Source organism: Streptomyces sp. NPDC013457, from assembly GCF_043089925.1.
Taxonomy (GTDB): Bacteria; Actinomycetota; Actinomycetes; order Streptomycetales; family Streptomycetaceae; genus Streptomyces.
In genome coordinates this window covers 226,680-342,022 of sequence record NZ_JBICBL010000001.1, presented here as the reverse complement: position 1 = coordinate 342,022, position 115,343 = coordinate 226,680, and the positions used below count along the sequence as shown (strand labels likewise).

Here is a 115,343-nt window from a genome sequence, read left to right as displayed (position 1 = left end):
GGGACACCGCCCGTATCGCCGCCCTCAACGAGATCCTCGGTTTCTACGGGCTCGACTACTGGTACGCCTGGCAGGTCACCATCCTCGGCCTCGGCCCGGTCTGGCAGAGCGACAACGCCGCCGCCCGCGCCCGCGCCGCGGAACTCCTCTCCCAGGGCGAGGTGTTCGCCTTCGGCCTCTCGGAGAAGACCCACGGCGCCGACATCTACTCCACCGACATGCTCCTGGAACCCGACGCCGCGGGCGGCTTCCGGGCCACCGGCTCCAAGTACTACATCGGCAACGGCAACGCGGCCGGGCTCGTCTCCGTCTTCGGCCGCCGCACGGACGTCGAAGGCCCCGACGGCTACGTCTTCTTCGCCGCCGACAGCCGCCACCCCGCGTACCACCTGGTGAAGAACGTCGTCGACTCGTCGAAGTTCGTCAGCGAGTTCCGCCTGGAGGATTACCCCGTCGCCGCCGAGGACGTCCTGCACACCGGCCGCGCCGCCTTCGACGCCGCGCTCAACACCGTCAACGTCGGCAAGTTCAACCTGTGCACCGCCTCGATCGGCATCTGCGAGCACGCGATGTACGAGGCCGTCACCCACGCCCAGAACCGCATCCTCTACGGCCGTCCCGTCACCGCGTTCCCGCACGTGCGCCGTGAGCTGACCGACGCGTACGTCCGTCTCGTCGGCATGAAGCTCTTCAGCGACCGCGCGGTGGACTACTTCCGCTCCGCCGGCCCCGACGACCGCCGCTACCTCCTCTTCAACCCGATGACGAAGATGAAGGTGACCACGGAGGGCGAGAAGGTCATCGACCTGATGTGGGACGTCATCGCCGCCAAGGGCTTCGAGAAGGACAACTACTTCGCCCAGGCGGCCGTCGAGATCCGGGGCCTTCCGAAGCTGGAGGGCACCGTCCACGTCAACCTGGCGCTGATCCTCAAGTTCATGCGGAACCACCTGCTGGACCCGGCGGCGTACGAGCCGGTACCGACGCGCCTGGACGACGCCGACGACACGTTCCTCTTCCGCCAGGGCCCGGCCCGCGGTCTGGGCTCCGTCCGCTTCCACGACTGGCGTCCGGCGTACGACACGTACGCGCACCTGCCCAACGTCGGCCGCTTCCGTGAACAGGCCGACGCCCTCTGCGAGTTCGTCACCACCGCCGCACCCGACGAGGCGCAGAGCCGCGACCTCGACCTGCTCCTCGCGGTCGGCCAGCTGTTCGCGCTCGTCGTCCACGGCCAGCTGGTCCTGGAGCAGGCGCGCCTCACGAACCTCGACGAGGACGTGCTGGACGAGCTCTTCGCCGTCCTCGTGCGGGACTTCTCCGCGCACGCGGTCGAGCTGCACGGCAAGGACTCGGCCACCGAGCGGCAGCAGGCCTGGTCGATGGGGGCCGTCCGCCGCCCGGTCGTCGACGCGTCGCGCTCGGAGCGCGTCTGGCAGCGTGTCGAGGCGCTCTCGGGCGCGTACGAGATGGCCGAGTAGCCCACCACCCGCGCGCCTGGCACGGCGCCCCGGGCCCTGCGCCGCTCCCCGCCCCGCCCCGCCTCCCCCGTCACGTCACGTCAGCGTCCGCCGGACGTGACGGGGGATGGGGAGGGGGAGGGGGAGGCACGTGGGGCCGACGTAAGCCGACCGGTGCACTGATTCCGGCGGGGATTCAGGAGACACGGCCCGGCACCCGGCTCAGGTTCCGGGGAGGACACGGCGCGTTTCATAGGCCCACATCGCGATCTCGACCCGGTTGCGGGCGCCGAGTTTGGCCATCAGGCTGGCCAGATGCGTCTTCACCGTGCTGAGGCTGATGTGCAGTGCATCGGCGATCTCAGTGTTGGTCAGCCCGCGAGCGACGGCGAGGAGCACCTGCTCCTCGCGGGCGGTGACGGGGGAGACCGGCTGGGCCGCGGGCCGGCCGGCGGGCAGGTCCGCGAATGCCTGGAGCAGACGGACGGTGACGCTGGGCGCGATGAGCGCCTCACCGTCGGACGCCGACCGAACGGCCTGCGCCAGAAGGTCCGGTCCCGTGTCCTTGAGGAGGAATCCGCGGGCGCCGGCACGCAGTGAGCCGTAGACGTACTCGTCGAGGTCGAACGTGGTGATGACGACCACGGCCAGCGGGTCGGCGACGCCCGGGCCGGCGACCAGCCGGGTGGCCTCGAGCCCGTCGAGTACGGGCATGCGGATGTCGAACAGGCAGACGTCAGGGCGTAGTTCGCGGGCCAGGCGTACCGCTTCCCGCCCGTCGGCGGCCTCGCCGACCACCTCGATGCCGGGCTGGGCGTTCAGCATGATCCGCAACCCCGTGCGGATGATCGTCTGGTCGTCAGCGACGAGGACGCGAATGGACACCGCTCTCGCTCCTGGCTCTCGGCAGCTCGGCTTCGACATGCCAGCCCCGTTCGGTACCCGGGCCGGCTCGTAGTGTGCCGCCGAGCAGGGTCGCGCGTTCGCGCAGTCCGGTAAGTCCGTATCCGTCGCGACCCCGGCCGGTGCGCCGGCCGTTGTCGCGCACGCTCACCCGTACCGTGTGCCGTTCCGCCGCGACCCGAACGGCGAGCTCGGTCGCGTCGACCGCGTGGCGCAGCGCGTTGGTCACCGACTCCTGCACGATCCGGAAGACGGCCGCGTCCACGGCCGGGGGCAGCGCGTCCAGTTCGCCGTCGAGCCCCAGGTCGACCCTGAGGCGACCACCCGGGGTGCGCACCAGGCGCTCCAGATCCGCGACTCCGGCAGGGGGCGCCAGCTCGGCGCCGACCCCGCGGTCGCGCAGCGTGGCGACCATGGCGCGCATTTCCTCCAGCGTGCGGGCCCCTTCCTCCTCGACCCCCTCCAGCGCCTCGACGGCGGCGGAGGGGTCGGTGCCCGCGAGCACCCGGCCCGCCTGGGCGATGATCACCATGGCCGACACGTGGTGGGCCACCGTGTCGTGCAGTTCCCGGGCGAGCTGCTCGCGCTCGCGGGAGCGCACCTGCTCCAACTGCCGCTCGCGAGCGGTCACCCGGAACCGCACGGCAGCCCCGACCACGCCGGGCAGCAGCAGGAAGGCGAAGCCCACGACCTTTTCGACGACCGGGGTCTCGTCCGTGACGACACACAGGGCGCCGGCCGCGAGGATCACCGCGCCGCCCAGCACGATCTCGCGTCCCGATCCCCAGCGGGGCAGCGCGTACACCAGGACGAGCACGACCGCGCCGGTGTACAGGCCGACGGGCTCGCGCGGTGCGGCGACGAGCGAGGCCACCGGAAGCAGGATCACCGAGCCGAACGCCAGCGTCACCATCGCCAGCGGGCGGGTCCGGCGCCACAGGAGCAGCAGGCACAGCCATACGGCGAACACGACCGCCACCGGCCGCCACACGACGTTCTCGCGCAGGGTGGCCTCCAGCACCACAGAGGCAAGGCCCGCGGCGAGCAGCGCCCAGTCCCGCCGCACCCGGGCGGGCGCGTCGGGCGGCCGGGGTTCGGTCCACAGGGTGCGCAGGTCGTCTCGGAGCACGGTTCTCAGCCTAGGGACCGCGGCGTGCCGCGCATCGGCCGAAAGAACGGGTTCTCACTCCGCCCCGGGGCCGACGGATCCGCGGCCCGCGGGCCGATGCCGCGGAGCGCCGTGGCGACGAGCCTCGGCATCAGCGGCCGTACAAGGACGGCCCACGAGGTGGTTGGAGGACCCGATGCTCTCGAAAGTCCTGTTGCGCCTGGGCGCAAGCGCCGCCCGCCATCCTTGGCGGGTGATCGCGGCATGGCTGATCGCCGCCACGCTCGCCGTCCTCGCCGCCGTCGCCTTCGGCGGGCGTACCGCGGACTCGATGACCGCTCCGGGACTGGACTCCCAGCGGGCCGCGGAACTGATCGAGCGGGCAGGCACCGGCCAGGAGGGGATGACCGCCCAAGTGGTCGTCACCCCCCTCGACGACGGTGCGACGTTCTTCGACGACGACGGCGCGCGCACCGCTCTCACGCGGCTGCGGGCCGAGGTGAACCGGCTGCCGCACGTGCTCGGCACGAGCGACCCGGCGGGGGCGCTCGACACGGGAGGGGACACCGCCGTGCGCGGCGGCCTCGTCTCGGCAGACGGGCGGATCGCGGTCGTCCGGGTGCAGTACCCCGACCAGAGCCGGCTGTCGGCCGAAGACCTCGACGCCCTCGTCGATCTCGGCGACCGGCTGCGCGCCGAGCTGCCCCTGCGGATCGAGATGGGCGGGAACCTCTTCTACGCCTTCTCCGACCCCGACGGCGGCGCGAGCGAGCTGATCGGGATCCTCGCCGCCGCCGCGATCCTGTTCCTGGCGTTCGGTTCGCTCGTCGCCGCCGCGCTCCCGATCGGCATGGCGGTCTTCGGGCTGACCATCGGAGTCGCCACGATGACGGTACTGGCGGGGGTGACGGACGTCCCGACCTTCGCACCGGTCCTGGGCAGCATGGTCGGGCTCGGAGTGGGCATCGACTACGCGCTGTTCGTGCTCGCCAGGCATCGGGAGTACCTCGCGCGCGGGCTCGATCCCCACGAGGCGGCGGGGCGCGCGGTGGCCACGGCGGGGAGGCCCGTGGTCTTCGCCGGCGTCGTCGTCGTCGTATCGATCCTCGGTCTGGCGGTCGCGAACGTGCCGTTCATGACGGTGGGCGGGCTCGCCGTCTCGATCGTCGTTCTGACCATGGTGCTCGCGTCGGTGACGCTGCTGCCGGCCTTCCTCGGCGCGGCGGGCCCGCGCCTGGCCCGGGCCGGCCGGATCGGCCGGGCCCTGCGGGCCAGGAAGCCGGGCCGACTCGCACGGCGGCGGGACCCGGCGGCAGGCGCCGCTCCCGCCGCCGGTTGGCGGCGCTGGATCGGGCACGTCAGCCGGCACCCGGTTCTGTACGCGATCGGCGCGGCGGGGCTGCTGCTGACCGCGACGCTGCCCGTGCTCGGCCTGCGCGTCGGCCTGCCCGACGACGGCTCACTGCCCCCCAGCCGTACCGAGCGCCGGGCCTACGACCTCGTCGCCGAGGGGTTCGGTCCGGGCACCAACGGTCCCCTCGTCATCGCCGCGGACCCCACCGGTGATCCGGGAGCGCTGGACCGACTCGTCGGGGCGGTCGCGGCGGATCCGGGCATCGCATCCGTCGCGCCGACGCACGTCGATCGGGCCACCGGCATCGCGACCCTCGTGGTGTTCCCGACCACCGGCCCTCAGGACAAGGCGACGGCCGACACCATCGCCCGGCTGCGCACCGACGTGCTGCCCACGGCGATCGGGCACGGCCCGGCCAGGGCCCACGTCGGCGGCGCCGCCGCGAGCCTGTCCGATGTGGGCCAACGCACCAGCCAGCGCCTGCCGCTGTTCGTCGCCGCCGTGCTGGCGATGTCGTTCCTGCTGCTGATGCTGGTCTTCCGCTCGGTACTCGTACCGCTCAAGGCGGTACTGCTGAATCTGCTGAGCATCGGCGCGGCCTACGGCATCATGGTCGCGGTCTTCCAGTGGGGCTGGGGAGGCGCACTCATCGGGCTGGAAGCGACGGTTCCGATCGTGTCGTTCATCCCGATGTTCCTCTTCGCCATCCTGTTCGGACTGTCGATGGACTACGAGGTGTTCCTCCTCTCCCGCGTACGCGAGGAGTACCTGCGCACCGGCGACAACGGCACGGCGATCGTCGAGGGCGTCTCGCGCACCGCCCGGATCATCACCTCGGCCGCCCTCATCATGGTGGCGGTCTTCCTGTCCTTCGCCGTCGCCGACGACCCCTCCACCAAAATGTTCGGGCTCGGCCTGGCCACCGCGATCTTCATCGACGCCACGGTCGTACGCATGGTGCTGGTACCGGCGACCATGACACTCCTCGGCCGGACCAACTGGTGGCTGCCGAAGTGGCTGGACCGGACGCTTCCCCGCGGCCCGGGCGGCACCGACGACACCGACGCGGAATCCACGGGTGAAGCCCCGCGTCCACGGCTGGTCGACCGTTGACCCGACTCCTGCCCGCGCTTGGCGTCCGGCGGGGTATGGGCCCTACTCGCCGACCGGCAGGTACGGCTCGCTGAACTCCCCATCCGCGTGCATCAGTTGGACTCGCGTCACGTAAGACCGCCTGTCGGACCGGATCGTGTCACGAAGGCGTGTCCCGCTGATCACGACTCGATACGCGCCCTAGTCGCCGACGTCCCGGCCGCGGAGGTCGTCCAGCGTCTCCCGCCGTACCAGGAGACGGGCGGCGCCGCCGTCGACCGCGACGACCGGGGGCCGGCCGACCAGGTTGTAGCCGGAGGCCATGGACAGCTGGTACGCGCCCGCCACCGGGACGGCGAGCAGGTCACCGGGGCGGACGTCACCGGGCAGTCCGACGTCCGCGGCGAGGATGTCGCCCGCCTCGCAGTGCCGTCCCACCACCGTGGCCGTACGGTTGCCCACGGTGGAGCGGCGGCCGACCAGCCGGGGGGCGTAGCGCACGCCGTACAGCGCCGGGCGCGGGTTGTCGCTCATGCCGCCGTCCACGGCGACGAACACCCGGTCGCCTGTGGTCTTCACGGCGAGCACCCGGTAGAGCGCCACCCCCGCGGGGCCCGCGACGGCCCGCCCGGGTTCGAGGGTGAGCCGGGGCACCGGGAGCCCGGCCGCCGCGCAACTCGCCGCGAGTTCGGTGCGCAGTCCCCGGGCCAGGGCCGTGAGGTCGAGGGCGGCTTCGCCCGGACGGTACGCGATGCCGTGGCCGCCTCCCATGTCGAGTTCGGGCAGGACGAGACCGTGGGTGTCGCGGATGCGGGCCATCAGGCCGACCATGCGGCGCAGGGCCGCGACGTACGGTTTGACGGTCGTGATCTGGGAGCCGATGTGGCAGTGCAGCCCGACCAGCGGGAGTTGAGGCTGCGTCAGCAGACGGGTGATGGCGTGCTGCGCGCTGCCGTCGGTGAGGGAGAGGCCGAACTTCTGGCCGTCCGTGCCGGTGCGGATCTTCACGTGGCCGCCGGCCGAGACGCCGGGAACGACGCGCACCAGCACTTTCTGCCGGCCGTGCGGGCCCACCGCGGCGGCCAGCCGCGCGATCTCCGACGGGCTGTCGATGACGATCCGGCCGACCCCGAGCCGCAGGGCCGTCGCGATGTCGCGCGGCGACTTCGCGTTGCCGTGCAGGACGATCCGGTCCGGCGGAAAGCCTGCGGTGACGGCGAGTTCGAGCTCGCCCGCCGAGCAGACGTCGAGGCCGAGGCCCTCCTCGCGGACCCAGCGGACCATGGTGCGGGAGAGGAACGCCTTGGCGGCGTAGAGCACGTCGGCGTCGGGGAACGCGGCGCGGTAGGCCCGGCAGCGGGACCGTACCTCGCCCTCGTCCAGGACGTACGCCGGGGTGTCGAACCGCGCGGCGACATCGGCGAGCGACACTCCGCCGACGGCGAGGTCACCGTGGGGGAGCGGGGCCGTGGACGCCGGCCACACCGACAGATCGTCCGCGTCCGCGGCGGTCTCGGCGGCCATCACGACGGTCATGTGTCTCGTCCCTTCTCAGACGGCCCGCAGGGCCCGGACCGGGACAAGCCCCGGCGTGCGCGCGGCGCCCCGGGGAACCGCCGGAGCCGACAACGCCGGGTCCACGGTGACCAGGCTCGCGCCGAGCGGCTCGCACAGCGCCCGCAGAACGGACGCCGAGAGCCGGATGTACGGCTGGTGCTCGCCCAGCACGGCGGTCAGCCGCTGTGTGCTGGTGAACCCGACGGCGGTACGCGCGCCCAGCGGGGTGCGGAACAGCCGGATCACGCTCTGCGTGCCGCTTCCCGGCCGGACGGGCACGTACAGCGGTCCGGCCGGGACCTGTTCCTCGGGCTCGGGATCGTCGTCGTACCGGAACAGACACATGGTGCCTCCCTGGGGAGCCGTGAACGGTGGGTGGGCCCCCGATCGCCGTGAGGCGGACGCGGGGCCCGCCCCGAAGCTATCCCCGGCGCCGCACCGCCGGGGCGGTTCCCTGACGCCGTCTTGACGGCGATCGGCCGGTTCCGTACACGCCGCTGACGGCCTGCGGGCGGACATGCCGGACTCCTCAGTCCAGCCCGGAGATGCGGAAGACCGTACGAGCGGTCTCTCGGTCGAGGCGCAGGGCCAGCAGGTCCAGTTCGGCGCCGCCGTGGACCAGAGTGCCGCGGGCCGCGGAGACGCGGGCGTCCGCCTCCAGGCGGTGCCAGAGCGGTGGATTGGCGAAGAAGACGCGTGGATCGACCTCGGCCCGGGTGCCGGTGGTGTCGCAGAGGATCACCCGTTGGGCGACACCGTCGCACCAGCGCACGGAGGTCAGCCGGTCCGTGCGCACCGTCCGCCGCGTGATCGGACCGCGGACGGTCAGCCGGCCCGGGACCGCCTCGACCCGCGGCGGCAGCAGGATGGCGAACAACAGGAACGAGAGCCCGCACCACAGCAGGGCGTGGACGGCGTTCAGGCTGCTGTTCCCCGCCTCGACGGCGAGCGACACGCCGAGCAACACCGCCGCGAACCCCACGGCGGCGCGCGCCTCCGAGGGCCAGCCCACGTCGTGGACGGCGTCGGCCGGGTGGTCCTCCGACGGTATGAAGGGGAGTTCCATGCAGGGGACGGTAGGCCGCGGACGGAGTCCCGTCCCGGCGTTTTACGGACTCTCTGCGCGCCGGACGGCCGCACCGGAGCGCTGTCCGTTTTCGCCCGACCATGACGGGCAGGTGTCGAGACATGGACCAGTCGAAGACGCCCGTACTCGATGCCCTGGCCGCCTACCACGAGAGCGGTCAGACACCGTTCACGCCGCCCGGGCACAAGCAGGGACGGGGCGCCGATCCGCGGGTGCGCGCGGTGCTCGGCGACGCCGTCTTCCGGTCGGACGTGCTCGCCAGCAGCGGCCTTGACGACCGGACCTTCTCGCACGGCGTCGTGGAGGAGGCGCAGAAGCTCATGGCCGACGCGGTCGGGGCCGACCACGCGTTCTTCTCCACCTGTGGAAGCTCCCTGTCCGTGAAGTCGGCGATGCTCTCCGTCGCTGGGCCGCACGAGAAACTCCTCGTGGGCCGGGACGCCCACAAGTCGGTCGTCTCGGGACTCATCCTCTCGGGCATCCGACCCGTCTGGGTTGACCCGCAGTGGGACCCCGAACGCCATCTCGCCCATCCGCCCTCGGCCGAAGCCTTCGCCGCGGCCTTCGCCGAGCACCCCGACGCACGCGGCGCGCTGGTGACCACGCCGACCCCCTACGGCACCTGCTCCGACCTCGGCGCCATCGCGGAGGTCTGCCACCGCAACGGCAAGCCCCTGATCGTCGACGAGGCATGGGGCGCGCACCTGCCGTTCCACCCCGACCTGCCGACCTGGGCCATGGACGCGGGCGCGGACGTGTGCGTCACCTCCGTCCACAAGATGGGCTCCGGCCTGGAGCAGAGTTCGGTGTTCCACCTCCAGGGCGACCTGGTCAGGCCCGAGGTGCTCAAGAGCCGGGAGGACCTGCTCGGGACGACCAGCCCCTCCGTTCTCGTGTACGCGGCCCTGGACGGCTGGCGACGCCAGATGGTCGAACACGGAAAGGCCCTCTACGACGACGCCCTGGCCCTGGCCGCGGACGTCCGGGAACGGATCGCGGGCATCGACGGCCTCCGGCTGCAAGGGCGGGAGGAGTTCTGCGGGCCCGGCAGGGCGGCGGACATGGACCCCCTCCAGGTCTTCGTCGACATCAGCGCCTGGGAGGTCACCGGCTACCGGGCCGCCGACTGGCTGCGCCGCCACCATCGGATCAACCTCCACGTCGCCGACCAGCGGCGTATCAGCGCCCAGCTCACCCATGCCGACGACACGGAGACGACGGGCGCCCTGCTGGCGGGCCTGACCGATCTGGCCGCCCATGCCCCGCAGCTCCGTACGGGGCAGCCCGTCGACGTGCCGTCACCGTCCGGGCTCCGGCTGGAGCAGGCGGCACTGCCCCGCGACGCCTTCTTCGGGCCGACCGAGCAGGTGCCCTGGGAGCAGGCGGAAGGCCGGATCGTCGCCGAGATGCTCACCCCCTACCCGCCCGGCATCCCCGCCGCGCTGCCGGGGGAGCGGCTCACCAAGGCCGTGCTGCGCTATCTGCGGTCCGGGGTCGATGCCGGCATGGTCGTGCCCGACGCGGTCGACACCGCGGTCACCAGCGTCCGGGTCGTGCGCGAGGACACATGAGGCCGAGGTGCCTGTGGTCCTGGGGCTGTGACGGCTGTGGCTCTGCGTCGGTAACGGCGTACACCGTGCCGAAGCCGCCAGCCGCGGCTGTCAGAGCTCGTCGGGATCCCGTCGTTCCAGCGGCTTCAGCGCGGGCCCCTGCAGGATCTCGCCGTCGATGCCGAAGCGGGAGCCGTGGCAGGGGCACTCCCAGGTCCGTTCCGCGTTGTTGAAGGCGACAAGGCAGCGCATGTGCGTGCAGACGGCGGACACGGCGTGCAGTTCGCCCCGGTCGTCGCGATGCACGGCACACGGCCCCCCTCCGGCCCGTACGACGGTGCCCTCACCCGCCCGCAGCTCGTCGACAGGCCCGTTGGTGCCGTCGCCCAGCGTCTCCAGGCGGTCCTTCACGAAATGCTTCCCCGTGTCCCACTGAGTCTTGAGGAGCGCGGGCGCGGAGCGGAGGGCGGGACCGATCCGGGCGGGGTCGTAGAGCGCGGCCCACGGCTCCCGGCCGCCCGTGACGAGAGAGGCGATGAGACGTCCGGCCAGGACGCCCCCCGTCATCCCCCACCCGGCGAACCCTGTCGCCACGTAGACGTTCTTCCCGGCCGTGGGCAGGCCCCCGATCAGGGGCAGAGTGTCGGTCGAGCTGTTGTCCTGCGCCGCCCACCGATGCGTGATCCCGACGCCCGGGAAGCGCTCGGCGGTCCAGGCGGTCAGCCGGGCGTAACCGGCTTCGGTGTCCTCCCCGCCACCCGGGGTGAACGCCTCCCCGGTGACGATGAGAAGACGGGCGCCGTCCGCGAGCGGCGCTGTGCGGACCGACCTCTTGCCGCCCTCCTCGGTGATGTACATGCCGCCCGGGTCCTGACCGGTGGGCAGTGGCCCGGCGATGACCAGGTCGCGGTGCTGCGTGAGCCGGGTGGCCAGGAGGGCGTGGTCGAAGAGCGGATGGTGCGTGGCCACGACCACGTGACGGGCCGAGACGCCGACCCCGGAGGCCGTGGTGACCCGGCACGGCTCGCCCCCGCGCACGCCGGTGACGCGCGTGTTCTCGTACAGCCGGACCCCTCGCGCGAGGAGACCGTCCACCAGGCCTCGCAGGTAGGCCACCGGGTGGAACTGCGCCTGGTCCTCCACCCGGACGGCGCCGGCGACCGGGTAGGGAAGACCGGTCTCGGTGACGAAGGAGGCGTCGAGCCCCGCTGCCCGGGCGGCTTCGGCCTCGGCCCGCAGCGCGTCGGTTCCGTCGGGTCCCTCGCAGTAGGTGAAGGCAGGGCGGCGTTCGAGCGAGCAGTCGACACCGAGTTCCTCGGCCACCTCGACGACGCGGCGCATCGCGGCGCTCTGGGAGGTCGCGTACAGGCGGGCGGCCTCCTCGCCGTGCTTGGTGCGCAGCGTGTCGTAGACGGCGGTGTGCAGCGCGGTGACCTTGCCCGTGGTGTGGCCCGTCACGCCACCCGCGAGGCGATCGGCTTCCAGAACGACGACGTTCAGGCCCGCGCCGGCGAGTTCCCAGGCCGCGCTGAGCCCCGCGATGCCGCCGCCGACGACCGCCGCGTCCGCCTTCACGGCGGCCGTCAAGGGGTGGAACGAGGGGAGGTGAGCCGTCTGCGTCCAGTAGGAGCCGGGGGCGATGCTGTTCATACCCGCGCGGCTGCCCTGAAACGCGGCCACGATGCGCGGGACGGCGGCCGCGATGCGCGGGCCGTGTGCGCGGCCGATCGCGGGCGGCGCCCGCGCGAAACGCGGGTGGGAAATCCTGGCTCTTCCCGGTTCGGCCGCACCGTGTCGGGCAGGCGCCGCGAAGCGAAGGGAGCGTCGGGCATCTGCCGCGAATCCCCGCTGGTGCGGGTGAGACCTGCTCCGGCCCCGTTTGGCAGGTGAACCCTCCCGGCCATTTCTGATACGTCCGCCGAACCACCTTGGGAGAGACCATGACCACCCAGTCTGCCGGTACGCGACCGACCCCGGACGACGGCGACGTGCCGGGTAAGCCCGGTCCGGTCTCGCCCGACGTGGCCGAGCCCACGCGGCCGACGGGGCCGCTCCCTCCGAAGGCGGACCAGAGCGGACCGGAGACCGTGAGCCCGACCGGTCAGGCCACCGGGGCCGAGCAGACCCGCATGGCGCAGAGCGGCGCCCATCTGACGACCGCGCAGGGCGCGCGGCTGTACGAGACCGACCACTCGCTGAAGGCCGGAGCGCGTGGTCCGGTGCTGCTCCAGGACCACCATCTGCGCGAGAAGATCACGCACTTCGACCACGAGCGGATCCCGGAGCGGGTCGTGCACGCCCGCGGCGCCGCCGCGCACGGCGTCTTCCTGGGATACGGCAGCGCCGGCGGGGTGAGCAAGGCGGCCTTCCTGGCCAAGGACGTGGAGACCCCCGTATTCGTACGCTTCTCCACCGTCCTCGGCTCGCGGGGCTCGGCGGACACGGTGCGGGACACCCGGGGTTTCGCGACGAAGTTCTACACCGAGGAGGGGACGTTCGACCTCGTCGGCAACAACATCCCCGTCTTCTTCATCCAGGACGCGATCAAGTTCCCCGACGTCATCCACGCGGGCAAGCCGCACCCCGACCGCGAGATCCCGCAGGCGCAGAGCGCCCATGACACGTTCTGGGACTTCGTGTCGCTGCACACCGAGGCCACCCACCACACCCTCTGGAACATGTCCGACCGGGGCATCCCCCGGTCCTACCGGATGATGGAGGGTTTCGGGGTCCACACCTTCCGGCTGGTCGACTCCGGCGGGGACACCGTGCTGGTGAAGTTCCACTGGAAGCCGAAGCTGGGCGTGCACTCCCTCGTCTGGGAGGAGGCCCAGCTGATCAACGGCATGGACCCGGACTTCCACCGGCGGGACCTCTTCGACGCCATCGAGTCGGGGGCCTTCCCCCAGTGGGAGCTCGGCATCCAGGTCTTCCCCGACACCCCCGACCAGACGTTCGAGGGGATCGACCTCCTCGACCCCACGAAGATCGTGCCGGAGGAGCTGGCCCCCGTGCAGCCCGTCGGCCTGATGACGCTGAACGCCAACACCAGGAACTACTTCGCCGAGACCGAGCAGGTCGCCTTCCACCCCGGCCACCTGGTACCGGGCATCGACGTGACGGACGACCCGCTGCTCGCGGGCCGTCTCTTCTCCTACCTCGACACCCAGATCAGCCGGCTGGGCGGCCCGAACTTCGGCCAGATCCCGGTCAACCGGCCGCACGCGCCCGTCAACGACATGCTCCGTGACGGCATGCACCAGACCGCCGTGCACACCGGCGTCGCTCCGTACCGGCCCAACAGCCTGGACGGCGGCTGCCCCTTCCTGGCCGGCGCCGACACGGGAGCGTTCGTCGAGACGCCCGTCGCGGTGCCCGAGGCGAGGAAGGTCCGGGAGGCGCCCGCCTCGTTCTCGGACCACTTCACGCAGCCCCGGCTCTTCTGGCTCAGCATGACCCCGCCGGAGCGTGAACACATCATCGCCGCCTACACCTTCGAGCTGAACAAGTGCTTCGAGCAGGCGGTCAAGGAACGCGCGCTCCAGGTGCTCGCCAACATCGACCCGCAGCTGTGCGAGCAGGTCGCCGCGGGCCTCGGACTGCCCGCGCCGGAGGCCACGGTCCCCCTCGCGGAGCCGGACGCCAGTCCGGCCCTCTCCCAGCTGGGCGGGACATGGCCCACGGAGGGCCGCGTCGTGGGGATCGTCGCCGACGGGTCGGCCGACCTCGACGGGGTGCGCTCCGCCCGGCAGGCCGTCCTGGAGCGAGGCATGGTGCCGCTGGTCATCGCCCCGGCCGGTGGCACGCTCGACGCGGACGGCGACCCGATCACGGTCCGCCGGACCTTCGCCACGGCCCGTTCCGTCGAGTTCGACGCCCTCCTGTTCGCCGGGGCGCCCGCGCCCGCCGCCGACGCCCACGGCGCCCGCGACGCGAAGGCAGGGACCCCCGGACGGCGCGACGTCGACCCGCGCGTCCTGCTGCTGCTCACCGAGGCGTACCGGCACGGCAAGGCCGTCGGAGGCTGGAACGGCGCCCGGGCCGTGCTCGAAGCCGCCGGCATCGAACCCGGCGGGCCCGGCGTCGTCATGGGGGAGAGCGGTACGGCCGCCGTGACCGCGGCCGCCGAGGCGCTGGCGGAGCACAGGGCCTGGGACAGGTTCCCGCCCGCGGTCTGAGACGCGAGCACCGCGCGCGGCTCGGCCGCGGAAGGCGGCAGGGACCGGAGACCGGCATGCTCGAAGCACGGGAGGGCAGACGTAGGGGCGTACCGGCCGGGTGACTCTCTAGGTGGCGGCATGCGCAGCGTAGGCGTGGAAGAAGAGCTCATGCTGGTCGACGGGCGCAGCGGAGCCCCGCTCGCCGTCTCGGGGGCGGTCCTTGCGGCCGCCGACCGCCAGGCGTGGCGACGGACGGACGGGGACGGCGAGAAGCCCCACGAGTTCGAGGGGGAGCTTCAGAAGGAGCAGGTGGAGTTCGCCACCAAGCCGGTCACGGAGATGGGCGAACTCCAGGACGAGATCACCCGCATCCGCGGCGAGGCCGCCCGCCACGCGGCGCACTCCGGCGCGCTGGTGGCGGCCCTCGCGACATCGCCCCTGCCCGTGCGGCCCTCGCTGAACGCGGGCAAGCGGTACCAATGGCTGGGGGAGCAGTTCGGGATCACCGCCCAGGAGCAGCTGACGTGCGGCACGCACGTCCACGTCTCCGTGGAGTCCGACGAGGAGGGCGTCGCCGTCCTGGACCGCATCCGCCCCTGGCTGGCCGTCCTCCTCGCGATGAGCGCGAACTCGCCGTTCTGGCACGGCGAGGACAGCGGGTACGGCAGCTACCGCAGCCGGGTGTGGAACCGGTGGCCCTCCGCGGGCCCGACGGAGGCCTTCGGATCGGCCGACCAATACCACGAGCAGGTACGCGCCATGATCGGGACCGGCGTGCTGCGGGACGAGGGCATGGTCTACTTCGACGCCCGGCTGTCGGCCACGTATCCGACGGTGGAGATCCGGGTCGCGGACGTGTGCCTGGACGCGGAGACCCCCGTCCTCCTGGCGGCGCTCATCCGCGCCCTGGTGGAGACCGCGGCCCGCGCGTGGCAGGGCGGTGAGCCGCCGGCCCGGGTCGGCACGAGCCTGCTGCGGCTCGCGTCCTGGCGCGCCGGCCGCTCGGGCCTCGACGGACCGCTGCTCCATCCGGCCACGATGCGGGAGACGTCCCCCGCCCACGCCGTCGACGCGCTCCACCGGTACGTGCGGGAAGCGCTGGCCGACCACGGCGACGACGAGCGGGTCCGCCAGGGAATCGCCCACCTGCACGAACGCGGCAACGGAGCCCGCGTCCAGCGGCGACTCCTCGCGAGCGAAGGCAGCCTCGCCCGGATGGTGACGCGGTGCGCGCGGCTGACCACCGGCGGCTGACCACAGGCTGACCACCGAGGTCCGACCACCGAGGGCTGACCCGGAAGCTGTCGCCCCGGACCTTCGTACAAGACGCGTCAAGAGCGTGCTGAGCGGCGTATGGGAGCCGTTGACGAAGGCCGCGCCCTGGCTGAGAAGCGGTCTCCTCGTCTGCCTCATCCCGACCACGATCGGCGCGCTGCTCTCCGCCGTCGCCATCGCCTGCATGGACCGGCTCGTCCAGCGCAATGTGCTCGCGATGTCGGGCCGCGCGGTCGAGGCCGCCGGCGACGTGAGCACCCTGCTCCTGGACAAGACGGGCACGATCACGCTCGGCAACCGCCGGGCCGCCGAGTTCGTCCCCGTACGCCGGACGACGGAGGCCGAGGTCGCCGACACCGCGCAGCTCTCCTCGCTCGTCGACGAGACGCCCGAGGGCCGCTCGATCGTCGTCCTCGCCCTCGCGCAGGCGGACGTCGGCGTGGCGATGAACACGGGCACGTCGGGCGCGAAGGAGACCGGTCGGTCGTCTTCAACGCGCTGATCATCGTCGCGCCGGCCCCATACCCCGTCGGCCCGTGCTCCTCGGAGCACGGGCCGACGGGGTGCGTGAGAAACCGTCAGGAGCGGTCGAGAACGGCCGCGAGCACCTCCCGCAACTCCGCTTCCGGATCGGCCGACGCCCCCTCGGAGCGCCACGCGACGAACCCGTCCGGGCGGACCAGCACCGCCCCGTCCGTCGCCACACCGTGGACCTCCGCCCAGTCCAGGCTCTCGGGCGACAGCTCCGGATCAGGACCGTCACCGATCCGGTACGAGTCCAGGGGCACCGACAGCTCCTCCGCCACCCGGACCGCCGCGGCGTGCCACGCCCCGCTGCCGTCCCCGGAACTCAGGAGCACCAGGGACCGCTCGTACAGATCCAGGGTGGAGACCCGGGCACCCGCGCGATTCAGCCACATGTGGGGCGCCCGGCTGCCGGGCTCCCCCGTCAGTCGCACGCCGTCCGGCACGACCGGCACCGTCACGTCGGCACCGAGCACCGCACCCTGCGGATAGCGGTAGCCGAGCGCCACGTTGAGGATCCCGCCCTTCCGCCCGCCGGGACCGCCCGCGCCCGGCTCGGGGGCGTACCCCGGGTGGCTGTGCTCCACCGAACGCGACGCGGCACGGGAACTCGTCGCCTCCGCGACCGGCCGGCGCTCCGCGTCGTACGACGCCAGCAGACCGGGACCGGCCCAGCCGGCCAGCACGGCGGCCAGCTTCCACGCGAGGTTGTGCCCGTCCTGGATACCGGTGTTGGAGCCGAACGCCCCGGTGGGCGGCATCTCGTGGGCGGCGTCGCCGACGAGGAACACCCGCCCGTCCGCGTAGCTCCGGGCGACCCTCTGCGCGGCGTGCCAGGGCGCGCGGCCCTTGATCTCCACATCGAGCTCCGGCACCCCCACGGCACGCCGGATGTGCTCCGCGCACCGCTCGTCCGTGAACTCCTCCAGCGTCTGCCCGCGTTCGGGGTGCCAGGGCGCGTGGAACACCCAGCGCTCCCGGTTGTCGACGGGCAGAAGCGCCCCCTCGGCCTCCGGATTCGTCAGGTAGCAGACGACGAAGCGCCGGTCACCGACGACATCGGCGAGGCCCTGCGACTCGAACATGACGCTCACATTGTGGAACAGGTCGCCCGGGCCGGTCTGTTCGATGCCGAGCTGTTCGCGTACCGGGCTGCGCGGACCGTCCGCCGCGACGAGGTAGTCCGCCCTGATCGTGACGTGCTCGCCCGACTCGCGGCTCTTCACCCGTGCGGTCACCCCCTCCGAGTCCTGCTCGAACGACATCAGCTCCGAGGAGAACCGCAGGTCCCCGCCCAGCTGCCGCGCGCGCTCCAGGAGCACCGGTTCGAGATCGTTCTGGCTGCACAGGCACCAGCCGGCCGGGCTGAAGCGGGCGAGACCGCCACCCGGGTCGATCTCCTTGAACAGCCATTCGCCGACGTCGCCGACCAGGCTGGGAGTCTGCAGGATGCCGTTGTTCCGCCCCAGGACGGACGCGGCCGCCTGGATCTGCCGCTCCACACCGGCTCCCCGGAACAGCTCCATCGTCCGCACGTTGTTGCCACGCCCCCGCGGGTGGATGGAGGTCGCCGCATGGCGCTCGACGAGGGTGTGCGGCACACCGAGTCGCCCCAGGAAGAGCGATGTGGACAAGCCCACCAGAGAGCCGCCGACGATGAGGACGGGCGTGCGGTGAACGACCTCGCCGGCGTCTTCGGATCGGTTCATTGAATGCCTCCAGCGTCACGTGCGACGCGAGTCAGGGGTGGGATGCGGATTCATTCCCTCCGGGGAGCGCCGCGCGCGCTCGGAGCACCCGATTGACGCGGGGTTCACTCGTCCGCCCCGTGGGGCTCGCGTCGATCGGGGCGCCCGCCGACGATCGGCACATGACGACCCCGGCGCCCTCATCGGGCACGGCGGTCCCTCCCGACCCTCCTGTGAAGAGAGAAGAGGTGCGCCGGATGACCAACTCGGGACGCATATCTCAGTCCGCTTTCGACGGTTCCAGGCTGCGGGTGATCCTGCTCCTCGACCTGTACGAAGGCGCCCAGGAGCAGTTCCTGGACGCGTACGAGCTGATGCGCAAGCAGGTCGCCTCCGTCCCCGGACACATCAGCGACCAGCTCTGCCAGTCCATCGAGAACCCCTCGCAGTGGCTCATCACGAGCGAGTGGGAGAGCGCTCCGCCCTTCCTCGCCTGGGTGAACAGCGAGGAGCACGTCGAGACCGTCCGGCCGATGCACAGCTGCGTCCGTGACACCCGTTCGATGCGCTACAGCATCGTCCGCGAGACCGGTCCCCGACAGCCGCACGCGCAGGAACCGGTGGCGCGGCGCGAGCAGGTCGCGGCCCGGGTCGGCGACGGCGTCGCACGCCACGCCCTCACCTTCACCGTCAAGCCGGGCTCCGAGTCCAAGGTCGCGGAACTCCTGGCCGGCTACCAGTCGCCGAAGGCCCAGGTCGACGAGAACACCCGGCTGCGCCGCACCTCGCTCTTCATGCACGGCAACCGCGTCGTACGCGCCGTGGAAGTGGAGGGCGACCTCCTCGCGGCCCTGCGTCACGTCGCCCGCCAGCCCGAGGTACGGGCGGTCGAGGAGGCCATCAACCCGTACCTGGAGCAGGACAGGGACCTGACCGACCCCGAATCGGCCCGTGTCTTCTTCACCCGGGCGGCCCTCCCGGCCGTCCACCACGTGGTCTCCGGGCGGCCGGCCCCGGACGGGCTGCGGCGCCACGCGCTGTACTACCCGGCGAAGGAAGGCCGCGGCATGGACCTGGCCCGTCTGCTGGCACAGCAGGACGAGGCCGCGGCGGACGACCCCGAGAACCCGGTGTGGGGCAGCACGGTCTTCCAGCGCGACGACATCGTGGTGCGTCTCATCGACATCACCGGCGATCTCGATCTCGACCCCCTCGCCTCCCTGGGACTCAAGGGCACCCGCAAGGCGGCGGTACTCGAGCGTCTCCTCGACGGCGCGGCGATCGGCGTCGAGGGCTCCCTGGACTCGGAGCGCAACATCAACCGGCTCCTGTCGCACGCCGACATGCTGCCCGTCACCGACCGCAGCTCGGCGGACTCCTGACGTACGGCCGTGGCCCCGGCCGCGGCCGTCCCCCGCACGTCACTGCCACACTCGGAGGTATCAGAACCATGCTCAAGCAGCGTCCACGCATCGTGACCCTGAGCGAGACGGAACCCAACCGCAGGCGCGGAGGTGATCTGCGTGCCATGCTCACGCCGGCCACCGTGGGCTCCACCAGCGGCTTCATGGGGCTGGCCATCGTGCAGCCCGGCGAGCGCATCGGGGAGCACTACCACCCGTACTCCGAGGAGTTCGTGTACGTCGTCTCGGGCGCTCTGGAGGTGGACCTGGACGGCGAGACGTACGGGCTCCAGCCCGACCAGGGGCTCCTGATCCCCATCGACATGCGGCACCGCTTCCGCAACGTCGGCGACGTGGAGGCCCGCATGGTCTTCCACCTCGGCCCGCTCGCCCCGCGTCCCAGCCTCGGTCACGTCGACACGGAGGTCACCGAGGAGGGCGAGCTCGCCGCGGCCGGTCCGCACCTGACCGTGCACGACCCGGCCCAGGTGTCCGAGCGAAGCGGGGCCATCGAGTGACCCGGCGAGTGGCCGTCACCGGTATAGGTGTGGTCGCTCCGGGCGGCACCGGAGCGAAGGCGTTCTGGGACCTCCTCTCCAACGGCCGTACCGCGACCCGCGGCATCACGCTGTTCGATCCGGCCGGCCTGCGCTCCCGCATCGCCGCCGAGTGCGACTTCGACCCGATGGCGCACGGCCTGGACCCTGAACTGAGCCTGCACGCCGACCGGTACATCCAGTTCGCCGTCGTCGCCGCCGGAGAAGCCGTACGCGACTCCGGGCTCGACACCGGCGCGGAAGACCCCTGGCGCGTCGCCGTCTCCCTGGGCAGCGCCGTCGGCGGCACCACCCGGCTCGAACACGACTACGTCCTGGTCAGCGAGGGCGGCCGGCGGTGGGACGTGGACCACCGCGCGGCCGATCCCAAGCTGCACCTGGCGTTCTCGCCGAGCACCCTGGCCTCCGTCGTCGCCGAGCAGTTCGGCGCCCGCGGCCCGGTGCAGACCGTCTCCACGGGCTGCACCTCCGGCCTCGACGCCGTCGGCTACGCCTTCCACACCATCGAGGAGGGCCGGGCGGACGTCTGCATCGCCGGGGCGTCCGACTCGCCGATATCGCCGATCACCATGGCCTGCTTCGACGCCATCAAGGCGACGTCACCCGACAACGACGACCCCGAGCACGCCTCCCGGCCCTTCGACGACCACCGCAACGGGTTCGTCATGGGCGAAGGCGCGGCGGTCCTCGTCCTCGAGGAGTACGAGCACGCCAGGGCGCGCGGTGCGCACGTGTACTGCGAGATCAGCGGCTACGCCACGTACGGCAACGCGTACCACATGACCGGCCTGACCAGCGAGGGGCTCGAGATGGCCCGGGCGATCGACAACACGCTCGACCAGGCCCGCCTCGACCCCACCCTGATCGACTACGTCAACGCGCACGGCTCGGGCACCCGGCAGAACGACCGGCACGAGACGGCCGCCGTGAAGCGGTCCCTGGGCGCGCACGCCTACGACACGCCCATGAGCTCCATCAAGTCGATGGTGGGGCACTCGCTCGGCGCGATCGGCGCGATCGAGGTCGTCGCCTGCGTCCTCGCGCTCCAGCACCAGGTGGTGCCTCCGACGGCGAACTACGAGACCCCCGACCCCGAGTGCGACCTGGACTACGTGCCACGCACCGCCCGCCCGCGGAAGCTGAGGAACGTCCTCTCCGTCGGCAGCGGATTCGGCGGCTTCCAGTCCGCGGTCCTGCTCACCGGGGCGGGTGGGAGGTCACGATGAGCACTGAGCGCCCTCAGCGGGCGGTCGTCACCGGCATCGGTGTGATCGCCCCCAACGGACAGCACGCGGACGCGTACTGGAAATCCGTCCGGGAAGGCCTCGGCGTCCTGGACCTGATCACCCGGGAGGGATGCGACCAGCTCCCGCTGAAGGTCGCGGGCGAGGTACGGGGCTTCGACGCCTCGACCCTGATCGAGGAGCGGTTCCTCGTCCAGACGGACCGCTTCAGCCACTACGCGATGGCCGCGGCCTCCCTGGCCCTCGACGACGCCGGTCTCGCCCGGGACGACCCGGAGGAGCCCTTCTCCATCGGCGTGGTCACCGCCGCGGGCTCCGGAGGCGGCGAGTTCGGCCAGCGGGAGCTGCAGAAGCTCTGGGGACAGGGGTCCAAGTTCGTCGGCCCCTACCAGTCCATCGCCTGGTTCTACGCGGCGAGCACCGGCCAGATCTCCATCCGGAGCGGCTTCAAGGGCCCCTGTGGGGTGGTCGCGAGCGACGAGGCCGGCGGCCTGGACGCCGTCGCCCACGCCGCCCGGGCCGTACGGCGCGGCACGGGCGCGGTGATCGTCGGCGCCGCCGAGGCGCCCCTCGCCCCGTACTCGATGGTGTGCCAGCTCGGCTACCCCGAGCTCAGCACCGTCGAGGAGCCGGACCGGGCCTACCGCCCCTTCACCGCCGGAGCCTGCGGCTTCGTCCCGGCGGAGGGTGGCGCCATGCTCGTCGTGGAGGACGAGGCGCGCGCCCGCGACCGGGGAGCGGCCGTCCGGGCCGTCGTGGCCGGGCACGCCGCCACGTTCACCGGCGCCTCCCGCTGGGAGGAGTCCCGGGAGGGACTCGCCCGCGCGATCCGGGGCGCCCTCGACGAGGCCGGCTGCGCCCCCGAGGAGGTCGACGTCGTGTTCGCCGACGCCCTCGGCGTACCGGAGGCGGACCGTGCGGAAGCGCTGGCGATCGCCGACGCCCTGGGGCCGCACGGCCGCCGCGTGCCGGTCACGGCGCCCAAGACCGGCATCGGCCGCGCGTACTGCGGGGCGCCCGTCCTCGACATCGCGGCCGCGGTCCTCGCCATGGAACACGGCGTGGTGCCCCCCACTCCCAACGTGTTCGACATCTGCCACGACCTCGATCTGGTGATGTCCCGCGCTCGGCCCGCCGAGCTGCGCACGGCCCTCGTCCTCAGCAGGGGACTCATGGGATCCAACGCGGCGCTGGTCGTGCGCCGCGGCGGCGACTCCGCCCGGTAGGACCGGGCGGGAAGGAGAACACACATGATCACCACCGCACTGACCTTCGACGAGCTCGCCACGCTGATGAAGCAGGCCGCCGGCGTGACGGTCGACCCCAAGGAACTGGCGAAGGCGCCGGACGCGCCCTTCAACACCATCGGCCTCGACTCGCTCGGCCTCCTCGGCATCGTCGGCGAGGTGGAGAACCGCTACAGCGTGGCGCTGCCCACCGACGCGGAGCGCTGCAAGACGCCCGCCGAGTTCGTCGACATGGTCAACACCACCCTCAAGACGGGAGTCTGACGTGTCCGGTCACACCGACAACAGCATCACCATCGACGCTCCGCTCGACCTCGTGTGGGACATCACCAACGACATCGAGAACTGGCCGAACCTCTTCAGCGAGTACGCCTCCGTCGAGGTGCTCTCGCGGGAGGGCGACTCCACGACCTTCCGCCTGACCATGCACCCGGACGACAACGGGAAGGTCTGGAGCTGGGTCTCGGAGCGCACCGTCGACCGTCCGAAGCGGACCGTCCGCGCCCGCCGCGTCGAGACCGGTCCGTTCGCCCACATGGACATCCGGTGGGAGTACGAGGAGACGCCGGCCGGCGTCCACATGCGCTGGGTGCAGGACTTCGCGATGAAGCCCGAGGCCCCGGTCGACGACGACTGGATGACGGACAACATCAACCGCAACTCGCGCACCCAGATGACGCTGATCCGGGACCGCATCGAACAGGTCGCCCGCGACCGCCGGAGCGCCTCGGTCCTGCCCGGCTGACATCCGTACCCAGGGCGCCCGCACCCGGGCGCCCGTACACCGCACACCCAGGAAGGACGCTCGATGCACCACGCCCTGATCGTCGCCCGCATGGCCCCAGGCTCGGCACCGGCGATCGCCGACGTGTTCGCCGCCTCCGACCGTGGCGAACTCCCGCACCTGGTCGGCGTCTCCCGGCGCCGTCTCTTCCAGTTCGGCGACGTGTACCTGCACCTCATCGAGTCCGAGCAGGACCCGGCGCCCGCCATCGCGAAACTCGCGGGGCACCCCGAGTTCCGGGACGCCAGCGAGAAGCTGTCGGCGTACGTCAGCGCCTACGACCCGGCGACATGGCGCAGCCCCAAGGACGCCATGGCGCAGTGCTTCTACAGCTGGGAGCGCGACGCGGGTTCCTGAACCCCGAGCGCTCGCACGACAGCGAAACCCGAGGCCGCCCGCCCCGCGAACGAAGCGGAGCGGGCGGCCTCGGGTTTCCGGTCGTCCCGTCAGGCGTTTCCGGTCGTCCCGTCAGGCGTTTCCGGTCGTCCCGTCAGGCGGGGACGGTGCACTCGAAGGCGTGGAGATACGCGTTGACCGGGCGGATCTCGCCGATGACGAGCCCCGCGTCCGTCAGCCGGTCGACCATGCTCTGCCGGGTGTGCTTCGCACCCCCGACGTTGAGCAGGAGCAGCAGGTCCATGGCCGTGGTGAACCTCATCGACGGAGTGTCGTCCACGAGGTTCTCGATCACGATGACGCGAGCCCCGGGCCGCGCCGCCTTCCGGACGTTGGCCAGCGCCCTGCGGGTGCTGTCGTCGTCCCATTCGAGGATGTTCTTGATGATGTACACGTCCGCCTGGACGGGGATGTCCTCACGGCAGTCCCCGGCGACGACACGGACCCGCGGGCCCAGAGCCTTCGCGTCCCGCAGCCGGGGATCGGCGTTCTCCACCACGCCCGGCAGATCGAGCAGGGTGCCGTGCAGGGCGGGGTGCCTCTCCAGCAGACTCGCCAGGACGTGCCCCTGACCGCCGCCGATGTCCGCGACCGAGCCCACCCCCTCCAGGTCCAGCAGGTCGGCCACGTCCTGCGCGGACTGCCGGCTCGACGTCGTCATGGCCCGGTTGAACACGTACGCGGATTCGGGGGCCTCTTCGTTGAGGTAGGTGAAGAACTCCCGCTCGTACACGTCCTCGAAGACGTTGCGACCGGAGCGCACCGCCTCGTCGAGCTTCGGCCAGACGTCCCACGTCCACGGCTCGGTGCACCACAGCGCGATGTACCGCAGGCTGTGCGGATCGTCCTCGCGCAGCAGCCGGGACATCTCCGTATGCGCGAAGGTGCCGTCGGGGTGCTCCGTGAAGACGCCCTGGCAGGACAGTGCGCGCAGCAGCCGGCGCAGGGTCCCCGGCTGGGTCTTCACCGCCGCCGCCAGGTCCTCCACGGTCATGGGCGTGTCGTCCAGGGCGTCCGCCACACCGAGACGGGCGGCCGCGCGTACGGCGGCGGCGCAGGCCGCCCCGAATACGAGCTCCCTCAGCCGCATGGGCGGCGGGGGAGCAGGATCAACAGTCGTCATCTGTCGCCTTCTCTGTGCTGTGGTGCCGTGGGTGGGGGAGCGGAGCCGGCCGTTCAGCACATGCCCGCGGGCTCCGAGACTCCACAGGTGTTGCGGCTGAAGGTGTTGCCCTTGCCGGTGTCCCGGTTGGCCAGGTCGGCCGCGCCGTTGCGGAGCACGACGTTGTCGCGGATCTCGTTGCGCTCGTTGAGGGCGCCGACGAAGCTCTTGAACAGCACGATGCCGCCGGAGAGCGGCGAGGTGCCCACGTTGTCCTCGATGCGGTTCTCCGCCACCAGCGTCTCCTCGGCGCCGGTGAGGACGATGCCCGAGCCCTGCAGGAAGGGCAGCCGGGGGGTCTTGGGACAGTGCTTGTTGTTCTCGTGGACGTAGTTTCGGCGCAGGGTCATGGCCCCGGCGCGCGGAGTGGACTCGTCGCCCACCACGAACACCGCGGCACAGTTCCCGGTCGCCTCGTTCCGTTCGACGGTCAGGTTCCGCAGGCGCCGCACCGTGACGCCGATCCGGTTGCCGGACATACGGTTGTGGGAGATCACCGTCCCCTGCGCGTCGACGGCACCGGCCTCCGTGTCGGTGGTGTTGGACACGAAGAGGCCTGCGTCGCCGTTGTCCCGGGCGACGTTGTGACTCAGCACGCTCCGTACGGAACGCTCCTGGGCGATGCCCCAGTTGCCGTTCTTCTCCGCCGTCACCCTCTGGACCTTCAGGCGGTCGGTCCGGGACGCCCACAGGCCGTTCTTGGCGAAGCCCCGGACGGTCAGGGAGCGCACGGTGACGCCCTCGACGGGGCTGCCGTCCGCGCCGGTCACGCAGATGCCGTGGCCGGCCCTGGCACACGTGTCGGTGGCGGCGGTGTCGGGCACGAGGACGGAGGGGAAGACGATCGAGCCCCGCAGGGTCACGTTCGGCGTGGTGATGCGGACGCTCTCGCGGTAGGTGCCGGGAGAGAGGACGACCGTGTCCCCCGGCTTCGCGGCGTCCACGGCTTTCTGGATCGATTCGCCGGGCTTGACCCGGTGCACGGTTCGCTTCTCGGCAGTCGGGGCGGCGGCACCCACCCCCGAGGCCACGAGCGCCACGGTGCATGCCAGGTAGGCGATCTGTCGTTTGGTCATATGCCGAAGCTATGAGGGGGCGTTCCGGGCCGCCACCGCTGATCCCCCGGCCGGGCAGCGCTTCCCCCGAACGTCGTCGGCGCCGCCCGCTCCGCCGCCGACGGCTGGGGCGTGTCCTTCGCCCGTTCGCCTCCCGCGAGCGGTCGATCTTGCAGCGCCGGGTCCGCCACTGTGACCTGCGGTGACGGGGCGACCGGATCGTGATCAAGCCGCCGACCGGGCGACACCCGCGCGGGCCGCTCGCGTTGCGGTCACCGTGGGCCGGCGCTTGCCTCGTGCACGGAGCACAGCACAGGTGCCGCGCAGACACGCCGGCCGAGAAGGCTCCGTCGAAGGAGAAACCATGCGTCTCGCACGTACCGGCCCCGTGGTCGCCCTGATCATCGGCGCCCTCGCCCTGTCCGCCCCCACGGCCTCAGCCGCCGAGGGGGAGTCCACCGCAGAAGCGTCGGCGAACGTCCGCATCACCCCGGGGAAGGTGTCCCCGGGCACCACCGTCACCGTCAGCACCTCGGCCTGCGGCAAGGAGACCTACGGCAAGGGCGAGTCGGAGCTCGCCGGGCAGTTCCACCTCTTCCCGGGGGACCGCAAGGGCGTCCTCGTGGGCGAGTTCCAGGTGCCGGACGGCGCCGCCTCGGGCACGGACACCGTGACCCTCAAGTGCCCGCCGCGGGTGAAGCTGACCGCCACGTACCAGATCGCCGGCCGTCCGAACGGTCCCGTCGACGCCGGCTTCGGAGGAAGCGCCGACAAGGAGACGGAGTCCGGCCTCGGCTGGCTGCTGCTCGGCGGCGCGGTCGTGGGCGGAGCGATCGTCCTGCGCCGTCGCGCGTCGGCCGCCAGGACGTCGGCCTGACCGTATGCCGGGACACGCCCGTGCCACCCCGGCCGAGCGTACGTCCGCACCGCGCCTCCGTCCCCCGGCCTCGCGAGGATGCTTGGGGACGGAGGCGTTCGGGCGCCGAACGAAGGCACCACGACCATGAGAAGAGACTCCGGGAGCACGCCACCCGCCCCGCCGCCGCGCGCCACCCCGTCGTTCGGGTGGCTGGTCTGGGCCGCGCTCGCCGGAGCTCTGCTGCTCGCCGACGCGACGCGCGACGACGAACCCCCGCGCCCGGCGGCCGGCACCGGGCAGCCCGCCGCACGGATCGCCGGCGGAGCCGGGACCGCCGGGGAAGGCGCCTCCGGCCGTCCGGCTCCCGAACCGCTCTCGGCTTCACCGCCCGTACGGATCCGGATCCCGGCCATCGACGTCGACGCCTTGCTGATGCACCTGGAGCTGGACGCGAAAGGGGTGCTGCAGCCACCACCCGCGACGGCCCCCGCCTTCGCCGGCTGGTACGCCGACGGGACCCCGCCCGGTGCGCTCGGGACCGCCGTCGTGGCGGGACACGTGGACACTCCCGCGGGGCCCGCCGTCTTCCATCAGCTCGGCGCAGTGAAGCCGGGTGCCCGGATCGAGGTCGACCGCAGGGACGGCCGTACGGCCGTCTTCACGGTCGACGCGGTGGAGGAGCACGAGAAGGGCCGGTTCCCGGACGACAAGGTGTACGGCGACTCGGGCCGCCCGGAACTCCGGTTGATCACCTGCGGCGGCGCCTGGTCCCAGGGCACCGGATACCAGGCCAACACCGTCGTCTACGCCACGCTGACCGCGACGAGGCGGATGGGCGAGACCTAGGAAGGTTGACACGCAAAAGTGTGAGTGGTTGAGTACTCACATGAAGAGCGAACGTCCCCGCCAGTTGTCCACCGCCGAAGAGCGTCGCGAGACGGTGCTGCGCACCGCCATCGGCGCCTTCGCCGCCCGGGGCTACTGGGGCACCACCACCACCGAGGTGGCCAAGGCGGCCGGCATCTCGCAGGCGTACGTCTACCGCCTCTTCCCCAACAAGGAGCTGCTGTTCACCGCGGTGGTCGAGCACTGCTTCGTGCGGGTGAGGTCGAGTCTGGAGCGGGCCGCGGCCGAGGCGCGGGGCAGCTCGGCGGAGGTGGTCCTCGCGGCGATGGGGGACGCGTACGCCCAGCTCATCAGCAACAACGACCTGATGCTGATCCAGCTGCACGCACAGGCGGCGGCGGTGTCCGAGCCGGCAGTCCGTGAGACGGTCCGTCAGGGGTACGCCCGGCTGGTCGAGTACGTCCGGGGCGCCTCCGGCGGCACCGAACGGCAGGTCCAGGAGTTCTTCGCGACCGGCATGCTCTGCCATCTGATCGTCTCCATGGGGGCCGACGAGGTCGACGCTCCCTGGACCCGGACGCTCGCGGCCGGCATCACGCACTACTGAGGCCCGTCGCGGCAGCGCGACAGGCGGACCGGCGGGGCCACTGGGCCCCGTCCTTCTTCAGGGCATTTTTGTGAGTGGTCAACCACACAGGGGGAGTCGTGAAGTCCGACGTCATCAGCCGCCGCAGTCCGCGAGCCGCTCTCGCGGCCCTGGCCGGGGCACAGTTCACGGTCATGCTGGCCACCTCGATCGTGAACGTGGCCCTGCCCGGGATCCGCGCCGGCGTGGGACTCTCCGACAGCGGCACCCCCTGGGTCGTCAACGCCTACGGACTCGCCTTCGGCGCCCTGCTGCTGGCGGGCGGCCGGGCGGCGGACCTGCTCGGACGGCGCCGGGTCCTGCTCACCGGGCTCGCGGTGTTCGCGCTCTCCTCGGTCGCGGCGGGCCTGGCCGCCTCGCCGACGTTGCTGATCGCGGCGCGAGCCGTTCAGGGGATGGGCGCGGCGGCCATCGCCCCCGCCTCGCTGGCTCTGGTGATGGTGCTGTTCCCGCCGGGAGCCGGCCGAGGACGGGCGCTGGGAGTCTGGGGAGCGGTCTCCGGCGCGGGAGGCGCGGCAGGAGTCCTCCTCGGCGGTGTCCTGACCCAGGCGTGGGGCTGGCCGTGGATCTTCCACGCGGTGGCCGTCGGCGCCCTGGTCGTCCTGGCCGCCGCCGCCGCGAGCGTGCCGCCCACCCCCGTCACGGAGACCGGTCGGTTCGACCTGCCGGGCACCCTCGCCGTCACCCTGGCGCTCACCGCCCTCGTGTGGGGCTTGACGTCGGCCCGCGGCTCGGGCTGGACGGATCCCACGGTCCTCGGCGCGTTCGGCGTGGCCGTCCTCCTGCTCGCCGTCTTCGTCCTGGTCGAACGCCGCCACCCGAACCCGCTGCTCCCGCCCCGCCTGTTCCGCACGGGGCGGGTCGCCGCCGGCAATGTGCTGATGGCGCTGCTGGGTTCGGTGTGGATCGCGCTCTTCTTCTTCCTGCCCCTCCACCAGCAGCAGGTTCTCGGACTGAGCCCGCTCGTCACCGGAGCCGGCCAACTCCCGCTGGCCTTCGCCATCATGCTCGGCTCCGCCCTCGCACCCCGGATCTCCCGCCACGCAGGACCCACCGCGACGGTCACCGGCGCGCTGCTGGCGGAGGCCGCCGGACTGCTGTGGCTGGCCAGGATCAGCGTCCACGGCGGCTATCTCGCCGACGTCCTCGGCCCCGGCATCCTGATCGGCCTGGGCCTGAGCGTCGCCTTCGTCCAGCTGACCGCCCTGGCCGTCGAAGACGTCCCGCAGCAGGACGCCGGCCTGGCCGGCGGTCTGGTCAACACCACCCGCCAGGTCGGGGGAGCGGTCGGACTCGCCGTACTGGCCACCCTGGCCGGCGCCACGACCGGCCGGGCCGAGGCCGCCCACCAGCCGTACCTGGAGGCACTCACCGCCGGTTACCGCACCGCCTTCGCCGTCTCCGCCGCCGTACTCGCGGCGGCCGCCGCCCTCGCTCCGCTCCTCGCCCGCCGCAGGCCCGCCACCCCCCTCGGCGAGGCGGGGCCACGCCGGACACCCGCGACGGACCACTGACGCACCCACGCGCACCCACACGACCCTGCCCATCGACCGAGCACCAACCGAGAGGAACGAACGCCATGTTCACCATCGACGAGACCGCCCCCGTCATCGCCCGCCTGTCCATCGTCATCGACGCCCCGCTGGAGCGCGTCTGGTCCCTGCACACCGACATCGACGCCTGGGCCGACTGGAACGCGGACATCGACCGGGCCGAACTCGACGGCCCGCTGCTGCCCGGCAACTCCTTCACCTGGCTGACCCACGGGATGGACATCACGTCCACCATCCGCGAGGTCGTGCCCGGCGAGCGCGTGGTCTGGGGCGGCCCCGCCCTCGGTATCGAGGGCATCCACGTCTGGACCTTCGAGCGGACCGGAGACGAGGTCACCACCGTGCGCACCGAGGAGTCCTGGAGCGGCGCCCCCGTCGACGCCGCCACCGAGGAGCTCGGCCAGGCCCTGAACGCCTCGCTGACCAGTTGGCTCGCCGCTCTCAAGGCACGCGCCGAGCAGAGCGCCTGAGTAGCCCGAGTCCGTCTGAGGTCCCTCCTCCGACCCCGCTCAAGCCACCCGCATCCTCCCTGTCCTCCCTGCCACGGAACCGAGGCTCCCGTCATGGCCGCGAACACGACCACGAACCACACCGCGCACACGAACACCGAGAAGCCCTACCTGACCGGCCACTACACCCCGGCCGTGGACGAGATCACCGCCACCGACCTGACCGTCGAGGGCACCCTGCCGCCGGAGCTGACCGGCCGGCTGATCCGAAACAGCCACAACCCCAAGCCGGTTGTCACCCCCACCCACTGGTTCAAGGGCAGCGGCATGGTCCACGGCATCCGGCTGCGCGAGGGCCGCGCCGAGTGGTACCGAAACCGGTGGGTCCACACCCCGGCCCTCGACGGCGCGCCCTACATGACCGAGCAGGGCCCCGACCTGACGGCCAGCACCGCCGGTACGCACGTCATCGAACACGGCGGACGGCTGCTGGCCTTGTGCGAGGCGAACCTCCCCTTCGAACTCACCAGGGACCTGGAGACCGTCGGTGCCTACGACTTCGGCGGCACGCTGCGAGGCGCGATGACGGCGCACCCCAAGACCGACCCGGTCACCGGCGAGCTGCACTTCTTCGGCTCCTCGCCCTTCCCTCCCTTCCTCATGTACTACGTCGCCGACGCGAAGGGCGAGGTCACCCACACCGCCGAGATCCCCGCTGCGAGCCCGGCCCTCAAGCACGACTTCGCCCTCACCCGCCACCACGTCGTCTTCGTCGAGGGCTCCGTCACCTTCGACCCCACCGAGCACTCCGGGATCCCGTACGCCTGGAAGGACGACCAGCCCGCCCGTATCGGCGTCATGCCCCGCGGGGCCGACGGCGCCGGCAAGATCCGCTGGTTCCCCATCGAGCCCGGGAGCATGCTCCACGCCGCCAACGCCTACGAGGACGCGCAGGGCCGGATCGTCCTGGAGGGGCCCACCGTCGACCGGGAGGGCTTCCAGCTCTCCTGGAACTGGTGGGTCGGTGCCCCGGAGCGCGGCACCGAGCCCAACGCCCTTTCTTACACGCGTCGTTGGATGATCGACCTGGTGGCAGGCAGCGTCGACGAGCGCATCGTCGACGACCTGGCCGTCGAGTTCCCCACCCTGAACGAGGACCACCTCGGCTCGGAGCACCGCTATCAGTACGCGGTCTCCTTCCCCGACCAGCGGGGCCTCGGCGGCTACGGCATCGTCAAGTACGACCGCGCCACCGGCGCCCGCCTGATCCACGAGGCCGGCGACGCGCGCCTGCCCAGCGAGGCGGTCTTCGTGCCGGCGGAGGGCGGCACCCGCGAGGACGACGGCTACCTGCTGACGGTCGTCTCCGACCTCAAGCAGGACGCGTCCCAGCTCCTGGTCCTGGACGCCTCCGGTCTCGACCGGATCGCCACGGTCCACCTCCCGCGCCGGGTGACGGCCGGCATCCACGGCTCCTGGATCCCGGACGCCGCCCAATAGACGACCGGAACGACCGGAACGGAGCCGGGTCCCGGGGAGCACGCTCCCCGGGACCCGGCTCACTCACGACCGCCACCGTGTCGTCACCGGGGCACCGCGCTGCCGCGGCTGCTCAGTCCGTGGTCGTCAGGGCGGCGCGTGCCCTGGCAAGGATCTCGTCCGAGAGCGGGGAACCCGTCGTGGCGCGGGACAGGACGAGGGCGCCGACCATCGTGCACAGGCGGGCGATGCCGTCCTGGTCGTCGGTGGCGAGCCAGTCGGCGAACTCGGCCACGCCCTCGCGGTAGACGCGGTGGGCGTCGCGGTCTCCGGGGTCCCGTGCCATGTCGGTGGCGAGGCCCGCTGCCGGGCAGCCCCGCGCGGCGTTGTCGCGGTGCGCGGGGGAGAGGTAGGTGTCGATCAGGGTCTGCCGGGCGGTGTCCAGCTGCCCCGCGTGCTGCTCCGGTCCGGCGAGGCGGCGCTGTGCGAACTCCTCGAAGGCCTGGGCCGTGGCTTCGTCGATCAGCGCCTCCTTGGAGGCGAACTGCTTGTAGAAGCCGCCGTGGGTCATGCCGACCGCCTTCATGAGGTCCGCCACGCTGACCTGCGTGCCCTGCTCCCGGAACATACGGGAGGCGGTCGCCACGACCCGCCTTCGGTTCTCCTCGGCCTGCGCCTGCGACACGCGCCCCATCGGCCACCTCCGTATTGGATGTCGATTGACATCTATTCTACACCCGTCTTAGATTGCCACCATCATCTAATGAGCGGCCGGCCGCTGCCGGACCCGCAACACCGGGAGTGCAGACATGGAACTGAAGGACGCCGTCGCCGTGGTCACGGGTGCCAACCGGGGGCTGGGCCGTCATCTGGCCGAGCAGCTCCTCCAGCGGGGGGCGAAGGTCTACGCGGCCGCCCGCCGCCCCGAGACCGTCGACCTGCCGGGTGCCGTCCCGCTGCGGCTGGACGTGACGGACGCGGAGTCGATCCGCTCCGCCGCCCGCATCGCGTCCGACGCGACGCTGCTCGTGAACAACGCGGGGATCTCCACCTCCACACCACTGCTCGCGGGCGATCTGGATGCCGTACGCCTGGAGATGGAGACGAACTTCTTCGGTCCGCTCGCCGTGACGCGTGCCTTCGCCCCGGTCGTCGAGCGCAACGGCGGCGGCGCCGTGCTCAACGTCCTCTCCGTACTGTCCTGGCTCCACCCGGCCGGCCTCGGGGCCTATGCGGCGGCGAAGGCGGCGGCCTGGGCGCTGACCGGCGCGGCCCGGGAGGAACTGGCACCGCACGGCATCACCGTCTCCGCGCTCCACGTCGCCTACATGGACACCGACATGGCCGCCGCGGTCCCCTCCGAGCAGAAGACCGACCCCGCCGACGTCGCCGCCCAGGCGCTGCTCGGCATCGAGGCGGGCCTGACCGAGATCCTCGCCGACGAGACCACCCGGTACGTGAAGCGGAGTCTGGCCGCCGCACCCGGCACGGCATGAGGCCGCACGCGGCTGCGACCGTGCCGAGGCCTCCCAGCCCCGGCAGCCGAAGTGCGCCGGCGTCCCTGTGCGGCGGGCTTCCATCGCGGCCTGGCGGACGTGGTGGACACCGGCAGGCCTCTGGACGGGCGGGTGGTCGACTACACGGAGGAGCGGCTCGGCCGGATCCACCGGACTCCGCTGCTCTACTCCGCGGCCCGCTGCGGCGAACAGGTGCTCGCGACCTGGCGTCCCGTGCAGAGCCAGGCGGAACTGCTGACGATCGACGCGCAGTACCTGGCGTCGCTGGGGTGGGGCAACCGGGACCTGCTCTCGGGGAAGGTGACCTGGTCGGAGCCCAGCTCGTCGACACACTGGTGGCCGACCCCGAGATCGCGGGCCAGGAGGACGACGCGTGCCTGCTGGCGGTCCGGGTCGACTGAGCGCCCGTACCCGGAATCGGGTCGTCCACCGCCCACGGCGACCAAACACCACCGGCGGGATCCACGCCGCGTCCCGCGCGCCGCATCGAGGACGGCGCTGCATGATCGGAGATGACGCCTGGGTCGTGTCGGCCCGGCGCGGAGCCGGAACGAAGGAGTGCCGCACGGTGCGCATCCTCATGGTGGGGGCGGGAGGTGTGGGCACGGCGATCACCAGGATCGCGGCCCGCCGCTCGTTCTTCGAACACATCGTCGTCGCCGACTACGACCCGGCCAGGGCGGATTCGGCCGTCGCCGCCCTCGGTGCGGACGAGCGGCGGTTCACGGCGGCCCGGCTCGACGCCTCGGACACGGGCGCGGTACGGGCGGCCCTGACCGAGCACCGCTGCGACGTCCTGCTCAACGCCACCGATCCCCGTTTCGTGCTGCCCCTCTTCGAGGCCGCGCTCGCCGAACGCGCCCACTACCTCGACATGGCCATGTCCCTGTCCCGGCCCCACCCGTCGCGCCCGTACGAGGAATGCGGCGTGAAGCTGGGCGACGAGCAGTTCGCCCGTTCGGCCGAGTGGGAGGCGGCCGACCGGCTCGCGCTCGTGGGCATGGGGGTGGAGCCGGGACTCGCGGACGTGTTCGCCCGGTACGCGGCCGACGAACTCTTCGACGAGATCGAGGAGATCGGCGTCCGCGACGGCGCGAACCTCACGGTGGAGGGCTACGACTTCGCACCGTCCTTCAGCATCTGGACGACGATCGAGGAGTGCCTCAACCCGCCCGTCGTCTACGAGGAGGGCCGCGGCTGGTTCACCACGGCGCCCTTCAGCGAGCCGGAGGTCTTCGACTTCCCCGAGGGCATCGGACCGGTGGAGTGCGTGAACGTCGAACACGAGGAGGTGCTGCTGGTCCCCAGATGGCTCAAGGCCCGCCGCGTCACCTTCAAGTACGGTCTCGGCGACGAGTTCATCGGTGTCCTGCGCACCCTCAATAAACTGGGGCTGGACCGCACGGAGCCGGTGACCGTGAACGGAGCGGACGGCAAGGTCGCCGTCTCGCCGCGTGACGTCGTCGCCGCCTGTCTGCCCGACCCGGCGACCCTCGGCGACCGGATGCGCGGCAAGACCTGCGCGGGCACCTGGGTCAAGGGGACCAAGGACGGCAGCCCCCGGGAGGTCTACCTCTACCACGTGGTCGACAACGAGTGGTCGATGGGCGAGTACGGCTCCCAGGCCGTCGTGTGGCAGACCGCCGTCAACCCCGTCGTCGCCCTGGAACTCGTCGCCTCCGGCGCCTGGCACGGCCGGGGCGTCCTCGGCCCCGAGGCGCTGCCGCCGCAGCCCTTCCTCGATCGACTTACGGAGTACGGGTCGCCATGGCACATGCGCGAGCAGTGACGGGGCGCCCGGCCCCGTCGGCCGCTCCTGCGCATGCAGGGGCGGACCACCCTCCCTACGATGTAGGCGTAGGTCTCGCTGTTCTGTCTGGCTCGACGGGAGCGAGGGAACATGGCCGCTGAGGATGGAGCGCCCGCGGGGCGCCCCGTGGGCCTGAAGGCCAACGCGATCGGCTTCGTCGACGCGCTCGTCATCGGGCTCAACTCCACATCACCCGCGTACTCGCTCGCGGCCGTCATCGGCCCGATCGTCGCCCTGGTCGGTATCTACGCCCCGGGCGTGATGTTCGCGTCCTTCGTGCCGATGCTGCTGATCGCATCGGCGTTCTACTACCTGAACAAGGTCGACCAGGACTGCGGTACGACCTTCTCCTGGGTCACGCGCGCGATGGGTCCTTGGGCCGGCTGGCTGGGCGGCTGGGCCATCGCGATGACCGGCGTCCTGGTCGTCGGCTCTCTCGCCGACGTCGCCGTGAGCTTCGCCCTGCTCGCGTTCGGACTCGACAGCTGGGTGGACAACACCTTCGTACGCCAACTGCTCACCGTGCTCGTCATCCTGGTGATGACGGCCGTATGTGTCATCGGCACCGAACTGTCGGCCAAGGTGCAGAACGTCCTCATCCTGGCCCAGGTCGCCTGCCTGCTGATCTTCGTGGGGGTGGCACTCTACAGCGTCTACGCGGGCACGAGCAAGTACCCGGCGATCGATCCTCAACTCAGCTGGCTGAATCCGTTCGGTGCCGGCGGCGCCGCGCTGAGCGGAGGCCTGCTCCTGGGCGTCTTCATCTACTGGGGCTGGGAATCGGCGGTCAACCTCACCGAGGAGGTCGAGGACTCCGCGACCGCCCCGGGCAAGGCCGGACTCTGGTCGACCGTGATCCTGCTCGTGACGTATGTGTCCGTCGGCTTCGCGGTCGTGGCCTACGCCGGGCCGACCTTCCTGGCCGAGAACGCCGGCGAGGAGGAGTTCATCTTCGCCCAGCTCGCCGGGGACGTGCTGGGCGGCTGGGACTGGATCCTGCTCCTCGCCGTCTCCACCTCCGCCATCGCCTCCACGCAGACGACGATCATCCCGGCCTCGCGTACGGCGCTCTCCATGGCACGCCGCCAGGCGCTGCCCGCCCACTTCCGGCACATCAACCCGCGCTTCCGTACCCCCGACGTCAGCACGTGGTGGGTCGCCGGGATCGCCATCGCCTGGTATCTCGTGGTGAGCCGGATCAGCGAGAACGCGCTCTTCGACTCGCTCACCGCGCTCTCCCTGCTCATCGCCTTCTACTACGCGCTGACGGGGCTGGCCTGTGCGGTCTACTACCGCCGCCATCTCTTCGAGAGCGTCCACAACTTCCTGCTCATCGGCCTGGGCCCGCTGATCGGCGCCGGGCTGCTGGCCTGGCTCCTGGTGAAGTCCGTGATGGACATGTCGGACCCGGAGAACTCCTACAGCGGCACGTCGTGGTTCGGCCTCGGACCACCGCTCGTCATCGGGATCGGCATCGCCGTCGCCGGTGTGATCATCATGCTGGTATGGCGTCTGCGGGCGCCCGCTTACTGGCGGGAGCGCCCCGGCGTGGCGGACCCCGAGCTGGTCCACGGCCACGGATCCGGGAACGCGGCCCCCGGCAAGGAGGCCTGAGATGTCGGTCGTCCTGGGCTACGACGAATCCCCCGGCGCCGCCCGTGCCCTGCGCATCGCGGTCGAGGTGGCCGCCGCCTTCGACGAGCGTCTCGTCCTGGTCTACGGCGCAGCGGCCCCCGGCCCCACGGGCGAGGAGACCGCGTCCCACCGCGAGGCGGTCCGCCAGGCCGGCCGGATCGGTCTGGAACACGCGGTCACGGAGGCCGACCGCGCGGGTGTCCCGACCACCGTCGAGGTGATCGACGACAAACCCGCCCCGGCCCTGATCGACGCGGCGAACCGCCATGGCGCACGCGTGATCGTGGTGGGCAGCTGGGGCGAAAGCCCCATCCGCGGCGCCCTCCTGGGCTCGACGCCCCACAAACTGCTGCACATGTCGACCGTCCCGGTGCTCTGCGTCCCGCCGGAGGAGTGAGCACGGGACGTCGAAGGCGGCGGGCACGCGAGGCGAAGGCGGCCCGGACTCCGTACGGATGCGACCGATGAGTTCCGGCGTGATCCACGGTCATAGATCATGGCTGGCGACGAACGAGCCCGCCGAGAAGCCGACGAGACACCGAGGAAGCCATCATGCGTACTCTGATCAGCACCGCCTTCATCTCGCTCGACGGCGTCGTCGAGGCCCCGGGCGGCGAGCCCGGCTACCGGAACACCGGTTGGACCTTCAAGGACATCGACTTCGTCCCCGAGGCGTACGAGATCAAGGGCCGTGAGCAGAAGGAGGCCGCGGCGATGATGCTGGGCCGGACCAGCTACGAGGCCTTCAGCGCGGTGTGGCCCGACATGGCGGAGTTCGCCGACTACAAGGTGATGCCGAAGTACGTCGTCTCCACCACGCTCACTGAGGACGACCTCGTCACGAACTGGGGCGACACCACGATCCTGCGCACGCTCGACGACGTCGCCGCGCTCAAGGAGACCGAGGGCGGTCCGATCATCATCCACGGCAGCGCATCCCTCAACCAGGCTCTTTCCGACGCCGGCCTGATCGACCGCTACCACCTGCTCGTCTTCCCGCTCCTGCTCGGCGCGGGCAAGCGCCTCTTCAGCGCCACGGACAAGGACGCCCAGAAGCTGAAGCTCGTCGAGCACGAGGTGTACGCCAACGGCCTGCAGAAGAACGTGTTCGACGTCGTCCGCTGACCGGACGCGCCCGCCGGCGGCCGCGCTCAGGCCCCTTGCTTCTTCAGGGAGGTCAGGTGGGCGAACACGACGACGTTGGCCGAGTAGCCGTGCTTCTTGTCGAAACGCCCGCCGCAGGTGATGAGCCGGAGCTCCGGACGGCCGACGTGCCCGTACACCTTGCTGTTGGGGAACTTGTCCTTGGTGTACGTCTTCACCTCGTCGACCGTGAAGACCGCGACGCGTCGGTCCGCCCGGGTGACCTTCACCGCGTCGCCGCGCCGCAGCATCTTGAGATTGAGGAAGATCGCCGGGCCGGTGGCGGTGTCACGGTGCCCCACCAGTACGGCCGTTCCCGCATCGCCGGGCGACGGACCGTGCCGGTGCCAGCCCACCGTCATGGGCGCGCTCAGCGACGGAGCGCCGAGCTGCCCCTTCTTGTCGAGGCCGAGCGGGGTGACCGCGGCCTCGATGAAGATGGCGGGGACGGCGACCTTGACCGGCCGCGAGCGCACCTGGGGTGCGTGCGCGGCCGGTCGGGCCGGCGTGGCGCCGCCGCCCGCCGCATCATCTGCGGGGACGGCGGCGACCACCGGACCGGTCTCCTCGGACGGGCCCGAACAGGCCGACACGATGCCGGTCAGCAGCGCGAACGTCACGGACAGCGTGATCGTGAGTCGGCAGGCGCGGCTCGGTCCACGCCTCCGGGGCCGTCGGTGGGGCCGTGGGCGGGGCGAACTATGCCTCGTTGCGGGCACGGCGCCGGGCGGATCGGCGGATCAGGACCAGCGCCGCGAGACCGGCCACGCCGGCAGTCACCGCAGCCGTCGTCCCGACGCCGGACTCGCCCTCGGCGGCGCTGAGGTTCTCCAGGTCCGGAACACCGCCGGCACCCGCGGGCACCGCGCCCGACGGCTCGCGGTAGGTGGTCCCGGGGTCGATCTCCTGCGCCGGGCCGTTGCTGGGACGGCTGCTGGGACGGTCGGCCGACGGCCGGTTCGGGCCCTGGTCCCCGGCGCGCGTGGCGCAGTCGACCTTGAAGGTCCTGTTCTTCGTGCCCGCCGGGACCGTCCACTCCAGCCGGTACGTGCCCTCCGGGAGCAGGTACCGCTCGCTGACCGCCGCGCCGTTGACGAGCGGCAGCGTGCTGACCAGGGTGTCGCCGGGCGGCACCGTCGGCGGCTGCGCGGCGATCGTCCATGGGACCGCGGGGAAGGACTCGAAGTTGCTGGCGACGAGAGTGAACGCACAGACCTCGACTCCGTCCTGGCCTCGCGAGTGCCACCCGGCCGAGCGGACGTTGAGATCGCCGCTGTCTCCGGGAGCGGCGTGCGCGGCGGGCGCGCCTACCAGGGTGGCTCCGGCGGCGGCGACGAGTGCGGCCGCCGTGGTACCCGTGCGGATGCCCCGCAGGCGCAGGGGAGTGGACAGGATCATGCTGAACTCCTTGAAGCCGGGGTGATTGTCATACTTATCGACCGCCGTCCATCAGAAGCCAAAGATCTTGCGAAACGCGGTAGGCGGTCCGTGCGGACGCGCGCAACCACCTGCCTGGCCGATAGCCCCGCCCATGGCCCCGACCGGCCGGCTCTTGGTGCCGGGCGGGCCCACCATCGGGAAACGTGCAGCTAGGAGGCCTGTCGGCCGTCGGCATCGATCGCGCCGAGCCGCCGTCCCCGGCCCGCCAAGCGCGCGATGCCCCGGCGTGTCGCACGCCCCACCGGTCCCGCGGTCCCGCCCGGCGCGGTCAGCGCGTGGCGTCTTCCTCGCCGTTGCGGGGCCAGACCGCCATGGCGAGGAGGACGGCCGCCCACACTCCCAGCGGGGCGGCCGGCCAGTAGTACGTCAACTCCCCCTTGTGCAGGCAGCGCACGCCCCACACGGCCGACATGATCAGCAGCCCGCCGAGCCAGTACCGCCACTCCGCGAGCCAGTCCGCCATGTCCTTGCGGTCCTTCTCGGCCCGGGTCGGGGTCGGAGCCGGCAGGTCGGCGGTGAGGGGGCCGAGGTCGTCGGCGGTGCGTGCCCGCAGGGCCGCCTGGGCCCTGCTCGCGTGTTCCGGCGCGTCGAGCCGGCCTTCGGCCAGCGCCGCGGCCAGGATGCCGAGGGCCCGATCGCGGTCGGCGTCCGAGATGAGCACCGCGGGTGCGGCGGGTTTGCCGCGGTCGTCTTCCATCGTCTTCCCCGTTCGTCGTCGCCATAGTTAGAATACGACTGTATCTCAAAGAGGGAAGGTGGCCATGCCGAAGACCGTCGACCGGTCGGAACAGCGCCGGCAGATCGGGGCCGCGCTGCTGCGCCTCGCAGCCGAGCGCGGCCTTGACCAGGTCAGCGTGCGCACCGTGGCCGCGGCCAGCGGCCGGTCCGCCGGGGCGGTGCAGAAGTACTTCAACTCCAAGGAGGAGATGCTGGTCTTCGCCGCCGAGCTCGCCGGTGAGCGTGTCGAGGAGCGCATGGCGCTCGTGGACACCGGCCTTCCGCCGCGCCAGGCGTTGCGCGAGCTGATCCTCACCACGCTCCCTCTGGACGAGGAACGCCGCGCCGAGGCTGCCGCGCAGCTCGCCTTCGCCGTGCAGGCGGCCCATCACCCCCGCCTGGCCGCGATCCGGCGCCAGGTCGACCACGACGTCAGGCAGGTCCTGGCGGCATGGCTCGACGGCGTCGGCTGCCCCGGCGCCGGAGCCACCGCCGACGCCGTGATCGCGCTCAGCGACGGACTCGCGCTGCGGATGCTCTACGCACCCGCCGAACAGGCCTCACTCCTCGGCGCCCTCGACCACGCGCTCGACGCGCTGACACCGGACGAGCCGTAGACCGGGCGATCCCGATCGGACAGTCGGTGATCCCGCGCCGGGCGGTGAGCCGCCCGACCGGCGGGCGGTCGGGCGGCTCACCGGATTCGGGTCGGGCGGGCCTCAGCGGCGCGCGTTGAGTTCCGCCACGATCGAGGCGGGGGTGTGACCGCTGTTGTCCGACAGCCGGTGGAAGTCGACGGAGACGAAGTTCGGGTCGCGCCCACCGGCCGCGGGCCGGCACTGCTCGGCGATCCGGTTCCTCAGTTTGGCCCCGTTGTCGAGGGCCGCCGTGAGGACCGTGGGCACGTTGCGGTGGTGGCTCATCGTGAACAGCCTGCGGAATCCCGGCTCCTGACGGTCCAGCGGAACGTCGGGCCAGCGGGTGACGCACGCGAGGTCGTTGCCCATGTCCCCGAGGCTCCAGTAGTTGCTGACCGTCCACGACCGGTCGTACATGACGCCCAGGTGCTCACGGTCCGGGCGGTCGGAGAAGATCAGCAGCCGCTTTCCGGCCGTGACCAGGTCGGCCACCTTGGGCCAGCCCTGTTGGCGCACGTTCCACGCGTCGGGCCGGAACAGAAGCTCGGGCAGCCCCCGGACCCTGCTGAGGGAGTTCCGCAACTGGTCGGCGCCGACATAGTCCTCCAGGAAGACGGTCACGACCTCCTGGGGGTGAGCCGCGAGGAAGTCCACCACGGTCTGCATCGTGCCGTGGAAGGACTGCCGGGGCAGGGCGTAGGTCGCTCCGGCGAAGGTCTTGCATTCGCCGTGGCACAGATACACGTCGCTGGGGTAGCAGTCGCTGCCGAAGCTGATGACGCAGAGCCAGGTGCTGCGCTCGTACCAGTGCGTGTCCAGGCTCAGCCCGCGGACGCCGTTGTCGAGCTGGGCGCGCACGGACTCGGACTGGTTCACCGAACTCCAGCGGGAGTCCTCGTAGTTGGTGAACGCGTTGTGGGTGGTCAGGAAGGAGACCTCGTCCAGCCGGCGGTCGCCCCAGCGTGCGTCGGCCGAGGCGGCCCCGGCGGAGGGGGCGGCCGCCGGGACCGAGGAGGCCGAAGCGGCCGAGGGGGCCGGAGGGGCGGTGGGGACCGAGGCGGTCGCGAGGGTCGGGGTGCCCAGGAGGGTCAACAGGAGGACGAGTACGAAGGAGTATCGCCCGGTTCTTCGCAGGGGCGCGGCGTGGACGGCCGAACGGCCTGGTGTCGGTGCGGTGTTCGGGAGGCGCCAAGAGGCTCCCGTCCGCAGCATGCTCATGCCAATCATGCGCCGGAGGGTAGCGTGAAGGCCGTGGATTCGCTCCCCAGCGGACCGGCACGGCCGATATCCGACGTGCGACGAGCCGCGACCCGGGGGCGGGTACGTACGCCGGGCCGCCCCGTCCGGGTCAGAGCGCGCCGAGTGCGCGCGCCCGGCCCAACCACCCGTCCAGGACGGCGAAATCGGCCTCGGTGAGCCCCCGTCGTGGATCCACCCGATGCAGCAGCGCATCACCCTGATGGTGCGCGGCGACCCACGCACGATCGCGGTCGCCGATCTCGTCGTCGACCCAGACGAACGGGCGCCCCGCCGCCCAGTGGACCAGAGCACGGGTCTTCCAGTGCAGACCGTTCCGCTCGGCGCACTCGTCCTCCACCGACGGCTCCGGCCACTCCACCACAGGTAGCGGGGGCAGACCCAGACGTGGCGCGACGGCGTCGTTCGCGTCGTCCATCCAGGTCGTGGCCCACACCAGCGTGCACGGCAGCGCCGCCAGCCGGCGCCCGTGCGAGGGATCGATCCTGGCCAGCAGCGGGTTGGCCCCGGCCTCCCGCAGCGCGGGGCCGTCCTCGTACGCCGGACACACCCGCGGCGGCCCGCCGAAGGGAATGAGCGGTCCGTCGACGTCGAGGAAGAGCAGGGGTCGTCCGGGGCCGGTCACGACACCACCGTATCCCTCCCGCCGCGGACGCCTCGTGCGGTGGGGGGAGCCGCGAGGACAGGATGAGCCGTCACGGGCCCGGCGGCGTGACGGTGCTCTCGGCGTCCTTGCGTTCCCCGAGCTCGCCGGTGATCCGCTCCAGGTCCGTCACCAGCGCGTCCAGCCACGAGACGGCCGCGTAGTACTGCCACGGCGCGCCGGGCGGTTCGGCCGAGAAGTCGTCGAACGTCCGGGCGCGCAGCGGCACCGTGGTGTCCGGGGTGTCGCCGGTCGGATCCAGCCGGGCGGAGACCAGGAGCATGCCCGCCGCCACCCGGTCGCCGATCCGGGTGACCGCCTCGGTCGGGCCCCGTTCCAGGGGCGGTACCTCGACCGGTTCGGGCGGTACGAGCATCCGGTCGGCGCCCCACAGTGTGTGATGGCCGGCCATGAGCGTGGCCTGCCAGTCGTACCGGCCGGCCGGCACCCCCAGCCCCTTCGGCTCGCTCTGGTACTGCGCGTACGCCGACTCCGCCATGATCAGCGCGTGCTGCAGCGACCTGTGCCCCGGAGCGGTCAGCAGGGGTACGCGTGTTCCGCCCGCCGCGACCTGGGCCGTCGTGTCCACCGCCGTCTCCGCGGCGTGGCGCAGCAGCGTCGCCGCCGCGCGCCGCAGCTCGTCATGGGCGCCCCGGGGCCAGGCGAGCAGCCCGAACACGGCGCCGATCGCGCTGCCGGCCATCACGTCCAGGAGCCGGAACTCCGCGAGCTGCCAGGTCGCGGGCGCCAGCTGCGCGAAGACCAGGGCGACGACGACGGTGAACATCGCCTGCGACCACCCCACGCCCCTCACCGGCCCCACGGTGAAGGTGACCAGCATCAGCGGGGGCAGCACGGCCGCGTACACCTCGATGTCCGTCCCGACGAGCGCCAGCAGCGTCGCGGCGACGAGCGCCCCGGCCAAGGTCCCGATGAGCGCCACCCGCACGGCGGACCGCGTCCCCCGAGCCGTCGTGCGGGTGAGGCTGAGCGTGGCGAGAAGCAGCCAGAAACCGTGCGGGAGGGTGTCGATGCCGGCGATCGCCCGGGCCGCCGCCAGCGCGAGGCTGATGCGTACCGCGTTCTGGAAGAACACGGACCGTTGCCCCAGGTGTCCCGACAGCCGCCGCCACCACAGCTGCGGCGCCCGCATCCCCGCGTACCAGAACCGCCCCGGCGCCGCCGTCACCGCGCCCGCCCGGCCCCGTACGGCTATGTCCGCGGCGGTGGACATCGCCAGCGCGGCGTCCGCCACCTCAAGGGCCACCGCATGGCGGCGCAACACGGCGGGCGCGGCGGCTCCGTCCGGCGGGCCCGCAGCCAGGGCCTGCCGCACCCGCCACAGCTCGGCGTGTGCGGCCGTCTCGGCCTTACGGCCGCGCAGACGCTCGGCCGTCTCCCGCGAGCTGTCCCGGACCGCCCGCAGCACATCGAGCCCGGCGCCCGGCGACGTGGGGCCGCCGGGCAGCGGCGGCATCAGCGCCAGCCGGGCCAGCAGGGTGCGCGCCGCGAGCCCCGTATGGGCCAGGGCCCGGTCCCGTACGCTCGGCCCCGCCGGCCGATCGGCCTCCGGAACCTGTGAGGACCGCAGATCCCTGCTCAGCGGCCGCGCCGCGCGCACGGTCGTGTCGGACAGTGCGTACGGGGGCGAGGACAGCGCGTCGGCGAAGCGCTCCGCGCAGTCGGCGGCCCGGGCGGCGCGCTCCCGGTACGGAACGGTCTTCGGGTGATCGGGCAGCAGGAACGCCTCGGCGAGGATCAGCAGAGCGAGACCCACCGTCGCCCCCACCAGCCGCTCGCCGAGCGAACCGGGGTCGTAGGGCGGGAAGGACGGCAGGATGTACATCAGCTGCAGCCCCGGCGCGGCGCCCGCCGGCCGGGGGCCGCCCACCGCGGTGAAGGCCAGCACGAAACCGATGACCAGCATCCCGACGACGGCGCTCCACGTCCGCACAGAGAGGTACGTGCCGATCGTGATCAGCACCCAGCAGGCGGGCACCACCGGGATCAGGACCCTGGCCCGCTGCCGGCCGGTGCCGGGGATGTGCGACAGACCGGCCATCGAGATGGCGGCGAAGAGCGCGTACGTGGCGGCGACGGAGGAGTCGAAGCCGTACAGGAACAGGTAGAAGCCGGCGCTCGCGGCGAGCGTGACCCTCACCGACCGCCGCGCCGTCGCCGCGTAGGCGGCCGGCAGCCGCAGCTTGGGAACGCCACCCATGCCACCAGCATCACCCGCCCCGGCGCGCCCGGCACGCGGCGCGCGGCGCACCGGGCGGGTTCCGCAGCCGCTCCCGCCCCCCGACCACTGCCGCCCCGGGTCCGTCAGCGGTCGCCTAACATGCCAGGTCATGGCGATGTTCGTGCACGTGACGTCCGCGGCGAACGCGCCGCGCATCAGGCGGTCCGGAATCCGGGCGGTGAGCCACGGACAGGGTGACGAGCGCGGTGTCTACTGCTTCCCGGTGCTGCCCTCGTACGCCCTCACCCATCAGTGGCTACGTGAGCTGGCCCGCTTCGGCAGCCGGGGCGGGCTCGTGGCCGTCCACGTACGGCTGGACGACGACGAGGACGTGCTGGTCGGGCACTACGCCGACCGGGCGCGCAACGCCCAGTCCACCCTCCCCGCCGCCCAGGCGGTGCGGCGGATCGCGGCACTGGACGATCCGCGCGGGTGGGAGGTGTTCGTACCCCGGGCGATCCGGCCGCGCGAGGTGCACCGCATGCGCACCGCGCCGCAGGTGGCGGGCTGGCGGTACCGGCCGGACGCCCACGGCACGCGGCCCTGCACCTGCTTCGGCTGCCGGGTGCGCGGAGGATACGGTGCGCGGCGGCTGCGCGAACGGTTGCCGCACCCGCTGGACGGCCCGCCGCCACCGGTCCGGGTGCTGCTCGCCAGGGTCGCGGCGGCGGGGGAGCCGGGGGACCCGGTCGTGCTGCGGGAGGTGCTCCACTGGTTCGGCATGCGCCGCCGGGGCCCGCTCGACCGACTGACCCCCCTCGCCGCCCACCCCGACCACGGGGTGCGGGAGGACCTGGTGTGGGCGGTCGCCGGCTGGTCGACCCCGGGCGTCGGCGAGCTGCTGAACGCCATGGCGGACGACCCCCGGGAGGAGGTCCGGGAGGCGGTGCAGGCGGTGCGGGAGCCGGGGTGAGCGCGAGGAGGCCTGACAGGCGTGACCCAAGGGCCTCGCGGTGCCTGACGTGCGCCGGGCGGCCCAAGGCCTCCCGACGCCTGACCGTCACCGTCGCCGCCCACGGGCATCCCGGGAACGGGGGAGCGTTCCCGGGAAGCCCTGGCCGGTGGCGCCCTCGACGCGTGACCGGTTCGACGTGTGACTGGCTCAACGTGAGACCCGTTCGACGTGTGACTGGGTCGCCGCGAAGCCGGTCGATGTGAGGCCGGTCGACGCGTGACCGGTCGACGGGCCGTCAGGCCGTGTGCAGCGTCAGCCCGTACCGGCCGAGGATCTCGTTGACCGGCTGGAACCACGTCTCGCCGCCGGACGAGCAGTTGCCCCACCCGCCGGACGTGACGCCCTGCGCCTGGTCCCCGCTGATGAACGCACCGCCGGAGTCGCCGCCCTCGGCGCAGACGCTGGTCTTGGTCATCTGGTGGACGGCGCCCTGGCTGTAGTTGACGGTCTCGTTCATCGCCAGGACGGTGCCGCAGTGCCACCGCGTCGTGGAACCGGAGCGGCAGATCGACGAGCCCACCGGAGCCACCGCGGAGCCGCGCACGAGCCGGTCGGGGACGGTGCCCCAGCCGAGCACGACGGGCACGGTCCACCAGCCGCTGTGGATGCTCACATAGGCGTAGTCGTTGCCGGGGAACGACGAACCCTGGAAGGTTCCCATCGCGGAGCCGTCCCAGCCGCGCACCGCGGCGCCCGCCTGCCCGCAGTGCCCGGCCGTCACGAATCCGCCGTACACGGAGAAGCCGATGGAGCAGCGGACGTTCCCGGTGTAGTACGGGTCGCCTCCGACCGTGCCGGCGGCGTACGTGCGCGGTGCCTGCGCCGTCTCGGCGACGGTGACGGGGGCGCTCGAACGGGCCTGCTCGACGAAGGCGCGTACGGCGGGTGCGGAACGCTCGGACCGCACGACCGTGACGACGACGCTGTTGGCCCGGGGGTCGACGTGCCAGCCGGCGACGCCCGTGGGGGCGGCGAGCGCGTCCAGTCGGGACTTGGCCCGGTCCAGCGCGGCGGCGCTGTGCCGGACCTGCCGGGTCTCGGCGCCGAGCGCGCGCACCTCGGCCTCCTCCGACCGGTCGGTGAGCGCGACGACGAGCCGTCCGGCCGCCGGATCGAACCACGATCCGCCGTAGTCGGCGCCCGCGGCCCGGCGGGCGTCCTGCTCGACACCCGCCGCGGTCTTCTCGGCCCGCAGCCGCTCCTCCGCCTGCTCGGCCGTGAGGCCGAGGTCCTGCCGCAGGGCCTCCAGGAGCCCGGCGGAGGCGGAAGGGGGTACGGGCGGGGGGACGGCCCGGGCCGGCGGTGCGTGGGTGGCGCCTAACCCGACGGTGATCAGCAGAGCCGCGAGAGCGGCGGGCAGGGGGAAGGTGGTGCGTTTCACGAAGCCTCCAGATGTGGGGGAGTCGAACGCATGAGAGCGCTCTCAGAACGCTTCCGGAGGTCACGCTAACGGGGATGGGTTGTCAGGTCCATACCAGGAGACGTCGATCTGCTGACGAGCCGTCGGCGACGGCGGTCATCGGGACGCGGTGCGACGCTCAGCGATGCGACGCTCAGCGATTCGACGAGTCGAAACCCTGCGGGGCGGAGGCACGGCAGCCCGAGTGGACGCCGTTCAAGGGGAGTTCGGGGCAGGATGCGGCCGAGCCGAAGGGCGGAGCACCGGACGGCCGCCGGGGCGCTGGTACGCGGGGGCGCCCCCAACACCCCCTAAAGGACCGGGCACATGGCTCGGGACACGAGCGCGCCACGCCGCTCTCATGGCCTGACAGCCCGCCCGTCTCTCGCGCCCGGCGTGCGGTCGGTCACCAGGTCGTGGGCACTCCGTCGTTCACGTCGGGCGGCGTGGACGGACCGCCGCCCAGGACGGCGATGAGGATGAGCCCCACGAGGGCGATGACGACCAGCACGACCGCCACCATGAGACGCGCGCGATGTCGCGGCGCCCGGACCTCGCCGGGCGGTGTGGACGGTGTGGGCTGCCCGGGGAACTGCTTGTTCAGCGCGTCCACCAAGGCCACGAGTGCCGGATCGTCCCGACTGAGGTCATGCTCGATCTCGGCAAGTATGCGCTGGTCATCCGCGGGGTGACTCATGGCGACCGCCTCAATACCGCTCCGGGTCCCAGGGGGCGAGTGCTTCGCCTCCGTTCCCCCGCCCCCTCAAGTATTCACGCTCGGCCGCATGCTGTCCTGATCGCGCGCGGAGGGCACGACCGTCGGCCGGGAAACGGCGCGGGCGTCAGCGAGGGGCGGCGGAGTCGCCGCCCTGGGACGCCCCATGGGGACCGTGACCCGTAGCGCCGCCGGAGCCCGCCGAGCCGCTCGTGGTGGTCGGGCCGCTCGTGCCCGTGCCGCTCGGGGTCTTCGTGGGCGTCGTGCCGTGCGCCACCGACAGCGGCTCGGCGATGTCCTCCAGGGAGCGGCGTTCCGCCTTCACGGCGAGGAAGGCGGCGACGAGCCCGGCCGCGCACATCAGCCCTGCGCCGATCTGGAAGGCCAGCACGGTCTCGGAGGGGACTCCGGACTCGGTGAGGCTCGCGAAGATGAGGGGGCCGCTGATGCCGCCGGCGGCCGTACCGATGGCGTAGAAGAAGGCGATGGCCATCGCCCGGGTCTCCATCGGGAAGATCTCCGACACGGTCAGGTACGCGCTCGACGCGCCGGCCGACGCGAAGAACAGCACCACGCACCAGCAGGCGGTGAGGGTGGTGGCCGTGAGCACGTCGCGGTCGAAGAGCCAGGCGGTACCGAACAGCAGCAGGCCGGACAGGATGTACGTGGACGAGATCATGATGCGGCGCCCGGCCGTGTCGAACAGCTTGCCGAGCAACAGGGGGCCGAGGAAGTTTCCGGCGGCGATGACGGCGAAGTAGTAGCCGGTGCTGCCCGTGGGCACGTCGTAGAACGTGATCAGGATCGTGCCGAAGCCGAAGGTGATGGCGTTGTACAGGAACGCCTGGCCGACGAAGAGCGACAGACCGAGGACGGCACGGCGCGGATAGCGGGCGAAGACCGTCTTCGCGATCAGACCGAACCCGATGCTGCGGCGCTGCTGGATGGTGATCTCGCTCTGCGGCGCGGGGAGCGGCCGGCCGTGTTCCCGCTCGATGTCCCGCTCGACGGCGGACACGAGTTTCTCCGCGTCGTCGCCACGGCCGTGGATGAACTGCCACCGTGGGCTCTCCGGCACGTTCCGCCGGACCAGCAGGATCACCAGCCCGAGGACCACTCCGAGGGCGAAGCTGAGCCGCCAGCCCATGTCGATGGCGAAGATGTCGGTGTCCAGCATGACGATGGAGAGCAGGGCGCCGCCGATGGCTCCGAGCCAGTAGCTGCCGTTGATGATCAGGTCGACCCGGCCGCGGTACGTGGACGGGATCAGCTCGTCGATCGCGGAGTTGATGGCCGCGTACTCGCCGCCGATGCCGAAGCCGGTGAAGAAGCGGCAGAGGAAGAACCACCATGACTCGAACGACAGTGCGGTGAGCGCGGTCGCCGCGAGATACACGACGAGCGTCACCATGAAGAGCTTCTTGCGGCCGTAACGGTCGGTCAGCCAGCCGAAGAACAGGGCGCCGGAACACGCGCCCGCCACGTAGAGGGCGGCGGCGGTTCCGGTGACCTGGGCGGCGGTGATGTCCAGACCGCTGCCCTCCTCGGCGAGGCGGCCGGCGATGTTGCCGACGATGGTGACCTCGAGTCCGTCCAGGATCCAGACGGTGCCGAGGCCGATCACGATCATCCAGTGCCAGCGAGACCACGGCAGGCGGTCGAGCCGGGCCGGAACGGCGGTGGTCACGGTGCCTGTGGAGCCCGGCACGGAGGCCGGCTTCGATTCCCCGCTCATGTCTCCCTCTCCCGGTCGAGATGCCCCTTTCGAGTGCCCCGGCCGGGAGGGAACACACCTCCAGGAGCCGGGGCGGCATGTCCACGGTGCCCGCGTTCCCTCGCCGCGGCACCTCGGGAGCCGGGGTCAGAGGGCGGTGAAGAGGTGCTCGGGTACGTCGTCGAGAACGAAACCGTTGTCGAGGCGGACGCGCACCGTCACCCGGTCCTTCTGCCTCAGGTGCGCCTGCCAGGCCGGTTCCAACGAGGCGATCCGCTCGTCCAGTTGCCCGCGGCTGCCGGGAGGCATCTGGTGGCCGAAGTCGTCGCGGAGCGAGGTGAGCCGGAGGTACTCGCGGACCTCGTGACTGTGCTCGTTCTCGTACGAGTCGACCCGCTCGACGGTGCCTTCGACCCCGGCCGCGAGGCCCAGCGAGCCGGTGACGGCGACCGCGCTCGCCGGCGAATCCGCGCCCGCTTCGGTCTCCCGGACCGAGACCGGCGACCCGGTCAGCCTCAGCTCGGCCGCCAGCCGTACCCGGCGTCCCTCATTCAGCGTCATGGATCCTTCATCGCTCCTGGTCGGTCGGGCCGCGCCGCCCTGCGCCCGAGGCGGCCCGGGTCCTGCCATTAGGCCACACCCCCGCAGCGAGCGAACCCACCGGCCCGGCGCTCGCGCCTGATCCAGCGCTGTGCCTTCGGGACAGCGGCGACGATTCAATCCGCCGGGCGCGCCCGGATCCCGTTCGCCAGGCTCTGCGGCGATGACCGCCCTCTGGTGGGCGTCGACGGACTGACGGGCGAGGACCCGCCGAGGTGATCGTTCGCTCGTGAGGGGCGGGTGCGTGCGGGGCCGGAGGCGCCTGGTGGCGGGCCGGTAGGGTCAGGGGTATGACCGAGTTGTACGGCGCTTCCGTCGTTCTCCGTCCCGCCGTCGCCGAGGACGTTCCCGCACTCGCGGCCATCCGGGCGACGCCGGAGGTACGGGAGCGCTGGCGCGGCGACGACGACCTGGCGACGGAGGTCGCCTCCGATCTGGAGGACCCCGACGTACGCTGCCTGACCATCCGTCACCAGGGTCGGATCGTCGGGATGATCCAGTGGTACTCCGAGGACGAGCCGGACTACCGGCACGCCGGGATCGACCTCTTTCTCGACCCGTCTGTGCACGGCAAGGGCCTGGGCACCGACGCCGTGCGCACCCTCGCCGCGTACCTCGTCGACGCCCAGGGCTACCACCGGCTCGTGATCGATCCGGCGGCCGACAACGCGGCGGCGATCCGCTGCTACGCGAAGGTCGGCTTCCGCGAGGTCGGAGTGATGCGCCAGTACGAGCGCGGCGCGGACGGAACCTGGCACGACGGCCTGCTGATGGACCTCCTCGCGGCCGAACTGGTGCGCTGACGCCACACGGCGCGCCCATCCGGGCCCAGGCGCGATCCGACAGGTCTCCGTGGGGGTAGCGGCACTTCGCCGCCCTCGGTCGGTGGCGCCACGTCTGGCGTCATGTCCGGTGCGGGCGGGCGAGAGTGCGGTCCGCCGCTTCGTGTCCGTCATGAATTCTGCAGGGCTGGCGCCAGGACTCTATGCCCATTGACCTGCGACGTTCGGTGCGCACTGACGGCTCCCCTTCCGCTTGGCGCCAGGATCCACTCGCAATGGCGCCAATCATGCGCCATGATGGCATCATGGATGCGTACCCCGGCCTCGCAGGTCGCGGTCGCGCGCTTGGTGGGGTGGGTCGAAAGAGGGGGCGGATCATGGAGACAGCGCAGGGTCAGGGCCAGGCTCAGGGCCAGGCTCAGGGCCGGGGCCAGGGGCAGCGGCAGACGGCACCCGGCGCCTTCACGGCCTTCGCCCGCTTCGTGCTCTGCGGGGGCGGCGTAGGGCTCGCCTCCAGCTTCGCCGTGGTGGCCCTCGCCTCCTGGATTCCCTGGGTCCTGGCAAATGCCCTGATCACCGCGGTCTCCACGCTCCTCGCCACCGAGCTGCACGCCCGCTTCACCTTCGGCGCGGGCAGGCGAGCGACATGGCGCCAGCACGCCCAGTCGGCCGGATCCGCAGCGGCGGCGTACGCGGTCACCTGCATGGCGATGCTCGTCCTGAGGTACCTGGTGGCGGACCCCGGCGCGGTGGTCGAACAGGCCGTCTACCTGTCCGCCTCCGCGCTCGCCGGCGTCGCACGGTTCGCCGTACTGCGCCTGGTCGTCTTCGCCCGCACCCGCTCGCGGTCCGCGCCCACCGTCCACCCCGTGTCCGCGCCCGCCACCGTGCCCCGCACCACGCCCCCCACCGACCCCGCGGCACTCTGCCGCGCCGCCTGAGGCGTTCTAGAAGCCGTCCAGGCCACCGTCCTCCGTGGCCACCTCGTGGCCGAGCAGGTGCAGCGGACCCGCTTCGACACCCGCCTTGGCCATTCCCCGCCAGTACGCCAGCGCCAGCCGGGTGTCCACCAGGCCGTGGACCAGGGGGATTTCGGGGTCGGCCGCGTGGAGCAGTGACTCCAGTCGGCACGAGGCGATCGTGTCCGGAAGCCACGTCCGCGCCGCGTACCCCTCCGCTGCCGCCGGGGGGAGCCCCGGAGCCGTACGGCGTTCGACCGAGCCGACGGACAGCAGGCCGCCGCCCACGATCAGGACGTCGCGCCGCTCCCGCATCCGGGCGAGGGCCGTCGTGGTGTCGAAGCAGTGCGGGAAGGAGTCGTCGACGACGATCGCACCGGGCCGGAGCCTCGACACGTCGAGCACCGAGCCGCCCCCGCTCACGGCGGTGACCAGGAGGTCGGCCTCGTACACCGCCGCGGGGAGGGCCGGATTCGCCTCGTGGACGGCGACGTCGCGCGCCAGACCGCGGGCCATCAGGTCCTCCGCCAGCCTCCGCAGGCGTGGCGCGCTGCCCTCGACGTCGCACAGGAGCAGCCGGGCGGGCGGCTCGGGCGCGAGGGTCAGGAGCAGTTCCAGGGACGAGCCGCCGATGGAGCCCAGGCCGGCCACGGCGACGACGAGATCGGCGAGTTCACGGCCGGTCCGCGCGAGCGCGGCGTGCACGGTCTTCACCACGGACACCGCGGTCGCCGCGTGCCCCGTCGTGACGGCCGCCGTCCGGGCCGTCCGGGTGTCCGTCTCGCGCAGGACCTCGAAGCCGTACGCGGTGAGCGACGGGATCATGCCGGCCAGAGAGACGCAGCGCGCGCCCAGGGACGACGCGTACTCGACGGCTCGGGCCGTGCGCGCCGCGAGGTCGGACGTCGACGCCAACTCGTCGGCGAACAGCGGAAGGCAGACGAACCCGGAACGGCCGAGCGGCGTGTCGATCTCCTCCACGAGTCGCGGGCGTCCGTCCGGGAACAGCATCCGACGCAGGAGTGCACGCGAGTCCGCCTCGGTCGCCGGACCTCCTGGGGGGCTGGTCGAGCCCTGCGGTCCGTGCGACGCGAGTGCCAAGAGCTGAGCGGGCGGCGGGAGGTAACCGACAAGCGCGGAGTCCAGGACGCTCACCACAGGCTTCGGCCCGTGCGGGGCCGCCGTCACGCGCGGGTGTGCCCCGGCGCGCGCCGCCCCGGCCAACTCGCTCCGTAGCGCGTCGGTGAACGCGACGAAGGCCGACTCGCCTGGGAAGGCGGCCGTGGACGCGCGCAGCGTCACCCTCAGCTCCCCTTCGCCGACCGGCCGCACCGCCAGGAACGTGTCCGTTCCCACAGGAGGCGGCGCGAGGACCGCGTCGCCGTCGTCCCACCTCATGCTCAGCGTGTCCCCGCGCATCGGGCCGAGCGCCGAGAAGTCCAGGAACGTGAAGAAGAACTGGCCCGCGGGCGGCAGCCCCCCGCCCTGCGGCGGCGCATGGTCTCCGTGCGTACGGGCCGCCTCGGCCTCGGCCACGACCGCGCGCAGGTCCTCGTCGAACGTACGGCCCGTCCGCTCGGCAGACGGATCACCCGGCCGTATCGGCACGGCGGCGGCGTACGGGCCGAAGACCCGGTGGGCGTCCGGCTGAGCGTCGTCGCGCCCGGAGACCGCGAGGCCGAGGATCAGATCCTCCTGCCCCGTCACGGCGGCCAGCGTCCGGTAGTACGCGGTGAGGAGCGGGGCGAAGAGCGTCGTACTCGCCGTGGTGGCGATCCGGCGCAGGCCCGCGACCTGCTCCGCGTCCAGTGTGAAACCCGTCGAGTGGTACGGGTGGACAGCACGGCCCTGGCCGGGCGCACCGGAGCCGCGCACCCCGAGAGCCGGTCGGCGGTACGGCGCGTCGACCCGGGCCCTGGAGGTGGCTCCGGACGATGCCATGCGCTCCCGCAGGGCCACGTGGTCGCGGAAAGTGCCCTGCAGCGGAGGGAGTTCGGCGGACTCGCCCCGCACGAGCCGGTCGTAGACGGCGAGCAGCTCCCGCCCGAGCAGCGCCACGCTGTAGCCGTCGCCGATCAGGTGGTGGGCGTGGACGACGAGCGCGTGCTCGTCGGACCCGAGGGTGAGCAGCCGCAGTCGCAGCAGCGGCCACGCCCAGGACTCGAGGCGGCGTTCACGCTCCTCGGCGAGCCGTGAGTCGAGGAGGCCGGGATCGGCGAGTGTCTCGAACTCGACGGGGAGTCGCAGAGTGGGCGGAAGTTCCTGCTGGACCGGTGGGCGCGCGCCGGCGGGGAAGACGGTCCGCAGCATCGGGTGGCGTGCGACTGCGGCGTCGACGGCCTGCTGGAACAGCTCGGGCCGCAGGGGGCCGTCGACCCGCAGACAGGCGAGCCACGCCGTGTGCGAGCCGGGCGCCATGGCCTCCGCGAGGAGGAACCCGCGCTGGGAGGGGGCGAGGGGGAAGGGTGAAGGACCGTCGGCGGCGTCTGTGGCGGCCCCGGCCGGTCGGGTGGCGTCGTGATCCACGGCCGCGCGGTCGATGGCCGCGGCGAGCGCTGCCAGTGTGCGATGGGTGTACACGGCCGTAGGCCTGGGCAGGACCGGGATCTCCTCCCGCAGCCGCGCAAACACCTGAAGCACCAGCAGGGAGTCGCCGCCCAGCGCGAAGAAGTCGTCCTCGCGCCGGAGTTCGTCACCGTCGAGGAACTCGGACCAGACACGGGCCAGCACGACCTCGGTCGGCGTCGCGGGAGGCGTCCGCCCGGCCGTGGTGGCGACGGGCGCCGTCGTGTCGGCGGGCGTCGTGGCGTGGACGGGCGCCGTGGTGCCGGCGGGCGGCGGCGCGGGCGTCTCCGAAGAAGCCGGTGCCGTCAGCCGGCCGCGGTCGATCTTCCCGGTCCCCGTCAGGGGGAGGTCGTCGACCAGGTGGATGCGGGCCGGAAGCATGTACGGCGGCAGCGTCAGCGCCAGATGCGCACGGAGCGCCGTGGAGTCCGGTGCCGCGACGCCCGGCCTGCACTCGACGAACGCGCTCAACCGCTCGTCCCTGTGGACCACCGCGGCGCGCGCCACCGCGGGATGCGTCAGCAGCACCGACTCGATCTCGCCCAGCTCCACCCGGTGCCCGCGGATCTTCACCTGGTCGTCGAGGCGCCCGAGGAATTCCAGGACGCCGTTCTCGTCCTGCCGGACCCGGTCGCCGCTGCGGTACCAGCGGCGTCCGTCGCGCTCGGTGAACGCGGCGGCGGTCAGCTCCGGTTGGTGCAGGTAGCCGGGTGTGAGCCCCACGCCCCCGATGAGCAGCTCACCGGGCTCACCCGGCGCGCAGCGCCTGCCGTCGGCCGCCACCACGTCGACCTCCGTGCCGGTGAGGGGCGTGCCGATGGGCAGCGCCCGCACGTCGTCGGCGGGGCGCGCGTCGATGATGTGGAACGTGGCGTTGATCGTGGCCTCGGTCGGCCCGTACAGGTTGGCCACCCGCGTCCCCGGCCCGAACAGGTCGTACCAGCGGCGCACATGGGCGGGCGGAAGCGCCTCACCGCCCACGTGGATCCAGCGCAGCGCCGAGAGGTCCGGGACCGGCGCGCCGCCCCGGACGCGTGCCTCGGCGGCTTCGAGGAGCCGCGACCAGAGGCTCGGAACCGAACTCCACACCGAGATCCGCGCCTGCTCGACCCGGTCGAGCAGCGTGTCGGGGTCCCGTAGGAGTTGGCGGGGGAGGGGGACCACCGTGGCCCCGACCAGCAGCGGCGCGAGGAGCTGGCGTACGGACGCGTCGAAGCAGAGCGACGCCGTCTGGGCGAGCCGGTCACCCTCGCCGTACCCGAAGGCGGAGAGCGCCCAGTCGAGGTAATGGGTCATCGAACGACGCGTGATCGGGACCGCCTTGGGGCGGCCCGTCGAGCCGGAGGTGAAGATCACGTACGCCACGGAGTCCGGACCGGGGTCAGGAACACCCGTGCGTTCGGGACCGTCGGACCCGTCACGTCCCTGCTCGGGCTCGGGCTCGGACTCGGGGGAGGGGGCAGGGGAGGGGGAGGGGGCGTCGGCCGCGACGAGGGTGACACCGGCGTCCGAGGCGAGCTCCGACGCCGTCGTACGCGTCGCCGCATGACAGACCAGCGTGCGGGTACGGGACCGCTGCAGCTGGTCCGCCAGTCGCGCTCGGGGATGGGCGGCGTCGAGCGGAACCCAGCCCGCGCCGGCCCGCAGGATGCCGACCACACCCGCCACGGCGTCCGCGCCCTGCTCGGTCAGCAGGCCCACCAGGTCACCGGGTGCGACGCCGTCGGCCCGCAGGCGGTCGGCGAGCGCACCGGACGCCCGGTCCAGTTCGGCGTACGTGAGGACGGGCCCCTCGCCCGTGTCGACGGCCACCAGGTCCGGCGTCGCGCCGAACTGCGCGAGCAGGCGGGCGACGATGTCCGACGCTTCGAGAGCAGGGACGGACAGGGGCGGGGCCAGAGGAATCCGCGCGGCGCGGGCGGGTACGGCGACGGCGATGCCGGCGTCGGCGGTCGCCGCCACGAGTTCGGCCAGGTGCTCGTCGGCCAGCCGGGCGACCGTGGCCCGGTCGAAGAGCCGGGCGGGGAAGTTCCACGAGAAGGAGAGCGCCCCGTCGGACTCCCAGCACAGCAGGCTGAGCCGGGTGGCGGCGGAGGCCGTTCCGGCTGCGGTCGGGCGGACCTCGACCGGGCAGTCGGGGTCCAGGGAGACCGGGAACCGCGCGAAGCTGAACGACGCGTGCCCCGCCGTCCGCGGTCCCGCCCCGTCCGCGGGCAGCAGCCGGGCGAGGTCCAGGCTCGTGAGCCGGCCGTGCCGCTCCGCCTCGGGCCACGCGTCGCGCAGCCGTGCCGCGAGTGTGTGCACCGAGTCGTGCGGTCCGACGTGGACGGGGATCGGCAGGGTGTCGGCGAGCGGTCCGACCAGCCGGTCGATCCCGTTCAGCCTGGTGTCGCGGCGTGCTCGCGCGACGTTGACGGACACGTCCTGCCGTCCGCCGCCCCAGCGGGACAGACAGCGTGCGTAGGCCGCAAGAAGAAGGTGGAACAGGGACACGTCGTGCGCGGCTGCCGACGTGCGCAGTGCAGCCGTCAGATCGTGGCCGGGGGCCACCTGGTGGGCGAGGAGCGGGGGTTCGGGGAGGGCGAGCGGATCTCCGTCGTACGGGAGCGCGAGCGGTTCACCTCGGCGGGCGAGTACCTCGCGCCAGTACGCCCGGTCCTCGGCGAGGGCGGACTCGGACCGTTCCGCCTGTTCGCGCGCGGCATACGCGGCGAAGTCGGTCGTGGGTGCGGGGAGTTCCGGGGAGCGCCCTCGTGCCAGGGCGGTGTAGAGCGTCCAGAGTTCCTCGCCGAGCACGTTCAGGCTGAACCCGTCGGCGGCGGCGTGATGCACGACGAGTACGAGACGGGCGCTGTCCCGGTCGGCGTGGGCGTTCGCGGTCCGGGCGAGCACCGCGCGTACGGGAGCCTCGACGGCGAGGTCGAACGGGCGGTTGCACAGGGCCTCTTCGAGCTGCCGCAGCTCCTCCTCGACGGAGTGGATGCCGGGCAGGTCACGGACCTCGTACCAGTTCGGTGCCCGCTCGCCGCCGTCGGACTCCACGGCTTCCTGCGTGGGCGTGGACGTGGGCGCCGGCTGCTGTCCGGGGTGGATCCGTATGCGGAGCATCCGGTGGCGGTCCGCGAGCCGACCGAGCGCCACGCCGAGAAGGTCCGGGTCGAGGGGGCCGCGGACCTCCTGCGTCACGTACCCGTAGGCGGCGACGTCCGGGTACAGCCGGCTCTGGGTGTGGAAGGCGAGCTGGACCGGCGTCAGAGGGAAGGAGCGGCTGTCGACCGCCGCCACCACCTCCTCCGCCTGCGATGCCGGGGACCCCGGCACAGCGGAAGGCTCCTCCGAGCCGAGCCGGCGGGCGAGTTCACCCAGCGTGCGATGCTCGAAGAAGAGGGTGATGGGCAGGGGGCGGTCGAGCTCCTTCTCCAGCCGCTTGACGAGGTCGACGGCCATGAGGGAGTCCAGACCCAGGCCGAGCAGTGGTACGTCGTCGCCGAGGTCGTCCGGGGACACGAGCAGCGCCTCGGACAGCAACTGCCGCAGGACGTCCGACAGACCGGTGCGGTCCGACCCGGTGCGTGCGGCGTGGGCGGTCGTGGCTGCGAGCGCCCGCGGGTTCCGGGGCGGCGCGGGTACCGGTACGAAACGGTGGGCGTCGGCCGGGGTACGGAGGGAGGGGGCCGCATCGAGGTCGGCCACGAGCAACTGGGCCGCGTCCGTGCCACAAGCCCGCCGAAAGGCCTCCAGCGCCGCGCCCGTCTCCAGCGGCGCGGGCCCGCGCCCGACACCACCCGCACGGGTAGCCGGCCCCGCGGCGGCTGCCAGGCCTTCCCCAGCGAGCGCCGCGAAGTTGACCGCCTGCCACGGCCGGCCGGCCGCGCGCTCGGCGGAGGCGAAGGCGTCGAGGTAGGCGTTGGCGGCGGCGTAGTCGCCGATCGCCCCCGCCAGGCCCGGAAGCACGGAGGCGACCGAGGAGAAGGCGACGCACAGGGCCGGGCGGAGGCCGTACGCGCGGAGGCCGTGGGCGAGCAGTGCCGTGCCGCGCGTCTTGGCGGCCAGGACCTCGGCCACCTCGTCGGGCGTCTTCGCCCGCAGGCTGCCGGGCCGGACCACCCCCGCCGCGTGCACCAGCACGTCCAGGCGCGGCAGACCGGCCAGCAGGGTGTCGACGTCGGCCTCGCGGGAGACGTCTGTGGCGCAGTACTCCACGGTGGCGCCGAGCGACCGGAGTTCTGCGAGCAGCCCGGTCGGCGGCACCGCCGAGCGGCCGGTCAGGACCAGGGTCGGGCGCCCGCGTGCCGCGAGATCGCGGGCGAGCGCGCGCCCGACCCCACCCGCGCCCCCGGTGATCAGGTACACGCCGTCCGTCGGCAGCGCCGCCGGCTGCGCCGACTGCGGTGCGCCCGGGCCGCCGCGATCCCGCGACCGCGATGCGGCGCCGGTGGCGACCGGCTCGGTGGTCCGGCCGAGGCGCCGCCCCGCACGCCACGCGACGGCCGCCTGGCCGACACCTTCGCCCGACGGCCCTGGACGGGCGGCGAGTTCGAGGTCGAGCGCGTCGAGACGGTCGTCGACCGTGTCCAGGGAGGACAGGTCGACGCTCCGGGCCGCGACGCCCGGCAACTCCTCGGCCAGTGCCAAGGTCAGCCCGGTCAGAACCGCCTGAGCGGGGCGAGGGCGTTCCGGCCCGGCCTCGGTGACATGGACGTCCTCCGTGACGACGAGCACCCGCGGGCGGTGGTGCGCGAGGTGGGGCAGCACCTCCTGGAGCCCGGCCACCATGGTGCGGTGCGCCGCGTCGAGCGCGGTGGCGGAGTCCGGATCCACGGCCGGACCCGCGATCAGTACGGCCGCCGCAGGAGCCGGCGCGCCGCCGGCGGGCGCGTCCCCGGCCCGCAGAACCGTGACCCCCCGCCCGGTGAGCCGGCCCGCGAACGCGCGGGCGAGCGGCGAGTCCGGGCCGGCCAGCAGGACCACGCGCGGTACGGACCCGACGGTCAGCGGGGCGTCCTCCCAGACGAACCGGTGGAGCAGCGGTCGGGGCGGGGGAGCGGCGGTCGGCCAGTAGCGGCGCCGCTGGAAGGGGTACGTCGGCACGGCGGTCCTGGCCCGGCCGGCGTCCATGGCCGTACGGTCCAGAGGCACGCCCCGCTGCCAGAGCCGGCCCACCGTCGCGAGCAGCCCCCGCGCGCCGTCGTCGTTCCCGGCGGCGAGCGCGAGCGCCCCCGCTCCGCGCGGGTGCGCCGCCGCGACGGCACGGACGGAACCGCGCAGGGAGGCGGCGCCGAGTTCGACGAAGGTGTCGTACCCGTCGTCGAGAAGGCGCTCCACGGCCGCGCCGAACCGGACCGGCTGCCGGGCATGGTCACGCAGATGAGCCGGATCGAGGACCGGCTGCCACCCTGCGGTGACCGTACTCATCAGCGGTGTCACCGACGGCCGGAGCGTGAGGGCTCCGGCGGCTTCGGCGAGCGGGGCGAGCGCCGGATCCATCAGGCCGGAGTGGAAGGCCCGGGACACCGCGAGCCTGCGTGCCGCGACTCCGCGGGCGGACAGCGCGGCGACCGCGCGCTCCACGGCGGCCCCGGTGCCCGCCAGGACGACCTGGTCGGGACCGTTGACCGCCGCCACGCTCAGCGCGCCGCGCGAGCCGGCCACCAGGGCGGCGACCGCCGCCTCGTCACCGCGTACCGCCGCCATGGCGCCGGGGGCGCACAACTCCGCCATCAGACGCCCGCGTTCTGCGGCGAACCGTACGGCGTCGGCGAGCGAGAGGGTCCCGGCGACGCATGCGGCGGCGATCTCGCCGACGCTGTGCCCCGCGACGGCGTCCGGAGTGATCCCCCACGCCCGCACCTGGCGGGCGAGGGCGACGCCGTAGGCGACGAGGAGCGGCTGGGCGATGTCCGTGCCGGAGATCGCCTCGGCGGACACATCGGAGTCGAGGCACCAGGCGGCGAGCGTGCGCCCACCGATCAGGCCCACGTGGTCGGACGCCTCGTCGAGCGCCTCCCGGAAGGCGGGCGCGTCCGCGTACAGGGCGCGGGCCTGGCCGTGCGGCCGTACGCCCTGGCCGGGAAGGAGGAGGACGAGGCGCGCCCGGGAACGCACGCCGCCGGCCGGACCGTCACGCAGGTCGTCACCCAGGCTGTCACCGAGGGATTCGAGGCGGGCGGCGAGATCTCCGTCGGCGACGACGGCGAGCCGGTCGGGCCCTTCGTCACGAGCGGCGGCGACGGCGGCGCAGACATCGCCCTCGTCGAGACCGGGGTGGTTCCGCAGATGGGTCGCGAGTGCGGAAGCTGCGGTGCGCAGCGCTTCGGGGCCGTGCGCCGAGAGGGTGAGCAGCCGAGGAGCCCGCGACGGCGACCGCTTCTCCTCGGGCCTGACGGGCGCCTCCTCCAGTACGGCATGGGCGTTGGTGCCGCCGAAGCCGAACGCGTTGACCCCCGCCACGAGCGGGCCCGGCTCGTCCCAGTCCCGTACCTCCTCCACCAGGGCGAAACCGGCACCCGCCAGGTCGAGCGCGGGCGCGGGGGGACCCTGGAGCGGCGACGGCGCCAGACGCCGATGACCGAGAGCGAGGACCACCTTCACCAGGCTCGGCATACCGGCGGCGTTGAGCAGATGTCCGACATTGGTCTTGACGGAGCCGAGCTGCCGGGGACGCCCGTCGGCGCGCGGCGGAAACGCGTGCGCGAGCGAGCGCACCTCCACCGGATCGCCGATCGGCGTTCCCGTACCGTGCGCCTCCACGTACGACACGCTCTCGGGGTCGACACCCGCGTCGCGGTACGCCTGTGTGATGACCTCACGCTGCGTCAGGGGATTGGGGGCCATCAGACTCAGGGAGCGGCCGTCGTTGTTCACGGCGGTGCCGCGCAGCACCGCGAGGACCGGGTCACCGGCGCGCTCCGCCTCGTCGAGCCGGGTCAGGACGAGCGCCGCGCCGCCCTCTCCGGGGACGAAGCCGTCGGCTGCCGCGCCGAACGCGTGACAGCGGCCGGTCGGGGACAGCGCCTGCGCCTTTTCGAGGAGGGAGTATCCGGTCGGCGTCATGTTGAGGTGGACGCCCCCGACGACAGCGACATCGCACTCCCCGGCCTGCAGGCTGCGGCGCGCCAGGTGCAGGGCGACCAGCGCGGAGGAGCACGCCGTGTCGACGGCGAGCGCGGGTCCGGTCAGGTCGAGACACTGCGCGACGCGGGCGGCGAGCATGTTGGGGAGGTTCCCGGTCAGCGCGCCGGCGGGCAACTCCGCCTCACCGTAGGCCTGTTCGAGCACCTTCCGGTAGGCGGTGTCCCCGGCCGCGACGAACACGCCCACCCGGCGGCCGTGCCGTCGTGAACCCGCGTGACCGGCTCGCTCCAGCGCCTCGTGCGCGAGTTCCAGAAGGATCCGCGCCTGCGGATCGGTCGCCAGGGCCTCGTCGTCACCGATGCCGAAGAACCTCGCGTCGAAGCCGGCCGGCTCGTCGAGGAACGCACCCCGGCGGCCGTCGCCGTCCGACGGATCCGGCCACCGCCCGTCCGGTACGGCGGTGACGGCGTCGTAGCCCTCGACGAGCCGCTCCCAGAACGCCTCCGGAGTGTCGGCACCGGGGAACCGGCAGGCCAGGCCTGTGACAGCCACGACCGGCCCGGCGGCGGGGGCCGTCGGGGCCGGGGGGAGGGCGGGGGAGCGGGGGGAGCCGTCCGCCCCGGTGCCGGGTGCCGGGTGCCCGTGCGGACACCGGCTGTCGGCGGGCTCGGAAGCGAGGATCAGCCCGGTGAGCGCGTCCACCGTGGCGTGGTCGCGCAGGTCGGACGGACGCAGAGCCACGCCGAACTCGTCCTCCAGAGCGGCGAGTACCTCCATCGCCCTGAGCGACGAGCCGCCGAGCGCACGGAAGTCGTCGTGCGGCGCGATCTCCCGCACGGGCAGCCCGAGTACCTGACCCCAGACGCGGAGCACGCCGGACTCGACGTCCCGTCGGGACCGCGGCGCGGGCGCCGGCGCGGGCGCCGGCACGACGCCGTCCCGCGCGGCGCCGTTCTCCACGTGGTCGTCACCACCGTGACCGCGGTCGTCACCACCGCCGTCACCGCGAACCACCGCCGACAGGGACCCCGTCACCCCGGTGGCCCGCCGGCCCGCGATCTCCGGGTACTCCCCGGCCTCGAAGCGCTCGCGCAGGACACCGCGCCGGACCTTCCCGCTGGTCGTTCGCGGAATCCCCCGTACGGGCATCGCCAACACCCGTACGTCGTCGTGTCCCAGCGCCTCGCGCACACGCGCGCCGACCTCCCGCAGCAGCGCCCGGGACACGGCGGCGAGAGGCGGCGCGGGGGAGAGGAAGACGATCACCCGCTCACCGCCGTCCGCGGGGTCGGTGGAGCCCACGACCGCGACCGGGCACCGTCCGAGGCCCGGTGTGCCGGCGGCCACCTCTTCGAGATCGGCCGCGTGGAACGTACGCCCGTCGACGAAGACGACGTCCTTGGACCGCCCCGTCACGCAGAGCCGCCCCTCGCGCAGGAACCCCAGGTCGCCGGTGCGCAGCCAGCCGTCGGCGAAGGCGCCCGCCGTCGCCTCCGGGGCGCGGTGGTAACCACGGGCCACCTGCGGACCCCGGACCTCGACATGGCCGACGTGACGGTCCTCGACCGCCTCACCGTCGTCGCCGGCGATCCGCACGGCGCATCCGGGCACGGGGAAGCCGACGTCCATCAGCTCGACCGCGTCCGGCCCGGGCGAGGAGTCGACCGCCCGCCCGCGGCTGAGCGCGGCCCGGTCCAGGACGAGCGGTCGCGCCACCTCGCCGGTCGGCGGGAACGTCACGGCCAGTGTCGCCTCGGCGAGGCCGTACACGGGCTGGGGCGCGTCCGCCGCGAGGCCTGTGGGCCGCATCCGCCGGACGAACGCGCGCCACACGGCAGGGGAGATCGGTTCCGCGCCGACGAGGATCATCCGTACCCGCGTCAGATCGAGACGGGCGAGCGTGTCCTCCGGTACGCGGCGTTCGACGAGCGCCAGCGCGAAGTTCGCGGCCGACAGCAGGGTCGCTCCGTGCCGCGCCGCCGCCTCCAGCCACCGCGCGGGCCGCTTGGCGAACGTCAGCGGTTCGAGCCGGACCTGCTTGATCCGGGCCGACAGCGGGACCAGGTGCGTGCCGATGAGGCCCATGTCGTGGAAGTACGGCATCCAGGTGGCCAGCACGTCCAGGGAGGTGATGCGGGCGGCGGCACGGATCTGAGCCAGGTTGGCCAGCACGGCCGTGTGGGTCAGTTCGACCCCCTTGGGCGCGCCCGTACTTCCGGAGGAGAACTGCAGGAACGCCACGTCGTCCGGCGCGCGCTCCGGCAGCCGTCGCGGGGCGGCGTGGGCGCGCAGCCGGTCAAGCGTCAGAGGGCGTACGGAGTCGGGCAGGGCGTCGAGCAGCGGCGCCGTGGACGCGCCGACGGCCACCGGCGGCCGGCCCAGGAACTCCCAGACGGGCAGCACCCGCCGTACGTCCGGGGCGAGCGGCACGGGTACGAGTCCGGCGGCGACGGCTCCCCAGAAGAGCGGCAGGAACTCCTCGCTCCGGTCCGCCGGCAGCACCACGGGGCTGCCCGGCGCGAGGTCCGCGTCGAGGAACCCGCCCGCGACGCGCAGCGCGTCGGCGAGCAGCGCGCGATGGGTGACGGTCCGCTCGCCGCCGTCACCGTCCACATGGACGATCCCCTGGTCGGCTGCCGCGCCGGCCGCACCGGCCAACACATCCAGCAGCACCTTCTCGCCGTCGCCCCGCATCAACGCCCCCGTGGATCTGCCCGACGACGGGCCGCTCCGCACCGAGCGCGGGAACGACCATCCGCCCCCGGTCGGTCTGGTCTGCGGCAATGATGACGGAGGCGGGAGCCGCACGACCGGGCGGGGGTCGCCGGCCGGGGCCGGAAGACCCTGACTCTCCCGGCTCGCCTCGGCGCCGGGGGAGTACTGTCGCGAGCATGGTCGACCGCGATTCCCTCACCGCCACCCGCGACGCCTATGACGCCGCCGCCTCCACCTACGCGCGGCTGTTCCGCGACTCGCTGGCCGACGCTCCCCTCGACCGCGCGATGCTGGGTGCCTTCGCCGAGGCCGTACGGGCGGGTGGAGACCGTGAGGTCGCGGACCTGGGGTGCGGGCCCGGCCACGTCACCGCCTACCTGTCCGAGCTGGGCCTGACCGCCTTCGGCGTCGACGCCTCTCCCGCGATGATCGCGTCGGCTCGACAGGCCTGCCCGGACCTGCGGTTCGACGTGGGTTCGATGGCCGCGCTGGACATCGCCGACGGTGTGCTCGGCGGCGTGCTCTCGCGCTGGTCGATCATCCACACCCCGCCGCGGGAACTCCCCGTCATCCTCCGTGAGTTCCACCGTGTGCTGGCACCCGGGGGACATCTCCTGATCGGCTTCTGGGCGGGCGACGATCCGTCTCGTCCGACGGAGGTCCCCGACCACGCGGTCGCACCGGCCTACCGGTGGTGTCCGGATCACCTCGCCGCTCTGCTGCGCGAGGCCGGGCTGGCGGAGGCGGCCCGGATGGTCCGCGAACCCCTGCCCACCGACCGGCGGCAGTTCCAGGAGGTCCACCTCCTCGCTCGCAAGCCCCGAGCAGCGAGCCAGGCTGGCGCATAATCAGGTTCGTCCGCCAGGAGGTGGCGTCGTGCGGTTCGCGTCTGCCCCTTCGCGTCGCAGCATGGGCACCAGCTTCCGGAACCGCCTCTCTAGGCAGTCCGAACGCGCCGGGCGGGCCGGGCGGGCCCGGGCCTATAGGGGAAGGGCAGTGCCGGCAGTCCAGGCAGACGGGCCGCCACCTGAACCGAAAGCGTTGGACAGGACACCGCCGCTCGGGTGAGCATCTCCGCGATGAACAACGAATCGCTCTCCCTTCCCAAGCGCGTCCGCTTCGTCGAGCTCAGCGCCCTGGCGCTGCGCGCGCTCGCGGACGGCGACCTCGCGGCCGGCAGCGCCGAGGCCGGTGTCCTTCTCGACGACTACTTCGTCGGCGAACGCGCCCGCTGGATATTCGGCTACCGCGCCGAACAGATCGCCAAGGACCCCTCGGCCGCGCCCTGGATCGCCCGCGCAGCGGTCTCCGAGCCGGACGGCACCGTCGTCGGCGACGCCGGGTTCCACGGGCCGCCGGACGAGGCCGGTGTGGTCGAGGTCGGCTACACGGTGGCGCCCCAGTACCGCCGCCAGGGCTATGCCCGCGCCATGGTGACGGCGCTGCTCGTCAGGGCTGCCGGGGAGCCCGGCGTCAGGACCGTGCGGGCCACCATCCGGTCCGACAACAGCGCATCCCTGGCCACCATCGCGGGCTTCGGCTTCACACGCGTCGGCGAGCGGGGGAACGAGCACGACGGTCTCGATCTCGTCTTCGAGCTTCCGGTCGAGGCGATCCGGCCGGAGTAGCCGGCGAAGGTCGTGCGGCGTGGCACCGGAAGCGCCGTACGGATGCGGTGAGTTGTGCGGCAGGGAGACCTGGGCGGGGGCCGCCTGTCCGTGTCCGGGCACGAGCGGACCGAAATCCTCTCGACACCCTCCCTGCCCTGCGGCACACTTCCCGCGATGACTCGACGAACCGATACGCCTCCCGCCTGGGACGAGCGCACTCAGCTGGCTACCTTCCTCGACTACGCCCGTGACACGGCGCGCGCCAAATGTGAGGGCGTGTCGGCGGAGGACGCCCGCAAGGCCCCCCTCCCCGGTTCGCCGCTGATGACGATCTGCGGGCTGATCAACCATCTGCGGTGGGTCGAGCACTACTGGTTCGACGTGGTGTTCCTCGGCGGGGAACTCGCCGGGCCGCTCACGGAGGCGACCGACGACGACCCCGATCCCGAGATGCGCGTCGCGGTGGACATCCCGCTGGACCGGCTCCTCACCGAGTACGAGGAGCAGAGCGCCAGGTTCCGCGGCGTGGTCGCCGAGCACGACCTCGACACGAAGGCCGAGCGCCCCATCCGCGGTGGCGACCATGTCGACCTCCGCTGGGTGATCCTCCACCTCGTCGAGGAGACCTCCCGCCACAACGGCCATCTCGACATCGTGCGCGAACTCCTCGACGGTCGGACCGGCGCCTGACACCCGCCCGGCCCCGAAACGTCGGCGCGCTGAAACCATGGCGCGCCGACACGCCGGACCCGACACCCCGCCCCCGAAACGTCGACCGCCGACACGCCGGTATCGCGGCGGCAGTGCTCCCCTCGAGGGCGACCCGATCGGCCTCGGCGCGCGGCTCGGTGCATGATGTGCACCAGCAGCGGTCGAGTTCCTGTCTGGAGGCCGAAAGAGTGAACGGTGGCAACGGGAGGCGGCGCCTCACCATCCGCGCCTCAGCCGGACAGGGCACCACGGTGCACCGTTCGGCCGGCGCGCGCGGGCGGCTCGGCAGCCGGACCGGGGGCGAGGTCCCTCTCGACCGTCTCACCACGCGCGGCCGGCTCGCCTGGCTGAACTCCGCAGGGTCCAGGATCGGCACCACCCTGGACCTGGAGCGCACCGCCCAGGAGCTGGCCGAGTTCACCGTGCCCGGCTTCGCCGACGGGGCCGCCGTCGACATCCTGGAGAGTGTCCTGCGGGGCGAGGAGGGCTCGCGCTGGACGGGTACGGGCGTCCCCCTCATGCGGGCCACCGCGCTGTCCGCCGTGGAGTCGCTTTCCTCCCTGGAACCGACCCCGGTGGGCGAGACCTTCGTCCGGACCGAGGAAGGCCACGAGACGCTTCTTCACCGGTACTGCCTGCGTCAGGGCAGGCCGGTGCTGGTGAGCCGGATGCGGGACGCCGACTTCGCCAAGGTCGCGCCGACGGCGAGCGCCGCGGCATCGATGCGCGCCGCGGGGGTGCACAGCTACCTCGCGGTGCCGCTGATCGCCCGCGGGCTGCTGCTCGGCAGCGCGGACTTCGTACGAGGCCCCGGAACGCGGCCTTTCTCCACCACGGACCTCGCGCTCGCGGAACAGCTGGCCTCCCAGGCCGCCGTCTACATCGACAACGCCCGGCTGTACGGGCGCGAGCGCGAGCACGTCGTCACGTTGCAGCGCACGCTGCTGCCGCGTGCGACGCCGGTGACACCGGGGCTGCGCGTCCACGCCGAGTACGCCCCCTCGACGGCCCACCACGGGGTCGGCGGCGACTGGTACGACGTCATGGCCCTGCCCGGGGGACGTACGGCCCTCATGGTCGGCGACGTCATGGGCCACGGGCTGCCCGCCGCCGCCACCATGGGACGCCTGCGGGCGGTCGCCCGGACGCTGATGACCCTCGACATGGCCCCGGAGCGCGTCCTGGCCCGGCTCGACCTCGCCACGCGTGACCTGGAGGACGAGCAGGTCGCCACGTTCCTCTGTGCCGTCTTCGACCCGGCGGACGCCACGTACACCCTCGCCAGCGCCGGGCATCTGCCGCCGCTGCTCCTCGACGGACAGGGCTCCGCCGCGTTCGTGGACGTGCCGATCGGCGCACCGCTCGGCGCGGGAGTGATCCCGTACGACCCGGCCGTCCTCGAGGTCCCGGCGGGCGGCCAACTGGTCATGTACACGGACGGCTTCGTCAAGTCCCGGCACGCGGACCTGGACCATCAGCTGGAGCGTCTGCGGGCGGCGGCACGTGCCCTGACGCCCGAGGCTCTCGAAGCGGGCGGACTCATCGGATGTGCTCCCGCCGGCACCGCCCGGTTCGACGAGGCCGTGCACCTCGTCGCGACGACCGCCGCCCGCACCCCGGGCGACCTGCGTGAGTGGCAGCTGCCGCGGGAGGGACGCGCGGCCTCCGTCGCCCGTGGCCTGGTCACGGACCAGCTCGCCGCCTGGGAGCTGACGGAGCTCGCCGACGCCTGCGAACTCGTCGTCTCCGAACTCGTGGGCAACGCACTGCGCTACGGCAACGGCCCCGGCCGGCTCCGGCTCCTGCGCGGCGAACGCCTCGTCGTGGAGGTCTCGGACACGGGCCCGGACCTGCCCCAGATCCAGCACGCGGACCTCAGCGACGAGGGCGGCCGCGGGCTCCAGCTGATCAACATGCTCTGCCGCAGATGGGGCTCCTGCCGCACCGTGACCGGCAAGGTCGTCTGGGCGGAGCAGAACCTGCCCTCCTAGCACGGCACGGGCCCCTCCCCCGGACTCGGGGGAGGGGCCCTTCGCCGTCCGCGGTCTACAGCTCCTTCACCCGGATGTTGCGGTACGAGATGACGTCCGTCGTCCCGTGGACCTGGAGCCCGATGTAGCCGGAGGCGTAGCGCCTGCCGTCCGTGCCCGGGTCGTCGCCGCGCGGGGGCTGGAAGACCTGGCCGCCGGTGTTGTCGAACTCGTTGATCAGCTTGCCGTTGCGGAAGACCGAGTAGTGCTGGCCCTCCACCCGGATCTCGTAGTCGTTCCAGGTGCCCTTGGGCGTCACCCCGGCGCCGGCGAGGCCGACGCGGTCGAAGCCGTAGACCGAGCCCGTCTTGTACATGTCGCCGTCGGGCCGGTCGAGGACCTGGATCTCATGGCCGTACTTGATGGCGACCCACTCGGGACGGGTCTCCTCGGGGTTGTCGTGGACGTACGGGAAGCGCACGAAGACACCGCCGTTGGCGTTCCCGGCGCCGGGGGCGTCGTCGCGCCACTGCAGCTTGAGCGAGAAGTCGCCGTACTGCCTCTGCGGGAACCACAGCATGCCCATGCCCGGCACGGTGGTGCTGCTGGTCATGGCCCCGTCCGCGCCGAGGGCGAACCGGCCGCCGCCGACGTGCTGCCACTTCGAGAAGCTCGCCGCGGTGCCGTCGAACAGGTCGCGGTAGCCCTCGGTCTGTCCCGGCTTGCCGATGCCGGACTGCTTGGCGGCACGGTAGATCTTCCTGTGCTCGCGCGTGTCGATGACACCGTCGGCGAGGAGCCGGTCGATCACCGTGTCGACGTGCTTGAGGAACAGCGCGTGCGACGCCCAGTCCTTCTCGTCCTCGATGAGCTCGTTGACGGTGCAGCGGCTGTTTGTCATCCGGTTCGGGACGCCGGTGTCGACGGTCCCGACGATGACGGTCGACCGCTCGTCGAACTCGGGGCAGTTCGGCGCGGGCACCCCGCCGCCCTCGGCGACGGTGAAGGCCGTGCTCCCGGCCGCGGAGGTGTTGCCCGCCCTGTCCGTCGCCCGGTACAGGACCGTGTGGCGGCCGACGCGGTCGACGATCACCGGCGTGGTGTACGCGAGGTACGGGCCGCCGTCGAGCGAGTACTCGATCCGGTCGACGCCCGAGTCCGTGTCCGTCGCCGACAGGGTGACCGTGGCGCTGGTGATGTACGCCCCGTCGGAGTTCCGTACGCCGGCGACGGAGGCGGAGGCCACGGGGGCGGTGGTGTCGGGGTCGGGCTGTGTGACGACCGTGAAGTCGACGGACTTCTCGCCCGCCGCGTTGCCGGCCTTGTCGGTCGCCTTGTAGCGGACGGTGTGGGCGCCCGCCTCGTGCACCATCACGGGGGCGGTGTACGGCTTCCAGGCGCCGTCGCCGACCGCGTACTCGATGGTGTTGACGCCCGAGCCGGTGTCGGACGCGGTGACCGTCACCGTGGCCATGTCGAGGTAGCGGCCCTGGTCGTCCTGTTCCCCGGTCACGGTCGCCGAGGTCTCCGGAGCCGTCGTGTCGTCGGTGGGCGGGGCGACGACCGTGAACGCGGCGGTCTTCTCGGCGGCCGTGTTGCCGGCCTTGTCGCTCGCCCGGTAGCGGACCGTGTGCGCGCCGACCTGGTCGACGACGACGGGGACGGTGTACGGCTGCCAGGGGCCGTCGGCACCGACCGCGTACTCGACCTTGTCGACGCCCGAACCGGCGTCCGTCGCACCGAGCGTAACCGTCGCCTGGCCGATGTAGGCGCCGTCGGCGTTGCGGTCACCCTCGACCTTCGCGGTGGTCTCCGGCGCTGTGGTGTCCTCGCCGCCTCCCTCGGTGACCGTGAGGATGCCCTGCATCTGACCGTGACCGGGAATCGTGCACTTGAAGAGGTACCGGCCCGGGGTCAGCGTCACCTCGACGGTGTGCCGGCCGCCGTTCGCGGCGCCCGGGTTGGCCAGGATGTTGAGCGGCACGTCGTTGTTGTACTCGGGGTCCGAGACGTCGAACGTCAGGGTGTGCGGCATGCCGGTGGTGTTGCCGGTGGCCGCGCTGTTCTCGAAGACGATGGTCGTCGCACCGGCCACCGCCGTGGTCGGGAACTCCAGATAGCGGTCGATCGGGTCGCCCGCCTTCCAGGTCAGGACCTGGGCCGCGGCGGACCGCCGTCCGTCGTCGGACCTGCCGTAGGCCGATGCCGAGGTCAGCCCGACGACCATCGCCACGGCGGCCAGCAGGGCCGCCCAGAGCCGTCCGCCTCTGCGTCTCATGGTCGTCGTCACCGCGTCGCCCTCCTTGCCAGCCGGTCCGCGGCCGGCGTGGGCCCGCCGCCCTTGTAGGTCACGCGCCAGAGCGCGGAGTCGGGGTGGGAGGTGAAGAAGCCGCGCCCGTAGTCGAGGACGTACAGCGAACCGTCGGGGGCGAACTTCCAGTCCATCAGGTTGCGGATACCTCCCGGCCCGACCGGGATGATCTTCTTCAGGGACTCGGCGTGGACGGGGAGACCGCCCTTGCCGACGCTCCTCGGGTCGGTCAGCACGGCGTGCCGCGGCTGCTCCCCGTCGTAGAAGTCACCGACGAACCACTTGCCGTCCCAGTACGACGGCCACTTGACGGCCGACTCGCTCGCCGCGTCGTAGCGGTACAGCGGGCCGTTCATGGTCGCCTGCCCGCCGCCCTTGAGCCAGGGGAGGAGCAGCTTCTGCTCCTCCTGCTTGTAGCTCGGGACCCCGTTCGCGTCGCGCGGGTAGTCGACGCCGCCGCCCTGGGGCGAGTACCAGATCGTGTTCGACGTCACGGGCGGCAGGTTCACGAGGCCGTCGTTGTTCGGCGACTCGTTCTTCGGCGCGTCGCAGTCGTACCAGCCGAGCGGCTTGCCCGGATCCGTCAGGCCACGGTCCCGGTAGGGCTGCTTGTTGCCCATGCAGTACGGCCAGCCGTGGTTCCCCGCCCTGGTGATCGCGGCGAACGTGTCGTACTTGGCCGGGCCCCAGGTCGTCGACGGCGCGCCCGCGTCGGGGCCCACCCAGCCCGCGTAGAGGATGTCGGTCTTCCTGTCGACGGAGATGCGGGCGGGGTTGCGTACACCCATCACATAGATCTCGCCGCGGGTCTTGCCGCCGCCCTCGTCGGTCTCCTCGCCGGTGAAGAGGTTCCCTTCGGGGAGGGTGTAGGTGCCGTCGTCCTCGGGGTGGATCCGCAGGATCTTGCCGTTGAGGTTGTTGGTGTTGCCCGCGGTGCGGCGCGCGTCCGCGAAGGAGACGCCCCGGAAGTTCGGGGCCGGGTTGTTGCCCGAATAACCACCGCTGGATCCGCTGGAGTTCGTGTCGCCCGTGGCGATGTAGAGGTTGCCCTTGGAGTCCCAGGCCATTCCGCCGCCCGCATGACAGCAGCTGTGGATCTGGACCGGCCAGCTCAGCAGCACCTTCTCGCTCGCCAGGTCGAGCCGGTTCGTCGCCAGGTCGAGGGTGAAGCGGGAGACCCGCCGCTCGCCCATGTGCGCGGCCCGGTCGATCCGGGAGTGCGGGGTGTAGTGCAGATAGACCCAGCCGTTGGTCATGAAGTCGGGGTCGAGCTCGATGCCGAGCAACCCCTCCTCGTTCTTGACCAGCTCGTCGCCGCCGCCCTTGTTGCCGAAGACGGTGAGCGCGCCGGCCTTGGTGACCTGCTTCGTCCTCGGGTCGTAGACGTGGATCTCGCCGTTGCCCTTGCCGATGTCCGGGTTGTTCCAGTCGGTGACCACCGGAACGCTCGAGTCGGCGCCGCCGCGGCCGATGTAGAGGATGCGCCCGTCGGGCGCGGCGACCAGGCCGTGCGGTTCACCGATCTGGTCGTTCTGGCCGGGCTGGTTGGGCCGGGTGACCCGCTCGGCGGTGTAGTTGGCGTCGATGGTCGCCTTGCAGTCCGCCTGGGAGATACGGGACGTCCAGGCGATCGCGCCACGGAGATGGTCCCGGAAGTCCGTCTCGGCGTAGCTGTCGACGGTGCCGCCCATGGCGGTGTAGAAGGACCGGCCGCCGTCGTAGTCACGGCACCAGGACACCGGGTGGTCCCAGCCGTTCGGCCTGGCCGCCGGCTGGTACGAGGCCTCCCGGACCCGTGCCACGGTGTGCACGGTGCCGGACGGGTTGCGGTCCCAGTTGAACCACCTGTCCGGCCGCTTCCACTCCAGCGGAAGGGACTTCGTGGCCGGATGCTGTCGGTCGCCGACCTCCACCACCGCACGCTGGGTACCGCTCGGGGCGCCGGTGGGCCGGGCGCCGACCAGGCCGGTGAACCAGGTGGAATAGGGCTCGGTGCGTGCCGCCTCGTGGACTCCGACGAAACCGCCGCCCGCCTCCATGTAGGCCTCCAGGCCCGCCTCCTGCTCCGGGTCGAGCACGTCGCCGCCCCCGGTCAGGAACACCACCGCGTTGAAGCGGCCGAGCCGCCTGGCGTCCGTGAAGACCCCCGGGTCGTCGGTGGCCTCCGTTCGGAAGCGCCCGGCGGCCGGACCGGTCAGCCCGATGCTCTCGACGGCCGCGATGCCCGCGTCGACCGTCGGCGACTCCGCGGTCGCCGAGCCGTGGAAGACGAGGACGCGGACGTTGGCGCCGCCTGGCGGAGACGGTAGGGACAACGTTGTCGAGGCGGAGGTCGACGGTGGATCCGGATACGGTCTGGCCGAGGCGGGGTCGCCGCCGAGCAGGGAGGCGGTCAGGGCTGCCGCCCCAAGTGCCGCCACTGCAAGCCCTGTTCTTGATCTCGACCGGTGATGTGGTGTGCGCTTCATGGGTCACCCATCCCTCTGAGGTCACAACGACAGCCGTTGAAGCTAGACCCCTTTGGCTGGTTCGCCAAGGGCTATGACCTCAACTGGACGAACTTTGTCCTGGACGTGGATAAACGAGAGTCGTCCCGCTACCGTGTGGGCCGTCCCCAGGGGCCCTTCACCCCGTCAATCTCCACCGATGACCGGAGAGTTCGACATGGACAGACGCAGCTTCAACCGTCGCCTGCTCGCGGGCGGGGCCGTCGCCGCGACCGGCGTGACATCGTTGTCTATCGCCTCCGCCTCAAGCGCCGCACCTGGCACGGCCGCCACGGCCGCCACACTGAGGACTGCCCCGGCCGGCGGGCAGGTACGCCATCTCCGGCTGTTCGCCGAGAAGTTGGCCGACGGGCGGATGGGGTACGGCCTGGAGAAGGGCAAGGCAACCGTGCCCGGCCCGCTCATCGAACTCAACGAGGGCGACACCCTTCACATCGAGTTCGAGAACCTGATGGACGTCCCCGTGAGCCTCCACGCGCACGGCGTGGACTACGACATCGACAACGACGGTACGAGGATGAGCGGCAGCCATGTCGAACCGGGCGCCACCCGCACGTACACCTGGCGCACCCATGCCCCGGGCCGGCGCTCCGACGGCACATGGCGCCCCGGCAGTGCGGGGTACTGGCACTACCACGACCACGTCGTGGGCACGGACCACGGGACCGGAGGCATCCGCAAGGGTCTGTACGGAGGTCTGGTGGTGCGCCGCAAGGGCGACATCCTGCCGGACAAGCAGTTCACGATCGTCTTCAACGACATGACGATCAACAACCGTCCGGCGGCCGACCCGCCCAACTTCCTGGCCACGGTGGGTGAACGGGTGGAGATCGTCATGATCACCCACGGCGAGTACTACCACACGTTCCATATGCACGGTCACCGCTGGGCGGACAACCGTACGGGTCTGCCGGCCGGCCCCGACGACGTGAGCCGGGTCGTCGACAACAAGATCACGGGCCCCGCGGACTCCTTCGGTTTCCAGATCATCGCGGGCGAGCACGTCGGGGCGGGGGCGTGGATGTACCACTGCCACGTCCAGAGCCACTCCGACATGGGGATGGCCGGCCTCTTCCTGGTGGCCAAACCGGACGGCACGGTCCCGGGCCACGACGGCCACGGAGCACATCACACGGCCGCCGCGGAGGAGAAACCGCGGACCGGCCCTTCCACCGACGGTACCCACGACCACTGACGGGGCGCCCCCGGGCCCCGGCAGCGGTCCGCCCTCGCGTCCGGGCGGCCCGCGGTGTGCGGTGATCGGCGCGGCTGCGGCGGTGTCAGCGGCGCCGCGTAGCGTGTGGTTGTCGATCAGCACCACGGGGAGACGGGCGCACATGGGCACGCGTGTCGAAAAGAACGGCTACACAGCAGAGCTGACGGATGATCTGGAGGTCGTCTACCGCAACCCGCGGGGGCGGAAGCTGAAGGAGTATCCCGGCGCCCTCTCCGGGGCTCCGGGGCTCCCCGCGCTGCACGAGGCGCGGAAGCATCTGAGGAATCAGCGCGAGGAGTGCCGTCTGCGGGCACAGGAGTGGGCGCAGGGCGGGGTGCGCGTTCCGCGTGCGCTGGCCGACGCCGATCCCCTGTGGCGGGAGGCGCTGGATGCCGAGCAGGTCGAGCTCACGGACGAACTGGGCGAAGGCGGGCTGTGGGCTCGCACGTACACCGGCTTCGACGGCCGCACGCTGACCCAGCTGCTCCCCGAGCAGCTCATCCCGTACCGCGACCGCCTGATGCGTGAGCAGCACTGGGAGCCGGACGGTTTCTTCTCCACCGGCGTACTGGACCCGTCCGACGGCGCGCTGCCCTTTCCCGAGCGGATCATCGCAGCTCACCCCGGCCGCGAGGAGCTGGCGACCGAGAAGGTCATCGCCCTGGAGGGACGTACGGGCGAGTGGCGGTACATCTTCAAGGCCGAGATCGACAGCGTCCTTCACGGAGTGGAGGAGTCGGCTCCCGACCTGCTGATCACGCTCCTCGACGAGATGGCCGACCTGGCCCTGCGGCGGAGCGAACCGGCGATGGCCACGGCGTGGTTCGGGCGGGCCCGCACCGCCGAGCGTGTGCAGGCGCGCAAGGTCGACGGCGAGTGGCTGCTGGGCCGCTACCTGGCGTTCGCCGACGGCGACGCCCTCTCCGCCACGGTGCTGCGTGCATGGGCCCGCGATCTGGCGGTCAAGGGGGTGGCGACCCGGACGGACGTCGACCGCTTCCGCACGGTGGCGATCCGGCGGCTCCGGGCGTCGTCCGAGGTGTACCCGCAGCTCGGCGCCGACGTGCGCAAGATCGCCAAGGCCGCCGGCCTGGAGCCCGAGAGGGAACTGGCCACGCTGCTCGGGGAGATCTTCGCCGCCGGCGCTCTCTCCCTGACCGACGACAAGTTCTGGACCGACTGCCTCAAGGGCTCGGCCATGGACCTCCTGGGCGAGCACACCTCCACGGCGGTCGAGCAGGTGCTGAAGCTGAGCCCGAGGTCCTTCGGCCACAGTGCCCCCCTGTGGCGCGAGTTGCTGGAGCGCACCGGCGCGCTGGCACAGCTCACCGGTGAGGCCGAGGGCCTGCCCGACGGCGAGGCCGCCGCCTGGCTGGCCCGGTGTGTCCGGTCGAACAGCAACCAGAAGGGCCCCTGGGCCGTCATGTACGAGATCGCGGAGAAGCTCGCGCCTCGTCTGGCGGCCGACGGTGTCCCCGTGCGGTTCCGCTATCGGAAGATCGGTGAGCGGGGCGACGGCGTGACGCCTCTCGACCTGATCGACCTCCTGCTGGAGCACGGCGCGCCGGTCGCCGACCCGCCGGAGCTCCTCGGCCCGACGCCGCTGTACGCCCTCGCGTTCGGCCGCCGACCGAAGCTGGAGCACCTCCAGGCGGACGCGCGCTTCGAACGCGCGCTGCGCGCACGGGTGCGTGCCGATCTGGAGATGACCACCCAGGACCTGGCGTCCAACGCCTGGTACCAGCCGCACGAGACCAAGGGCTGGCAGGAGATCCCCGCGCTCTTCGACAATCCGCTCGGACATCAGGAGATCCGTGCCTGGTGCGACCGTGAGCGGGCGAAGCTTCGAGCGGGCGTCGACTTCGAGGAGCTGGTCCTCCTCCTCGGCCGGTTCGTCCATGTGGGCGTGGCGGTGGAGCTGCTCCTCAAGGACCCGGACGCCGCGGCGGAGTTCGCGGCGGTGGACGTCATGCCGCTGCTGATGGCAGAGCTGCCGGACACCGTCACGCGCGCCGAGGTGGAGGCGGCGATGGGCGGACTCCAGCCCTACGGCGTCGAACGCGAGGGTGTCCGAGGCCCCAATCGCGGACCGATCATGGAAGCGCTGCCGCAGCTGGGGGAGCCGATCACCAGCCTGGCCGCCCGTTCCGTGGTCATGGCCGTCAACTGCCGTGCCGGTCTTGAGCGGCTCGTCCGCCGTCTCACCCCCGGTGAGGGCGACGCCAGGCCGGCCCCCGGCGCCGGGCGTGACGACAACTTCACCCGGCTGGGCCGCCAGATGATGCGGCTCGCGACGCAGGGGACGGACGTCTGGGGCGGCGATCTCGAGCAGGCCACCACGACGTTCGACCTCTCCTTCCGCCACGACCACTTCATGGCGGCACATGCCTTCGCCGCTCCGCTCGCCCTGTGCGCCGTCTCCTCGAGGCCACGCGGCTCGGCCGCCCAGGCACTGCTGGCGTACGCCGCCCACCCCGTCGCCTCCGGCGAACCGGGGAAGTGGCGACTCGTCCGCTGCGAGGCGCCCGAGAGCCGTGCCCTGGTCCGCGCACCGGCCCACGGGAAGGTCTACCGGACGGCGACGTCCGTCTCCTTCGTACTGGCCAGCCGAGGGAAGGACCCCCAGCGGACGCTGTGGGAGTACGCTCCCGACGGTTCCTTCGCCGAGGACGGCCCGCTGGCGTCCGCGGGAGTCAAGCTCACGCATGCGGAGGTGCTGGAGCCGGTGCGCCCGGCCGCCTGGTTCGCGCGGTTCGCCGAGTTGTACCGGGAGCACGGCCCGGCACCGGCCCGCCCGGACCTGGCCCACGCCTTCGCGGAACAGCTGGGGCTCACACCGGTCGAGGCGACCGTGCTGCTGACGGCGCACGTCCGCTGCACGCCACACCAGCTGGAGACGCAGGGTAACTACCGTTCACGTCAGGGCTCCTACGACCTGGAGCCCTGGAAGGTCCGGCGGGCGGAGGCTGACCAGGCGGCGGACGGGCTGCTGTCCGATCTCGGCCCCCGGTTCGTCGCCACCCTCTACGACAGGCTCCTCCCCGACGACCCCGAGAAGCTCTGGACCACGGGGCCCGACGTGGACCGCGCCGCCGCCTGGTGGCGGGAGGAGCTGGGCACTCCTCTGCCCGTGCCCACCGCGCTGCTGCCCCTCGCCACCAAGGAGACGCTGCTGCCCAAGGGCGAGGCGGCCCTGTCCCGGGAGCTGCTCAAGGGGAACCCGGCCTGGTGGCCCAATCTGCGGCTGCCCGCCCTGCTCGGTCGCCTCGCCCTGGGGGACGGGTGTCTCGGCCGGCACCGGGCAGGCCTGGCGGGTGAGCCACAGCTGCTGGCCCTGCCCAGGCTCGCCGCCTGGATCGCGTACCGCACCCCGGCCGGTGATCCGTTGCGCCCCGCGGTCGGCGCGGCGATCGCCAGGCTGTGCGAGGAGAGGGCCTCGGTCTCCGGACCGCTCCGGCTCTTCTCCCTGCAGAGCAACTACCTGATGGGCGCGCCCCCTTCCACCGGCGCGCTCACCGCACATCCGGCGGTGACCGAAGTGGCGGACGCGGCACACGACATGAGTCACGTGTACGTCGACCCCGCGGCGCTCAAGGGGCCGCACGATCCGGTGCTGGAGACGCTGGACGCGTACCTCGACTCCGTGCTGCCCTCCCAGTGGCTGCCCAGCCCTTCCGGGCTGCCCGCCCTCGCGGACCTGCGGCTCGTGCTGAGCGACGACTTCGCCGCGCTCGGCGAACACCTCGCCACCGACGGCGAGCGGCGCCCGGGCTGGGAGCAGGACCCCACGCGCTCCGTGCCGCAACTGGTCGAGGAGTGCGCCCGGGCCTTCGGACTGAGCGAGGACGCCGCCGCGCTCTACCTCATGCTGCTCGCCCTGCCGGATCCGACGGACCGCAACGTCAAGGCGTGGACGGGGTGGAAGCCCGCTCGTTTCAAGGCCGCCGAGGCCGAACTCGGTTCCTCGGGACGTGTGTTGCGCGCGACCCGGCCACGCGCGGGCCGCTCACTCTTCCTGCCGGGAGCATGGCAGGAGCGCAAGCCGCCGCGCCTCCCGATCGAGGTGGCCAAGCTGGGCCTGCTGCCGCTGGCCAGGGAGCACCGTTCGACGACCCACCTGGCCGCGGTGCCCTCCGCCCCGCTGCCCATGCTGTTCACGCGGGCATGGGAGGGCCGTACGAACTGATCTGCCGCCATGCCGTGTCCGGTGGGGGTGGGGACGCTGTCCCGCCCCCACCGGGGCGCCCATGCGCCTCTCGGGAATCACCCGTCGGCTGCGGGGTGGGTCTTGGCGAGGGTGCAGACACCGTCCACGCACTGGCGTTCCAGCCGGCCGCGGGAGATGGTCTGCGCCAGGCCGACCATCCAGCACGTGGGGCAGCCACGGAAGGCGATCAGCGCCAACGGGGCCGCCAGCAGGGAGACCGGTCCGACGACGGGGACCAGAGCGATCGAGCCGATGCCCAGTCCGAAGCCGATGACGCCGCGCGCCAGGTGGCGCGGGACGGATGTGCTGGCGAAGTCCGGTGGCGCGGGCTGGGTGGGCTTCTCGGTGTGCACGGCGTTCAGGGTGTTCACGGTCAAGACTCTCCTCCGACTGGTCGGCCGACGGCCTGATCGGTTGTTTCGAGTGAGTGGCGCAGGGCGGCACGCGCTCGGTGCAGCCGTGACTTCATCGCCGCGCTGCTCAGACCGAGCGCATGGGCGACGGCTTTGCCGGGCAGGCCCTGCACGTCCCGCATGATCAGGACCTGCCGCTGGTCACGGGGCAGGGCCCCGACCGCGGCCGCCAGCCGCTCCACCTCCAGTCTGTGCAGGGCCGCCTCCTCGGCCGAAGGCTCCGGCGGCGCGTCGGGTTCGGCCGACGCCTCGTCGCTCCGCGCGACGAGCAGCCGTACCTGCCGGAGGCATTCGTTGCGCACGATCCGGAACATCCACGAGGCGAGCGCGCCGCTGGCCCGCAAGGTGCCGATCTTCCGGTAGAGGATGATCAGCGCCTCCTGGGCCGCGTCCTCGGCATCCTGCGGCGAGGCGCACAGCGCTCTGGCGAACTTGCGCACATGCGGCTGCGATTCCATGACGACGGTGGTGAGCGAGGTGAGGTCGCCGTCCTGAGCGGCTCTGATCAGCCGCTCGTCCGGCCAGGAGAAGCGTGGGTTCATGGTGCTCGTTTCCGGAAGGGCCCGTGGGCGGGGCTGGTCAGCTGCGGCTCTTGTAACGGCGCATCAGGTGCCAGCTGCACGCTCCCACCAGCAGCACTCCGATCACGACGAGGCCGGTAACCATCATGGGTGTTTCCCTCACTGTTCTGCCGGCGCGTTCGGCCGGTACGCAGATAGGAGGCGGGGAGACCCGGAGAGGATTCACCTCCGGCCGAAGTTTTTCCCGCACCCCTGCGCCGGGCCCCCGTCCGCCCTGGCGCGCACGCCCGTAGACTTCAGCATTGATCTCATGCGACTCGCCTGCCGGCCGACCCGGTCCTCGCCCGCCGACAACAGGAGCTGACCCATGACCACACCGCGCGACATACTCTTCACCGCCCTGGACGCGGCACCTGGTCGCACGGTGGACCGGGGCGAGCTGTCCCTCGGGCTGGCGGGGGCCGAGCTGATCGATCTGATCGCCGCCCGGGCCGTCGAGTTGGACGGCGATCACATCGTGCCGGCCGACGAGCGCGTGCCCGACGACGCGCTGTTGCAAGCCGCCGCGTCGGCGCTGGTACGGGAGGAGCCGTACGAGACGGTGGAGGACTGGCTGTGGCGGCGGGGCCGTGACCTGGCCGCGGTCTACCTGACAGCGCTGGAGGCGGAAGGCCTGCTCACGCGGCAGCGAAGCCGCTGGACGCCGTTCCGGGCCGAGGGCGAGCCGGAGCTCCTCGATTCCCCCGCCCGCAGTGGTGCGACCGACCGTTTGACCGCGCGCGAGCCCGTGCTCACCGCTCTCGCGACGGCCGTCGGAGTCCGCGACGAGGCAGCGGTGGACTCCGGGGACCTGCCGGACGGAGTGGAGGCGGTGGTCGCCGCCGTCGGCGAGGCGGAGTTGGAGCTGGCGGCCGAACGGCAGCGCCGGGACGTCGAGCAGGCGGCCTTCGACAACATCTGGCGAGCGGTCTGACGGGCCGCGTACCGGCGCCGCCCCCGGGCGGTCCGGCTACGCCGAGCCCTGTCGCCCGCCCGGCTGCGGGGGCGGCAGAGAGGTGATCGCCCAGCGGACGGCGGCGGTGATCGTACGGCCCCCGGGCCGCGCGAGCGGCAGCATGACGCGCGTGGTTCGGGGCGGATCGAGCCAGTCTCTCGCCCACGGGGGCAGCAGGTCGACCGCCGCGGCCGCCAGGAAGCCGTAGGGAAGCCGGGCCGGGGCCGGCAGCGGAGGCCGGGAGAGCAGATAGCGCGCGGCCTCACGGGATTCCGGGGTGGCGCGCAGCTCGGGGCGGTACTCGGCGAGCCGGGCCGTGAGTTCGGCGCGCGTCTCGGGCGGGCGCTCCGCGCCCAGGGAGCGCGCGACCCGGGCCATGTCGGCCACGTATCCGTCCTCACCGGACGGGTCCAGCGGTTGCCGGCCGTACCGCTGGTAGGCCCGCAGGAAGCACTCCGTCTCCGCGACGTGCACCCAGGCCAGCAGGTGCGGATCCGCGGCGCTGTACGGCGCCCCGGCCTCCGTCCTGCCGTGGATCCGCCCGTGCACCTCCCGGACGCGGACCACCGCTCGTTCCGCGTCCGCAACCGTGCCGAACGTCGTCACGGCCAGGAACGTGCTGGTCCGCTGGAGCCGGCCCCACGGGTCCCCCTGGAAGCCGGAGTGGGCGGCAACCGCCGCCATGGCGATCGGGTGCAGGGACTGCAGCAGGAGCGCGGCGAGGCCGCCGATGTACATCGACGCGTCCGCGTGCACCAGCCGTACCGGCCGTTCGGGACCGAACCAGCGTGGGCCGGGCGTGCCGTGGATGCGTGCACGCTTCTGGTGCGCCTCGGGGCCCGCGACCCGGTAGAGCAGGGACTCGCCGGCTCGCTCGCGCAATCTGCCGAGGTACGGCGTTGGCCGGAGCACAGGTCCAGTATGTCTCGCCGCACCGACAGAACCCCCGGCATGGACGGCAGGCGCGCGGGCACGCGTAGAGGCATGAGTGGAATGGTCACGACCATGCACAGGCTGTCCACGGCTCCGTCCGGGGCACGGTCCGCGGCACCGGCCTCGACGCTGCCGACGACTGCTCCGGGGCGCGAATCGAGCGAGGTGGTCCTCATGGGCACGCCTCCCAACGATCCCGTACCACCGAGCCCCACACCGGCGCCCGGCCCGGGCCCCGGTCCCCAGCCGGGCCCGGTCCCCGGGCCCGTCTCCCCGCCGGGCGGGCCGGACCCCGTCCCGCCGGCACCGCCGCGGCCGGAACCCGATCCGCGGCCGCAGCCCGGACCGCGACCGGAGCCCCAGCCGCACCCCGGGCCCCTTCCCGGCCCGCTGTCGCCCCCTGAACCCGTCACCTGACGGCCCCGCGCATCATCACGCCCGGAGCGGGCAAACGCAGCAGCGCGAGGAAGGACAAGGCGCCGGAAAGGACGGAAGCGCGCGCCAGGACAGGAGGCAGACATGGCTGCACACACGGGACAGGACCGGCGGAGCGCGGCTCTGTTCGACCTCGACGGCACGCTCGTGGACACCACGTACCTGCACACGCTCGCCTGGTGGCAGGCCCTGAGGCAGCACGGACACGACGTTCCGATGGCGCGGATCCACCGGGCGATCGGAATGGGCGCCGACCGGATCCTCGACGCCCTCCTCGGCTCCGGCCGGTCGCGCTCGGAGGACGAGTCGCTCGCCGACGCCCACGGGACGCTCTACGCGGTCTGGTACGACGTCCTGCGGCCCTTCGACGGCGCGGCGGACCTGCTGCGGGCAACGGCCGCCCGGGGCTGGACCGTGGTCCTCGCCAGCTCCGCGTCCGAGGACGAGGTGGCGGCGATCCGCCGGGCGCTGGACGCCGACGAGGTGATCGCGGCGGCCACCGCCGGCAGCGACGTGGACACCACGAAACCCGCCCCCGACCTGGTGGAACAGGCGCTGGAAGAGGCGGGTGCCGCGGCGGAGGACGCCGTCTTCGTCGGCGACACGGTGTGGGACGTGGAGGCCGCCGGCCGGGCCGGAGTGCCCTGCGTCGCCCTGCTCACCGGCGGGACCTCCCGCGAGGAGCTGGAGAAGGCGGGAGCGGTCGCCGTGTACGAGGACGCGGGGGAACTGCTCCGACGGGTCGACACGAGCCCGCTGGGGCGCCCGAGCAGATCGGATTCCTAGGTTCCGATTCTGGGTCCGGGGTAGGCGCTGAAAGAGAGACTTCGAGGGAGGACCGGAATGAGTGCCAAGGAGAAGGCAAAGGCCAAGGCCGAGCAGGTCACCGGCAAGGCCGTGAGGAAGGCCGCGAACGCGAGCGGCGACAGGACCACCGCCGCGAAGGGCGCGGCCCTGGAATCGCGCGGCAAGGCGCGGGAGGCCAAGGAGAAGGGCAAGGACGCCTTCAAGCGCTGACCGTCCCGCACTGAACGGCATTCGAAAAAGAGAAAGGTGAGTGTCATGGCCGGAGGCAAGAAGGCCAAGAACATGGCGAAGACGACCAAGGGCAAGGTCAAGGAGACCACGGGGAAAGCCGTCGGAAACGAGAGCCTGGAGATGAAGGGTCGGGCCGAGCAGGCCAAGGGTGACGCGAAGCAGACGGTCCAGAAGGCCAAGGACACCCTGAAGCACTGACCGGTCCGAGGCGGCACGGGAATCCCCGGAACGCCGCACGTGGCGGAGGAGCGGCTCCCCCGAGGAGCCGCTCCTCCGCCACGTGCGCGCGCCGGTCGCGATCAGTGCGACCGGCGCGCAGCGCGTGCGCCTGCGCCATCAGCGCCTGCGCCGACGGCGCGGGGGCGTCTCCTCCTCCTCGTCGTCCTCGGGCTCTTCCTCTTCCTCGTCCTCTTCCTCGTCCTCGTACTCCTCGTCCTCCGGCTCTTCCTCGCCCTCGCCCTCGACTTCGTCCTCTTCGTCGGGCTCGTCCTCGTCCTCCCCTTCGTACGCGTCCTCGGGCTCCTCGCCTTCCGCGTAGTCGTCGTCCTCCTCGCCGCCTCCGCCTTCCTCCTCTTCGTTCTCTTCGTTCTCCGCTTCCTCCTCCTCCATCGCCTCTTCGTGACTGCGGACCACTTCACTGTCACGGATCTCGCCGCGCCACCCTTCCGGCTCGTCGTCGGTGAGAGTGACGTAGCGGCGGAAGTGCTTCATGTCCAGGCGAAGGCGCCGGCCCTGGGCCCGCCACAGGTTGCCCGTCTTCTCGAAGAAGCCCGAGGGGTAGTACTCGACGGTGAGGAGGATCCGTGTCAGGGACGGGCCCAGTTCGTGGAAGCTGACGCAGCCTCGCGTCGAGCCCTTGGCCCCTTCGGAGGTCCAGATGATGTGGTCGTCGGGGACCTGCTCCTGGACGGTCGCCTTCCAACTGCGGGTCGACGGGCCGACCTTGACCTTCCAGTCGCTGGTGGTCTCGTCGCCCTGCGAGACGTCGCGCACACCCTTGGTGAATCCGCTGAAGTCCTCGTACTGGGTCCAGTGGTCGTAGACCCTGCGGAGCGGCGCGCCCACGTCGACCGTCTCGACCATGCTGGTGAGCTTCTGGCTGCCGCTCTTGCGTTTGCCCTTGCCCGAACCGAAGAGGTTCGACGCCGTGTCGGTGACCTTGTCCTTCAGATCGCCGAGCTTCTGGCCCACGATCGCCTTGACCGGGGAGTCGCCCTGGAGCAGTCTTCCGCCGATGTCCGTGAGCTTGCCGCCGTTCTCCGCGACGTCGTAGAGCTGGTCGGTGACGTCCCCGAGCTTGTCCGTGGCCTTCTCGGCCAGTTGGCCGGTCTGGGCCGAGACGAAGTCGCCCAATTCGCCGAGCAGGCGGTCCAGGCCGGATCCGGACTCCTTCGCTTTGCTGCGGTCTTCCGGTGCCATGACCTACCTCCGCGTCGACGGCTTGCGCGCTGCCGTCTTCTTCGCTGCCGACTTGCGTGCCGGGCTCTTGCGCGCCGTGGTCTTCTTCGCGGGCGCCTTCTTGGCCGCGGACTTCTTGGCGGGTGCCTTCTTCGCCGTCGTCTTGCGCGCCGCCGTCTTCTTCGCCGAACCGGATGTCGTCTTCTTCGCGGGGGCGGACTTCTTGGCGGATGCGGTCTTTTTGGCGGGAGCGGTCTTCTTGGCGGCCGTCTTCTTCGCCGCGGTCTTCTTGGCGGGTGCCTTCTTCGCGGGAGTGGCCTTCTTCGCGGGCGCCTTCTTCGCCGGGGCGGCCGACTTCTTCTTCGGGGCGGCCGATTTCGCCGCGCCGCGACCCTGGGACGTCGTACGGGAGGGCCGGCGTGCACGTGGCTTCTCCGGCTCTTCCTCGGCCTCAGGCTCCTCGGGTTCCTCTTCTTCTTCCTCCTCCCAGTCCTCCTCGTCCTCCCCCTCGTACTCCCCGGGCTCTTCCTCCCCGGGCTCTTCCTCCTCGTCCTCCGCCTCCTCGTCCTCGTACTCCTCCTCAGGCTCCTCCTCGGGCTCCTCCTCGGGCTCCTCCTCGTCCTCGTAGCGCCCTTCGTCCTCGTCCTCGTCTTCGCTCTCGCCCTCCTCTTCGTCCCCACTGCCGATCGCCAGCGTGCGCGAGTGGAGCGAGTCGGCGAGGTCCGTGAGCTTGCGGTTGGCCGCCGCGGAGAGCGCCTGGCGGCCGGCGTCGAGGGCCTCTCCCCGGAGCTGGTCGCCTATCTCGGCGACCTGTGGAATGTCCTTGAGGGCGGTGAGCCCCTGCGTCACAAGCTGCTTCGGGTCGAGGCCGAAGCGCCGCCCCGCCAGGTATGTCGCGATGCTGAAGGCAACGCGAGCCTTCTTCGTCCGTCCCAGTACGTAACCCCCGGCCACCGCGGCCGCCAGGGCGATCTTGGTCGTGTCCTCCATGACCTATGTCCCTTCACCGGGTGCCTGCGGCCTCACCGTCGCCTCGAAAGGAACATCCGGCCTTGGCCGCGCTTTCGCACCGTCGCCCATGAAGGCCGCCGCTCGGGCGGTAGGAGCCTGCACTCCCGGGCATGACACTTACCCCTATATGATGAAATTCTAGCCTTTTATGGCGGTACGTTCTCTGGAAGTGACTTATGGCCGCAGCAGATCCGTCTCGCCCTCGGCGGGCGGCGTCGCGCGCCGGCGAAGGACGCGAGAAGCGTCCACCCGCTCGGCGACGATCCGCGTCGAGCGGAGCGAAGACCGTCGACGCCGCCACGGCGATGAGTTCGGCCGCCGGCCAACTCGCCAAACTCCTCGGGAGACCGCCCGAATCCGTCTCCTCGCTCAAACCGACCGAGTCGGGATGGGAAGCCCAGGTGGAGGTGCTGGAGCTTGAACGGATCCCCGACACGACCAGCGTGCTCGCCAGCTACAGAGTCGAGTTGGACGAGGAAGGCGCGTTGATCTCCTTCGAACGAACCCGTCGCTACAACCGCGGAATGATCGATCGGCCGACCTGAGAATCGGTCCGCCGTGAAAGGAGGCGCCATGACCATGGTGCCGCAGAGCGGCAGCGCCGTCAGCACCGGCGGCAGGGGCTCCAGCAGCAGTCTTTACGACGTACTTGAGCTCATCCTGGACCGCGGTCTGGTGATCGACGTCTTCATCCGCGTCTCGCTGGTGGGAATCGAGATCATCAAGATCGACGCCAGGATCGTCGTGGCCAGCGTGGACACGTACCTGCGCTTCGCCGAAGCGTGCAACCGACTCGACCTCGAAGCGGGCCGCAAGGCGCCGGCCCAGCTCCCCGAGGTCGTCGGAAACATGGTGGAGGGCGGAGCCCACGGCAAGTCCAAGGGAGCGCTCAGCGGGGCGGTCGACGCGGTCAAGGAGTCCCTGACAGGCGGGTCCGGAAGCGACGAGGACCCCGACGAGGAGACGGAGGAGGAACCCGAGGAACTGGAGGACGAGGCCGACGAGGAAGAGCCGGAGAAGGAGCCCGCTCCCCGACGGCGGCGGCCGGCCCGACGGCCGACGCGTCGGGAGAAGGAGTGACCGATGGCCCTCTACGTCTACGCCATCACCGCGCAGAGCCACCCCCTCGACCTGAAGGGACTGACCGGCGTCGGATACGACCCGTCTCCCGTACGCGCCGTCGCCGCCGGGTCGCTGTGCGCGGTGGTCAGCGACATCTCCGAGGAGATCCGGCCCAAGCGGCGTGACCTGCTGACGCACCAGGAGGTGCAGGAGCGGCTCATGCGGGACGGGCCCGTCCTGCCGCTGCAGTTCGGGTACACCGCCGCCGACGACTCGTCGGTGGAGGAGGTGCTCCGCAGGGACGCGGACGGCTATCTCGACACCCTCGAACGGCTCGACGGATGCGCCGAGTACCACCTGAGAGCGTCGCAGGACGAGGAGGTCCTCCTCCGTCAGATCCTCTGGGAGTCGCCCGAAGCCCGAGAGCTCAACGAGCGGATCCGGGCCGGGGATCAGGACCCCCAGCTGCCGCTGGCCCTCGGCCGGCTGGTCTCGGCACAGGTTCAGGGCAGGCAGGAGGCCCTGGCGTCCGGGCTGGTCGAGGCGCTTCTTCCCTTCGCGCGTGAGCACACGCTCCGGCCCGCGTCCGGACCCGACTTCCTCAACGTATCCCTGCTGATCCCGGACGACCGCAAGGACGAATTCCTGACGGCTCAGTCGAACATCGCCCGCGAGATCGACGGCGGCGTCGAGTGCCGGCTCAGCGGCCCTCTGCCACCGTACAGCTTCGTACAGTGACGGCCTCCGGGAACGTGTGGGACGCGATGCCGCAACAGGAAGGAGTGAGCGACACATGGGACTGCTGACACAGCTGCTGACCCTTCCGCTGGCCCCGGTGCGAGGTGTCGTCTGGGTCGCCGAGCGGGTGACGGAGAAGGCCGAGGAGGAGTACTACGACCCCGCTCCCATCTGGCGTGAGCTCGCGGAGCTGGAGAGCCGGCTCGTGAGCGGGGAGATCGATCAGGACACCTTCGACCAGCGCGAGGACGAACTGATCGACCGGCTGGAGGAGATCACCGCCTATCGGCAGCGGATGCCATGACCCGGAATCGAGGACGGTCACGTGTCTGAACCCCTACCCGACAGGTTCGGGTCCGTTCCCTCCCGCGCGGCACCGGCGCCGTACGGGCCGAGTTCGTCCGCCAATCTCGCGGACATCCTCGAACGCGTCCTCGACAAGGGCATCGTCATCGCCGGGGACATCCGCATCAACCTGCTCGACATCGAACTGCTCACGATCAAGCTGCGGATCGTGGTCGCGTCCGTGGACAAGGCGAAGGAGATGGGGATCGACTGGTGGGAGCACGACCCTTCCCTCTCGTCGAAGCACACGGGCGGCCCCCTGGCGGAGGAGAACCGGCGGCTCCGCGCGGAGTTGGAGGCGCTGCGGCGCGACTCGCTCGCCGCCGGCCGTGAGCCGTCCGACACCGATGCGGACGCGGACGCCAGGACGGAAGCCGACGAAGTGTTCGGAGCGGAGAGTCCCGCGCCCCGCCGCCGGGCACCCCGAGGACGTGAGGCATGAACGGCCGGGACGGACTCACCTACGTCTACGCCGTGGCCGCCGACACCCCGGCGCTGCGCGCTTCCCTCGACGGCGTCCAAGGGATCTCAGGAGTACCCGTGTTCCTCCTCGGCGGGCAGCGGCCGGGCGTGGACGCGGGCACCGTCCAGGGCGGCGGCCCTGATGCCGTCGCGTTCGTCGCCAGCCGTGTCCCGGCGGACGAGTTCGACGAACCGACCCTGAAAGAACGGTTCGAGGACCTGGAGTGGCTCGAGGGCGTCGCCCGGGCCCATCACGAGGTCGTCCAGGCCGTCGGCCGCCACGGCACCGTCCTCCCGCTGAGGATGGCCACGGTCTACCAGAACGACGAACGCGCCCGGCAGGCCCTCGCCGCCCAGCGCCAAGCGTTCGCCGAGCGACTCTCGCTGCTGCGCGGCAGCAGTGAGTTCGGAGTCAAGCTGTACGTCTGCCCCGCGGTGCCTCCGGAGGACGGTGGGAACCCCGCCGATTCCCCTGACGCATCGTCACTCAGCCCCGGGAAGGCCTATCTGCGCAGCCGCAGAGCCCAGCACCGCGCACGTGAGAACCGCTATGAGCCCGCCGAGCGCGCCGCCGCGCGGGTGGAGGAGCTGGCCTCCCGGTTCAGCACCCACCGCGTACGCCACCCGGCTCAACGAGGCGCACTGGCAGGCCCGGAGGAGAACGTCCTCAACGACGCCTATCTCGTCCCCGCCGACCAGGCCGACGAGTTCAGGAGCACGCTCGCCGGGGCGGTGGAGGACATAGACGGCGTACGCATGGAGGTGACCGGGCCATGGGCCCCGTACTCCTTCGCCATGCCGCCGCCACCCACGTACGAGTCCGCCACCTCCGAACATCCCTCCTCCGAACATCCCTCCTCCGAGACTGTCACCTCCGAACCGATCGCCTCCGAACCGCCGGCCGCGCAGCGGTCCGCCGAGAGGAACGGGCGCACACCATGACCGTCGCACGGTCCACCGAGTCCCTGCCCGGCCGCCAGGTCGCCCTGGTCGACCTGCTCGACAGGCTGCTCAGCGGGGGAGTGGTCCTCTCCGGAGACATCGTGCTGTCGATCGCCGACATCGACCTCGTCCGCATCTCGCTCAGGGCCCTCATCGTCTCCGTGGACGCGGAGTCGGACCCGTTCACGACGGTGGACCGGGGGCAGGCGTGACGAGCGACGGTCCGGCACGGAAGAAGCGCGAAGCCTCCCCGGACGCAGACGCGCGCCCCGACGCCTCCGCACCCCTGCGCGAGGTCGGCCCCGCCCTGAGCAACGCGTTCCGCCTCCTCCAGGCACCGCCCGCCCGGGCCGGCGAACCGCCGCGTCCCGCACGCCGGATCCGCGCCGACCGCGAGTCCGTGGAGGAGGACCTCCTCAAACTGGTCCTCACACTGGTGGAGTTGCTCCGCCAGCTCATCGAGAGGCAGGCGCTGCGCCGCGTCGACGCGGGAGATCTCACCGACGCACAGGAGGAGGAGCTGGGCGCCACGCTGATGGCCCTGCACGACGCCCTGGCGGACCTCTGCGCCGAACACGGCTACACGCTGGCCGACCTCAACCTGGACCTCGGCCCACTCGGCCCCCTGCTGCCGCCCCAGGACTGACAGGATCCGTCCCCGCCGGCCCCCGGCTCACCCGTCGGTGCGCGCCGGCTCTCCCCGCCTGTGCGGGCGGTCGGTGAGGAAGGGCGGCGGGCTCGGGCCGGCGGCGCCGTCAGGGAGGCCGGCGACTGACGGACGGGCCCGTCCACATCACCGCCGTTCGGAGCGGACGCGCACCCGGCCTCCGGGCTCACCCCAGTCCGGCCGGGAGCCGTTCGATCACCGACGCGAGGTCCGTGCCCGCCGGCAGCGTACCGAAGGCGAGGCCACGGTCGCCGGCCAGCCTCGAGGCGCAGAAGGCGTCCGCCACCGGTGCGGGGGCGTGTCGTACGAGCAGGGAGCCCTGGAGGACGAGGGCGAGGCGCTCCACCAGCCGCCGGGCGCGCAGCTCGGCGTCCTCCGGCCGGGCCAGCTCGCCGAGCACCTCCCGCCACGCCGCGTCGAGCCGGGCGTCGGCGCCCGCCGCCGCCTCCACCTCGGCGCGGAAGGCCTCCAGCGACTCCGGTTCGCGGAGCAGGGCGCGCAGTACGTCGAGGGCGTTGACGTTCCCCGAGCCCTCCCAGATGCCGTTGAGCGGAGCCTCGCGGTAGAGCCGGGGCATGCCCGAGGCCTCGTCGTAGCCGTTGCCGCCCAGGCACTCCAGGGCCTCGGCGACGGCCGCCGGCTGGCGCTTGCAGACCCAGTACTTGCCGACCGCGGTGGCCAGACGGAGGAACGCGCGCTCGCCCGCGTCACCGCGATGGGCACGGTCGGCCGCGCCCGCGACCCGCAGGGCCAGGGTGGTCGCGGCCTCCGACTCCAGGGCCAGATCCGCGAGGACGTTGCGCATCAGCGGCTGTTCGATGAGCCTGGCGCCGAACACCGAGCGGTGGCGGGCGTGGTGGGCGGCCTGGGCGAGGGCCGCGCGCGTGCCGGACGCCGAGCCGAGGATGCAGTCGAGCCGGGTCATGGTCACCATGTCGATGATGGTCCGCACTCCCTTGCCCTCCTCGCCGACCAGCCAGGCCACGGTGTCGTCGAACTCGGGCTCACTGCTGGCGTTGGAGCGGTTGCCGAGCTTGTCCTTGAGCCGCTGGATACGGAAGGTGTTGCGACCGCCGTCGGGCAGCACACGCGGGACGAGGAAGCAGGACAGCCCGCCCGGCGCCTGGGCGAGGACGAGGAACAGGTCGTTCATCGGGGCGCTGGTGAACCACTTGTGGCCCCGCAGCCGCCAGCTCCCGTCGGCCGTCGGCACCGCCGTCGTGGTGTTGGCCCGTACGTCGGTGCCGCCCTGCTTCTCGGTCATGCCCATTCCGGCCAGGAGGCCGCGCTTGGCGCCGGGAGCCCGCAGGACCGGGTCGTAGGCGCGGCTGGTCAGCAACGGCTCGTACTGCGCCGCGAGTTCGGGGGAGTGACGCAGGGCCGGCACCACGGCGTACGTCATCGACACCGGACAGCCGTGTCCCGCCTCTGCGGAGCTCCACACCATGAAGCCCGCGGCGCGCGCCACATGGACGCCGGGCCGTTCGTCGGCCCAGGGCGCGCCGGCCAGGCCCTCACCGATCGCGACGTCCATCAGGGAGTGGTACGACGGGTGAAAGTCGACCTCGTCGACGCGGTGGCCGTAGCGGTCGTGGGTGCGCAGTACCGGCTCGTACCGGTTGGCCTCCTCGGCCCATCGCTGGACCTCCTCGCTGCCGGCGCGACGGCCGATCCGGTGCAGATCGTCGACGTACCACGCGGCGCCCTCCCGCCGCACGCCCTCCAGCAGGACCGGGTCCTCCGCGACGTCGTGGCCGACCAGCGGAGGCGCCTGGTTCGTCACCTCGTGGGTGCGGGCGGTGGGGTTGCTGACCGGGCGCGCGTCGGCGGTGGTCGTCATGATGATCGAGTCCTTCGCAGTCGTCGGGAGGAGTGGCGGGGCGTCGGGACGGGCGGTGCGGTCGTCATCCGTGTGGGGCGGTCACGAGCCCGGTCAGCCGGCCTGGGCCCGCCCGGTGCCCAGGCAGCGCAGCGACATGGCGGTCAGCTCGGCGATGAGCCCTTCCGTGGAGTCCCCGTCGGAGGCGCCGAGCGGGTCGACCAGTACCTCGCCGATGGCGCCGGTCAGGGCGGCGGCGGTGACCTCCGCGTTCTGCGGCGGCAGTGCCCCCGAGGCCACCCCCTCGCTCACGACCTCGGCGAAGAGCGTCCGGTACCGGCGGCGGAACTCCAGGCGTTCGGCACCGACCGCGGGCTCGGCGGGCGCCGCGAGCAGGGCGTAGGCCAGGCCACGGCGTTCGAGCGACCGGCGGGCGAACACCTCGACGCCCCGGGCGATTCGCTCGACGGGGTCACCCGGGCTGCGCAGCACCTCGCCCAGCACCTCGACCTCACGCCCGGAGGCGCGCCGGAAGACCTCGACGGCAAGCGCCGCCTTGGACGGGAAGTGCTGGTAGACCGAGCCGGCCGCGATGCCGGCTGCGGCAGCGACGGCGTTCACCGACGCCTGCGCCCATCCCACGTCGGCCACGACGTCGGTGGCCTGCTGCACCAGATGCTCGCGAGCGCTGCTGAGGCGGGCCAGCTCGGCGGGGGTCTTCCGGTATGCCATGGAAGTAGTGAATCACCGTTCAGACCTTCACGCCAGACGTCCGTGCGTTGCCGGACCCTCGCCCCGCGTGGCCGGATTGGGTGATCATCCTCGTCGCCCGTAGGGTCAGGGCATGGTCGACGAGCGGGCGGGGCAGGGCGGCGGGCGAGGCCCGGGGCGGCCCCGGGAGGAGCGGGTCACCCGTGCGGTGCTGGACGCTGTCGTCGCGCTGGTGGCCGAGCAGGGCATGGGTGCGGTCACGATGGACGCGGTGGCCGCCCGGGCGGGGGTCAGCAAGCCGTCCATGTACCGGCGGTGGCCGACCAAACAGGACCTGGTCATCGCTGCCGCCGAGTCGAGGGTCGGCCCCTTGTCCGTTCCGGACATGGGGAGCTTCCGCGACGAGCTGCGGGCCGTGCTCACGGCGCGTCTGGAGGCGTACCGCGTTCCCGGGGTCGACCGGCTGCTGGCCGGCGTGATCGCTGCCGCGGCCGAAGTGGACGCCGAGCGCGGCCCCTACGGGGAGTACACGGCGCGCGTCACGGGGGAGATGCGGAACATCATCGAGCGGGGGATCGTGCGAGGCGACGTCCGGCACGGTATCGACGTGGACGCGGCGGTGACGCTGGTCGCCTCCTCGCTGGTGTTCCGGATGATCGCCGAGCAGCGGATGCCCGACGAGCGGCTGGTGGACTCGGTGGTGGACCTGATCGGCCGCGCCGTCGGCGCCACGCCCTGACCGGACTTCCCTGACCGGACTTCCCGGCCCGGGACTTCCCTGACCGGCCTTCCCGGCACCGGCCTGCCCGGCACCGGACTTTCGGGCGCTGGCCTTACTGGCACCGGGCTCCCGGGCGTTCACCCTGTGGTTCCTCCTGGGTCGACAGTTTCGTTACCGGCAGTTTTGAATTCGATGGCCGCAACCCCTTGCCGACGGCGTCGACGCATATCAATACTGCCGGTATCGAATTTCCGAGCCGTTCGGAGGGATCATGGACGCCGTCGTCGTCTCCCCCAAGCCCGTACTCGACAAGCCTCTGATGCACTACGGCACGCGTGTGCTGGACCGTGTGTCGCCCGGCACGCCGGAGAGCCGGTACGAGCTCCTCGGCATCACCCCGCTCACTCCGCACTTCGGCGCCGTGCTCGGCGGCGTCGACCTCACCCGGGGGATCGGCGAGGCTCTCGCCGAGGAGCTGCGGCGGGCGCTGCTGGAGTGGAAGGTGATCTTCTTCCGCGGCCAGACCGGCTTCACGGCCGAGCACCACCTCGCGCTGGCCGGCGTCTGGGGCCCGCCGGAGCCCAACCCGTTCTTCCCCGGCACCGAGCACGCCGGGGTCTCCCGCCTCGCCAAGGACGCCAAGTCCCAGGGGAACAAGAACATCTGGCACAGCGACCACTCCTTCATGGCCAATCCGGCCCTCGGTTCCGTGCTCCGCGCCATCGAGGTGCCGTCCGCCGGCGGCGACACGATGTGGGCGGACATGGGCGCCGCGTACGACAACCTCTCGGCAGAGCTCAAGGAGCGGATCGAGGGCCTCACCGCGGTCCACGACTGGGAGCCCAGCTGGGGCGCCCTGATGAACGACGCGCAGAAGGCGGCCTTCCGTGCGAACTGGCCGCAGGTCGAGCACCCGGTCGTCGTGCGCCACCCGCGCAGCGGCCGCCGGACGCTCTACGTCAACGAGCCCTTCACCACCCGCATCGTCGGCCTGTCGGACGCCGAGAGCCGTGAACTCGTCGACGAGCTGGTGCTGCAGGCTCGCATCCCCGAGTACCAGGTCCGCTTCCACTGGGAGGCCGACTCGATCGCCATCTGGGACAACATCGCCACCCAGCACTACGCGATCAACGACTACTACCCGCGCCGCCGGGTGATGGAGCGCATCGCGATCGAAGGCGTTCCCTTCTCCTGACCCTTATCCCGACCCGTCGCCTCACCGGTCCGGGGCCGACCGCGGGCCCCGGACCTCGGACCTCGGACCTCGGACCTCGGACCTCGGACCTCGGACCTCGGACCTCGGACCTCGGACCTCGGACCTCGGGCCTCGGGCCTCGGGCCCCGGACCGCGAGCCCCGTCGGCCTGCTCGTGCTCCATCCGCCTTCGCCGCTCTCCCCTCCCGCCCTCCCCGCCCGGCGACGACGCCGGCCGCACCCCCTCCGGAGGATCCGTGACCGCCGCTGACACCACGTCGAGGCAGCTCGGCGACGCGACGCCGGAAGACCGCCGCACCAGGTCCCGTGCCTGGACCGTCACCGGTCTCCTCGTCGTCTTCATGATGATCAACTTCGCGGACAAGTCCGTGCTGGGACTGGCGGCCGACGAGATACGCGCCGATCTGAGCCTCAGCGCCACCCAGTTCGGCCTCGCCAACAGCGCGTTCTTCCTGCTCTTCTCGGTCGCCGCCGTCGTGGTCGGCATGTACGCCGACAAGGTCCGGCCCGCCACCGTGATCCTGATCATGGCCCTGCTGTGGTCGGTGGCGCAGGTGCCGCCCGCGATCGGCGGCGGACTCGCCGTGCTGATCGGCTCCCGGATCATGCTCGGCGCCGCCGAGGGCCCGGCCTTCCCGGTCGCCCAGCACGCCACGTTCAGCTGGTTCCCCGATCACCGGCGCAATCTGCCCGGCGCCCTGGTCACCCTCGGCATCACCCTCGGCGTGATCACCGCGGCCCCCGGACTCACCTGGATCATCGACCACCACCACTGGCGCACGGCCCTGTGGGTACTTGCCGCCGTCGGGCTGCTCTGGGCGGTGGCCTGGTACTTCCTCGGCGGCACCGGAGCACACCGGACCGCCGACGCCCCGGCCGGTGATACCGCCACCCCCCTGGTCCCCGGCGCGCCCGTCCCCTACCGGCGCATCTTCTCCACCCCCACCTGGCTCGCCGTCACCGCCGCGTACTTCACCTGCTATTGGGGCGTCGCGCTGACGCTCGTCTGGCTGCCGTCCTACCTGCACAACGGACTCGGCTACTCCTCGGCCGAAGCCGGCCGGCTCGTGGTGCTCCCGTGGGTGATGGGCGCGGTCGTCCTCCTGACGCAGGCGGGCATCACCGGATGGCTGATGCGGCGCGGCGTCAGCACCCGGTGGGCACGCGGCGGTGTCGGCGGTGCGGCGCTCGGTCTGGGCGGGCTCGTCTGCCTCGGCGTGCCGCTCGCGGACGGTGCCGGCGCCAAGACCGCGCTGCTGGCCGTCGGACTCGGTCTGGCCGGTTCGTACGCCGCCGTCGCGGCCACCACCGTCTCCGAACTCGCCCCGCCCGCCCGCGCCAGTGGGGCCCTCGGAGTGATGAACGCCGTGGTCACCACGGCTGGTCTGGCGGCTCCCGCCATCGTCGGCGTCATGGTCGACAAGCAGGGCACGGACGGCTACCAGAACGCCGTCGTCATCACCGGCGCGATGCTGCTCGTCGGTGGGCTGCTCTCCGCCACCCTCGTCGACCCGTCCCGCGACCGGGCGCGGCTGCGCACCTGAGACCCACTTCCGGCAGCTCGCCCCCGCGCTCCCCCTCGATCAGGAGTTGAAGCCCCATGACCTCCGTCCCCGCCCTCGACACCGCCCACCTCGACCGTGCCGTCGCCGACCTGCGGGCAGGTGCCGAGACCTGGGCGGCCACCCCGATCGAGGAACGGACAGCGCTGCTGGAGCGCCTGCTCCCGCGGATCGCCGCCCGCGCCGCGGCGATGGTCGCGGACGCCGCCGGGGCCAAGGGCTTCGCTCCCGACTCCCCGTGGGCCGCCGAGGACTGGATCGGTGCCCCCTGGGCCCTCGCCCAGGGGGTGAGCGCCCAACTGCACGTCCTGCGCCGGATCGCATCCGGCAAGCCGCCCGTCGACCCGGGCGCCGTGCGCGAGCGCGGCGGGCGCGCCGTCGTGGACGTCTTCCCCGCCACCGGCTGGGACACCCTGCTCCAGAACGGGACCACGGCCCAGGTGTGGACCAGGCCCGGCACCACGGCGCGGCAGGTCCTCGACCGCGCCGCCGGGGAGTACCGCGGACGTGCCGGCCGCCCCGCCGTCGCGCTGGTCCTGGGCGCCGGGAACGTCGCGGCCATCACACCGCTCGACATCCTGTACAAGCTCTACGCCGAGGGACAGACCGTCCTCGCCAAGATGAACCCGGTCAACGACTACCTCCGCCCCCACTTCGCCCACGTCTTCGGCGAGTTCGTCGAACAGGGCTGGGTGCGCTTCGTCGACGGCGGGGCCGACGTCGGCGGGTACCTGGCCGCCCACGACCACGTCGACACCATCCACGTCACCGGAAGCGAGCGCACCCACGACGCCATCGTGTGGGGCACCGACGAGCAGGCCGCCGAGCGCCGCCGCTCCGACACACCCCTGAACGCCAAGCCTTTCAGCAGCGAACTCGGCGGTGTCACGCCGTGCATCGTGGTGCCCGGCGACTGGAGCGCCGCCGACTTCCGGTACCAGGCCGAACACATCGTCACCAGCAAGATGAACAACTCCGGCCACAACTGCGTCGCCAGCCAGATCCTGATCCTGCCCCGCGACTGGGAGGGCGGCGACCGGCTGCTCGGCGAGATCCGCCGGGTGCTGAGCGAGCTGCCGCCGCGCGCCGACTACTACCCGGGCGCGGAGAGCAGGCTGGACGCGGTCCTGGCCGCCCATCCGCGGGCCGAGGTGCTCGGCGACGGGACGTGCCGCGTGCTCGTACCCGACGTCACCGCCGAGGACGACGTCCTGCTCACCGACGAGGTCTTCGGGAGCGCGCTCGGCGTGGTCAGGCTGCGGGGCGCGACCCCGGAGGCGTTCCTCCGCGAGGCCGTCGACTTCGCCAACGACAGGCTGCCCGGCACCCTGGGCGCGACGCTCATCGTCCATCCCGCGACCGAGCGTGCCCACAGCGCGGCCGTCGACTCCGCCGTCGAGGAACTCCGCTACGGCACCGTCGGTGTCAACGCCTGGTGTGCGATCGGCTTCCTGCTCGGGTACACGCCCTGGGGGGCGTACCCCGGCCACACCCGGCAGGACATCGGCAGTGGCATCGGCTTCGTGCACAACGCGTTCCTGCTGGAGGACGTCGAGAAGACTGTGCTCCGCTCGCCGTTCGCACCCGCCCCTCGCGGCCTGTTCACCGGCTCGCCCTCACTGGCGCCGCGTCCGCCGTACTTCGTGACCCACCGCACCGCCCTGACGACCCTCGAACGGCTGACCCGCTTCACGGCGGCACCCTCCGTCGCCGGCCTCCCGGGCCTCTTCGCCTCCGCCCTGCGCGGCTGACCCCGCCACGACCGCCCGAACGCACCCGAAAGGCGCCCCATGAACCTCGCCGACATCCTGCTCCGCACCGCCGCGGAACACGGCCCCCGTACCGCCGTCGAGCTGGGCGACAGCGCCCTCACCTACGACGAACTCGCCACCGCCTCCGGCCGGGTCGCCGCGCTGCTCGCCGACCGCGGCGTCAACCCCGGTGACCGGGTCGGGGTGATGCTGCCCAACAGCCTCGACTTCCCCGTCCTGTACTACGGCATCCTGCGCGCTGGCGCCGTCGTCGTCCCGATGAATCCGCTCCTGAAGTCCCGGGAGATCGCCCACTACCTGCGGGACTCCGGGGCGGTGCTGCTGTTCGCCCACGAGATGTGCGCCGCCGAGGCGGCGCGTGGCGCCGAGGACACCGTGGCGAACGTGATGGAGCTCGCCGCCGGGACGCTCACCGACCTGCTCGCCGACTACGCGGAGCCGATCGGTCCGCGGCCCTGCGCCGACGACGACACCGCCGTACTGCTCTACACCTCCGGCACCACCGGCTCCCCGAAGGGCGCCGAACTCACCCACGCCAACGTGCTGCGCAACTCCGAGATCTCCGCGCGCTCGCTGTTCCGACTCACCTCCGACGACGTGATCCTCGGCTGTCTGCCGCTCTTCCACACCTTCGGCCAGACCTGTGCCATGAACACCGCGGTCACCGCCGGCGCGCGGCTGACCCTGACGGCCCGCTTCGACCCGGCCGACGTGCTGCGGACCGTCCAGGACCGGGGCGCCACCATCTTCGCCGGGGTGCCCACGATGTACGCCGCACTGCTCGCGGCCCGTACGGCGCAGACCGAGGCGTACGACACCTCCACCCTGCGCCTCTGCGTGTCCGGCGGCGCTTCCCTGCCCGTCGAGGTGCTGCACGGGTTCGAGAAGGCCTTCGACGTGCCCGTCCTTGAAGGCTTCGGAATGTCCGAGACCTCGCCCGTCGCCTGCTTCAACCACCTCGACCGCCCGCGCAAGCCCGGCTCGGTGGGCACTCCGATCGAGGGTGTCGAGCTGCGCCTGACCGACGTCCGCGACGGTGTCGGGGAGCTGTGCGTGCGCGGCCACAACGTGATGAAGGGCTACCTGGGCCGCCCGGAGGCGACGGCCGAGGCGCTCCAGGACGGCTGGCTGCGCACCGGCGACCTCGCGCGCGTCGACGAGGACGGCTACTACTACATCGTCGACCGGAAGAAGGACCTCATCATCCGCGGCGGCTTCAACGTCTACCCGCGCGAGGTGGAAGAGGTGTTGTACGAGCACCCCGCCGTGGCCGAGGCGGCGGTCGTCGGCGTGCCCCATCCGACCCTCGGCGAGGAGGTCGCGGCCGCCGTCACGCCACGCCCCGGGGCGGACGTGACCGTCGACGAGCTGCGCGAGTTCGTACGGGAGCGGGTGGCGCCGTACAAGTACCCGCGGGAGATCCGGCTGGTGGAGGCGCTGCCGAAGGGTGCCACCGGAAAGATCCTCAAGAGGGAGATCACCTTCGGTGACGCGTGAGCCGTGACGGTGCGGGTGTGGGTGCGGGTGCCGGTGCGCGTGCGGGGAAACGCTGCGTCAGGTAAAGCTGAGAATTGTTCACTTTCCATTGACAGGTCGGAGCTCGGGGCCCGAAAGTGCCGTGTGCGACCAGCACCCCGGCGATCGAAGCGAGTCCCCATGACAGCGCCCGTACCCGCGTTCCCGCCCGGCTTCCTCTGGGGAGTCTCCGCCTCCGCCTTCCAGATCGAAGGCTCCCTCACCGCCGACGGCAGGGGCCCCTCCTCCTGGGACGCCTTCACCGGAGAGCGGGGACGCGTCAAGGACGGCTCGCACGCGGGGGTGGCCACCGACCACTACAGGCGCTACCGCGAGGACGTGGCGCTGATGGCCGGACTCGGCGTCGACGCCTACCGGTTCTCGGTCTCCTGGTCCCGCGTCCTGCCCGACGGCCAGGGGCGGGTCAATGACAAGGGGCTCGACTTCTACGACCGGCTCGTCGACGAGCTCTGCGCCTCCGGGATCGCCCCGGTGCCCACGCTCTTCCACTGGGACACCCCGCTCGCCCTGGAGGAGGGCGGCGGCTGGCTCGACCGCGACACCGCCGAACGGTTCGCGTCGTACGCCTCGGTGGTCGCGGAGCGGCTCGCCGACCGTGTGCCCATGTGGATCACGATCAACGAGCCCGCCGAGGTCACGCTGCTCGGCTACGGCCTCGGCGAGCACGCCCCGGGCCGGCGACTCGTCTTCGACGCCCTGCCCGCGGCCCACCACCAGCTCCTGGCCCACGGCCTGGGTGTACAGGCCCTGCGCGCCGCGGGCGCCCGCCGGATCGGCGTCGCCGTCTCCCACAGTCCGGTCTGGACCGCCGGGGACAGCGACGCCGACCGGGAGGCCGCCGCGCTGTACGACACCCTCACGAACCGCCTCTTCGCCGACCCCCTCCTCACCGGCGCCTACCCGGACGAGGGCCTGGCCGCGCTCCTCCCCGGCCCGGTGGCCGAGGACCTGAAGACGATCTCGACGCCCCTGGACTGGTACGGCGTCAACTACTACAACCCGATGCTCGTCGGCGCCCCGCGGCCGGCCACCGACGCCTCCTCGTCCTCTTCCTCCTTCGGCGGTATCGACATACCGGCGGACCTCCCCTTCGACATCCGGCAGATCGAAGGCCGCGAACTCACCGACTTCGGCTGGCCGGTGGTCCCGGACGGACTGCGCGAACTGCTGGCCACCCTGCGCGAGCGCTACGGCGACCGGCTGCCGCCCGTGTACATCACCGAGAACGGCTGCTCGTACGGTGACGGGCCGGACCCCGAGACCGGCAGGATCGACGACGCCCGCCGGATCGCCTACCACGACGGTCATCTGCGGGCACTCCACGAGGCGATGGCGGAGGGCGCCGACGTCCGCGGCTACTTCATCTGGTCGATCCTCGACAACTTCGAGTGGGCGGAGGGGTACCGGCAGCGGTTCGGGCTCGTCCACGTCGACTACGAGACGCTGGCGCGGACGCCCAAGGAGTCGTACGCCTGGTACCGCGACCTCATCAAGAGCGGCAGATGACCGCCGAGGGGACGGCGGAGGAAGGCACCTCGGCCGAGCCCGCGCAGCCGACCGCCAGGCCCGCCACGCCCGGCAGCCCGGTCGGCGGGCGGTGGGTGAGCGCGCTGTCCCTCGCCAACCTCGGGGTCTGGGTGGGCTGGTTCGGCCCTCTGCAACTGCTCCTGGCCCGCCAGGCCGAGCACCTCACACCCGATCACAAGGCCTCCACCCTCGCCCTGGTGACGGGGGTCGGAGCTGCCGTGTCGATGGTCGCCAACCCGGTCTTCGGCGCGCTCTCCGACCGGACGTCCGCGTCCGTCGGCCGACGCATCCCCTGGGTGGCCGGCGGGGTGGCGGGCGGGGCGGCCGGGCTGCTCGTCCTCGCCGGGGCGCAGAGCGTCGCGACCGTGATCGCGGGCTGGTGCCTGGTCCAACTCGCCCTCAACGCGGCCTTCGCCGCTCTCACGGCCGCCGTCCCCGACCAGGTGCCCCAGCGGCAGCGCGGTCTGGTCGGCGGATGGCTCGGCGTCTCCCAGGTCGGCGGAATCCTGGCGGGAACGGTGCTGGCCACGGTCGCGGGCGGTGTCACGGCCGGATATCTGGCCTGCGCGGTCTTCTCGGTGCTCGCGGCCCTTCCGTACGTACTGATGCGGCGCGACACCCCGCTCCGCGCCGCGGACCGGCCGGTCTTCCGGTGGCGGACGTTCCTCGGCGGCTTCTGGATCGACCCGAGGCGCCATCCCGACTTCGGCTGGGCCTGGCTCACCCGGTTCCTGATGAACCTCTCGTACTCCATCAGCACGATGTACCTGCTCTACTACCTGACCGACGCCGTGCGCTACGAGGGGGACGCGGACAACGGCGTACTGATCCTCACGGCGCTCAACGCGCTCACCCTGCTCTCCACGGTCGTGATCAGCGGCATCCGGTCGGACCGCAGCGGCCGGCGGAAGCCGTACGTGATCTGGTCGGGTCTGGTCATCTCCGCGGCCACCCTGCTGCTCGCCGTCTGGCAGACCTGGACCGGCGCAGTCGTGGCGTCGCTCGTGCTCGGTCTCGGCTTCGGCGTCTACACGGCCGTGGACTTCGCCCTGCTCACCGACGTGCTGCCGACGGCGGAGGACCGGGGGAAGGACCTGGGCGTCATCAACATCGCCAATGCGCTGCCCCAGGTGCTGGCCCCCGTGATCGCCGCCCCGGTCGTCACCCACGCCGGCGGGTACACGGCCCTGTACGCGCTCGCGGGCGCCCTGGCCCTCGCGGGATCGGTCCTGGTGCGCCGCATCCGCTCGGTCGCCTGACACGGACGGGTCGTCAGGGGGCGTACTGCCCGCCGATGCCCTGGAAGTCGGGCTGCTGTGCGAGCGCCCGGCGGGCCGGATCGGTGAACTCGCGTTCGACCGACTCCTGCAGCATGCTCAACTGCGCGCGCAACGCGGGGTGTTGTCCCGCCGGCAGCGAGTCGAGCAGCTCGTCGAGCATGGCCCGGAGCCTGCGACAGATCTGTACGGACGAGCCTCCGTAGTCGAGGATCTCGCAGACGGCGAGCTGGACGTAGTTGTCCCAGTCGCGCCCCGGCAGCACGAGCCGCGCGTCGCCCCTGCCGTCGGCCAGGACATAGCGACCGGGGAGATGCGTCCTGCCCACCGTGTGGAGCAACCACTCGACGTAGTTGATCACCTGTACGGCGGTCGTCGGGTCGTTCACCGCCGGGGAGAGCGCGCGGATGGCGATGTCGACGAGGATCCGCAGAGCGAACGCGGGGTCCTGTTCGATGGTGCGCTCGGGCCCGAGGGCGATCAGACCGGCCACCCGCTCCGGATCGGGTTCCGACCTGCCACCGTGGACCTCGACGAGCACCGAGCCGGGCGGAACGAAGTCTCCGACCAGCCGGGTCACGACGAAGACGCAGTCGTGGCGCGCCGCCTCCGCGACCAGACCGGGCACGTCGATAGCCTGGATCGCGCCTCCCCGTGCACTACGCAGGCGCATCACCGGAGGGCCGGACGGTACGGATTCGGCCTCCCGGGGCGCGGCTCCCCGGATCGCGGCAACGCCTCTGGTGAAGACGGCCTCTCCCATGTGCGCCACGAGCTCGGCGATGGCGACGGGCCGCAGACTGTGGGTGAACCGGTTGAGGTAGACGAGCAGCAGCACGAGACTGACGGCCACGGCCGCGCCGGCCAGCGTCACGCCGAGGTCGGGAACCGAGTCGGATTCGATGCTGCGCAGCAGGGAGAAGGCGAACGCGAACGTCCCCGTGAAGGTCGCCAGGACCGCCTTCTGCAGCCGGTCCCGGTACCAGAGGCGCATGTACCGGGGAGAGAGGGTTCCGGTGGCCTGCTGCACCACGAGCACGCCGATCGTGACGACGAACCCGAGCAGCGCCACCATCGCGCCCACGATGGCGGAGAGCACCCCGCTCGCGGTCGTGGCGGAGTAGTGCCAGCCGCTGGGCGGCCAATCGGTCCGGTCGGCGGCAAGGGCGAGCTCGGCGAGAAGGACGCCGAGGACGAGACCGAGCATCGGCACGATCCACAGGCTTGCCTTGACGTACTGCCGCAGCCTGAATCTGGCAGCCCAGGACGTCATGACACTCACGCCACGCCCCCTTCGCGGGAGGATTCAGGTGCGCTCGCGGCACACACGACGGACGGTTCCCGCGCCACGGGACCGCCCTCACCTCACGGTAGGGCGATTCCCGCCCCCGCGCAGCGGCAGCACCGATGCCACCCACCCCGTACGGCCCCGTGCCGGCGCCGAGGCCTGTCCGTCCTGGCCAGGACGGACAGGCCTCGGCACCCTAAGCTGATCGAGTGGCGCCCGGCTCACTCCGGCCGTGGCGTGGTGGTGCCCCGAGTGTGGTCGACCGGGGCTGAAAGGGGTCTCCGATGGACGACTATCCCCTGATCGAGGACCACGGCCTGATCGGCGACCTGCAGACGGCGGCCCTCGTGACGACCGACGCGACGATCGACTGGTTCTGCTGCCCGCGCTTCGACTCGCCCAGCGTCTTCGGCGCGCTGCTCGACCGGAGCAAGGGGGGCCACTTCACCGTGCGGCCGGCCGCCGGCACGTACACCACCAAACAGCTCTACCACCCGGACACCGCCGTTCTGGTGACCCGGTTCATGACCGAGGCAGGCGCGGGAGAGGTCGTCGACTTCATGCCGGTGACCGGAACGACCGCGACCGACCGGCACCGTCTCGTCCGCATGCTGCGCTGTGTGCGCGGCAGCATGACGTTCGAGGGGGAGATCGCCCCGCGCTTCGACTACGGCCGCAAGCCCCACGAGCTGCACCTCACGGAGCACGGGGCGGTGTTCACCTCCGAGGACCTGGACCTCGCCCTGCACGCCGTGCGTGAGCCGCAGGACGAACGGCTGCTGAACATCCTCTCGGCCGACGAGAACGACGTGCGCTTCTCCCTGACCCTCCAGGCGGGGCAGCAACGCGGCCTGATCATGGAATCCTCGCCCGCAGGGCCCCCGCAGGAGGTCCGCGTCGAGGAGTTCGAGCGCCTCTTCCACGAGACGGTCCGCTACTGGCGATCCTGGCTGGGGCAGTCCACCTACTCCGGACGCTGGCGGGAGGCGGTGGAGCGCTCGGCCGTGACGCTGAAGCTCATGACGTACGCGCCGACCGGCGCCCTCGTCGCGGCCCCGACGGCGGGACTCCCCGAGCAGCTGGGCGGAGAGCGCAACTGGGACTACCGGTTCACCTGGATCCGCGACGCCTCGTTCTCCGTGTACGCCCTGCTGGGCCTGGGATTCAAGGAGGAGGCGTCCGCCTTCATCAACTGGCTGCACGACCGGGTCAAGGAGAAGGTCGGCCGGACGAACGGCTCCGGCCCGCTGAACATCATGTACCGGGTCGACGGCTCCGCCGACCTGGTCGAGGAGACCCTCGACCACTGGGAGGGGTACCGCGGCTCGGCCCCGGTCCGCATCGGCAACGGCGCCGCGACCCAGCTCCAGCTGGACATCTACGGCGAGGCGCTCGACAGCATCTACTTCGCGCACGAACACGGCATGCATCTCGACCACGGGGGCTGGAAGGCGCTGCACACCCTGCTCGACTGGCTGGTCGACCACTGGGACCAGCCCGGCGAAGGACTCTGGGAGACACGTGGCGGCCGGAAGGACTTCACCTACGGTCGCGTGATGTCCTGGGTGGCCTTCGACCGCGCCCTGCGGATGGCCCACGACGACGGCCGTCCCGCGGCCGGCGGACGCTGGGTGGAGGCGCGGGACGCGATCTACCGTCAGGTGTTCGACCGGGGGTGGGATCCCACGAAGCAGGCCTTCGTACAGCACTACGGCGACGACGTGCTCGACTCGGCGCTGCTGCGCATGCCGACGGTCGGCTTCCTCACACCGGGCGACCCGATGTGGAAGACCAGTCTGGACGCGATGGAGAGAGAACTGGTCAGCGACAGCCTCGTCTACCGCTACAACCCCGAGGCGTCCCCCGACGGGCTGCGCGGCTCCGAGGGAACCTTCTCCCTGTGCACGTTCATGTACGTCGACGCCCTGGCACGGGCCGGACGCACCGACATGGCCCGCCTGGTGCTGGAGAAGATGCTCACGTACGCCAACCATCTGGGTCTGTACTCCGAGGAGATCGACCTGACGGGACGCCAACTGGGCAACTTCCCGCAGGCCTTCACTCATCTGGCGCTGATCGACGCGGCGATCACGCTGGACTCGATTCTCCGGGAGGAACGGCGTGACGAGGCGTAGCCCGCCGAGCCGACGCCCGAGTCCTCAGAGCGGGGGAGTGGTCGCCGCGGCCGGTGCGGGCCCGAGGAGGACGAGCGTGTCCCCTGCCTGAGGGGCGCTCTTCCGCGTCTCCGTGACCGGGTCCAGCTGGTGGTCGGCCCGCACCACGAAGAGCGTGTCATGCTCCGGGGGCAGGGGGGCGGCGGCCGGGTGTACGACGAACCGGGCGCCCCGCGCGTAACGCTCCGCGAGCACGTGGCGGACCAGGGGGCGGCCGAAGAGGATGTCGCCGCCGGTGTACGGAGCGACCACGCCGTGGCTGTCCGGCGGCGGCCCCACCCGGTAGACGGGCCCGTCGACGTTGTCCTGCATCACGATCGAGGCGAGCGCGTTGAAGTCGTCGTCGTCGGTCGCCAGGAAGACGGCCGTCACACCCTCCAGACGCGCCCCGGGGTTGATGGCCGTCGCCAGCAGGTCGCCCTTGGCCAGGCCGAGACCCGCCGCCTTGATCCGCTTCCGCTGCTCGTCGACGCCCGCCCACATCAGCATGTCGAGGCCGGCGGAGCGCAGGGCCTTGCCCAGCTCGACCACCCAGGGCTCGCCGCCCACCAGGAGGACGCGCGTGCCCGTCGTCTTGACGACGCCCAGCCGTCTGGCCACCGGGGCCGCCGTCAGTGCGTAGAGGAGAACCGTGCCCACGATCACCAGGAACGTGACGGGAAGGATCTTCGCCGCCCCCGACACCCCCCGCTCGACCAGACCGGCGGAGAAGGTGGAAGCCGTCGCCGCCGCGACGATGCCGCGTGGGTCCATCCATCCGACGAAGGCCCGCTCCCCCCGGGAGAGATCGGTACGTGCCGCGGCGCCGAAGGCCACGACCGGCCGGACCACCAGGACGAGGATCGCGATCAGGCCGAGCGCGGGAAGGAGCACCGGCACCAGGGACGCCGGGGTGACCGTCGCGGAGATGGAGATGAAGAGAAGCCCGATGATGAGCTGGACCAGGGTCTCGAAGAAGGGCCGGCGCGCGGGCATGTCGAAGCCGCGCATGTTGGCCACGGCAAGTCCCGTCACGATCGCGGCGATGAGTCCCGTGTCGTCCCGTACGACATCGCAGACCGCCGACACGCCGATGACGACGGCGAGTTGCGCCAGCGTCCCCAGGGTCTCCCCGAGCCGGAGGGTGCGCAGGGCGAACCACAACAGCGCGGTGCCCACGACCCCGCCCGCCAGTCCGACGGCGAGGCTGATCAGGAACTGACCCAGCTGGTAGCCCCGGCCGATGTCGACCTGGTGCGAGGAGGCGACCGCGTGGAAGGTGAGGGCGCCGAGGATCGCGCCGATCGGGTCGGTCAGCGTCCCTTCCCAGATGAGGATGCGCCGCACCTTGTCGCTCGGCCGCACGAAGTCGAGGATCGGCCCCACGACGGTGGGGCCCGAGACGACGAGGATCATGCCGAGCATCGCGGCCACGCGCAGCGGCATGGCGAACATCGCCGGTGCCACCGCCGAGACGACGAGGAAGGTGAGCAGGAGGCCGTACACGAGCAGCCTGCCCACGATCCCGCGGGTGTGGTGGGCGAGTTTGCGCAGGTCGAGCCCCAGGCCGGCGTCGTAGAGGATCACCGCGACGGCCAACGACACCAGGGCCGAGAAGTCCTGTCCCAGCAACTTGTCCGGGTGGACGAGGTCCGTCATAGCACCGGCGGCGAAGCCGACGGGAAGCAGGATGATCAGGGCCGGGACGCGCAGCTTGCTCGCCAGGATCTGCGAACCGGTGGCGAGCACCACCGTCAGGGCGAGCCCGATGAGGATCTCGTCGTCGGTCACGGCTGCTTCCTTCCGGCGGAGTCCGGGCGCGAGGGGGTGTCCAGGACGAGCACAGGCGGGCGGTCAACTGTCGGGTGCCGCGCCGTCACCGGCCGTCCGGCCTCGCCCGCGCAGCTCGGAGTCGGTGAGCTCCTCCAGCTCGCCGTGCGAGTCGAGCCAGTAGAGGAGGACGACGGCCGGCACGACGACCACCAGCGCCACCAGGGTGACGATCGCCAGCCACGTCAGCGTGGACGGTGAGCCCGCTGCGTCGGCCACGGTCAGCGAGGTGGGGAGCAGGTAGGGGCGCTGGGCCATGCCCCAGGCGATGATGGCGGACGCGACGACGCCGACAGCCGTGACGCGCACCCACGTTCCGGCCGCCCGCCACAGCAGCCAGGCGGTGGCGAGGGCGGCCACCCCGGCGAAGATGACGAACAGGAGTCCCAGGCCACGGGTGAGGCCATGCCAGATGTAGGGGGCGTCCTCATGGGTGACCCAACCGGTGACCACCGCCAGGACGGTGAGCACGGCGAGGCTGCCGAGCGCCCGCCGCCTGAAGTAGCCGACCAGGTCGGGGGCGTCGAACCTGCGGGCATCGCCCATGAGGAAGACCGCCCCGAGGAACGCGGTGGTCGCGATCGCGACCAGTCCGAAGACGAGCGAGGTGGGGCTCGTCCAGACGTCCGCCGAGGCCTCCGTGCCGGGAGAGACGCGTTCCGACGCGATCCCGCCGACGGCGGCGCCGAGGAAGAACGGGGTGACGAGCGAGGCCACCGCGAACACGGCACCGTACAGACGCCGCCCGGCGAGCCGCCGGGTGGGCTTGCGCAGGGCGAAGCCGGCGCCCCGCAGGACCATGCCGACGACGGCCAGCGCCAGCGGGAGCCACATCGCGGAGAACACGGTCTGGAACAGGACGGGGAAGCCGGTCCACATGATGACCAGGACGAAGATCAGCCAGACGTTGTTCACCTCCCACACGGGAGCCATGGCGTGGTCGATGAGCCAGCGGGGGCGCCGGCCGCGGTCCGTCCCTCCGGCCGTCAGGTCCCAGAAGCCGGCCCCGTAGTCGGTGCCGCCCGCACAGGCGTACGCGGTGACGGCCAGCAGCAGCACCACGGCGATGAGGTCGGCGGTCACGGGCCGTCACCCCCGGACCGGCCCGCTCCCGGGCCGCCGGCGGTCACGTCGTCCGCGGGAAGCGAGGCCCGCGGTCCGTAGGGGATGTCTGCCTCCGGCGTGGGGGTACCCCCCGCGGCCTGCTCCGCGTCGGCGAGCCGCCAGCGCGTGCGCATCTTCAGCAGGACGACGAGGAACGAGCCGAAGAGGAAGACGTACACCACCATCACCACCCCGAGCATGATCCACAGGGTGGTGGAGCGCGTCGAGGTCACGGCCTCGGCGACCCGCATGTTCTGGTAGACGATCCAGGGCTGGCGCCCCACCTCGGTGGCGATCCAGCCGCACTCGACGGCCACGACCGAGCCGACGCCGGCACAGGCCGCGGCGCGGTAGAACCACGGCGAGGCCGGCAGACGGCGGTGCCGCAGCCAGACGAACCCGTACCAGAGGGCGAGCAGCACCAGCACGGAACCGATCAGGACCATGAGGTCGAACGCCCAGTGGGCGATGGTCGCCTGCGTCGCCGTGGGCCGCTGGTCCGCCGGGACGGAGGTCAGCCCCACCACCTCGGTGTTCGGGCTGAATCCGGCAAGCACGGAGTCGAGCAGCGGGATCTTGATGCCTCCCGAGACCGTGCCGTCCTCCTGCAGTCTCCCGAAGAGGTACTCGGGCACTCGGGTGTCGGTCTTCCAGACGATCTCCAGCGCGGCGAACTTCACCGGCTGCTTGTGGAACACCGACCGGGCGATGGAGTCGCCGAGGACGAACTGCACCGGCGCGGCGACGGCGGCGATGGTGAACGGAACGGCGAAGCCGAGCCGGTGGTAGCGGTCCCGGCGGCCACGCAGCCAGCCCATGGCGTAGACACCGGACACCATGAAACCCGCGGTGAGCACCATCGCCACGACGAAGTGCCAGTACTGCGGGCCGAACATCGGCGTGAAGATCGCCTTCCAGACGTCCACGTCGACCGGGTTGCCCTCGGAGTCGAGCGAGAAGCCCTGGGGCGTGTTCATCCAGGAGTTGGCGGCCAGGATGCCGAAGGCCCCGAGCAGGGCGGCGAACGGCAGGGGGAGTCCCAGGAGGAAGTGCGTACGCGGCTTCAGCCGGCGCCATCCGTACAGGTAGATGGCGATCAGCACGGCCTCCAGGAAGAAGGCCCACGCCTCGACGCCGAATCCGACACCGAAGACGTCACCCCACCGTCCCATCAGGCCCGGCCACAACAGCCCGAACTCGAACGACAGCACCGTGCCGGTGACGATGCCCAGCGCGAACTGCACCGCCATGACGGCCGACCACCGCCGTGCCAGGAGCAGCGCCGTGGCGTCGTTGCGGCGCAGCCCCCGGTAGTGCATGACCAGGGTGATGAAGGGGAAGGCCACGCCGAGCGGAACCAGGATGATGTGGGAGGCCAGTGTGAAGGCCATGAGTTCCCTGGCCGGCAGGAGTTGGGCCGGGGCCTCCGCCAGCAGGTGGAGAGAGGTGGGCATACGTGCCTTCGCCGTTCGTGGATGTGAAGTGCCGGGAGCGGGTCATCCGCCGGTGGCGAAGCCGGGGAAGAGGGTCATGCCTCCGTCCACGTAGAGCGTGGTCCCCACCACGTAGTCCATGAGGTCGGAGGCGAGCGCGACGACGGCGTTGGCGATGTCGTCGGGGTCGCCGATCCGGTCGTACGGGATGAGCCTCAGCAGGTCCTTCCGCGCCTCGGGCGTCTCCCAGGCCGCGCGGTTGATCGGCGTCTTGATCGCCCCCGGGGCGACCGCGTTGACGCGGATCTTCTCCGGCGCCAGCTCCTGGGCGAGTGTCTGCATCATCATCTGCACGCCGCCCTTGGAGGACGCGTAGTTCACGTGACCGGCCCAGGGGATGACCTGGTGCACCGAACTCATGCAGATGATCTTTCCGGCGGCGAGGGACACCTCGGGGACCACACCGCGGCGCCGGAACTCCTTGACGGCCTCCCGCGCGCAGAGGAACTGGCCGGTCAGGTTGACGTCGAGGACCTTCTGCCACTGGGCCATGGTCATGTCCGTGAGCCGGGCGTCCCGCTGCAGTCCCGCGTTGGCCACCAGCACGTCGATGGTGCCGAACTCCTCGACCATCCGGTCCATCATGGCGACGACCTGGCCCTCGTCGGACACGTCCGCCTCGTACGCCGCCGAGCGCACCCCGAGCGAGGCGATCTCCGCGGCGACCTCCTCGGCCGCCTCGCGGCCCGCCACGTAGTTCACGACGACATCGGCGCCGGCTCGTCCCAGACCGATCGCCGTGGCCTTGCCGATGCCCGAATTGGCACCGGTGACCAGAGCCTTCTGGCCCTGCAGCAAACGCGCCGGGATCACACTCTGCGGTTGTTCCCCAGTGGAGTCCATGCCGTCCTGCCTCCTCGCCGCGCGGATGTGCCGCCCGGCGTCGACCCGGCCGGGCTGCACCACGCAACCACCCGAGGGAGCGGCGGGCATGTCCTCGGAATCGCCCTTAGGCCGTTGGGTCCACCTTCTTCGTCCGGACGGACCAGCGGCCGGGGGCCGCTCAGCCCAGCCGGGCCAGGAGGTGTTCGCCGACGCGGAGGGCGTTGGCGATGGCCGTCAGGGACGGGTTGACCGCGCCGATGCTCGGGAAGAAGCTCGTGTCGACGACGTACAGGTTGTCGAGATCGTGGGCCTTGCAGTTCACGTCCAGCGCGGAGGCGGCGGGATCGCTGCCGAAGCGCACGGTGCCCGCCTGGTGCGCCGTCGCTCCGATCGGCATGCCCTTGTGCAGGTAGATGCTGTGCGACAGCAGCCGGTGCTCGTGCATGCCCAAGTGGCCCAGCATTCCCTGGAGTTTGTGCCGCAGACGCTTCAGACCTTCGATGTTGTTCGTCTCGTCGAGGGCGAGCCGGATACGGCCGTCGCCGTCGAGGGTGACCCGGTTGTCCGCGAGCGGCAGATCCTCACCGCAGAGCCAGAAGTCGACGGCGTGATGGGCCAGTACCTCGAACGGCATGTCGGGTGACACGGCTCCGGCCCACCGCGGAGCCTCGCCGTGGATCTGCTCGGCGTCCGACTTTCCCAGCATCTGGATGCCGCCCAGCGGGAAGTCCCAGTCGTCCGCGCCGAAGTACCAGTCGTGCAGGGCCAGGGTCTTCTGGAACACTGTGTCGTTCGGTTCCTTCGACACCGCCATCAGGGCCAGGTTGTTGTGCCGCATGTAGAACCGGCCGATGACGTCCGAGCTGTTAGCGAGGCCACGGGGATGGTGCTCGTTCGCCGAGGCGAGCAGCAGCGCCGCGGAGTTGACCGCCCCGCAGGAGACGACGACCACGTCCGCGGTGAACCGGACCTCCGAACCGTCGGGCAGCCGGCCGACGACCGCGCTGACACGGCGCCCGCCGTCGTCGGTCTCCAGGCGCACCACCTGCGTATGCGTGACCAGCTCGACGTTGGGGTGCTCCAGCGCCGGCTCGACGCAGATGACCTCGGCGTCCGACTTGCCGCGCACCAGGCACGGGAAGCCGTCGACCCGGTCGCACCGGATGCAGACACTGGAGTGGGCGGGCCGGCCCCCGTTCTCCTGGGTCAGATTGACGCCGATCGGCAGGTGGAACGGGTGCAGGCCACGCTTCTCGAGGTCGTCGCTCAGCTGCTGGATGCGCGGTTCGTGCTCCACGGGCGGATGGGCGTACTGCGCGCTGACGGGGCCTTCGCCCGGGTCCTCGCCGTGCCGCCCGTGGACCAGGTACAGGTGTTCGGCCTGCGTGTAGTACGGCTCCAGATCCTCGTACCGGATCGGCCAGGCGGGTGAGATCCCTCCGTGATGACGCAGTTCGCCGAAGTCCTCGGGCCGCAGCCGGAAGAGGGCTGCCCCGTAGAACTTGGTGTTGCCCCCGACGTAGTAGTTGACCTCGGGCGGGAACTCGGTGCCGTCCTTGTCGAGCCAGAACTCCGGGGCCCGGTACTTGCCCTTGACGAACACGGCGGTCGAGTCCCAGTTGTCCCGCTCGCGCGGAAGGTGGCCACCGCGTTCGACGAGGAGGACGCGTTTGCCCGAGGGCGCCAGGCGATGGGCCAGAGTCCCTCCGCCGGCACCGGTGCCGATGATGATGACGTCGTAGTGAGGGGCGTCGCCCACGGCGACCACCGTCCTTGGGATCACGGCCCCGACCTGGTGTCGGGCACCTCGCGCCCCCGCCGGCCGGGAGGCCGGCGGTCCCACCTCCCTCGAACGTATCCGGCCCACTCGGGGACGGCGACCGGAGCGCGGAGTCCTCTGCGGGCCCCCCGACCTGCCCTCACAGCACGGCGATCGGGTTCACCGGCGACCCCGTCGCCCCGGTCAGCCGCAGGGGCGCGACCACGCACAGGAAGCTCCAGCGCCCGGCCTCCGCGCAGGCCGGGGCGAGGTCCTCGAACCGCAGATAGTCCATGAGGTGGATGCCCATGGCGTGGATGGCGAGCACGTGGACGGGAAAGGCGACGTCGCTCACCGCGCTGGGCGCCGTGTCGTTGTTGCCGTCTCCGCCCAGGGCCGTGACCTCGCGCTCGGCCAGGAACTCCACGGCCGTCGGGTGAAGGCCCACCCGCGCCCCGGCCGCCTTCCAGGGCCCCAGTTCGGTCCGCCGGAGGCGGTGCCCCACCCTCACGAACAGCAGGTCGCCAGGCCCGACGCGGACCCCCTGCGCGGCCTCCGCCGCCGTCAGATCGCCCGAGGTGACATGGTCGCCCGGTTCCAGCCACGGCACACCGCGCAGCCGCGGGATGTCCAGCAGGACGCCGCGTCCCACGATGCCGTTCCCGAGCCGGTCGACGGAGAGCATGCGGGCGCCCTCGGCCGTCACCGTGCTCGCCGGCACACCGCCGTACAGCTCCCCGTCGAACAGGACATGGCAGAGGGCGTCGAGATGGCTGTCCGCGTCGCCGTGCACGTTCATCGAGAAACGGTCCGTGGCGAAGTACAGTCCGTCCGCGCCGATGTCGCCCGCACGCGGTCCGGTCATCCGGTGCACCGCCGGCTCGGGGTCGTCGGGGCCCCGCTCGGTGTCGATCGGAGCGGCCAGCGACACCGTGCGTCCGGTGCGGACCTCCGCGGCGGCCGCCGCCACCCGTTCGGGCGTCAGCAGGCGGAGCGCGCCGCACGGCCCCTCCACCGTCGGCGGCGCCGCCCCGGCCCTGAGGCGCTCGTAGAGTGCCCGGAAGTCCTGCGACGTCATCTCCCCGGCCTGCGCGCCCCGCGACGGCTTTTCGGAATGTGTCACGCGTTCCTCCACGGGCTCAGACCCCAGCGGAGCACGTGGGTCGCCCCGGGCCGCAGGACGGTGAGGTCCGTACCGCTGCGGAACGCGTCCGCCGGGCAGGACATCGCCTCCACGGCCACACCCCGCCGCCGTTCGGGTCCGGGCAGGGTGTCACCCGTGAACACCTGCACGTACCGGGTTCCCTCACCCAGCCACAGATCGACTCCGTGCAGACCCGAGGGGTGCGCGAGCCGCACGACCGCTCGCCCGTCCGAGCCGCGGTCGAGTCCGGTGAATGCCGTGTCCAGGCGCAGATCGCCGATGGGGCGGGCCGTGCGGAAGTCGTACGGGGTGCCGTCGACGGGCTCGCGTCCGACGGGCAGACCCCGGTCGTCGGTACGCAGCAGATACCGGGCGGGAACGGTCAGCACCGCGCTGTCGACGAGGTGGGTGCCGACCGTCAGGTAGGGATGCTGACCGACGCCGTACGGCGCGTGCTCCGTACCGGAGTTGGTGGCGTGGACGGCGACGGCGAGACCGTCCGGCCCGAGCCGGTACTCGACACGGACATCGAGGAGGAACGGATACCCCGGCTGGGGGCAGAGCGTGGTCCCGAGCATCACCGCGTCCTCGGTGCGGGCGAGCGGCTGCCACAGGACCCAGCGGAGCAGCCCGTGGATCGCATTGCCCTTCTCCACCTCGTTCAGGGGGAGTTGCAGACTCCTGCCCTCGAACCGGTACCGTCCGTCGCCCACGCGGTTCGGCCACGGGACGAGCAGCTGCCCTCGCCCGCCCCCCACGGCGGACCTCTCGGAGAACCCGTCGAGCAGCGGCCGGCCGTCGACGGAGTAGTCGCGCAGGGCGCCGCCCAGCTGGACCACGACGGCGCTCTGATCTCCCCGGACCAGCCTCCAGGACGTGCCCGTGAGGCTGGGGGACATCATCGTCAGGACCGTCGCGACGACTGCCTCCGGAGGCCGGTCCACCTCCACGACCACCGCGTGCTCGTCGGGCTCGGGCTCCTGGAGCGTCGCGAACTGGCTGTCCGACAGCTCCGCAGGAAAGAAGTGACCGTGCCGCGCGGCCAGCCGGGAGCGCAGCAACTCACGTGAGCCGTGCAGGTACACCAGAAGGACCTCGGGGCGCCCTGCCAGCAGCCTGTCCCGGTAGGCACGCTTGAGCGCCGAGCAGCTCACGACGGCCTGCCGGCGGGCCGCGATCACCTGGTCCATCCGTTCCCGCACCGCGCGGAGCCACGGCTCCCGGTCGCGGTCCGACAGGGGATGCCCGGCGGCCATCAGGGCGCGGTCGGCATCGGAGTGGAACTCGTCCGCGTCTTCGTACGCCCAGCCGAGCCGCTCCGCGAGAAGACGTCCCACGGTCGTCTTGCCCGACCCGGCGACGCCGACGAGGAGCACCACTTGCGGCAGCCGCCCGTGGGTCGTCATGAGGGGCTCCTCCGTCGTCGCCCGCCGAAGCGTGTCCGCCCAATGGGGCGGATACCCCCCAATCTGACGCCCGTCGTCCCCCGCCGCACGTCGGGGCCCACGGGTTACTGGGGCGGCGGAACCCTCTCCGGACGGCTGACCGACGCGTCCGTTCGCGCGCGCGACCCCCTGGCGGCGGCCCCGCTCCCCGCGGCCGCCGCGTGAAGGGCCTTCAGGGCGACCAGGAGCACGCCGATGTCGTCCAGGTAGACCGGGTCCGGGATCAGGTCGATCGGCGAGACCGTGTACACCACCGCCGCCCAGAACAGGGCCTTGGACTGCAGCGGGACACCGGCGTCCACCAGTAGCCGGCGCGCCTGGAAGACGCGTACGAGCAGTACGGCCGCGAACCCCGCCGCCACGAGCAGCAGGACCAGGGCCACGAGGAGCCAGAGGGAACCGTCCATGCTGTTCTCCTACCCTCGTACGGCCCAGGCCGCGCCGGTCGACCGCGACGGTTACGAGGCTACGACGGTTGTTGTGGGTTTGACCGCCCCGGAAGCGGCAAGCCGAACCGACAGGCGCCCAACAAGCAGTGGCGAAAAGCCAGCCAGGAGTCACGATCCAGGAAGGCAGCCAATGTCGACCCTGACCACAGTTCTCGTTCTCGCGGCGGTGGTCGCCGCACTACTGGCGGCCGGTCTCCTGCTCCGGGCCCGCATGGGCACGGGCAGCGGCACGCGCTCCCTCAGGCGGCGCTTCGGCCCCGAGT

94 protein-coding genes and 1 pseudogene (2 of these 95 cut by a window edge) are annotated in these 115,343 nt (G+C 72.1%); 56 read left to right on the top strand and 39 right to left on the bottom strand.

Translation table 11 applies throughout. The features are described 5' to 3' along the window. On the top strand, positions 1-1,481 hold the 3' portion of the coding sequence (locus tag ACF1G2_RS01525) for an acyl-CoA dehydrogenase family protein (protein ID WP_391796266.1). Its footprint begins 244 nt before the window's first position; 1,481 of the gene's 1,725 nt are visible here — the last part of the coding sequence; its start codon lies off the left edge, out of view; it ends in the stop codon at positions 1,479-1,481. A 201-nt stretch (positions 1,482-1,682) separates the two neighbouring features. On the opposite strand, the gene ACF1G2_RS01520 is transcribed toward ACF1G2_RS01525, so the two are convergent. Together ACF1G2_RS01520 and ACF1G2_RS01515 are read right to left on the bottom strand one after the other, a co-directional pair. Next, on the bottom strand, positions 1,683-2,345 hold the full coding sequence (locus ACF1G2_RS01520; protein ID WP_145795093.1) for a response regulator transcription factor: 663 nt from the start codon (positions 2,343-2,345) through the stop codon (positions 1,683-1,685). After that, positions 2,320-3,492, bottom strand: a complete 1,173-nt coding sequence (locus ACF1G2_RS01515; RefSeq protein WP_391796265.1) for a sensor histidine kinase — start codon at positions 3,490-3,492, stop codon at positions 2,320-2,322. The genes ACF1G2_RS01520 and ACF1G2_RS01515 overlap by 26 nt, the downstream gene beginning before the upstream one ends. Positions 3,493-3,724: 232 nt before the next feature. On the opposite strand from ACF1G2_RS01515, the gene ACF1G2_RS01510 reads away from it, so the two are divergent. Further along, positions 3,725-5,938, top strand: a complete 2,214-nt coding sequence (locus ACF1G2_RS01510; protein ID WP_391796264.1) for an MMPL family transporter — start codon at positions 3,725-3,727, stop codon at positions 5,936-5,938. A gap of 180 nt (positions 5,939-6,118) precedes the next feature. On the opposite strand, the gene lysA is transcribed toward ACF1G2_RS01510, so the two are convergent. The 3 genes from lysA to ACF1G2_RS01495 all read right to left on the bottom strand — a co-directional run bounded on the left by lysA (position 6,119) and on the right by ACF1G2_RS01495 (position 8,540). Next, a complete protein-coding gene (gene lysA / locus ACF1G2_RS01505) occupies positions 6,119-7,453 on the bottom strand; it encodes a diaminopimelate decarboxylase (protein ID WP_391796263.1) in 1,335 nt (444 codons plus the stop codon). Between the two features lie 15 nt (positions 7,454-7,468). After that, positions 7,469-7,819, bottom strand: a complete 351-nt coding sequence (locus ACF1G2_RS01500) for an SAV_915 family protein (protein ID WP_391796262.1) — start codon at positions 7,817-7,819, stop codon at positions 7,469-7,471. Positions 7,820-8,003: 184 nt separating this feature from the next. Continuing rightward, positions 8,004-8,540 carry a hypothetical protein gene (locus tag ACF1G2_RS01495; protein WP_391796261.1) on the bottom strand — a complete coding sequence of 179 codons (537 nt, stop codon included), beginning with the start codon at positions 8,538-8,540 and terminating at the stop codon, positions 8,004-8,006. 122 nt (positions 8,541-8,662) lie between these two features. On the opposite strand from ACF1G2_RS01495, the gene ACF1G2_RS01490 reads away from it, so the two are divergent. Continuing rightward, entirely contained in the window at positions 8,663-10,132 is a 1,470-nt protein-coding gene (locus ACF1G2_RS01490) for an aminotransferase class I/II-fold pyridoxal phosphate-dependent enzyme (protein ID WP_391796260.1), read from the top strand. 90 nt (positions 10,133-10,222) lie between these two features. Here the strand turns inward: ACF1G2_RS01490 and ACF1G2_RS01485 are convergent, their stop codons facing one another. Further along, on the bottom strand, positions 10,223-11,761 hold the full coding sequence (locus ACF1G2_RS01485) for an FAD-dependent oxidoreductase (RefSeq protein WP_391796259.1): 1,539 nt from the start codon (positions 11,759-11,761) through the stop codon (positions 10,223-10,225). 290 nt (positions 11,762-12,051) lie between these two features. Here ACF1G2_RS01485 and ACF1G2_RS01480 point away from each other — a divergent pair, with 290 nt between their 5' ends. The 3 genes and pseudogenes from ACF1G2_RS01480 to ACF1G2_RS01470 form a co-directional block, all read left to right on the top strand. Then, complete coding sequence (locus ACF1G2_RS01480; protein ID WP_391796258.1) at positions 12,052-14,289, top strand: catalase; 2,238 nt, start codon at positions 12,052-12,054, stop codon at positions 14,287-14,289. Positions 14,290-14,409: 120 nt separating this feature from the next. Then, positions 14,410-15,525, top strand: coding sequence for a glutamate--cysteine ligase (locus tag ACF1G2_RS01475; protein ID WP_391796257.1), 1,116 nt, complete (start codon positions 14,410-14,412; stop codon positions 15,523-15,525). A 142-nt stretch (positions 15,526-15,667) separates the two neighbouring features. Beyond that, positions 15,668-15,968: pseudogene (locus tag ACF1G2_RS01470) on the top strand (potassium-transporting ATPase subunit B); the annotation flags it as partial. A 156-nt stretch (positions 15,969-16,124) separates the two neighbouring features. Here the strand turns inward: ACF1G2_RS01470 and ACF1G2_RS01465 are convergent. Next, positions 16,125-17,780 (bottom strand): FAD-dependent oxidoreductase, encoded by a 1,656-nt coding sequence (locus ACF1G2_RS01465; RefSeq protein ID WP_391796256.1) that lies wholly within the window; start codon positions 17,778-17,780, stop codon positions 16,125-16,127. 236 nt (positions 17,781-18,016) lie between these two features. On the opposite strand from ACF1G2_RS01465, the gene ACF1G2_RS01460 reads away from it, so the two are divergent. From ACF1G2_RS01460 to ACF1G2_RS01430, 7 genes are all read left to right on the top strand, one after another. Continuing rightward, the gene (locus ACF1G2_RS01460) at positions 18,017-19,141 is read left to right on the top strand and encodes a SchA/CurD-like domain-containing protein (RefSeq protein ID WP_391796255.1); all 1,125 of its coding nucleotides are present in this window, start codon (positions 18,017-18,019) and stop codon (positions 19,139-19,141) included. A gap of 68 nt (positions 19,142-19,209) precedes the next feature. Further along, a complete protein-coding gene (locus tag ACF1G2_RS01455) occupies positions 19,210-19,680 on the top strand; it encodes a cupin domain-containing protein (protein ID WP_391796254.1) in 471 nt (156 codons plus the stop codon). Continuing rightward, positions 19,677-20,945: a beta-ketoacyl-[acyl-carrier-protein] synthase family protein gene (locus ACF1G2_RS01450; RefSeq protein WP_391796253.1), complete on the top strand. Its 1,269-nt coding sequence runs from the start codon at positions 19,677-19,679 to the stop codon at positions 20,943-20,945. The genes ACF1G2_RS01455 and ACF1G2_RS01450 overlap by 4 nt, the downstream gene beginning before the upstream one ends. Then, positions 20,942-22,189, top strand: a complete 1,248-nt coding sequence (locus tag ACF1G2_RS01445; protein WP_391796252.1) for a ketosynthase chain-length factor — start codon at positions 20,942-20,944, stop codon at positions 22,187-22,189. The genes ACF1G2_RS01450 and ACF1G2_RS01445 overlap by 4 nt, the downstream gene beginning before the upstream one ends. A gap of 24 nt (positions 22,190-22,213) precedes the next feature. After that, positions 22,214-22,474, top strand: a complete 261-nt coding sequence (locus ACF1G2_RS01440) for an acyl carrier protein (RefSeq protein WP_391796251.1) — start codon at positions 22,214-22,216, stop codon at positions 22,472-22,474. 1 nt (position 22,475) lies between these two features. Further along, on the top strand, positions 22,476-22,955 hold the full coding sequence (locus tag ACF1G2_RS01435; RefSeq protein WP_391796250.1) for an SRPBCC family protein: 480 nt from the start codon (positions 22,476-22,478) through the stop codon (positions 22,953-22,955). A 63-nt stretch (positions 22,956-23,018) separates the two neighbouring features. Further along, positions 23,019-23,351, top strand: a complete 333-nt coding sequence (locus ACF1G2_RS01430; protein WP_391796249.1) for a TcmI family type II polyketide cyclase — start codon at positions 23,019-23,021, stop codon at positions 23,349-23,351. Between the two features lie 133 nt (positions 23,352-23,484). On the opposite strand, the gene ACF1G2_RS01425 is transcribed toward ACF1G2_RS01430, so the two are convergent. Both ACF1G2_RS01425 and ACF1G2_RS01420 read right to left on the bottom strand, forming a co-directional pair. Then, the gene (locus tag ACF1G2_RS01425) at positions 23,485-24,513 is read right to left on the bottom strand and encodes a methyltransferase (protein ID WP_391796248.1); all 1,029 of its coding nucleotides are present in this window, start codon (positions 24,511-24,513) and stop codon (positions 23,485-23,487) included. 53 nt (positions 24,514-24,566) lie between these two features. Beyond that, positions 24,567-25,628, bottom strand: coding sequence for a nitrous oxide reductase family maturation protein NosD (locus ACF1G2_RS01420; protein ID WP_391796247.1), 1,062 nt, complete (start codon positions 25,626-25,628; stop codon positions 24,567-24,569). A 343-nt stretch (positions 25,629-25,971) separates the two neighbouring features. Between ACF1G2_RS01420 and ACF1G2_RS01415 the strand changes: the two genes are divergently transcribed. From ACF1G2_RS01415 to ACF1G2_RS01390, 6 genes are all read left to right on the top strand, one after another. Then, positions 25,972-26,484, top strand: a complete 513-nt coding sequence (locus ACF1G2_RS01415; protein WP_391796246.1) for a sortase — start codon at positions 25,972-25,974, stop codon at positions 26,482-26,484. A 126-nt stretch (positions 26,485-26,610) separates the two neighbouring features. Next, the gene (locus ACF1G2_RS01410; RefSeq protein WP_391796245.1) at positions 26,611-27,312 is read left to right on the top strand and encodes a class F sortase; all 702 of its coding nucleotides are present in this window, start codon (positions 26,611-26,613) and stop codon (positions 27,310-27,312) included. Between the two features lie 40 nt (positions 27,313-27,352). Next, a complete protein-coding gene (locus ACF1G2_RS01405; protein ID WP_391796244.1) occupies positions 27,353-27,919 on the top strand; it encodes a TetR/AcrR family transcriptional regulator in 567 nt (188 codons plus the stop codon). Between the two features lie 98 nt (positions 27,920-28,017). Further along, a complete protein-coding gene (locus tag ACF1G2_RS01400; protein WP_391796243.1) occupies positions 28,018-29,472 on the top strand; it encodes an MFS transporter in 1,455 nt (484 codons plus the stop codon). A gap of 65 nt (positions 29,473-29,537) precedes the next feature. Next, positions 29,538-29,981, top strand: coding sequence for an SRPBCC family protein (locus ACF1G2_RS01395; protein WP_391796242.1), 444 nt, complete (start codon positions 29,538-29,540; stop codon positions 29,979-29,981). 93 nt (positions 29,982-30,074) lie between these two features. Beyond that, positions 30,075-31,460 carry a carotenoid oxygenase family protein gene (locus ACF1G2_RS01390; RefSeq protein ID WP_391796241.1) on the top strand — a complete coding sequence of 462 codons (1,386 nt, stop codon included), beginning with the start codon at positions 30,075-30,077 and terminating at the stop codon, positions 31,458-31,460. 112 nt (positions 31,461-31,572) lie between these two features. Here ACF1G2_RS01390 and ACF1G2_RS01385 read toward each other — a convergent pair whose 3' ends face one another. Then, a complete protein-coding gene (locus tag ACF1G2_RS01385; RefSeq protein ID WP_391796240.1) occupies positions 31,573-32,133 on the bottom strand; it encodes a TetR/AcrR family transcriptional regulator in 561 nt (186 codons plus the stop codon). 115 nt (positions 32,134-32,248) lie between these two features. Between ACF1G2_RS01385 and ACF1G2_RS01380 the strand changes: the two genes are divergently transcribed. The 6 genes from ACF1G2_RS01380 to ACF1G2_RS01355 all read left to right on the top strand — a co-directional run bounded on the left by ACF1G2_RS01380 (position 32,249) and on the right by ACF1G2_RS01355 (position 37,526). Next, positions 32,249-32,935: an SDR family oxidoreductase gene (locus tag ACF1G2_RS01380; protein WP_391796239.1), complete on the top strand. Its 687-nt coding sequence runs from the start codon at positions 32,249-32,251 to the stop codon at positions 32,933-32,935. Between the two features lie 290 nt (positions 32,936-33,225). After that, positions 33,226-33,357: a hypothetical protein gene (locus ACF1G2_RS01375; RefSeq protein WP_391796238.1), complete on the top strand. Its 132-nt coding sequence runs from the start codon at positions 33,226-33,228 to the stop codon at positions 33,355-33,357. A gap of 167 nt (positions 33,358-33,524) precedes the next feature. Beyond that, positions 33,525-34,745, top strand: a complete 1,221-nt coding sequence (locus ACF1G2_RS01370; protein ID WP_391797012.1) for a saccharopine dehydrogenase family protein — start codon at positions 33,525-33,527, stop codon at positions 34,743-34,745. A gap of 111 nt (positions 34,746-34,856) precedes the next feature. Next, positions 34,857-36,380, top strand: a complete 1,524-nt coding sequence (locus tag ACF1G2_RS01365; RefSeq protein WP_391796237.1) for an APC family permease — start codon at positions 34,857-34,859, stop codon at positions 36,378-36,380. Position 36,381: 1 nt separating this feature from the next. Continuing rightward, complete coding sequence (locus ACF1G2_RS01360; protein ID WP_391796236.1) at positions 36,382-36,798, top strand: universal stress protein; 417 nt, start codon at positions 36,382-36,384, stop codon at positions 36,796-36,798. A 155-nt stretch (positions 36,799-36,953) separates the two neighbouring features. Next, positions 36,954-37,526 carry a dihydrofolate reductase family protein gene (locus tag ACF1G2_RS01355; RefSeq protein ID WP_391796235.1) on the top strand — a complete coding sequence of 191 codons (573 nt, stop codon included), beginning with the start codon at positions 36,954-36,956 and terminating at the stop codon, positions 37,524-37,526. Positions 37,527-37,552: 26 nt separating this feature from the next. Here ACF1G2_RS01355 and ACF1G2_RS01350 read toward each other — a convergent pair whose 3' ends face one another. The 3 genes from ACF1G2_RS01350 to ACF1G2_RS01340 form a co-directional block, all read right to left on the bottom strand. Next, positions 37,553-38,164: a class F sortase gene (locus ACF1G2_RS01350; protein ID WP_391796234.1), complete on the bottom strand. Its 612-nt coding sequence runs from the start codon at positions 38,162-38,164 to the stop codon at positions 37,553-37,555. A 79-nt stretch (positions 38,165-38,243) separates the two neighbouring features. Further along, on the bottom strand, positions 38,244-38,942 hold the full coding sequence (locus tag ACF1G2_RS01345) for a hypothetical protein (protein ID WP_391796233.1): 699 nt from the start codon (positions 38,940-38,942) through the stop codon (positions 38,244-38,246). A gap of 310 nt (positions 38,943-39,252) precedes the next feature. Then, complete coding sequence (locus ACF1G2_RS01340; protein ID WP_391796232.1) at positions 39,253-39,681, bottom strand: DUF1707 domain-containing protein; 429 nt, start codon at positions 39,679-39,681, stop codon at positions 39,253-39,255. Positions 39,682-39,745: 64 nt separating this feature from the next. On the opposite strand from ACF1G2_RS01340, the gene ACF1G2_RS01335 reads away from it, so the two are divergent. Then, positions 39,746-40,318, top strand: coding sequence for a TetR/AcrR family transcriptional regulator (locus ACF1G2_RS01335; RefSeq protein ID WP_391796231.1), 573 nt, complete (start codon positions 39,746-39,748; stop codon positions 40,316-40,318). Positions 40,319-40,420: 102 nt separating this feature from the next. On the opposite strand, the gene ACF1G2_RS01330 is transcribed toward ACF1G2_RS01335, so the two are convergent. From ACF1G2_RS01330 to ACF1G2_RS01320, 3 genes are all read right to left on the bottom strand, one after another. Then, the gene (locus ACF1G2_RS01330) at positions 40,421-41,566 is read right to left on the bottom strand and encodes a PI-PLC domain-containing protein (protein WP_391796230.1); all 1,146 of its coding nucleotides are present in this window, start codon (positions 41,564-41,566) and stop codon (positions 40,421-40,423) included. Between the two features lie 121 nt (positions 41,567-41,687). Further along, positions 41,688-42,221, bottom strand: a complete 534-nt coding sequence (locus ACF1G2_RS01325; RefSeq protein WP_391796229.1) for an HAD domain-containing protein — start codon at positions 42,219-42,221, stop codon at positions 41,688-41,690. Between the two features lie 70 nt (positions 42,222-42,291). Next, complete coding sequence (locus ACF1G2_RS01320; protein ID WP_391796228.1) at positions 42,292-44,460, bottom strand: FUSC family protein; 2,169 nt, start codon at positions 44,458-44,460, stop codon at positions 42,292-42,294. Between the two features lie 130 nt (positions 44,461-44,590). Between ACF1G2_RS01320 and ACF1G2_RS01315 the strand changes: the two genes are divergently transcribed. Beyond that, positions 44,591-45,394 carry a HEAT repeat domain-containing protein gene (locus ACF1G2_RS01315; RefSeq protein ID WP_391796227.1) on the top strand — a complete coding sequence of 268 codons (804 nt, stop codon included), beginning with the start codon at positions 44,591-44,593 and terminating at the stop codon, positions 45,392-45,394. A 277-nt stretch (positions 45,395-45,671) separates the two neighbouring features. On the opposite strand, the gene ACF1G2_RS01310 is transcribed toward ACF1G2_RS01315, so the two are convergent. The 4 genes from ACF1G2_RS01310 to ACF1G2_RS01295 form a co-directional block, all read right to left on the bottom strand. Next, complete coding sequence (locus ACF1G2_RS01310) at positions 45,672-46,817, bottom strand: alpha-lytic protease prodomain-containing protein (RefSeq protein ID WP_391796226.1); 1,146 nt, start codon at positions 46,815-46,817, stop codon at positions 45,672-45,674. 424 nt (positions 46,818-47,241) lie between these two features. Beyond that, positions 47,242-47,532 carry a DUF3040 domain-containing protein gene (locus ACF1G2_RS01305; protein ID WP_391796225.1) on the bottom strand — a complete coding sequence of 97 codons (291 nt, stop codon included), beginning with the start codon at positions 47,530-47,532 and terminating at the stop codon, positions 47,242-47,244. Positions 47,533-47,677: 145 nt separating this feature from the next. Continuing rightward, positions 47,678-49,285 carry an MFS transporter gene (locus tag ACF1G2_RS01300; RefSeq protein ID WP_391796224.1) on the bottom strand — a complete coding sequence of 536 codons (1,608 nt, stop codon included), beginning with the start codon at positions 49,283-49,285 and terminating at the stop codon, positions 47,678-47,680. A 126-nt stretch (positions 49,286-49,411) separates the two neighbouring features. Continuing rightward, positions 49,412-49,825: a hypothetical protein gene (locus ACF1G2_RS01295; RefSeq protein WP_391796223.1), complete on the bottom strand. Its 414-nt coding sequence runs from the start codon at positions 49,823-49,825 to the stop codon at positions 49,412-49,414. Positions 49,826-50,154: 329 nt separating this feature from the next. Here ACF1G2_RS01295 and ACF1G2_RS01290 point away from each other — a divergent pair, with 329 nt between their 5' ends. Beyond that, positions 50,155-50,667 carry a GNAT family N-acetyltransferase gene (locus tag ACF1G2_RS01290; RefSeq protein ID WP_391796222.1) on the top strand — a complete coding sequence of 171 codons (513 nt, stop codon included), beginning with the start codon at positions 50,155-50,157 and terminating at the stop codon, positions 50,665-50,667. A 356-nt stretch (positions 50,668-51,023) separates the two neighbouring features. Further along, positions 51,024-51,587 (top strand): hypothetical protein, encoded by a 564-nt coding sequence (locus ACF1G2_RS01285; protein WP_391796221.1) that lies wholly within the window; start codon positions 51,024-51,026, stop codon positions 51,585-51,587. Positions 51,588-51,593: 6 nt separating this feature from the next. On the opposite strand, the gene ACF1G2_RS01280 is transcribed toward ACF1G2_RS01285, so the two are convergent. Next, positions 51,594-63,938, bottom strand: a complete 12,345-nt coding sequence (locus ACF1G2_RS01280; protein ID WP_391796220.1) for an amino acid adenylation domain-containing protein — start codon at positions 63,936-63,938, stop codon at positions 51,594-51,596. A gap of 197 nt (positions 63,939-64,135) precedes the next feature. Between ACF1G2_RS01280 and ACF1G2_RS01275 the strand changes: the two genes are divergently transcribed. The 4 genes from ACF1G2_RS01275 to ACF1G2_RS01260 all read left to right on the top strand — a co-directional run bounded on the left by ACF1G2_RS01275 (position 64,136) and on the right by ACF1G2_RS01260 (position 68,271). Continuing rightward, positions 64,136-64,807: a class I SAM-dependent methyltransferase gene (locus tag ACF1G2_RS01275; RefSeq protein WP_391796219.1), complete on the top strand. Its 672-nt coding sequence runs from the start codon at positions 64,136-64,138 to the stop codon at positions 64,805-64,807. Between the two features lie 231 nt (positions 64,808-65,038). Continuing rightward, on the top strand, positions 65,039-65,587 hold the full coding sequence (locus ACF1G2_RS01270; RefSeq protein ID WP_391796218.1) for a GNAT family N-acetyltransferase: 549 nt from the start codon (positions 65,039-65,041) through the stop codon (positions 65,585-65,587). 156 nt (positions 65,588-65,743) lie between these two features. Then, positions 65,744-66,259: a DinB family protein gene (locus ACF1G2_RS01265; RefSeq protein ID WP_391796217.1), complete on the top strand. Its 516-nt coding sequence runs from the start codon at positions 65,744-65,746 to the stop codon at positions 66,257-66,259. A 209-nt stretch (positions 66,260-66,468) separates the two neighbouring features. Beyond that, entirely contained in the window at positions 66,469-68,271 is a 1,803-nt protein-coding gene (locus ACF1G2_RS01260; protein ID WP_391796216.1) for a SpoIIE family protein phosphatase, read from the top strand. A 55-nt stretch (positions 68,272-68,326) separates the two neighbouring features. Here ACF1G2_RS01260 and ACF1G2_RS01255 read toward each other — a convergent pair whose 3' ends face one another. Together ACF1G2_RS01255 and ACF1G2_RS01250 are read right to left on the bottom strand one after the other, a co-directional pair. Continuing rightward, positions 68,327-70,528, bottom strand: a complete 2,202-nt coding sequence (locus tag ACF1G2_RS01255; RefSeq protein WP_391797011.1) for an OmpL47-type beta-barrel domain-containing protein — start codon at positions 70,526-70,528, stop codon at positions 68,327-68,329. A gap of 8 nt (positions 70,529-70,536) precedes the next feature. After that, positions 70,537-73,029: a ThuA domain-containing protein gene (locus tag ACF1G2_RS01250; protein ID WP_391796215.1), complete on the bottom strand. Its 2,493-nt coding sequence runs from the start codon at positions 73,027-73,029 to the stop codon at positions 70,537-70,539. Positions 73,030-73,225: 196 nt separating this feature from the next. On the opposite strand from ACF1G2_RS01250, the gene ACF1G2_RS01245 reads away from it, so the two are divergent. Continuing rightward, positions 73,226-74,263, top strand: a complete 1,038-nt coding sequence (locus ACF1G2_RS01245) for a multicopper oxidase domain-containing protein (RefSeq protein ID WP_391797010.1) — start codon at positions 73,226-73,228, stop codon at positions 74,261-74,263. Between the two features lie 142 nt (positions 74,264-74,405). Continuing rightward, complete coding sequence (locus ACF1G2_RS01240) at positions 74,406-78,470, top strand: hypothetical protein (protein ID WP_391796214.1); 4,065 nt, start codon at positions 74,406-74,408, stop codon at positions 78,468-78,470. Between the two features lie 77 nt (positions 78,471-78,547). Here the strand turns inward: ACF1G2_RS01240 and ACF1G2_RS01235 are convergent, their stop codons facing one another. Both ACF1G2_RS01235 and ACF1G2_RS01230 read right to left on the bottom strand, forming a co-directional pair. Continuing rightward, the gene (locus tag ACF1G2_RS01235) at positions 78,548-78,862 is read right to left on the bottom strand and encodes a hypothetical protein (protein WP_391796213.1); all 315 of its coding nucleotides are present in this window, start codon (positions 78,860-78,862) and stop codon (positions 78,548-78,550) included. A gap of 2 nt (positions 78,863-78,864) precedes the next feature. Then, a complete protein-coding gene (locus ACF1G2_RS01230; RefSeq protein WP_391796212.1) occupies positions 78,865-79,446 on the bottom strand; it encodes an RNA polymerase sigma factor in 582 nt (193 codons plus the stop codon). 346 nt (positions 79,447-79,792) lie between these two features. Here ACF1G2_RS01230 and ACF1G2_RS01225 point away from each other — a divergent pair, with 346 nt between their 5' ends. Continuing rightward, positions 79,793-80,398, top strand: a complete 606-nt coding sequence (locus ACF1G2_RS01225) for a GPP34 family phosphoprotein (protein ID WP_391796211.1) — start codon at positions 79,793-79,795, stop codon at positions 80,396-80,398. Between the two features lie 36 nt (positions 80,399-80,434). Here the strand turns inward: ACF1G2_RS01225 and ACF1G2_RS01220 are convergent, their stop codons facing one another. Further along, positions 80,435-81,331, bottom strand: coding sequence for an oxygenase MpaB family protein (locus ACF1G2_RS01220; RefSeq protein WP_391796210.1), 897 nt, complete (start codon positions 81,329-81,331; stop codon positions 80,435-80,437). A gap of 540 nt (positions 81,332-81,871) precedes the next feature. On the opposite strand from ACF1G2_RS01220, the gene ACF1G2_RS01215 reads away from it, so the two are divergent. The 3 genes from ACF1G2_RS01215 to ACF1G2_RS01205 are packed head-to-tail and all read left to right on the top strand — an operon-like array spanning position 81,872 to position 83,023. Then, positions 81,872-82,573, top strand: coding sequence for an HAD family hydrolase (locus ACF1G2_RS01215; protein WP_391796209.1), 702 nt, complete (start codon positions 81,872-81,874; stop codon positions 82,571-82,573). 57 nt (positions 82,574-82,630) lie between these two features. Then, positions 82,631-82,804 (top strand): hypothetical protein, encoded by a 174-nt coding sequence (locus ACF1G2_RS01210; RefSeq protein ID WP_391796208.1) that lies wholly within the window; start codon positions 82,631-82,633, stop codon positions 82,802-82,804. 45 nt (positions 82,805-82,849) lie between these two features. Next, complete coding sequence (locus ACF1G2_RS01205; RefSeq protein ID WP_391796207.1) at positions 82,850-83,023, top strand: CsbD family protein; 174 nt, start codon at positions 82,850-82,852, stop codon at positions 83,021-83,023. A gap of 138 nt (positions 83,024-83,161) precedes the next feature. On the opposite strand, the gene ACF1G2_RS01200 is transcribed toward ACF1G2_RS01205, so the two are convergent. Then, positions 83,162-84,244, bottom strand: coding sequence for an SRPBCC family protein (locus ACF1G2_RS01200; RefSeq protein ID WP_391796206.1), 1,083 nt, complete (start codon positions 84,242-84,244; stop codon positions 83,162-83,164). Between the two features lie 3 nt (positions 84,245-84,247). After that, on the bottom strand, positions 84,248-85,213 hold the full coding sequence (locus ACF1G2_RS01195) for a histone protein (protein ID WP_391796205.1): 966 nt from the start codon (positions 85,211-85,213) through the stop codon (positions 84,248-84,250). 197 nt (positions 85,214-85,410) lie between these two features. Between ACF1G2_RS01195 and ACF1G2_RS01190 the strand changes: the two genes are divergently transcribed. The 8 genes from ACF1G2_RS01190 to ACF1G2_RS01155 are packed head-to-tail and all read left to right on the top strand — an operon-like array spanning position 85,411 to position 89,429. Continuing rightward, positions 85,411-85,779: a gas vesicle protein gene (locus ACF1G2_RS01190; RefSeq protein ID WP_391796204.1), complete on the top strand. Its 369-nt coding sequence runs from the start codon at positions 85,411-85,413 to the stop codon at positions 85,777-85,779. A 28-nt stretch (positions 85,780-85,807) separates the two neighbouring features. Then, positions 85,808-86,314, top strand: a complete 507-nt coding sequence (locus tag ACF1G2_RS01185) for a gas vesicle structural protein GvpA (RefSeq protein WP_391796203.1) — start codon at positions 85,808-85,810, stop codon at positions 86,312-86,314. Positions 86,315-86,317: 3 nt separating this feature from the next. Beyond that, entirely contained in the window at positions 86,318-87,034 is a 717-nt protein-coding gene (locus ACF1G2_RS01180; RefSeq protein ID WP_391796202.1) for a GvpL/GvpF family gas vesicle protein, read from the top strand. 55 nt (positions 87,035-87,089) lie between these two features. Beyond that, on the top strand, positions 87,090-87,338 hold the full coding sequence (locus tag ACF1G2_RS01175) for a gas vesicle protein GvpG (RefSeq protein WP_391796201.1): 249 nt from the start codon (positions 87,090-87,092) through the stop codon (positions 87,336-87,338). A gap of 21 nt (positions 87,339-87,359) precedes the next feature. Next, positions 87,360-87,821, top strand: coding sequence for a gas vesicle protein (locus ACF1G2_RS01170; protein WP_391796200.1), 462 nt, complete (start codon positions 87,360-87,362; stop codon positions 87,819-87,821). Further along, complete coding sequence (locus ACF1G2_RS01165; RefSeq protein WP_391796199.1) at positions 87,818-88,783, top strand: GvpL/GvpF family gas vesicle protein; 966 nt, start codon at positions 87,818-87,820, stop codon at positions 88,781-88,783. The genes ACF1G2_RS01170 and ACF1G2_RS01165 overlap by 4 nt, the downstream gene beginning before the upstream one ends. Continuing rightward, the gene (locus tag ACF1G2_RS01160) at positions 88,780-88,995 is read left to right on the top strand and encodes a gas vesicle protein (protein ID WP_352186722.1); all 216 of its coding nucleotides are present in this window, start codon (positions 88,780-88,782) and stop codon (positions 88,993-88,995) included. The genes ACF1G2_RS01165 and ACF1G2_RS01160 overlap by 4 nt, the downstream gene beginning before the upstream one ends. Next, complete coding sequence (locus ACF1G2_RS01155; RefSeq protein WP_391796198.1) at positions 88,992-89,429, top strand: gas vesicle protein K; 438 nt, start codon at positions 88,992-88,994, stop codon at positions 89,427-89,429. The genes ACF1G2_RS01160 and ACF1G2_RS01155 overlap by 4 nt, the downstream gene beginning before the upstream one ends. Positions 89,430-89,616: 187 nt before the next feature. Here ACF1G2_RS01155 and ACF1G2_RS01150 read toward each other — a convergent pair whose 3' ends face one another. After that, positions 89,617-91,290 carry an acyl-CoA dehydrogenase family protein gene (locus ACF1G2_RS01150; RefSeq protein WP_391796197.1) on the bottom strand — a complete coding sequence of 558 codons (1,674 nt, stop codon included), beginning with the start codon at positions 91,288-91,290 and terminating at the stop codon, positions 89,617-89,619. A gap of 93 nt (positions 91,291-91,383) precedes the next feature. After that, positions 91,384-92,001 carry a TetR family transcriptional regulator gene (locus ACF1G2_RS01145; protein ID WP_391796196.1) on the bottom strand — a complete coding sequence of 206 codons (618 nt, stop codon included), beginning with the start codon at positions 91,999-92,001 and terminating at the stop codon, positions 91,384-91,386. 112 nt (positions 92,002-92,113) lie between these two features. Between ACF1G2_RS01145 and ACF1G2_RS01140 the strand changes: the two genes are divergently transcribed. The 7 genes from ACF1G2_RS01140 to ACF1G2_RS01110 all read left to right on the top strand — a co-directional run bounded on the left by ACF1G2_RS01140 (position 92,114) and on the right by ACF1G2_RS01110 (position 101,572). Next, complete coding sequence (locus ACF1G2_RS01140; RefSeq protein ID WP_391796195.1) at positions 92,114-92,719, top strand: TetR/AcrR family transcriptional regulator; 606 nt, start codon at positions 92,114-92,116, stop codon at positions 92,717-92,719. A 253-nt stretch (positions 92,720-92,972) separates the two neighbouring features. After that, complete coding sequence (locus ACF1G2_RS01135) at positions 92,973-93,896, top strand: TauD/TfdA dioxygenase family protein (RefSeq protein ID WP_391796194.1); 924 nt, start codon at positions 92,973-92,975, stop codon at positions 93,894-93,896. Positions 93,897-94,152: 256 nt separating this feature from the next. Further along, positions 94,153-95,460 (top strand): MFS transporter, encoded by a 1,308-nt coding sequence (locus ACF1G2_RS01130; protein ID WP_391796193.1) that lies wholly within the window; start codon positions 94,153-94,155, stop codon positions 95,458-95,460. A gap of 56 nt (positions 95,461-95,516) precedes the next feature. Next, complete coding sequence (locus ACF1G2_RS01125; RefSeq protein WP_391796192.1) at positions 95,517-97,229, top strand: aldehyde dehydrogenase family protein; 1,713 nt, start codon at positions 95,517-95,519, stop codon at positions 97,227-97,229. A gap of 39 nt (positions 97,230-97,268) precedes the next feature. Continuing rightward, positions 97,269-98,747 (top strand): long-chain fatty acid--CoA ligase, encoded by a 1,479-nt coding sequence (locus ACF1G2_RS01120; protein WP_391796191.1) that lies wholly within the window; start codon positions 97,269-97,271, stop codon positions 98,745-98,747. A 159-nt stretch (positions 98,748-98,906) separates the two neighbouring features. Continuing rightward, positions 98,907-100,292: a GH1 family beta-glucosidase gene (locus tag ACF1G2_RS01115; protein ID WP_391796190.1), complete on the top strand. Its 1,386-nt coding sequence runs from the start codon at positions 98,907-98,909 to the stop codon at positions 100,290-100,292. Continuing rightward, entirely contained in the window at positions 100,289-101,572 is a 1,284-nt protein-coding gene (locus tag ACF1G2_RS01110; protein ID WP_391796189.1) for an MFS transporter, read from the top strand. The genes ACF1G2_RS01115 and ACF1G2_RS01110 overlap by 4 nt, the downstream gene beginning before the upstream one ends. A 13-nt stretch (positions 101,573-101,585) precedes the next feature. Here the strand turns inward: ACF1G2_RS01110 and ACF1G2_RS01105 are convergent, their stop codons facing one another. Next, positions 101,586-102,863, bottom strand: coding sequence for a DUF2254 domain-containing protein (locus tag ACF1G2_RS01105; RefSeq protein WP_391797009.1), 1,278 nt, complete (start codon positions 102,861-102,863; stop codon positions 101,586-101,588). Between the two features lie 299 nt (positions 102,864-103,162). Here ACF1G2_RS01105 and ACF1G2_RS01100 point away from each other — a divergent pair, with 299 nt between their 5' ends. Beyond that, positions 103,163-105,013 carry a glycoside hydrolase family 15 protein gene (locus ACF1G2_RS01100; protein ID WP_391796188.1) on the top strand — a complete coding sequence of 617 codons (1,851 nt, stop codon included), beginning with the start codon at positions 103,163-103,165 and terminating at the stop codon, positions 105,011-105,013. 24 nt (positions 105,014-105,037) lie between these two features. Here ACF1G2_RS01100 and ACF1G2_RS01095 read toward each other — a convergent pair whose 3' ends face one another. The 8 genes from ACF1G2_RS01095 to ACF1G2_RS01060 form a co-directional block, all read right to left on the bottom strand. Next, positions 105,038-106,822 carry a cation:proton antiporter gene (locus ACF1G2_RS01095; RefSeq protein WP_391796187.1) on the bottom strand — a complete coding sequence of 595 codons (1,785 nt, stop codon included), beginning with the start codon at positions 106,820-106,822 and terminating at the stop codon, positions 105,038-105,040. A gap of 63 nt (positions 106,823-106,885) precedes the next feature. Next, positions 106,886-107,944, bottom strand: coding sequence for a cytochrome d ubiquinol oxidase subunit II (locus ACF1G2_RS01090; protein WP_391796186.1), 1,059 nt, complete (start codon positions 107,942-107,944; stop codon positions 106,886-106,888). Next, positions 107,941-109,419, bottom strand: a complete 1,479-nt coding sequence (locus tag ACF1G2_RS01085) for a cytochrome ubiquinol oxidase subunit I (RefSeq protein ID WP_391796185.1) — start codon at positions 109,417-109,419, stop codon at positions 107,941-107,943. Before ACF1G2_RS01085 ends, ACF1G2_RS01090 begins: the two co-directional genes overlap by 4 nt. Positions 109,420-109,461: 42 nt before the next feature. Beyond that, positions 109,462-110,301, bottom strand: coding sequence for an SDR family oxidoreductase (locus ACF1G2_RS01080; protein WP_391796184.1), 840 nt, complete (start codon positions 110,299-110,301; stop codon positions 109,462-109,464). 160 nt (positions 110,302-110,461) lie between these two features. After that, positions 110,462-112,042 carry a GMC oxidoreductase gene (locus ACF1G2_RS01075; protein WP_391796183.1) on the bottom strand — a complete coding sequence of 527 codons (1,581 nt, stop codon included), beginning with the start codon at positions 112,040-112,042 and terminating at the stop codon, positions 110,462-110,464. A 160-nt stretch (positions 112,043-112,202) separates the two neighbouring features. Continuing rightward, complete coding sequence (locus ACF1G2_RS01070; protein ID WP_391797008.1) at positions 112,203-113,120, bottom strand: cyclase family protein; 918 nt, start codon at positions 113,118-113,120, stop codon at positions 112,203-112,205. A 41-nt stretch (positions 113,121-113,161) separates the two neighbouring features. Beyond that, positions 113,162-114,592 carry a gluconokinase, GntK/IdnK-type gene (locus tag ACF1G2_RS01065; protein ID WP_391796182.1) on the bottom strand — a complete coding sequence of 477 codons (1,431 nt, stop codon included), beginning with the start codon at positions 114,590-114,592 and terminating at the stop codon, positions 113,162-113,164. A gap of 104 nt (positions 114,593-114,696) precedes the next feature. Continuing rightward, the gene (locus tag ACF1G2_RS01060) at positions 114,697-115,038 is read right to left on the bottom strand and encodes a YkvA family protein (RefSeq protein WP_391796181.1); all 342 of its coding nucleotides are present in this window, start codon (positions 115,036-115,038) and stop codon (positions 114,697-114,699) included. A gap of 172 nt (positions 115,039-115,210) precedes the next feature. On the opposite strand from ACF1G2_RS01060, the gene ACF1G2_RS01055 reads away from it, so the two are divergent. Then, a protein-coding gene (locus tag ACF1G2_RS01055) for a hypothetical protein (protein ID WP_391796180.1) crosses the window boundary here: on the top strand, positions 115,211-115,343 show its beginning. The gene runs 497 nt beyond the window's last position; only the first 133 of its 630 coding nucleotides appear in the window; it begins with the start codon at positions 115,211-115,213; the stop codon falls past the right edge of the window.

Coding starts and splice junctions, on each gene's coding strand:
- lysA (WP_391796263.1), bottom strand. CDS start 7,453: ATGACCGTCGTGATGGCCGCCGAGACCGCCGCGGACGCGGACGATCTG.
- ACF1G2_RS01500 (WP_391796262.1), bottom strand. CDS start 7,819: ATGTGTCTGTTCCGGTACGACGACGATCCCGAGCCCGAGGAACAGGTC.
- ACF1G2_RS01495 (WP_391796261.1), bottom strand. CDS start 8,540: ATGGAACTCCCCTTCATACCGTCGGAGGACCACCCGGCCGACGCCGTC.
- ACF1G2_RS01490 (WP_391796260.1), top strand. CDS start 8,663: ATGGACCAGTCGAAGACGCCCGTACTCGATGCCCTGGCCGCCTACCAC.
- ACF1G2_RS01485 (WP_391796259.1), bottom strand. CDS start 11,761: ATGAACAGCATCGCCCCCGGCTCCTACTGGACGCAGACGGCTCACCTC.
- ACF1G2_RS01480 (WP_391796258.1), top strand. CDS start 12,052: ATGACCACCCAGTCTGCCGGTACGCGACCGACCCCGGACGACGGCGAC.
- ACF1G2_RS01475 (WP_391796257.1), top strand. CDS start 14,410: ATGCGCAGCGTAGGCGTGGAAGAAGAGCTCATGCTGGTCGACGGGCGC.
- ACF1G2_RS01465 (WP_391796256.1), bottom strand. CDS start 17,780: ATGAACCGATCCGAAGACGCCGGCGAGGTCGTTCACCGCACGCCCGTC.
- ACF1G2_RS01460 (WP_391796255.1), top strand. CDS start 18,017: ATGACCAACTCGGGACGCATATCTCAGTCCGCTTTCGACGGTTCCAGG.
- ACF1G2_RS01455 (WP_391796254.1), top strand. CDS start 19,210: ATGCTCAAGCAGCGTCCACGCATCGTGACCCTGAGCGAGACGGAACCC.
- ACF1G2_RS01445 (WP_391796252.1), top strand. CDS start 20,942: ATGAGCACTGAGCGCCCTCAGCGGGCGGTCGTCACCGGCATCGGTGTG.
- ACF1G2_RS01440 (WP_391796251.1), top strand. CDS start 22,214: ATGATCACCACCGCACTGACCTTCGACGAGCTCGCCACGCTGATGAAG.
- ACF1G2_RS01430 (WP_391796249.1), top strand. CDS start 23,019: ATGCACCACGCCCTGATCGTCGCCCGCATGGCCCCAGGCTCGGCACCG.
- ACF1G2_RS01425 (WP_391796248.1), bottom strand. CDS start 24,513: ATGACGACTGTTGATCCTGCTCCCCCGCCGCCCATGCGGCTGAGGGAG.
- ACF1G2_RS01420 (WP_391796247.1), bottom strand. CDS start 25,628: ATGACCAAACGACAGATCGCCTACCTGGCATGCACCGTGGCGCTCGTG.
- ACF1G2_RS01415 (WP_391796246.1), top strand. CDS start 25,972: ATGCGTCTCGCACGTACCGGCCCCGTGGTCGCCCTGATCATCGGCGCC.
- ACF1G2_RS01410 (WP_391796245.1), top strand. CDS start 26,611: ATGAGAAGAGACTCCGGGAGCACGCCACCCGCCCCGCCGCCGCGCGCC.
- ACF1G2_RS01405 (WP_391796244.1), top strand. CDS start 27,353: ATGAAGAGCGAACGTCCCCGCCAGTTGTCCACCGCCGAAGAGCGTCGC.
- ACF1G2_RS01395 (WP_391796242.1), top strand. CDS start 29,538: ATGTTCACCATCGACGAGACCGCCCCCGTCATCGCCCGCCTGTCCATC.
- ACF1G2_RS01390 (WP_391796241.1), top strand. CDS start 30,075: ATGGCCGCGAACACGACCACGAACCACACCGCGCACACGAACACCGAG.
- ACF1G2_RS01385 (WP_391796240.1), bottom strand. CDS start 32,133: ATGGGGCGCGTGTCGCAGGCGCAGGCCGAGGAGAACCGAAGGCGGGTC.
- ACF1G2_RS01380 (WP_391796239.1), top strand. CDS start 32,249: ATGGAACTGAAGGACGCCGTCGCCGTGGTCACGGGTGCCAACCGGGGG.
- ACF1G2_RS01365 (WP_391796237.1), top strand. CDS start 34,857: ATGGCCGCTGAGGATGGAGCGCCCGCGGGGCGCCCCGTGGGCCTGAAG.
- ACF1G2_RS01360 (WP_391796236.1), top strand. CDS start 36,382: ATGTCGGTCGTCCTGGGCTACGACGAATCCCCCGGCGCCGCCCGTGCC.
- ACF1G2_RS01355 (WP_391796235.1), top strand. CDS start 36,954: ATGCGTACTCTGATCAGCACCGCCTTCATCTCGCTCGACGGCGTCGTC.
- ACF1G2_RS01345 (WP_391796233.1), bottom strand. CDS start 38,942: ATGATCCTGTCCACTCCCCTGCGCCTGCGGGGCATCCGCACGGGTACC.
- ACF1G2_RS01340 (WP_391796232.1), bottom strand. CDS start 39,681: ATGGAAGACGACCGCGGCAAACCCGCCGCACCCGCGGTGCTCATCTCG.
- ACF1G2_RS01335 (WP_391796231.1), top strand. CDS start 39,746: ATGCCGAAGACCGTCGACCGGTCGGAACAGCGCCGGCAGATCGGGGCC.
- ACF1G2_RS01330 (WP_391796230.1), bottom strand. CDS start 41,566: ATGATTGGCATGAGCATGCTGCGGACGGGAGCCTCTTGGCGCCTCCCG.
- ACF1G2_RS01320 (WP_391796228.1), bottom strand. CDS start 44,460: ATGGGTGGCGTTCCCAAGCTGCGGCTGCCGGCCGCCTACGCGGCGACG.
- ACF1G2_RS01315 (WP_391796227.1), top strand. CDS start 44,591: ATGGCGATGTTCGTGCACGTGACGTCCGCGGCGAACGCGCCGCGCATC.
- ACF1G2_RS01305 (WP_391796225.1), bottom strand. CDS start 47,532: ATGAGTCACCCCGCGGATGACCAGCGCATACTTGCCGAGATCGAGCAT.
- ACF1G2_RS01300 (WP_391796224.1), bottom strand. CDS start 49,285: ATGAGCGGGGAATCGAAGCCGGCCTCCGTGCCGGGCTCCACAGGCACC.
- ACF1G2_RS01295 (WP_391796223.1), bottom strand. CDS start 49,825: ATGACGCTGAATGAGGGACGCCGGGTACGGCTGGCGGCCGAGCTGAGG.
- ACF1G2_RS01290 (WP_391796222.1), top strand. CDS start 50,155: ATGACCGAGTTGTACGGCGCTTCCGTCGTTCTCCGTCCCGCCGTCGCC.
- ACF1G2_RS01285 (WP_391796221.1), top strand. CDS start 51,024: ATGGAGACAGCGCAGGGTCAGGGCCAGGCTCAGGGCCAGGCTCAGGGC.
- ACF1G2_RS01280 (WP_391796220.1), bottom strand. CDS start 63,938: ATGCGGGGCGACGGCGAGAAGGTGCTGCTGGATGTGTTGGCCGGTGCG.
- ACF1G2_RS01275 (WP_391796219.1), top strand. CDS start 64,136: ATGGTCGACCGCGATTCCCTCACCGCCACCCGCGACGCCTATGACGCC.
- ACF1G2_RS01270 (WP_391796218.1), top strand. CDS start 65,039: ATGAACAACGAATCGCTCTCCCTTCCCAAGCGCGTCCGCTTCGTCGAG.
- ACF1G2_RS01265 (WP_391796217.1), top strand. CDS start 65,744: ATGACTCGACGAACCGATACGCCTCCCGCCTGGGACGAGCGCACTCAG.
- ACF1G2_RS01255 (WP_391797011.1), bottom strand. CDS start 70,528: ATGAGACGCAGAGGCGGACGGCTCTGGGCGGCCCTGCTGGCCGCCGTG.
- ACF1G2_RS01250 (WP_391796215.1), bottom strand. CDS start 73,029: ATGAAGCGCACACCACATCACCGGTCGAGATCAAGAACAGGGCTTGCA.
- ACF1G2_RS01245 (WP_391797010.1), top strand. CDS start 73,226: ATGGACAGACGCAGCTTCAACCGTCGCCTGCTCGCGGGCGGGGCCGTC.
- ACF1G2_RS01240 (WP_391796214.1), top strand. CDS start 74,406: ATGGGCACGCGTGTCGAAAAGAACGGCTACACAGCAGAGCTGACGGAT.
- ACF1G2_RS01230 (WP_391796212.1), bottom strand. CDS start 79,446: ATGAACCCACGCTTCTCCTGGCCGGACGAGCGGCTGATCAGAGCCGCT.
- ACF1G2_RS01225 (WP_391796211.1), top strand. CDS start 79,793: ATGACCACACCGCGCGACATACTCTTCACCGCCCTGGACGCGGCACCT.
- ACF1G2_RS01215 (WP_391796209.1), top strand. CDS start 81,872: ATGGCTGCACACACGGGACAGGACCGGCGGAGCGCGGCTCTGTTCGAC.
- ACF1G2_RS01210 (WP_391796208.1), top strand. CDS start 82,631: ATGAGTGCCAAGGAGAAGGCAAAGGCCAAGGCCGAGCAGGTCACCGGC.
- ACF1G2_RS01205 (WP_391796207.1), top strand. CDS start 82,850: ATGGCCGGAGGCAAGAAGGCCAAGAACATGGCGAAGACGACCAAGGGC.
- ACF1G2_RS01200 (WP_391796206.1), bottom strand. CDS start 84,244: ATGGCACCGGAAGACCGCAGCAAAGCGAAGGAGTCCGGATCCGGCCTG.
- ACF1G2_RS01195 (WP_391796205.1), bottom strand. CDS start 85,213: ATGGAGGACACGACCAAGATCGCCCTGGCGGCCGCGGTGGCCGGGGGT.
- ACF1G2_RS01190 (WP_391796204.1), top strand. CDS start 85,411: ATGGCCGCAGCAGATCCGTCTCGCCCTCGGCGGGCGGCGTCGCGCGCC.
- ACF1G2_RS01185 (WP_391796203.1), top strand. CDS start 85,808: ATGACCATGGTGCCGCAGAGCGGCAGCGCCGTCAGCACCGGCGGCAGG.
- ACF1G2_RS01180 (WP_391796202.1), top strand. CDS start 86,318: ATGGCCCTCTACGTCTACGCCATCACCGCGCAGAGCCACCCCCTCGAC.
- ACF1G2_RS01175 (WP_391796201.1), top strand. CDS start 87,090: ATGGGACTGCTGACACAGCTGCTGACCCTTCCGCTGGCCCCGGTGCGA.
- ACF1G2_RS01165 (WP_391796199.1), top strand. CDS start 87,818: ATGAACGGCCGGGACGGACTCACCTACGTCTACGCCGTGGCCGCCGAC.
- ACF1G2_RS01160 (WP_352186722.1), top strand. CDS start 88,780: ATGACCGTCGCACGGTCCACCGAGTCCCTGCCCGGCCGCCAGGTCGCC.
- ACF1G2_RS01150 (WP_391796197.1), bottom strand. CDS start 91,290: ATGACGACCACCGCCGACGCGCGCCCGGTCAGCAACCCCACCGCCCGC.
- ACF1G2_RS01145 (WP_391796196.1), bottom strand. CDS start 92,001: ATGGCATACCGGAAGACCCCCGCCGAGCTGGCCCGCCTCAGCAGCGCT.
- ACF1G2_RS01140 (WP_391796195.1), top strand. CDS start 92,114: ATGGTCGACGAGCGGGCGGGGCAGGGCGGCGGGCGAGGCCCGGGGCGG.
- ACF1G2_RS01135 (WP_391796194.1), top strand. CDS start 92,973: ATGGACGCCGTCGTCGTCTCCCCCAAGCCCGTACTCGACAAGCCTCTG.
- ACF1G2_RS01125 (WP_391796192.1), top strand. CDS start 95,517: ATGACCTCCGTCCCCGCCCTCGACACCGCCCACCTCGACCGTGCCGTC.
- ACF1G2_RS01120 (WP_391796191.1), top strand. CDS start 97,269: ATGAACCTCGCCGACATCCTGCTCCGCACCGCCGCGGAACACGGCCCC.
- ACF1G2_RS01115 (WP_391796190.1), top strand. CDS start 98,907: ATGACAGCGCCCGTACCCGCGTTCCCGCCCGGCTTCCTCTGGGGAGTC.
- ACF1G2_RS01110 (WP_391796189.1), top strand. CDS start 100,289: ATGACCGCCGAGGGGACGGCGGAGGAAGGCACCTCGGCCGAGCCCGCG.
- ACF1G2_RS01105 (WP_391797009.1), bottom strand. CDS start 102,863: ATGACGTCCTGGGCTGCCAGATTCAGGCTGCGGCAGTACGTCAAGGCA.
- ACF1G2_RS01100 (WP_391796188.1), top strand. CDS start 103,163: ATGGACGACTATCCCCTGATCGAGGACCACGGCCTGATCGGCGACCTG.
- ACF1G2_RS01085 (WP_391796185.1), bottom strand. CDS start 109,419: ATGCCCACCTCTCTCCACCTGCTGGCGGAGGCCCCGGCCCAACTCCTG.
- ACF1G2_RS01080 (WP_391796184.1), bottom strand. CDS start 110,301: ATGGACTCCACTGGGGAACAACCGCAGAGTGTGATCCCGGCGCGTTTG.
- ACF1G2_RS01070 (WP_391797008.1), bottom strand. CDS start 113,120: ATGACGTCGCAGGACTTCCGGGCACTCTACGAGCGCCTCAGGGCCGGG.
- ACF1G2_RS01065 (WP_391796182.1), bottom strand. CDS start 114,592: ATGACGACCCACGGGCGGCTGCCGCAAGTGGTGCTCCTCGTCGGCGTC.
- ACF1G2_RS01060 (WP_391796181.1), bottom strand. CDS start 115,038: ATGGACGGTTCCCTCTGGCTCCTCGTGGCCCTGGTCCTGCTGCTCGTG.